Genomic DNA, 87,608 nt, shown 5'->3' with positions numbered 1-87,608 from the left:
AGGTACTTGAGTGCCGAAAGTGTCTGATATGCCCTTCATGCATAACCCCTAACATTCACGGCTAAAGCCGTTCCTACGCTTTGTAATCATGATGTTCAATCACAATTGCCACGTTGTTTAATCATGATGACAGTAGTGGAGAATGATGGTTCTCTTAAATCGCTCATTTCACCTACATTGAGATAATTAGGGCGTGGAGGCACTTTAGTGCCGAAGTACCTGATATGCCCTTCATACATAACCCCTAATATTCACAGCGCTGTCTCTGGAGAATTACCTGATATATCACACTGTTCTATTTCTTTTACATCTGCGCGGCCATCGCTTAGGTAGCATTGTTCTAGTAAAGAGCAATAGCAGATCTCGGTTTTGATGCTATTCCGTTGCTTGTTTACTTTGTCCCATTGAGTTTCATTAAATCCCGTTCGCTTGAAACCAAAAAGTTTAAGTTTGCTGCCAGATGCCAGCAACCGGTTATCACTGGCACTCGTCATAATCCAGCCAAATGCTTCGAAAATATTTATGTTGGGAGAATCATCTTGCAGAGTTTGTAGCTGTGTTTCATATGCTTGTGTATCAAAACAGCATGCAGAAATTACTTTATAGATATCTAAATATGATTGGTCGTTATAGTGATACTTCACATACTTTACTATCGCAGGTCCTGATCCTGAATTAGTGAGTACAAAGGTGATTTCAGGTAGATTTTTTTCTTCATCATAATTCCCCGTCATAACTTCAAGCCAAGGCCATGTGGCGGCTTTTACTTGTCGTTCTGCAGCATTTGCTTGCAGGTATGTGGCATAAAAAGACGCTGCTGAAATAATAATGGCACACAGTGCGAGAAAGAGGTTTAGACGCTCATTGGTAAACCAAGCTTTAGGCTGTTTAGAGTCGTCGGGGTTAGTGCTTGCCGTGGTTGATTTTGGTTGGTGTTCATCGCTTGCCTCTTGCTGATGTGTCTCAAGAGTTGATTCGGTGACGTCCTTTTGTTGATTATCCATGACTTTGTCGTTGTTATTTTTATAGACTACTAAAGATACAACTTTAATTGGATATATAAAAGAGACAGGGAGTAAAACTCCCTGATTTGGTATTAACTATTTGAGATAAATACGGTGAGCTTTTCGCCTACTCTTAGACTATCCCTAGAAAGGTTATTCCATTGCTTTAGTTTTGTTATGCTGACTTTGTATTGCTTTGCTATTTTCCATAAGCTGTCGCCTGCTCTTACTTTGTACTCAATTTGTTGATCAGCTAATTGCGGTAATATGAGTTTTTGACCTACGCGAATAGTGTTCGTTTTTAAGCTATTAAAGGTTTTAAGCTGGCTGACTGTCACTTTATAACGTTTTGCTATTACGCTTAAGCTATCGCCGCGTTTTACGGTGTAGTGTTGCCACTGGCTGTAATCATTACTTTTCTGATTTGCTAACAGTGTTTTAAAAGTTGACTGTTGATCTTTTGGTACCACAATATGTGGCGCATCTATTACTGCAGGGTAGCGAATTACGCCATGGTTTAACTCTTCGAGTTCTTGCCATTTTGCTTTGTCAGCTAAGATCACAGCCCCTGACACAGGCAAGATGCTAATTGCTTCTTCATTTTTAATCGACGGAAAGACCATTTTTTGATGTTTAAGCAACTGTGCCGCAGCGAGCAACTTGGGCACATATTGACGAGTTTGTGATGGCAGTTTTAAGCTGAAAAAATCGGTTGGTTTCCCTTGCTTCTGATTACGAGCAATGGCTTGTAACACTCGCCCCTCACCGATATTGTAGGCAGCAATAGCATGATACCAATCGCCATCAAAGCGTTTATAAAGATACTCCATAAAATCGAGAGCTGCACGTGTGCTGTCAATCACATCTTGTCGACCATCATACCAAGGAGTAATTTTTACTTTAAAGTATTTGGCGATTGAAGGAGTGAGTTGCCATAAACCCGATGCATGCTTGTGCGAATAGGCACTGGCATCAAAATCGCTCTCTATAAGCGGCATTAGGGCAAGTTCTATGGGTAAGTCACGGTTTTCTACTGCTGTGACGATATGATACAAATACGGCGCTGCACGGCGGCTTATTTCTTCCATATAATTCGGATGAGTAAGGTACCAAGCAATGCGCTTTTGTACATCAGGATGACTTGAATCGCTAAACTGCAGTTGAACGCGAATACGCTGCCACACATCTTCAAGTTCACTTGGTTTTAGCGGTGGCACCGCATCTACTTGTTCTGTTTTAGATTCTGTAACCACAGTATCTGGATTTGCCTTAATTATGGGCTTCTTTTCAGTAAGAGACTCAGGGGCAGTCTGACAGCCTGTTACAATAAGACAAACAACAAGGCCTAAAAATCGATTTAAAAACACGTATTAAAATACTCCGTTAACTTAGGTGCGGGTAAACTAAAGCGCCTAAGCTTAACATAGGGTGAGCTAAAAATGACCATTAGATTAACAACGTGCTAACTCTCTCACCCAATTGAAATTAAAACGAAATACTAACTTGTAACCCAGCATAACCATGGTTTTGTGCCTCCCAATAGCGGCTGTCTATTTCTCGGGCTCTGGCATAGATCTCTATTCTGAATGGCTTAGAGTCCACGCCTATACCAACACCCACATAGCCATCGATACTATTGTTATCGTCATCGAAGCGGTCGTTATAGTCATGGTCTTTTCGGTCGTCGTAGAAAGCGAGCTCAATTAAATCTAAGCCCACTTCGCCATAGACAAAAAAGTCACTGAAATAGCCAAATTTTATGCCAGTGTCGAGGGTTAAAAATGTCTCCCGATCACCTTTTTTAGTAAACACTTCAGCTGACCCAAGCGCTGTTGTCAATGCTGCGCCAAAATTGCTGTTGTTATTTTTAGCCATAAATTCGACACCTGCCGAGGTGATTGAGTCAGTGCTATTACGTTCTGACTTCACAAACAGGTTTATATTAGGGTTGTCATAAATCCCTGCAAAGCTTGTAGAAGGAATTAAGGCAAGTGGTGCAAAAAGTGCTAAGCCGAGATATTTCATATTGAATTTAATCCATTAACTGTAATGGGTACAATAATATCAATCTTGGTGAGTTCTAATTGTAAGAAAATGTTCTAAATTGGCAGGTTAGCCGACAATGTGTGCTCAATTTAATATCGCTATATTGTAATTTTTAAAGGTCTTTAATCTTCACTGCGGGGTTACCTGCTACTAGGGTATTTGCCGCGACATCTTTAGTAACTATTGCCCCTGCGCCAACTACGGCATTATCAGCAACTTTAATACCTGCAAGTATAATCGCGCCAGCACCAATCCATACATTATTACCAATGCTAATCGGCGCTGCAAAATTAGCTTTAGCTAAACGCTCGGAGGGGTTTGCTGCATGCGATACTGCAAGAATTTGCACATTTGGGCCAATTAAGCAGTCATTGCCTATGGTAATTTGTGCATCTGATAGCGGCGCATCAAGTATTGTACAGTTAATATTTATGAAGGTTCGATCACCTATTTTAATACCACTGCCATAATCACAATGAAAACCCGCTTCAATAACGACCTGTTCACCACACTGAGCAAACATGCATTTTAGTCGTTTTAAATTGCCTTTACTGGGACTTTTGGCAAATAAACGGCAAATCTCATGTGCGTTTTTACGCTGTTCAATCAGGGATTTATCTAGGCTATTAAACTCTTTCATGGTGATCAGTCTAAGTAAATTCTAAAGATAGCTTATCGCGTAAAAGTCAGAGATCAAAATAAACTTAGTGGGGTTATAAAACATTCACTTGCCATTTATATTGTTTCGTTTAAAATCCCGTAACTTTCGAAACGAAACTTATGTGATCAGGTTAATGACAAAACGAAACACTCAACAACGTCGTCATACAATATTAAGTCAGGTTAATGAACTTGGCGAAGTAGCCGTTGAAGCGCTGGCTGAGCAGTTTCAAACCTCCGAAGTGACCATTCGTAAAGATTTAACAGCGCTTGAAAAAAGTGGCTTATTACTGCGCCGCTATGGTGGGGCTATTGCATTACCGCAAGAGATTGTGAGTGATGAAGAAGACTCAGTACGTAAAATCGCAATCGCTAAAGCGGCTGCGGGCCTTATTAAAGATCATAACAGAGTGATCATAGACAGTGGTCGCACAACGGCTGCCATGATCCCTGAGCTTGCAAGTAAACGTGGCCTAGTAGTAATGACAAATGCCATTAAAGTCGCTAACCGTTTATTAGCACTGGAAAACGAACCGACATTATTGATGACCGGCGGCACCTGGGATCCGCATTCAGAATCGTTTCAAGGCCAAGTTGCAGAGAACGTTTTGCGCTCTTATGACTTTGACCAACTGTTTATTGGTGCCGATGGCATTGATGTAGATAGAGGCACAACGACCTTTAATGAATTAGTGGGCCTTAGCCAAGTAATGGCTGAATCGGCTCGTGAAGTCGTTGTTCTTGTTGAGTCAGATAAAATAGGCCGAAAAATACCGAATTTAGAACTGCCTTGGCAGCAAATTACCACACTTATCACAGACAACAACCTTAGCGAAGAGAAACGCGAGGCGATAAGAAAATGTGGTGTGCAGCTGATTTGTGCAGACATTGAATAACCCGTAATAAGACCGACAACACCTTATTACATAAATTTTATGACAACACATACTGCCCAAAGTAAAACACTTTGGCATGTGCAAAAGGAGAGATTATGTGTGGAATCGTTGGGGCTGTTGCAGAACGCCCAGTAAATAAAATTCTTGTTGAAGGCTTAAAGCGCCTTGAATACCGTGGCTATGACTCAGCAGGTGTGGCTTTACTTAAAGGTAATGAACTAAACACAGTTAAAGCAGTGGGTAAGGTTGCAAACTTAGAAGCTGCACTTAATAATGCCGCTGTTAATGGCACTACCGGTATTGCACATACGCGTTGGGCAACGCATGGTGGTGTAACAGAGGCCAATGCGCACCCGCATATTTCAAAAAGCGAAATTGCCCTTGTTCATAATGGTATTATTGAAAACCATGCCAGCCTACGTGAAGCGTTAAAAGGCGATGGGTATGAGTTTTTATCAGAAACTGATACCGAAGTAATGGTGCACCTTATTCACCAGTTACGTCAGCAACATGACACGCTATTAGCAGCAGTACAAGCTGCAGTTAAGCAGTTTGAAGGTGCATTTGGTACTGTTGTTTTCGATAAAGCGAACGACAACGAAATCATTGTAGCGCGCTCAGGTAGCCCACTGGTGATTGGTTTAGGTCTTGGTGAGAACTTTATTGCATCTGACCAACTTGCCTTACTACCTGTTACACGCAGCTTTATTTACCTTGAAGAAGGTGATGTAGCGCGTATTACCCGTGATAGCGTGGAAATTTTTGATGCGAATGGCGAAGCTGTAGAGCGTGAAGTGATTGAATCAAACATCACCCAAGATGCATCAGGTAAAGGCGAATATCGTCATTACATGCTGAAAGAAATTTACGAACAGCCACTTGCGGTTCGTAATACACTTGAAGGTCGCCTTGTTAATGACACTGTAGCGATTGATGCCTTTGGCGACAGTGCCCAGCAAATCTTTAAAGATGTAAAACACGTGCAAATTATTGCTTGTGGGACGTCTTATCACTCAGGAATGGTGGCTCGTTACTGGCTTGAACAGTTTGCGGGTGTGAGTTGTAACGTTGAGATTGCGTCTGAGTTCCGTTACCGCGAATCATTTGTGCATGAAAATAGCTTATTAGTCACTATTTCTCAGTCAGGTGAAACAGCCGATACCCTAGCTGCATTGCGATTAGCTAAACAGCAAGGTTACATGGCATCGATGACCATTTGTAACGTACCGGGTTCATCTTTAGTACGTGAATCTGATTTAGCCTTTATGACGAAAGCGGGTGCCGAAATTGGCGTTGCATCAACGAAAGCCTTCACAACACAACTTGTTGGCTTATTAATGCTAACAGCGTCTATTGCGCAAGAAAAAGGCCTCGACCAACGTGCAATTGTCAATGCAATTAAAACACTCCCTAACAAGCTTGAAGAAGCATTGTTATTAGCGGATGGCATTGAAGAGTTAGCAGAAGAATTTGCCGACAAGCATCACTCACTATTCTTAGGCCGTGGCTCACAATACCCAATTGCGATGGAAGGTGCGCTTAAGCTGAAAGAAATTTCATACATTCACGCGGAAGCATACGCAGCAGGTGAGCTTAAACATGGCCCGCTAGCTTTAATTGATGCCGACATGCCAATTATTGTTGTAGCACCCAACAACGAGCTACTTGAAAAGCTTAAATCAAACGTAGAAGAAGTACGTGCTCGTGGCGGTATTATTTATGTATTCGCAGATAAAGATTCACACTTCGAATCTGACGAAACAATGCGTGTGATCAACGTAAACCATGTTGATGACGTGATTGCACCAGTTGTATATACAATTCCACTACAGTTACTTTCATACTACGTAGCGGTGATTAAAGGCACCGACGTAGACCAACCACGTAACCTAGCGAAATCGGTGACAGTTGAGTAAAATCAATTAGTTGAATTTTTAAAAAAGGCGTTCTAGGCGCCTTTTTTTATACCTGTAATTCTGTTAGCTTAAAAAATTACCAATATTTCTTAAGGATAAGTCGTGCGATTATTTAAGTTACTCTGTATTAGCGGTTTTTTACTCTGTACTAACCATGTAATGGCTCAACCAGCGGCAGATGAGCCGGTTATAAATTACAGCCAGCAAACGCATACTTTTGAATCAAGTATGCTTAATGAGCAGCGTACTGTCGTTGTGCAATTACCGAAAAGCTATCAAACATATCCAAACAAAAGATTTCCCGTTATTTATCGTTTAGATGGGGCAGGTAATTTACCATTAATTAATGCAGTGCTTGAGCGCTTACAACAAGATGACCAAGCGCCAGAGGTGATTGTAGTTGCGATTGAAAGTACCAATCGACTTAGAGATTTTTATCCCACCGTGAACAAAGAACCGCAAGGACCCGTTGGCGAGGGCGGTGGTGCAGCAAAGTTTTTAGCTTTCGTAGAGCAAGAGCTGATGCCTCTGGTTAATAAACAGTATCGCACTCATGATTATAGCGTTATTGCGGGAGCCTCAGCTGCAGGTGTATTTGCTCTTTACGCTATGCAGGCTAAGCCAGAGCTATTTCAAGCGCATATTGCTTATAGCCCCGCGGTATGGTGGAACTATGGCGCTCCGGCTAAGAGCTTAAAAACCTTTGTTACTAAAGCCAACAGTATCAACAGCTATGTATATATAAATATCGGTGAAGAAGCCGGCATTATGCGCGAAAGATACGATGATATGCAGCAAACTATGCAAAATAGTAAGGTGCAAAATCTGCGTTTTAAGAGCGACGCCTTTGCTGGCGTTTCGCATAACTTAACCTCAGCTGCCGGAGCATTTAATGCTTACCATGGCTTATTTTTATCTAAACAGATGCCTTTGAGTGCATTGAGCGATGATGTTTCATCAATTGATGCTTATTATCAACGCTTATCTCAGCAATGGGGCGAGCAAATAGCGCCACCAGACCGTGCTGTTAGGCTACTAGGTTACAGCTTAACGGATAACCAGCAATTTGAGCGGGCTATTGAGGTGTTTAAGTACAATATCAAAAACTATCCTAAATCAGCGTATGCACTGTCAGCTTTGTCATATGGCTATGAAATGCAAGGTAATACTCGACAAGCTCTGGTTCAAATCGAAGCTGCAATAGCGGTCGCAGATGACACTTACCCCTATCTAGATTACTTAAAAGAGACAAAAACGAGGTTAGAAGCACAGTTGAGTAAGAGTTAATAATATGGCCAACTTAGTTGTTGGCTTTTTAAGTGCCTCTTTTAATATTGAGCAATTATCATAAACCAGTGGCTATCATCTAAAAGGTATTTAAATCACTAATCCCTACTTACCGGGCAATAAATGCGTTAAAATTGCAGGCTATTTTAGTAATGAGCCCACACCTTTATGACCTCAGCCTCAAACCCTAGTAATTTCAATGCACTTGGCCTTATTCCAGAGCTAGTTGCTCGATTGTCTGATCTTGAATATACCCAGCCTACACCTATTCAGGCAAAAGCAATTCCAAGTATCTTGGCGGGACATGACTTAATTGCAGGAGCGAATACGGGCTCAGGTAAAACAGCGGCGTTTGCACTACCTATATTGCAAAAAATATCACAGGGTGCATTAAAGCGAGATGCTAAAGGTAACTATGTATCGGCGCTTATTTTGGTGCCGACGCGTGAGCTTGCAACGCAAGTGGCTGATAATGTTAAATCGTATTCTGCTTATTTTAATGGCGCGATTAAAACGATGGCTGTATTTGGTGGGGTGTCGGTTAATACACAAATGCAGGCACTACGCGGCGGTGCCGATATTATTGTGGCAACTCCTGGGCGTTTGCTCGACTTAATTTCAAGCAATGCCATTAAGCTAGATAAAGTAAACACCTTAGTGCTTGATGAAGCTGACCGACTATTGAGCCTTGGTTTTACAGAAGAGCTTGCTGAGTTGTTGGCGTTAATGCCTGCTAAAAAGCAAACGATGTTGTTTTCAGCTACGTTCCCTGAGCAAGTAATGCTATTAACGCAAGAGCTGTTAAAAAATCCGCTAGAGATTCAGTTACAAAACAAAGATGAAAGCACCTTGGTGCAGCGTGTATTCACGGTAAATAAAGGCGAGAAAACCACCGTTTTAGCGCATTTAATTAAACAGCAGCAATGGCGCCAAGCACTTATTTTTGTGAACGCCAAAAAAGACTGTGAGCACTTAGCCAATAAACTAGAAAAACGCGGTATTAACGCACAAGTATTCCATGGCGATAAAGGCCAAAGCGAGCGTACACGCGTAATCGAGAAATTCAAAGCGGGTGAAATTGACGTACTAATTGCCACTGATATTGCTGCCCGCGGTTTAGATATTGAAAAACTGCCAGTGGTGATTAACTTTAATTTACCGCGCAGCCCCGCTGATTACATGCATCGCATTGGTCGAAGTGGCCGTGCTGGTGAAGTGGGTTTAGCGTTATCACTGATTGATTATGAAGACTTTCATCACTTTAGAATAATCGAAAAGAAAAATAAGTTACGCTTGGAGCGAGAGCAAGTGGGAGGTTTTGAAGTGAATAAAGCAAACCTTGATGCTGCACAGGCGCTTAAAAATGATAAGCCAATGGCAAAACCGGAAGGCACGGGTAAGAAAAAGAAGAAAAATAAAGTGAACAAAGAAGACGATGTTTGGAGTAGCTGGCGTCGTAAGTAACAAAAATGAACAAGCCGACGAAAGTCGGCTTGTTCATTTACAGTAAGACAGAGTTTACTTATAAAAAACCTCAACAGTGCCTTTTACTTTCATAAGTAATGGCTGGCCGCGACGGTCTAGTGCTTTAGGTGCTGCAATTTTGATCCAGCCTTCGCTGATGCAGTATTCTTCTACGTCAAAACGCTCTTTACCGTTTAGTTTTACACCAATTTCATGTTCGAATACTTCTTCTACATAAAATTTGCTACGTGGGTTGATAGAAAGTTGATCAGGTAGTGCTGGTTTTGTTGTATCGGTCATAGTTGCGATCTGCATTGAATAAATTGTGCGCCATTGTAGGCAATACCGCGCATTCGCTCAAGTATCAGTGGTGCAAATTTGTTGTTTACTCACACGCTTGCGCTGAATGATCTATACACTGTGCAATGGCATCACTCTTTTTATCGAAATCATGGGTTAGGCAGTAGTTAAAACGCATGGTTAAATCAACCACCTGCTCATCGGTGCGCTCTGGCCAGCGCCAGTCTCTGACGATTTTCCTTGCGGCTTTTCTGACTTCTTTGCTGTATCGCTTAGGTGCAGATTTTTCAATATTTATCGCTTTTACTTGGCCTTGTGGTGTGACTTTAAAATTAACAATCGCGCAACCACTGCCTTGCTTATTTAAAAGCTCACGAGGGTATTGAACATTTGGAATTTGCTGCAGTCGCTGCCATGTTAGCCCACCGGCTGAGGTATCAAGTACCTGTGCTTGAATATCCACAAACGGTACTTTACGTGATAAGTCTGGGTTGGCGTATGCGCTTACAGATGTGCAAGCCAGTGATAGTGCGAATAGCGATTTGTACATAGTCATCCGTAACATGTTTGTTTTTTGTTCAGCGATAAATACTAAAGATAAGAAAGCCGGATGTAAATAAGTGGTGTGGGTATAAAACAGCAACAAAATGATTTGTTATACTATATCAATACGATTATTTGTGTTATTTTATAACAAATAATCGTTTAATCTTTTTGAAGTACCAACCTATGACGTTTTCAACCCTTCCCCTTAGTTTAGCTGTTGTAATAAGCACGGCTGTGAATGCGACTGATAACAGTGATATAGAAACTATTATTATTGAACACAAGCAAGCGTTTCGGGGGGATATACCCGCCAAAGAGCTACCGCAATCGATCACGACCTTAAGTAAAGATATGCTCACTAATAATGGCATAACTAAGTTTCGTGATGCGCTCGATTTTTCGGCGAGTATCAGCCGTAAAAATAATGGAGGGGGCTTGTGGGATAGCTACTCTATTCGCGGTTTGTCTGGTAATGAAAACATGCCTTCGGGGTATTTAATTAATGGCTTTAGTGGTGGAAGAGGCTTTGCAGGGCCAAGAGATGTGTCGAATATTGAATACATTGAGGTGTTAAAAGGGCCTGGCTCTGCGCTTTATGGTCGTTCTGAACCGGGCGGTACGATTAACATCATCACGAAAAAACCGCAGTTTTATCAGCAAGGTCAACTTAAAGCGGAGTTCGGCAGTGATGACCACACGCGTATTCAAGGTGATTACACCAATGGCTTAACCGATGATTTAGCATTTAGAATCAATGGTGCATGGCAAGATAGCGATAGTTTTCGTGATTATGTGCACCACGATAAATTAGTGATTACACCTTCGCTTTACTATCAAGTGACTGATAACTCATCGCTCACCTATGAGTTTGAATATGTTGACCAACAACAAATGTACGACCGAGGTGTTGTGATTCTTAATGGCAATATTGAGACTGTGCCGGAGTCACGCTTTTTAGGTAACCCAAATGATGCGCCAACAAAAGTTCACTCCAGAGGCCATCAACTCAACTATAACTATAATTTTAATAATGATTGGTCATTACTTGCTGGCGCTAATTATCGTGCAGCCACTTTAACTGGTGAGTCTTCAGATGCGGAATTATCGCCATCGCGCCAATCATTATTTGATGATGGAACAACCTTAACGCGCCAGCACCGCTATCGAGATTATGAATCTGAGGATGTTTCCGTGCGTTTTGAGCTGAGCGGTCAGTTTGATATTGCAAGTATTACCAATCATGTTTTATTCGGTGCTGATGCATATGAATACGAGTTACGTACAGGGTTATATCGTTACCGCGGTGGTTATGGCACTTATACAATTGATATCCATGAGCCAGATTACACGCCTATCGAAGGCCCTGAAATGGGTATGCAATATGAGAACAATGAGGAACAACGTGCTTACGGTCTTTATATACAAGATCAGTTAGATATAACTGACAACCTAAAAGTGATGGTTGGGTTACGTTTTGATGAAATAGAACAAGATATTTTCGAAACGAAGTCGGGCGTTGCATCACACAGTAAAAAAAATCGTATTAGCCCACGTTTTGGTATGGTGTACGTGCTAAACGATAACATTAATCTGTACTCAAGTTACTCAGAGGGTTTTTTACCTCTAAGTGGCACCGACGCTGAAGGTAAGCCATTTGGCTTTGAAGAGAGTGACTCGTTCGAAGTCGGTGTGAAATTTAGCAGCGAAAAAATCACTGGTACAGTGGCAATATTTGATGCGACTAAGAGCAATATGCTGGTGGCAGATCCTGTTAATGTGGGGTATTCAGCCCCAATAGGCAAAGCCAAAAGTAAAGGTGTTGAGCTTGATTTAACAGGCTCACTGGGCGCGAACACTGAGTACAACCTATCTTATGCCTATGTTGACGCTGAGACAGCAACAGACAGTTTAAATGTTGAGTGGATAGTGCCTATTCCAAAGGGCAGCCCGCTTGTTAACGTGCCAAAGAATAACTTTTCTGCAAGTTTTAATCATGATCTGACACTATTTTCTCAAGAGCTTAAGGTCGGGGGGCATTATCAATATGTGTCAGATCGTTTAGGGGACCCAGCCGATTTAACTTTTCGCATCCCACGCTATCAATTAGTGGGTTTATTCGCAAAATGGCGTGCAACAGAGCAAACAACCGTGTCACTAAATGTCGATAATATCTTTAACGAAAAATATATTGCCAGTAGCTACAATGCACTGTGGGCTTATCCTGGAGCGCCAACGCAATTTAAACTGGGGGTGAGCTATGACTTCTGAGCAGCTTAAAAGTCGTATTCATAGTATCGACATTATGCGGGGGGTCGTTATTTTAATTATGCTCCTAGATCATGTCAGAGAACGCTTCTTTTTGCATATGCAAGTGTCTGATCCGATGGACGTTGATGTTACTTCACCCAGCTTATTTTGGAGTCGTTTTGCGGCCCACTTTTGTGCACCAACCTTTATCTTTTTAACGGGGCTGTCGGCGTGGTTGTACAGTCACCCAGCAACGGGTGTCGCACGCTCTGCTCGCGGCTTTTTAGTAAAACGAGGGCTGTTTTTAATTGCGCTTGAAGTAACGTTAATTTGCTTTTCGTGGATGGGGTATTACCACACGATTTGGCTTCAAGTGATGTGGGCTATTGGCTTGTGTATGTTGGTGCTTGCTTTACTTATAAAGCTACCTCAGAGGGTATTACTCGTCCTTGGTTTAGTGATTGTATTCGGCCATAACTTACTTACTCCAATCAGTTTCACGCCCGATGAGTTTGGTTATTCGCTGTGGACGATTTTGCATGATCGAGGTTATTTATCACAAGGTGGCTTAATTGACGTAAAAATTAGCTACCCTGTATTGCCGTGGATTGGTGTGATTTTACTGGGTTATTGCGCAGGGCCACTATATGCACATACGCAAAAAGCGCAGTCGCGTAAACGAGCATTGCTGCTGTTAGCACTATTATGTGTAGGATTATTCGCGGTACTGCGTGGTTTTAATATTTATGGTGAAACGCTGCCTTGGCAAACATTTAGCACCACCACAGAAACGATCATGTCGGTATTCAATGTAACGAAGTATCCGCCATCATTAAACTTTTTATTGATAACCTTGGCGGGGATGTTTCTCGGTTTATGGGCGTTTGAGCGACCCCTTAACCGCGTGACCAATGCGCTGCGCGTTTATGGTTCTGTGCCTATGTTTTTTTATATATTACACCTGTATGTGCTGCTCGCCATGTATCAAGTCGGTATGTTGATATGGGGGGCAAACCAAGGGCACTATTTTGGGGTAAGTGATATATCAAGTGTTTGGTTAATTACTTTACTCTTAATAATTGGACTCTATTGGCCAACCAAAAAGTTTAGTGAATACAAACGTAAAACTAAAAAACCGTGGCTTAAGTATTTGTAAAATGAAAAATGCCGATATGCAAGCATATCGGCATTACTTCTTAACTATCCTAATTAACTCATCCTTAGTTAATTTGAGATTTCTTACGACGAAGCGTCAGAAGTGGTGCAAACGCTAGTAATAACCAGCCAAATGAGCCACTTGATGATTTTTTGCTTTCTTCCACTTCAGGGTCTGGGATAACGGCCTCAGGGAAAGTACAACTACCATTGTCAGTATTTGCATTTTCATCATAATTTGTTGCTGCGCTGTCAGTACAACCCAACTCAATACCATCTGACATAACCATTAATGAGAATGAGCTCATTGCAGCATCTGCAGAGTTTACTCTGTCGCTTACTTTTACCATGACATCAATTTCACCATTAAAGTGCTCTGTAGGTGTGATTGTTACTGTGCTACCTGATGTGTGACCTGAAACTTCAGAAGTAAAGTTTTCACCCATCACTTCAATCACGTTACTTACGTTGTTTTCATCCGCGTAAAGTACATCGAAGCTAATAGAGTTGTTTTCTTCAACTTGCATATCAGGGAAGTCAGATAATGAAATATTACCCAGTACGTTAAGCTCTAAGGTTAACACTTCGTCATCAGCGCCTTCTAAGCCGTTATTAACCGTCAGCGTATGCATTTGTGCTGCAGCTGCTTCGCCAATATACGCTTGGAACTGAACGTCAAACTTAGACACTTCAGGGCCTACATAATCCATACATACGACAAGCTCATCATGAACAACTTCATCAAGATTGTCGTATGCAAAACCATCACCAATATTAAGATCTACAGGCATATCACCATTAACAATAATACGACCGTCAGCAGCTTTGAAACCAATAGAACCTTGGTTATCAGCGAGGTTAACGTTGTCATAAGCAAACATCATTTCATATTCGCCTGGCTCATAAGCAATATTCATACGCATGAACAATTCAACGTCAACTGATTGCCCTTCTACTTGAGAGCGTTGGATATTATCCCACTCAAGGACAAGCCAATCACGTGCTTGAGTATAAGTTGGTGTAATACCCGCGTTAGCGTCATAGTTACCATAAGTGCCATCTACACGCTCAGGGATTGTGTTATCACCAACCCAGAAAGGCGCAATAAGATACGGAGGTGGTGGTGGGAAACCGCCGCCTGATGGAAGTTCTACATGGAATGGCGTTGTGCGGCCGTTAGAGCCAAACGTCACTAAACCAGCTGGGTTAAGTTTGATTGAATCAAAATGGTATTTATTAAAGAATGGGAAAGAAACATCGAGATCTGTTGCCATTAACTCTTTAAATGAATACTCAAACTCGTTCCAGTATTGGCCTTGAACTCCTTCAAGTGTACGCCAGCCAAGTGTACGCAAGTCTAAATAGTTAGGGTACGGAGATTTAGCTGCTCCAAGAGAACACATTTCATCTGTTAGATTCGTGGTAATTTTATAGTTACGAGCCACATCTTTGGTCGTCTCTTGCGTACCTTGAAGTGATAATACGTTGTCTACCAGTTCAGGTGTTGCTGGAGTTGATGCTGTCGCAACAATGCTGTCTTCAATAATTTCGATGCCTTCTGGGAAAGCAGTATCAATTGTGAAATTACGAGCCGCTTGTTCATTATTTGCGATTACTTCAATTTTGAAATCAACTAATTCACCCACAGTCGCTTGTTCTTTATTTGCTGTAAAGCGCATGTCTTTATCAATTTGATTGATAATGACAGGAACAAAACCAAGGTTACCAGCGTCTTCAGGGTTGCTACCTAAGTCAAAACCACCAAAATATATATCGCCTACTTCCATGTCAGGTAAGTTGTACGACAGTGTTAGTTCGTAGTCTTTGTAACCTGCAATTTTCTCTGGAGCACTGACTGTTAGGTTGCTTTGACCTTCTTGAACCACTGCTGTTGCAAAAGTGATATCTCGGCCTTGGTCTTCTTCACCCGAAGGAACATTTGCTAAGCTCATGTAAACGGTGAAATATTCACCTGCTTCTGGGTCAACAATGTTACAGAAGTTGGTAACAGTAAAGCTGGTAGACATACAGATAGTTTCATCCATGCTTGCTAAACCATCGTTATTACTGTCTTTACCCATAAACATAAGCACGCGAGAGGCTTCGCCTACTGGGCTTGCGCTCAGCATTTTTGCGTCTTGTGGTACGGTAGTCCACTCAATATGGTTAGGGTTAACCATTTCACCATCGACGTCGACTAAATCAAATGGGTCGCCGCTGGTGGTGTCTGTGAATAATTTTACGGTGTTTTGTTGGCCTTCCACTAACCCAAAAGAGCGCGATGTGAAATCACTCACTTCATCGGTGTTGAAAGGACCTACATTAATTGTTGAAGAACGACGATGCGCATCTACTTTAATAAAGCTCGGTAATCCTGTATCACCGTTAAATGTCCATACTGGCATTTCTAGAACGGGTGAATTAGGGTTGCTCGAAACCAATTTTATTTGACCTTGGTTTCCTGATACCTCGATATTATCAATTGCTTGAGCAACTTGGTTCATTTTCACTTCAACAACAATGTTTTGTGTTTCACCGGCTTTTAGTGAAAACTCACTCGGCGTTACAGTAATTGTGCTGTTACCAATCCACTCTTCAGCTGATACGCTCCACGTTGCATCTTCTGTTGCTGTCACTGTACGCATAAAGCTACATTCTAGGCCACAGTTATTATCAACCATGTAAGCCGTGTTAAGTGCTTTTAAGCGGCCGCCTAAATTAGGATTTGCCGCTTTCATATTTTCGATGCTTTCATGCATCACTAAACCGGCTTTATCAGCAAGGTCAACATGCATACGACCCGCACCCATATCTTGTAAAGATGAATCAAAGCCTTCATCTTTATAGTTATCAAGGTATTGTGCATTTTTAAGGTTGTTGCTTGCTGTTAACATTAGCGCTGATTGAATCTCCATTAAAGACCATTCAGGATGAGACTGTTTAAGCAATGCGGCAGCACCAGCAACGTGCGGACTTGCCATTGATGTTCCCGACATTGTTTGCCAGTCTGTTGATGATGGGTTTTTAGAAAACGGTTGGTCGTCTGAACTCGCTGCGAACACATCAACACCCGGTGCAGCAACATCAACTAACAAGGTATCAAAACCAAAGTATGATGGACCGCGACTTGAGAAGTACGCAATGCGCTCTTCATCTACTTCTTCTGTGCTAGCTGAGTTTGCTGTAATGGTTCCTTTATGACCTGAGCCTGTGCTTAACCAATTAAGTAGTTTAACACCTTCTGCATTGGTTACATGTGCTGTAGGCGCAGGGTAAGGCAGTTGAGGTGCTGGGCTACGGTCTTGGTATGACGATAGGTTGTAAATAATGACACCCTCAGCGCCACCGGCTAATACGTTATTTGCTTTTGCGTAAAGCGGTTTATTGCTTCGCTTACACACAACAATAACGTCTTCTTGGCTTTCGTCGATATCCGGCGTGTTAGGGTCATCGGTAAAGTCAAAGGTGCCCGCTGGATAAGGCTGATCACAGTCTGTTTGGTAGCGTGACACTGGCTCATTTGGGTTAGGGTAATCAGACGCAGAAACAATTAAACCCGTTAGCTCGTCAAAGGTAATGCCAGCAGCAATCATGTCTGTTGGTGCGTCAGTGTCGCCACCTGATAAGTTCTCAAGAGTTTTATCGCTAAACACAACTTGCGAAGATGGAGTATGCGCAGCAACCGTTGTTACCCAAGGAGATGAGTGATCAGCTGATTGTAAGTAAGGGCCACTGTTACCGGCTGCAACAGCAACGAACACACCTGAGTTTGCCGCATTGAAAAATGCTTGCTCAATAGGTTCAACCCAAGGATCTTCCTCAAAACCACCGAGTGAGGCATTAATGACATCAACGTTATCAATTGCTGATTGCTCGATAGCGGCAATAATTGCACTACCTGGACAGCCCGCATATGGGTCGCCAGCAGCACCAGGCCAACAAACTTGGTAAGAAATGATATTTGCATGCGGTGCCATACCTGACACTTGCGGGAAGATAAGGTTCGTTTCAGTCCCAGAGTTTTGGCTACCGTAACCAGGTTCTTTATAAGTAATATCATAAAGCACGTTACCCGCTGCGGTGCCTGCAACGTGAGAACCGTGAGAGTTATAATCTTCACCATACGCTGGACGCGATTCTTCAAATACAGGATCAGAATACGCTACCGTGATTTCTGGGTATGAATACACACCAATGAGCTTATCGTTACAGCGATCTGCGAATTCAGCTTTAGCACAATCACCTAAGTAAGTATCACCCAGTGGATTGGTGTGTGTATAGCCATCATCGCCTACGGCAGCAAATGATGGGTGATCAGTATTAATGCCTGTATCGATTATACCGACAACAACGCCTTCACCTTTGTTACTTGCTAGGCCACTTTGACTGTTGCTCCACAGTGCTTTTGCACCTGTTTGCTCAATCGTGTTAAACGTAGTTAATGGGTATATCTTAGAGCGTGCGATGTGCTTAATGCCAGGCACTTTTGCTAAACGCGCAGCTTCTTCTTGGGTCATTCGGGTGGTGAAGCCGTTTAAAGTGACGCTAAATTCACGATCTACTTTTAATTGCAGGCCTTGAAGTGTCAGTGCAGAGTTCACAACATTTTGACGCTTGCTTGCGAGGTGATTTGAGTAGCTTGCAATTTCAGGTTTATTTAAATCAAGTGGCTTTGCGGTTGTTTGTCTAGCTGTTGCCACTGTTTCACGTGTACTTGCTAGGCCTTTTAGGCCGCCATCATAAGCTGAAATAGGTGCATCAATTAATTGAACAATATAAGTTTGAACACCTGTGATGTCTTTTTCTGGCGTGAAAATACGGCTTTGTTTCTTTACCGTTTGGTTGATTTTACCATCCCAATTAGTTTCAGCAGAAACCATTGGTTTTGGCGCATAATCAGCGGGTTGTTCAGCCCATTCTTGTGCTTGATTCAGTGCAGCATGTGAAGTGCCAGCACTGATATACAGTGCAGAAGCGACCATCACTGATACTTTTTTCATATTGAACATGTGCTTTAGTTCCCTAGAAGGATTTTTTAATTATGAGCTCGCTATTTGTTGCGAACGATTTTAATCACTAGGGATAGTGTTCAGTTGTGTATCTAACATCAATATAATGTAAATAAATGGCACACACTGATACATCTTGGTACATTTTCGGGGAGGGGGTATTAACGCAAAAAATGAATACTTGCCTTGGCGCCAGTGAGCTGGCTGCTATTGTCTAAACTAAACTGTGCGTTATTCCAAATACAGAGTTGCTTCACGATTGACAAGCCTAAGCCGACTCCCTTATAGCCACGTTGATGCACAGAGGCCGTTTTAGAAAAAGGCTGCATTAAGGTTGCGCGCATCGCTTCTGGTATACCTGGCCCGTCATCTTCGATGATGAGTAACGTGCCTTTTTTAGTGTGTTTTAAGGTGATCTCAATATGTTGTTTAGCAAACCGCACAGCGTTACCAAGTAAGTTTTGCAGTAAGCGCTGAAAGCTTTGCTTATCAACACTTATTTTTTCTAGTTGGCAATCAATACGAATATCAAGCTGACAATAACTCATAAACTTAGCAATACAGGGCTGGAGTAATTCATCAGGGCTGTAGTCTTTAATTAATATGCGTGGCTCACACTGTTCAAGCTCTGCATAAGTTAAAAACTCTTCAACTAATAGCTCTAACTCAATAATGTCTTGCAAAATACTGTGGCGATAATGGTTGTTATCGTCAACGGCTTCGAGGGCAAACTTAGCGCGTGAAATCGGGGTTAAAAAGTCATGTGAAACGGCGTTGATAAGTTCGCGCTGACTTTGGTTTCGGTTATAAAGTGCCTGTGCCATATTATCAAAGGTATCGCCTATGCTTTTTAATAAACTAAAGCGGCTAAATTGAACTTGCGGGCTAAAATCAGCATTTGAAATTTTGCTACTTGCTCTACGTAGTTTACTTAAATCAATCAGTAATGGGCCGGTAAAAATAACCACCGCTAATGCAACACTACTATAAAAAACCAGACTCACGAGGGATTGTGATGCTGTTTCTTCTGTTTGTACGTAAGGGCCAGCGCTTAAAATGGTGTCACCATCGACAGCAAGTCGATGAAAATACACATTCCCTTCAGGGTCATTAACACTGATCACTTCGCCTCGTAACAGGGGTTGTTTTAAAGCATCGCCTAAGTAGAAACTGGCAAGGGGCGATTTTTTTATTAACGCATTATCGACTTGGCTTTCTACACTTAGCAGGTGGTGTGCGAGTTGCTGTTCTAACGAGTGAGCGGGAGGAGAAGGAAAATAAGTCTCTAGTACCCACGCTGCGCTACTTAGGCAAACAGCGAGGGTTAAATAGAGGTAAAAATACAGCCTAAACAAGGCAAGTTAGCTCCAAGCTTGAGGTGAAAAAATATACCCTTTGCCCCACACGGTGACTATTTTTTGGGGTGGCACAGACTCGTCTCCGAGCTTTTTTCGGAGCCGACTTATACGGCCATCAATTGTGCGGCTTTGACCATCATATTTACGACCAATTGCACTATCAAAAAGCTGATCGCGACTGATAAGTTGCCCTGGAGCCTTGGCTAACTGTATTAGTAATTCAAACTCTGCACTGGTTAATTCAAGAGGTTGGCTATGCAAATAAGCTTCGCGCTGAATGGTATTTATACTCAGTGAGCCAAACCGTATGTTATGGGCGTTGTGTACAGTACTTTGAGGCTTAACCTGTTGAGTGCGGCGAATCGTGTTGTTAATTTTTGCTAATAAAATAGACGGTGATACAGGCTTGGTAAGGTAGTCATCGGCTCCTAATTCTAGCCCTGTTATATGATCAACCTGACTTTGTCTGGCAGTCATAAAAATAATCGGACTGTCTTGATAGCGCTTTAGCTCTTTGAATACGTCAAAACCATCTTCGTTACCAAGGCCGATATCGAGTAAAATCAAGTCGAACTTCTTCATACTTGCTTGGTAGCACGCATGGCAGCCATTATCAAAATGATCAACCTCATACCCATTACTCATCAGGTAATTTACGACTAATTGAGCCAGTTTTAGGTCATCTTCAATATATAAAATTTTATTATGCTTGGTCATTAAAAAATACTCCATGCGATATCACGGCGACGTTTTTTAATATTTTGATAAAAAACGTTTATTTCAGTGCTTTCTAACGGGATAAGTTGCTCGGTTAATAGCTCTAGAACAATATTTCGATTGTTTCGTACAGCGATAAGGAAGTTGTGCCCTTGTTTTGGCTTTTGACAAAATAGCCTGACTTGCTGATCAGTAACACGAATGCACACCGTGCTGGTGGCCTCTGTGAACCAATCTACCTTAATATTCATCACACAATCTTGCTCATTAGTTACACAGTTACTGGGTGTTACTTCAATATGACTCGACTCAGCAAAGGCAAGTTTACTAAGGGTGAAGCTGAGGATAAGCATCATGAGTAAAAATGAGTTAGTTCGCAGCATTGTTTAGTAATTCCATGCAATGCCAGCATAAAAAGAAAGCAAGTTGCTATCGTTTATGAGTGGACTGTCGGCGATGCCCGAAGATAAGCGCTGGTACTTTACATCACTAATAAATTGCCATTGCTGACTAAAGTGGTATTGGTAGCTGGCCTTAAGGCCATACTTTTGACTTGAGCGACCTTCAAAGCGGCTAAACCCCACCTGCACGTCTTGTTGGCTAGTGCCATAATAGTAATCGACTAACCCTCTGTTTAAATGCTGTACTTCGATACCCAATAAAAGTAGATGCTGATCAATTTTATATAAGCGCTGTGCAGAAAGTGCGCCTTGTAAACCCTTATGATAGTTGGTTAGCTCCATTGCCCAACTCACGCTAAAGCGCCAGTTTTGCCAATCGTATAGCGCTTCTGCGCCAGTCATAAAAGAGAGTTTACGGTTACTAATACTGCCTATATCGCCGCGTCTTTTTTGGGTCGTGGGCGGCATGTCACCCATTGCCGGTGGAATTGACCCCATTGGAGGGCGGCCACTTATAGTCCTTATTGCTGCGAGTGCAGCGGAATGCTTAGCAAAGTAAAGCCCGTCTTCGTTGAGTTGAGTGAACACTGAGAGTTGATAGTTTTCACGTGTTATCGGTGTCCAGGTTAGTTGCGTATTTGCGAACGAGAAATCACCGACAAACAGTTCCACGCGCGGCAGCACATAAAGTGGAATATCCCCTTTATTATAAACCGGATTATCGAGCTGCCCATACCCTAAGCTAATGCCAAGGCTCAACCCTTCATCTGCTAAATAGGCAGGCGCGGTACTGTGAGCCTGAGGAGACAAGTAAAGCGTGCTTAAGAGTAAAATAATGCGAAGCCCAATAGAGCAACCACTGTTAACTATCACAAATAAAAAACCTCAGCGAAAAAACGTGTTAACACTAAGGTGTTCTTGTTAACTTGAACAATGAAATAATGTACCAAATTGTAGCATTGGTTGGTTTTTGTAAACTAAATAATGTAAGCGCATGAATTAATAATTAATGTGTTTGTGATGCTGAGGTCGCTAAAAAAAAGCGTGAGCAACATAAACAGAGTATTACAAAGTATTAAACGGTGCATATTCACGCTCATTTAACACTTTAAAACCGCGTTAGGGGCACGTCATTACTGACATGACACTTTATTAAGTTGCTATTTGACTGAGTTTTTGCGATATTAATTATATTATAATATTAACAGGAAGCTAATAAGATGACTCTGCCTAGTTCTCAATCTGCAAATGCTATTCGCATACTTGCTGTCGATGCTGTTCAACAAGCTAACTCAGGTCACCCAGGTGCGCCCATGGGGATGGCTGATATTGCCGCAGTATTGTGGCAAAACTTTCATCGTCATAACCCATTAAACCCAGACTGGTCTAACCGTGACCGTTTTGTGTTATCAAATGGGCATGGCTCAATGTTGCAATATGCATTGTTACATCTAAGCGGCTACGACGTTAGCATCGAAGATATTAAGCAATTCCGTCAGCTTCATTCTAAAACACCGGGTCACCCTGAATACGGTTACACACCGGGTGTTGAAACAACAACAGGCCCATTAGGTTCGGGGATTGCTAACGCAGTCGGTATGGCTATCGCTGAAAAAATCTTAGCGGCACAATTCAATAAACCGAACTTTGATATTGTTGATCACTTTACATACTGCTTTATGGGTGACGGCTGTCTAATGGAAGGTATCTCGCACGAAGCATGTTCGTTGGCAGGTACGTTAGGCCTTGGAAAACTCATTGCATTTTGGGATGACAACGGTATCTCGATCGATGGTGAAGTAGAAGGTTGGTTCACTGATGATACACCTGCGCGTTTTGAGTCGTATGGCTGGCAGGTTATTCGTGATGTTGATGGTCATGATATGAATGCAATTGCGGGCGCAATCGAAGCGGCGCAAAGCAATACCACGCAACCTACACTGATTTGCTGTAAAACTGTGATTGGTTTTGGTTCGCCAAACAAATCGGGTAGCCACGACTGTCATGGTGCGCCACTTGGTCACGATGAAATCGCTGCGGTACGTGAGCAATTAAACTGGCCACACCCTGCATTCGAAGTACCGCAAGACGTGTACAACGAGTGGAATACTCAAGCGAAAGGTCAAGAGTTAGAAAGTGCATGGCAACAAACGTTTGCTGCCTATAGCAAAGCACACCCTGAACTAGCTAAAGAATATACTCGTCGCGTACTTGAAAAAACACTCCCTGCTAACTTCGCAGAATTAGCTGATGAGTACATTGCTAAATGCCAAGCTGGCATGCAAAACATTGCAACGCGTAAAGCTTCACAAAACGCAATTACTTTCTTTGCAAAGCAGCTTCCTGAACTAATGGGTGGCTCTGCTGACCTTGCCGGTTCAAACTTAACATTGTGGCCAGACGCTAAAGGCTTACAAGATGCCGCTGATGGTAACTATGTTTTTTACGGTGTACGTGAATTTGGTATGAGCGCTATCATGAATGGTATTGCACTACACGGTGGCTTTATCCCATTCGGTGCGACTTTCTTAATGTTTATGGAATACGCGCGAAATGCTGTGCGTATGGCTGCATTAATGAAAGCACAAAGCATCTTTGTGTATACTCATGATTCAATTGGTCAAGGTGAAGATGGTCCAACTCACCAACCAATCGAGCAAATTGCAAACCTACGTATGACCCCGAATATGACTGCGTGGCGTCCGTGTGATGAAACAGAAACAGCGGTTGCTTGGCGTCAAGCGTTATTAAAAGAAACAGGCCCAAGTTCACTCATTTTCAGCCGCCAAGGCACGAAAGCGATGGCGCGCGATGAGCAGCAAGTAGCCGATATCGCTAAAGGTGGTTACGTACTTGTTGATAGCGAACAAACAGCTGAACTTATCCTAATTGCAACAGGTTCAGAGGTTGAACTGGCGGTTAATGCTGCCGCTGAACTGACAGCACAAGGCAAGCAAGTTCGCGTGGTATCTATGCCGTCGACTAATCAGTTTGATAGCCAAGACAAAGCATACCGTCAAAGCGTACTACCAGCGGGTACTCCAAAAATTGCAGTTGAAGCTGCGCACCGTGACTTCTGGTTCAAGTATGTTGGCCAAGATGGTGACGTACTCGGTATGGATACATTTGGTGAATCAGCGCCTGGTGCTGTATTGCTAGAGCACTTTGGTTTCACGGTTGCTAACCTCGTCGCTAAAGCAAACGCATTACTTGCTGAATAATGTTGTTAGCTAAAAATTTATCGTAATCGCAACACGATAAGCCTGCCTTTACGATTATAAGGCAGGCACAAAAAAAGCCCGCAAACCTTAGTTTGCGGGCTTTTTTCTGCTTAAACAATCAGGTTTAAACTAATTCGCTTAAGATTGACTCTAGTTTCTCTTGGTCAATGGCGAACTGGCGAATACCTTGGCTTAGCTTTTCAGTGGCCATTGCATCTTCATTCATTTCCCAGCGGAATGCGTGCTCTGTCATCGCTGCTGGCGCGTCTGCTTTTTCAGTCGCAGGTTGTAGCTTTTGTGTCAAAGGTGCTTGCGTTGCTGCCAGTTCTGCAAGAAGTTTAGGGCTGATAGTTAAGCGGTCACAGCCTGCTAGTTCTTGAATTTCACCAATGTTACGGAAGCTTGCACCCATAACGATTGTTTCAAAACCATGTTTTTTGAAATAGTTGTAGATGTGAGTCACTGACTTAACGCCCGGATCGTTTGCACCGTCGAAATCTGCGCTTGCATCTTGTGCTTTATACCAATCAAGAATACGCCCTACGAAAGGAGAGATTAGGTATGCACCTACTTCGGCACAAGCACGCGCTTGAGCAAATGCAAACACCAGTGTTAGGTTACAACGAATGCCTTGTGCTTCAAGTACTTTAGCGGCTTGAATACCTTCCCATGTAGAAGCAATTTTGATTAACACGCGCGATGTGTCGATACCTTGCTCTTTATAAAGAGCAACAAGCTCAAGAGCTTTATCAACGGTTGCTTGGGTATCAAATGATAAGCGCGCATCAACTTCAGTTGACACTAAACCCGGTACTTGCTCCATTAATTTAGAGCCAATTAATACTGCTAGTTTATCAGCTGCTTTGCTTATTACTTCATTTGTATCGTTACTTTGTGCTTTAGCCCATGAAACGGCTTCTGCAGCAAGTGGACGGTACTTCTCAATTTGAATCGCATTTAAGATGAGTGATGGGTTCGTTGTTGCATCTTGCGGTTTGTATTCGTTGATTGCTTCAAAATCACCCGTGTCAGCAACAACGGTTGTCATTGCTTTAAGTTGTTCTAGTTGGTTAGACATAATTATCCCATTCTTATCATACAAAAGTTAATTTAGTGGCTTTAACCTGTTATTTGTGCTGAAAAAACAATCTAATCTTCCAGAAAAACTGCGCAATAAATCGCCCGCCAGCAGCAAATAATCCTGTTAATAATATTTTTATAATACCTTTACAATCTGGTATTGTTGATATTATCATACAAATAAAGATAATGACTAACAATGTTAGTAAGCAATTAGTGAAAGGTAATTATGTCTCGTTATACGTTGGGATTAGACTACGGGTCAGACTCGGTAAGAGCATTACTCGTTGATGTTGCAACTGGTGAAGAACTAGCCAGCCATTTAGTGAACTACCCGCGCTGGGCACAAGGTTTATATTGTGACCCAAGTAAAGATCAGTTTCGTCAGCATCCACAAGACTACATTGATAGCCTTGTTGAAGTAGTGAATGGTCTTTGGTCGCATGTTCCAGCAGGTACCGCAGACAAAGTAGTGGGTATGAGCTTTGATACGACAGGCTCAACGCCTGTGGCTATTAATAGCCAAGGTACACCACTGGCATTAACTGAAGAGTTTGCAGAAAACCCAAATGCAATGTTCATTTTGTGGAAAGACCATACGTCTATTAAAGAAGCAAATGAAATCACTCAAGCTGCAACTAACAACGATGTGAACTACCTTTCACACATGGGCGGTATTTACTCTTCTGAGTGGTACTGGGCTAAAGCATTACATATTTTCCGCGTTGATAGCAGTGTTAAAGCAGCCACTTATTCATGGGTTGAACACTGTGATTGGATGACCGCGCTCATGTGCGGCACAACTCACCCTGAAGCATTAAAGCTAGGGCGTTGTGCAACGGGCCACAAACAAATGTGGAACGAGCAGTGGGGCGGTTTCCCACCAAACAGTTTCTTTACAAGTATCGATCCACTATTAGATGGTGTTGTTGATACTTTAAATGCAACCACAGAGCCAAGCGACCAAGTTGCTGGCAACTTAACCGCTGAGTGGGCCGAGAAGCTAGGTTTACCACAAGGCATCGTGATTGGTTACGGTGCATTTGACTGTCACATGGGAGCAGTAGCTGCCAATGTTCGCCCAGGCGTTCTAACTAAGGTAATGGGTACCTCAACCTGTGACATCACGGTAACGTCTAAAGAGCAACTAGGTGATACCTGCGTTAAAGGTATTTGTGGTCAAGTTGATGGCTCAGTGATCCCAGGATTAATTGGCTTAGAAGCCGGTCAGTCTGCTTTTGGTGACTTATACGCATGGTTCAAGAATCTAGTACTTTGGCCAACTCGCCAACTTACAAATCTATCTGACGCTGAGCAGGCGTTAGTTAACAAGCTAGAAGACTCAATCTTAGTTGATTTATCAAACGCGGCGGCAGCACTCCCTGTAACAAGCAGCGACGTAACAGCGCTTGATTGGGTAAATGGTCGTCGTACGCCAGATGCTGATCAAAGCGTTGCAATGGCATTAACTGGCTTAAAAATGGGCACAGATGCACCTAAATTCTTTAAAGCACTTGTTGAAGCAACGGCGTTTGGCGCACGTGCTATCACTGAGCGTTTTCAAAGTGAAGGCGTGCCAATTGAGTCAGTGGTTGTTATCGGCGGTATTTCTAAAAAATCAGACTACGTAATGCAAACCTGTGCTGATGTTTGGAACTGTCCAATCGACGTTTTAGAGAGTGAGCAAAGTTGTGCATTGGGTGCGGCAATTATGGCTGCGGTTGCTGCGGGTGAGCACGCAACAGTGGCTGATGCGCAAAAAGTGATGGCGTCATCAGTCTGTCATCAGTACTTACCAAACCCTGAGCGTGTAGCGGTGTATGACGCGCTTTATGCCAACTACCAAGCACTTGCAAGCTATGTAAACGGAGACAAAGCATGAGTTTTACTGAACTAAAACGTGAAGTTTATGAAGCGAATATGGAGCTTCAACGTCGTGGCTTAGTAATTTATACCTTTGGTAACGTATCGCAAATCGACCGCGACAAAGGCGTGATTGCGATTAAACCAAGTGGTGTATCGTACGACCAAATGAAAGCCGACGACATGGTGATCGTCGACCTTGAAAACACCATTGTTGAAGGTGCTATGCGTCCGTCTTCTGACACCAAAACACATGTTCATTTATATCGCCACTTCGATGAGATTGGCGGTGTAACACACACGCATTCGACCTATGCAACTGCATGGGCACAAGCAAAACAAAGCATTCCTTGCCTTGGCACAACTCACGCTGACTATGTACACGGTGACATCACCTGTACGCGTGAACTAACTGATGAGCAAGTGAATGGCGATTATGAGTTAGAAACCGGTATTCAAATTACTGATGCGTATAAAGACCGCGATCCGAAAGCTGCACCTATGGTGATTGTTGCGGGTCATGCGCCTTTCACGTGGGGTAAAGATGCCGCTCAGTCTGTATACCATGCCGCGCTACTCGAAGAGATTGCTCGCATGGCGTATTTAACACGCACTTTAGATCCACACGCAGCTGAACTTAAAAAAGCCGTGATGGATAAACATTATCTACGTAAGCACGGTAAAAACGCGTATTACGGTCAGAGCAAATAGCAAGAATTTAGAGGATTATTAACATGACGACGATGACGAAAGAAGTCTGGTTTGTTACCGGCTCACAACATCTTTATGGTCCTAAGGTGTTAGAAACGGTTGCCAAAGACAGCGAAGCAATTGTAGCGGGCTTAAACAGCGAAGCGAACCTACCAGTAAACTTGGTATGTAAGCCTACCGTTAAGTCACCTGAAGAAATTCACGCTGTTTGCCAAGCGGCAAATACCGATCCTAACTGTGTTGGTTTAGTATTATGGATGCACACTTTCTCACCTGCGAAAATGTGGATTGCTGGCCTAAGCGAATTACGTAAGCCTTGGTTACACCTTCATACTCAGTTCAATGCAGCCCTTCCTTGGTCTGACATCAACATGAACTACATGAATACGCACCAAAGTGCACACGGTGACCGTGAGTTTGGTTTCATCGGTACGGTAATGCGTAAAGAGCGCAAAGTGGTTGCGGGTCACTGGCAACGTGCTGACGTACAAAAGCAGTTAGATGACTGGTGTCGTGCGGCAAAAGGTTGGGCAGAAAGCCAAACACTTAAAGTAGCGCGTTTTGGCGACAACATGCGTCAAGTTGCGGTAACCGAAGGTAACAAAGTTTCAGCACAAATCACCTTTGGTTATGAAGTACACGCGTTTGGTGTCGCTGAGCTTGTAAAAGTGGTTGATACAATCACAGAAGACGAAATCGATGCACAGTTAGCGCTTTATAAGCAAGACTATGTGATTGCTGACGAAACTCTACAAGACGATTACGCCGTAAAAATGCTGCGCAACGAAGCACGTTTAGAGCTTGGTATGGAGCGTTTCTTAGAGAAAGGCGGCTTTAAAGCATTCACAAACTGTTTTGAAGACTTATCAGGCCTGTCTGGTCTTCCGGGTCTTGCTACACAGCGCCTAATGTCGAAAGGCTATGGCTACGGTGGTGAGGGTGACTGGAAAACAGCTGCGATGGTTCGCATCATGAAAGTAATGGGTGAAGGCCGTGAAGGCGGTTGTTCATTCATGGAAGATTACACTTACAACATGGGTGAGACTGACCAAGTACTTGGCGCGCACATGTTAGAAGTATGTCCTTCAATTGCGGCACAAAAACCACGCTTAGAAGTTCACCAACACACGATCGGTGTGAAGTGTGATGTAGGTCGTTTATTGTTTACTGCAAAACCAGGCGCTGCAATTAACGTATCACCAATTGATATGGGTAACCGTTTCCGCATTCTAATCAACGAAGTAGATACAGTGGCTCCGCCAGCTGATTTACCTCACTTACCAGTGGCTTCAGCACTGTGGGAACCAAAACCAAATCTATCTGTTGCATCTGCTGCATGGATCCACGCTGGTGGTGCACACCACACTGCATACAGCCAAGCAGTCACAACTGATATGATCGTTGATTTTGCTGAAATGGCAGGCGTTGAAACAATGATCATCGATAACGATACGACAATTCGTGGTTTCAAAACAGAGCTTCGTCATAACGCAGCTTATTACATGCTAAAACGTGGCCTGTAAAAACGAGTACATAAAGTACTAGGGCATGCTTTTAGCATGTTCAGTCAAATTTTGTTGTCGATTAAGCCAGTGATGAGCCTCGCTCCTCGCTGGCTTATGCTATTGTGAAGTAACACTTTTTAGGAGTAGATATGATCGACTTAAGCGCCTACCAAGGCATTATTTTTGATATGGACGGCACCTTAATTGACTCAATGGGCAGTCATTTGCAAGCATGGCAGAAAGCCTGTGAAGCGTATGGTTATCCGTTCGATTACGACTACATGTATAGCTTGGGTGGCATACCGACCGTTAAAACCATTGAAATGCTCAATGAAAAATTTGGTTTAGATCACGACCCTCTCGTTGTTGCTAAAGACAAGCACCAATTTTGGGTTGATTTACAGCACCATCCATTGGTAATTGACGAAACCGTCGCTGTACTTGAAAAATACCATGGCGTACTGCCAATGGGAGTGGGTACAGGGGCTGACCGCGAGCATGCAATTGATCACCTAACAGATACTAATTTAATTAATAAAATAGGCGCCTTAGTTACCGCAAGTGATGTGAGTAAAGGTAAGCCAGACCCAGAAACGTTTTTAAAAGTGGCTGAGCAATTAGGTGTTGAGCCCAGTAAATGCGTGGTGTTTGAAGATACACAAATTGGCTATCAAGCAGCAAAAAGTGCGGGCATGGACTGCATTATGGTAAAAGACGGCAAAATCCAATTTTAGCGATTAAATTTGCAATGAACCCCTTATTTGTATTATAAAACTATAAATACAATTAAAAAAAGGTTATTCATATGTCATTGCAATGTGTTTTCCAAGGTTTAAAAACAACTCATCAAACAGCCGGTTCGAACACGAAAAAGTCGCGCGGGCTTTATGCATTGTTGGTGACATGTGGGATTGCCCTTACACCAGCGTGTGCTCATCAAGGAGACAATATGACAACTTCCCCTTCAGCATCTATGACGGCTTACGGCGTGCTTGCTGATCAAACGCCAGTTAATCAAGTAACGTTGACTAACAGCAATGGTATTAGCGTTGATGTGATTAACTACGGCGGCATTATCACGCGTATTGAAACGCCAGATGCAAAAGGCGAAATGGGTAATATTGTACTGGGTTTAGATAACCTAGACGCTTACACAAAAGCAACGACTTACTTTGGCGCTATTATTGGTCGTTTTGGTAACCGTATTGCGAACGGTAAATTCACGTTAAATGGCACCGAATATCAGCTTGCCACTAACGACGGCGACAATCATTTACACGGGGGTGTGCAAGGTTTCGACAAAAAAGTATGGAACATGACACCGTTCACTACGCAAAACAGTGCAGGCGTGACCCTAAGCCTTGTTAGCCCCGATGGTGACCAAGGATACCCAGGTGAAGTAACCACTGAAGTGACTTACACGTTAACCAATAACAACACGCTAGACATGCAGTTTATTGCTACAACGAACAAGCCTACCATTATCAATATGACGCAGCACAGCTACTTTAACTTAGCGGGTAAAGGCGACATTCTTGATCACCAAATGCAAATTAACGCCAAAGCGATTACGCCTGTAGATGGTGGCTTAATCCCAACGGGAGAGTTAATGGATGTAGCAGGCACACCGTTTGACTTCCGTACTGCTAAAGCAATTGGTCAAGATATAAAAGTAAGCAATGAACAGCTTCAGCTTGGTAAAGGCTACGACCATAACTTTGTACTAAAAGACACACCAAGCAAAGAGCTTGTAGAAGCGGCAACGGTTTACGAAGCAAACTCAGGTCGTACATTAACCGTTTACACCGAAGAGCCTGCCGTACAGTTTTATTCAGGTAACTTCTTAGACGGTAGTAGCAAGCAAGCGTCTGGCTTAGTGCATAACTTCAGAAGTGGTTTTTGTTTAGAGCCACAACACTTCCCTGATGCACCCAATCAGCCAACGTTCCCAAGCACAACATTATTACCGGGTGACGTGTACTCAACACGCATCGTGTACGAATTTGGTACAAAATAAAGGAACACAAACGTGAAAACAACAAAGCTTAAAAGCGCAATGCAAAAGGCCGGTTTAGCCAGCCTATTTGCCTTGTCGTTTGGCGCGCTGACTGGCTGTCAGACAACGGCTGAAGACAACACCGCTAAAAAAACTGATGTAGCAGCCACAGAAAAAGCGCCCATTCAAGATAATGGCATATTTACCAATCCGCTGTTTCCTAATGGCGCCGATCCATGGCTTGAGTATTGGGATGGTAACTATTACTTAACCACAACAACATGGACTTCTGAATTAGTGATGCGAAAATCGCCCACGCTTGCTGGTCTTGCAGATGCAACACCTGTCAATGTGTGGTCTGATTCAAACCCTGAACGTTGTTGTAACTTCTGGGCGTTTGAATTCCATCGCTTAAAAGGGCCAAATGGCTATCGTTGGTACATGATGTACACAGCCGGTACCGATGGCACGCTAGATAACCAACACTTAAATGTTTTAGAAAGTGCCGGTGATGACCCTATGGGTCCATACGAATACAAAGGGGCATTAATGCCAAACGTATGGAATATCGACGGTAACTACCTTACATACAACGATAAACTGTATGTGATTTACTCACAGTGGCAGGGCGATCAACAGTTAAACATTATTGCTGAAATGGAAAACCCATGGACACTGAAAAAGAACTCTCCACATACGGTGATCACGCGTCCTGAGCTAGACTGGGAAATTAGTGGTCGTAAAGTAACGGAAGGCGCTGAAATTATACAGCACAATGGGCGTACGTTTATGACGTACTCAGCAAGCTTCTGTAATACCCCTGACTACAAGCTGGGTATGCTTGAGCTTGTAGGTGATGATCCACTTAAAGCCAGTAGTTGGAAAAAATACGACAAGCCGGTATTTGAGCGCACAGAAGACGTATTTGGCCCAGGTCATAATGGTTTCTTCACGTCGCCAGATGGCACTGAAGATTGGCTGGTTTACCATGGTAATGATTCAGTAGAGCACGGTTGTAGCGCAACGCGTTCTTTACGTGCGCAAAAATTCACTTGGAACAACGATGGAACACCAAACTTTGGTAAACCATTAACGCCGGGTGTTGAAGTCGCCCCACCATCAGGTGAATATGGCCCGCTGGTAACACGTGTACAAGGTCAACGCTACCAATTAGTGAATGCCACAAGTGGCCTATGTTTAGACATCGCTGCAGACCCGCAAGATGCGCGCGCAGTGCAGCGCCAGTGTGCAAGCACCAATGGTCAGTGGGTTATTGATGCAACAACAGACGGTTTTGTTCGTTTAGCCAACCGCGAAGACAGCAAGTTCCTTGAACTTGAAAGCTGTAACGATGCTGACAACGCTAAAGTACAATCTGCGGCATGGCGCAATAACTTCTGCCAGCAATGGAAAGTAGCTCCAAGCACAGACGGTAATGTGTCTATTACTAACCGTTACACAGACAAACCTTTAGCGGTTGCAGGGTGTTCGGCAGCGCAAAATCAAGCGGTGTTACAGCAAAGCGACACAACAGCGTGTGGCGACTGGCAATTACGCCCTATGGGCAGTGTTGTGGTATTAAGCCAACAAAGTGGTAAAGCGTTGAGCGTAGCTGGTAAAGTTAAAGCAGGTACTAATGTTGAGCAACACGCTTATACGCATAAAGACGCACAGCAATGGTTCTTCACACCAACAGATACGGGTTATGTAAGCCTTAAACAAAGCGCTGACAGCGAGTTCTGTGCTGCAGTAGCCGATAATGCACTCGTGCCGGGTGCCAATGTAGAAATGGCTTCGTGTGCCGCGAAAACAGCACAGTGGCGCATTGCCCCAGTTGAAGGCGGTGGCATCATGCTTATCAACCGTTATACAAAACAAGCATTAGGCTTAAGTAACTGTGGCTTGGCTGAAAACACTAACTTTGCACAACAACCCGACTTAGGTAACAAGTGCCAAGTGTTCCACCTGCGTGAACCACATTAAGTCATAAGTAAAAAATCGACTCAAACCAAAGCCACTTCATTTATGAGTGGCTTTTTTTGTTCCTGTTAATATAACGTGAAGGTATAATTATACAGTTTAAGGGAATGCGCTGGTTGCTTTCTCAGGGAGTAGGAGTTGTAAATGTCTTATTTAATTAATTCAAGTAAACCAATTTCAAGTGTGCATCAGCTGCAAAGTGAAGGTGGTCAGTACATTGAGTTAGCTGAAGCAGGTTATCAAATACCAATAGTCTGGTTAATGTTTTTCAATGAAGATGATTTCATCGAGTCTAAAATTGAATACATGGATGGAGAGGGTAATTTACACTACGATACGATCTCTTTACCGTGTACGACGGTCAAAAAAGCGAAAGAAAATATAGAAAACTCACATCGGTTTTTTACTGAATTATTTCAAGAGCCTGAAATAGCGATAGGGTATTTAGATAAGACAATCGCGCTTTTTGATGAGCTAGAGTACGAGTATCTCATTCTGGATGCGAGTGAATATTTTTATATGAATATTGATGATGCTGAATGGCATTTGTTTCGGAATGCATTCCTTAGAAATGAAAAAGCGAAACGTTTTATTTTTGAATATTCAGGGTATGACGAGGCTTATTTACCGTATCCAGTCGAAGAGTTTTATTCTAATCCCCACTTAGATGACTATGATCGAATGAATAACTCAACGGCACTGAACCCTGCCTTTAGTGATCCGTCTTATCGTATAAGGTATCCCCATGAAACAGCAAGCTCAGCGTTGAGTAAAGCAGATACCGCGAGTAACAAAAAGTGGTGGCAGTTTTGGAAAAGTGAGTAAAACTGCTCACTAGTTACTTTGGCTGTTGTTGGAAGTACATGGTACTCGGCTTTTCATCATCAAAAGCTGGCCAGTTTGGTAGTGCGTCATGATTGGGATTCCCGTTTTTAGCGAAGTTAGTCCAATACGTTGCCATAACCTCTGACATTTTTAAGTCGTTTGGTGTGATATTGGGATCTGACTTATTCAAGTTTTTAAACACGTACGCAATTTCATGACCGTGAGCAGAGCCGTGACCTTCATCTTTTGCACCACTCTTTCGGGCAGGGTGATGATCGAAGTAGTACAGGTATACAGGCGCATTACCATATTGTGTTTGTAACTTTGCCCAGCTTCATGTGTGCATAAAAAAGCCAGACAGAGTCTGGCTTTTTACGACAACGAATAAGGAAGGTGAGACAGCTCACCTTACTTATTACTCTTCTTGTGCAGAAGCTGCGTCAAAGAGTGCTTTTATTTCTTCAGCACTAATCGCACCGTTGAAAATTTTCAGTTCATCAATAGCCCCGTTATAAGGGGTATCCCAGTAGTTAACACCCAAGGCAAATTCATTGGTTTCACCAGGTACAGTGAACACGCGAGGGAAACCGCCTGCTTCTAGCTGAAGTTCACCATTGACGTACATTTTTATCGTATCGCCGTTGGTGCCATCAACCGTGAAGGCAATATGTGTCCACTCTTTGAGAGGAATACGGCTATCTAGCTCTGCATTATCAAAGAATGCGCCATTATTTGCCCACAAACGAGTTAGACTTGAGCCAGCCATCGAAGGCACATAACTCAACCAAGTGTCTGCATTTGCACCTGCAAAGAATGCGGTTGTGTAATCTGAAAAGCTTTCTGGTTTTAACCACATAGACACAGAGTAATCATTGGTTGTAATAAGGTTATCTGGTAAGCGGACACCTGACCCGTCAAGGAATACGGCTTGACCAATGATACCGTCAACGTATGTAACATTACCGCCAGTATTATTGATTAACCCACCTGTTGGTTTAGCTGTTGCGTACGCACCATTAAGCGCACTTAAGTCACCTTCGAAGCTGTATTCAGCTGGTGCAAGTGATTTTAAGGTCACATCGAATGACTTAGTATCAGTAAAGTCTTTGTACTTAATAGTTGCAGTTAATGTTACAACTTGGTCGCCAGCAGAGGCACTTGGTTGAGTCACAACAACCGTGCCGTTAACTGGTTTTAAATACTCTTCGTTGTTTGACGTCCAGCTAATACCTGACACAAATGGACCGACACGTGGTAACTCGAAGCTTTCACGTACTGCAGATACATCACCTAAATCAAGCGCATCAGTGATGAAACTTTCGAACTTAGTCGGATCTGTTAGGTTGTTGATTGCTGCACCATTGATGTCTAAGCTGTTTAAGGCGTAGTCATACACGATAAATTCGTCAATTTGACCTTGGAAAGGTAAATCCCACCCGTAGTTCACACCGAGAGCAAAATTGCCTGTTTGCGTGCTGAAGAAATCCGGACGTGGCATTGACCCTGCTCGGATACCATCTCGATAAAGCGTAGTAGTCCCGTTAGCATACGTAATTGCAATGTGATTCCAGTCCATTACCGCAGGAGAACCAGAAATGATTTGGTTCCACATTTCTGTGCCATCTTCAGCAAGGTAACGGCTCCACAGCATTGGTGTTGTTGTAAAGTGCGTGCTACCCGGAATCAAGCTCATCCAACGCGCATCTGATGATGCAGCAAAAAATGTTGGCGTGAAGTCGGTCAACACAGTCGGTTTAAACCAATATGAGATTGTGTACTCATCGCCTGTCACTAAGTCATCAGGTAAACGAACACCCGTTGCACCATCAAAGTTAAACGCTTTACCTGTTTGACCTTCAGCGAAAGCGGCTGTGCCTGCACCCACATTTAATAGATTGTTGTCTGTCACCCCTGCATCACCTAGATTGCCTAAACCATCGCTTAGTGATTCTTCGAATTTGTAGTGTGCAATCGCATTTTTAAATTCTGGACGCGCTTCAAGGTTTACATTAAATGTCTTGGTGGTGCTCTCGCCATTTAAAGAGATATTAGCCGTTAAAGTAACGGATTTATCACCACGGTCTGGCGTAGGGATAAACACAGAGCCTTCGCTGGTGATGTAGTATTCATCACTACTTTGCCAGTTAATCGCTGCACCATCTTTACCTTTAGTTGGTAATGAATAGCCTTCGTCTGCAATTGATAATTCAGTTTTTATATCAAGTGCTTCTTGAACAGTGCCCAGCACGTTTGCAGTATCCGTAATTTCATCACGTTTACTTGCCCAAATGGTAGCGCCTTCGCTTGATGTTGCCGATACAGTGACGGCCATCGCTTTGGTGGCGTCATCCCATTGCCATTTAGCCACGCCGAAGTAAGTACCAGAATCAAGCTCTAGTTTAATATTAGAGTCATCAATCATGTACCAGATACCGGGATCGTCACCTGTTACTGAGTGATCTTGGTTTAATGCAATATGCATTGAACGAATAGCATCAGTGTTTACATCAGTGCCGTGATTGATAAATTTGTAGTAACCGTAAAGCTCATCAGCAATTACCATGTTGTCGCCCTCAAGCGGCACATAACGTTGTGGTGAAGCCATCGGCCAACCTAATGAGTTAATAAACATTTCATGCACACGAACTTGGTGTGCTTCAGTATTGTTAGGGAACTCAGTTGATGTTTGTGGAAAACGGGTGTGTGTTACTAATAAATGACGACCTGTTGCTTCATCGTAGTAAGCCGAGTTATGCCCCGGTGATTGATAGCCCCAAGCAGGTGCTGTTTCGCCAAGTTCTTGGGTGTACTCAAAGCCGCCCATTAGTTTTTCACCAATTTCTAGGCCCCCTATTGCTGCAATGTCATTACCCGCGTTATCTAGGTATGGACCATCAGGTGTTTTTGAGCGAGCAACACGAATGTTATAGCCTCCGTTTAAGTCAAATCCAGCAACTGAGAAGAACAGGTAATAGTACTCGCTCTCTGGGCTATACATTGCAAAGGCGCCTTCTATCGCACGGAAGTCACCACCGACTAGTTTTTTACCGTATCCTTGACCGGCTTCTGGCATACCGGTCTCTTCGTCCATTGCTAAAACGAAAATACCGCCGGAGTAAGAGCCGTAAACCATCCAAAGCTTGCCGTTTGCATCATAGAATGCTGCAGGGTCAATGGCGTTTGGATCAACGGCGCCATTCCATGTTGTTTGGCCGTTATCGAGTGGGTAGGCTGTAAATTCCGCCTCATTGCGGTAGCCACTGCGTAAGAAAATGCCTTTATTTTTATAGGGGCCTTCAATGTTATCAGCTTCAGCTAAACCAAGGTAAGAGCGGTTCCAACACACTTCATCAACAACATCCGGTGTATCTGGGTTATCTTGTGCACAGTGGTTATAGTAAAACCAAAACTTGCCATTTGGGGCTTTAATAACATCAGCAGCCCAGTTGCCAGTAAAGCCATCTGTCCATTCAATACCCTCGGCAATTTCACCTGTGTAGTTGTAATCAAATAGGGGGCTTTCATTAACGGCTGCGTTAGCTGAAAGGCTAGAAATCATTTCCCAGTTCAAGAGATCAGTTGATTTAGCGGCAGCAAGGTGTGAACCAAAAATATAATAAGTGTCGTCAACTTTAACGACAGAAGGGTCATGTACACTGACATTAGTAACCATTACGCTTCCTGATTCAGTGTATTCAACACTGCTGCTTACAGTCGGTTTTGCGCTTTGGGGTTCGGTAACTGCAAGAGACGAGTTAAGCTTAGTACCCTCTTCTTTGCCACAACCTGTCACAGCCAAAGAGCAGGCTATGACCATGGCTAATTTATTTAATTTCATTTTATGTGTCCTCTTGAAACTGGGATTCATTTTTTATTCGATTGTTGTCAATAAAATTGCCGCGTGCCTATATCAAACTAATAAGAACGTAGTATTGTAATTTTATAGTACGATTTAAAATGTGCAAATACTTTTGCAAAGGTAATTGATATGTAAACATGAAGTGTCAGTATTTACAATATGTACAGCGTGATTTTAATTTTTTCAAGTTGCCAATTTTGGCGTTTTTTTCGCTGTTTTTACTCTTTTAGGGAAGTTTTTACTTATCGGAAAGTGAGGATTTTCCAGTAAATATGTTTATTTGTATTACATTTGAGCACTAAAAAGGGCTCTTTAAGAGCCCTTTTTGAGATTACTTGTCTTGTTTACTGAGACCTTCAGTGGTCATGATAATACGTTTAAGCGTGCCGTCTTCATTGTAGTAAAGTGGTTCGATAGCCACGGAACGACGAAAACGCCCACCACTTGGTTTGCCATCAATTGGTGGTACTGCACCTGTATGGTAAATAAAATAATCTTTACCTTTGTATTCGATAATTGATTGGTGGTTTGTTTCACTGTTGCCCGCGATTTCATTCAAGATACCTTTATATTCCCACGGTCCATGAATACTTTTACTCATTGCATAACAGATTTTTTCAGGGAACTCACAGGCGTACGATACATAGTAGTTATCATTTTTTTTATGCACCCATAATGCTTCTGTAAAGTTTGGCAAATCGATTGTTTTTATTTCCCCATCAAGCGAAAGTAAGTCATCGCTCAGCTTTACATATTTTGGCACTAAGTTACCAAAGAACATGTATGTATCGCCGTTTTCTTCGGTATAAATAGCAGGATCAATATCATCCCAATCATTCGGTGTGTGCTTGGTCATATCGTCTGTAACAAGCGCATGGCCTATGGCGTCTTTAAATGGGCCTGTCGGTGACTTAGACGTTGCAACACCAATAGCAAAGCCCGGTTTTGTATCGTTGTGACGAACCGTGGTAAAGAAGTAAAAGGTGCCATCACGCTCAATCATGTGTGAAGCCCACGCTTCGCCTTTTGCCCACTTAAAGTCAGTGGCTTTCATAATTGGGCCATGCTTTTTCCAATTCACCATGTCGGTAGACGAAAAGGCGAGCCAGTCATGCATTTCGAAAAATACATCGTTATTAGGTGCTTCATCATGGCCTGTATAAAGGTATACGGTGTCGTTGTGAACAAGTGCTGCGGGATCTGCTGTAAAAACATCGGTAAATAATGGGTTTTGTGCAACGGCTAAGCTACTCGAAAAAAGCAATGGCAGTGCTAACGCTTTCAATTTCTTCATGAGTGTCCTCTGTGACTAATGATTGTTGTACGAACTGCTGCTTTTGTGCTTAAAACTCATTCTAAATGACCAGATAATACACAGTGTACGCCTGATTATACTGAGTAACTGATTGTTTACATCGAAACAAATCAGCAAAAGTGCAGCAAAAATTAATTCTATATTGTATTATTGTATTTTAATCATAGTAGCATCAAAATTCGCTGGGTAAATAACTTGTTAGCCCTTTTTTGTCGCTCTAGGTGAACTAAAGACAAATTAAACAAGCAAATGATTACATGCTAAGTTTATGATAATAATCGGTATTAATGAATAACCAAAACATAAACGCAGCACGCTTTAAGTTTGTAACATGTTATAATTGCGACATTTTTTGTAAACATAATGGCAGTTATTTTAATTTGGCTTTTTGAGTTGACTGTCAAATAATCATACAATATGATTAAAGTTCAGACAGCAATGTATTAACATAATAAAATATAGACTCACTTGCGCACCGTTTTGACAACACACGATGCACAATAAAGTGGTCACTCTTCGGTAACTGAATGGGGAAAGTTCAGCGGGCCGATATAACTATAATTTGGAGAACACCGCTTATGTTTAAAAGAACACACATAGCCAGTGCTGTAGTTATGGCATTTACCTGTCAATTTGCTTTCGCTCAAGAGCAAGCACCAAATACTCCTGAAAAGAACGTCGATGAAATGGAAGTTATTCAGGTATCAGGTATTCGCGGCAGTTTAAACAAAGCACTTGATGAAAAACGTGCAAGCGTTCAAATCGTGGATGCTATTGTTGCAGAAGATATTGGTAAATTCCCTGATAACAACGTAGTTGAAGCGCTTCAACGTGTGACGGGTGTACAAACAACGGGCCGTGGTGCAGGTGAAGTAAGTGCGGTTTCAATCCGTGGCCTTACTGACGTCAATACGACTATTAATGGTCGTGCTATATTTACTGGTGCGGGCCGTGATGTGGCACTGCAAGACATTCCAGCAAGCTTACTATCAGGTGTTACAGTTTATAAAACTCGTTCGGCAGATCAAATTGAGCGTGGTATCGCAGGGGCGATCGACATTAAAACGCATCGCCCATTCAACTTTGACGGTGAAAAAGTCGTTTTAGCGGCACGTGCTATTTATGCTGATCAGCCAGATAAAGTTGATCCAAATATCAGTGCGTTACTCTCTAACCGTTGGGACATCGATGGTGCAGGTGAGTTTGGTGCTTTAGTTAATATTTCATACGCTGAAACACATTATCGCGATGATACAATTACAGCAGGTGCAGCATTTCCATTTTTTACTGACAAGCCGCATCATAATTATTCACCGTATTCTCGAATCCCTGACCGTGACTCTCAAGGTAATCTAATTTGGCAAGGTGGTTTAGAAAATGGTCTACCATCATCAGAGGGTTCTACGTTGAACGTAGAAGGTGAACCAACTGAGTATTTATTAGCGCGAGATGCTATTTTCGGTACTTCATTTACAGGTTTGCGTAAGCGCCCTGCAGCATCAATATCTTTGCAGTGGGCACCAAATGAAACACTTGAAATTACGGCGGAAGGTTTCTACACGGGTTACGAGAATCAATCTCAAAATGCGTTATGGTTTTCAAATACCTTTGAAACTGGTAACGGCTTTATTGAAACCCCCACAGTATTTGATGGCACTAACGTCGTTAAAGAAAAACAAGCAATCGGTGCTGGTGGCTTCCAAAGTGGTGACTATAACTCTGAAACAACAGATAGCTACTTATATGCATTAGGTGCCGAGTGGCAAGCAAGCGATTATCTAACTATTAAATCTGAAGTGGTTTATCAAGACAGTGAATATAAGTCGGACTTTTTTGCAATGCGTTTTGATCGCACTTCGTATGGTTTAGATGTTGACTTTAATGACAATGATGGTGTGCCAAGTATCTCATTTTGGGATGATCCAAACACCGCAGTAAACGAAGCTGATATGGCTACGATAGAAAATTGGAATGCTAGTACTATTTATGACAGTGCTGCTGGTAATAGCGGTGATGCCATCACTTTCACAATTGACGGTGAGTATCTTTTTGGCGGTACTTACATAGATAAAGTTCGATTTGGTGGGCGTTTCGAAAACCGTTCAGCACAAGAATTTACTAGAGATGATAATAAAGTTATTGGCAATACTTCAGTTGCAAGCCTAATGGAACAGCTAGTCGCTGCAGGCGCATCAGGAGATGGAAGTGGCTTAATTTTTAAAGTAGATGATTATTTTGATGGTCGTGCAGATGTATTTGATAGTTTCATTACTGCAGATGGTAGTTATTTACTGAAAAATGCCGATGCGGTTCGCCAAGTATATGATGCTCAAGTTGAAGGTATAGCTAAATCTTTTGATATTGATGAAACTTCTTATGCATTTTATGCAACCACTAATTTCTTCTTAACGGAAGATATTAGTGGTGAATTTGGTTTACGTTATGTGAACTATGAACAAGACATGAAGTTTTATGATACAGATAACAATGGTGAGCTAACAACAGGTAAAAATAAAACAGATAAAATTTTACCAAGTCTAGTACTTAACTGGAACATCACTGATGACGTGGTAGGACGTGTAGCATATACAGAAACACTGCGTATGCCTAATTTTGCTGACCTGAACACGGTTGTAAGATTACAAGACCCACTAACTGATATACCTTATGGTACGGGAACGGGTGGTAATTCTAATTTACAACCGACAGAGTCAAAAAACTATGACTTATCACTTGAGTGGTACTTTGCTGATACAAGCTCAATTTACGCTGCTTACTTTAACCGCGAAATTGAAGGCTTAGTGTTACCTGGACGTAAGACTGAGATTCTTGAAGGTAATGATGGTGTAACTAGACCTTATGTGATTAGTACATCAGTGAATGCGTCAAACGGGGAGCTTTCGGGTTTTGAACTGGGGGCTGTCTATTTTCCTGAAAACTTGCCAGAAATGTTAAATGGTTTTGGTGTACAAGCAAGTTTCACACTACTTGATTCATCACAAGAAACTCCTGACTTTAATCGTGCTGGAGAGATTACAGAATATGTTAAGTCGCAAATGGCTGGCGTATCTGATGAGTCTTACAGCATCGTCGGTATTTACGAGCGTGATTCATTTGACATGCGTTTATCTTACGTGTGGCGTTCAGAGTTTTACACCGGTAACGAAGCGGCTAGCTTTGCTAATCCGATTCAGTTCTGGAGCCGCCCAGAGCAAAGTTTAGACTTCCAGTTTAGTTACAATGTAAATGATGACTTTGTTGTGACATTTGATGCAACTAATATCCTAGATGATGTGTATCAGAACTACTACGGTAAAGGTAACGATAACTTATTTAATTTCGGTAACGGTATCTACTCACGTACATTCGCGCTTGGTGCACGTTATTCTTTCTAAAATTCTTGAATAGACCCAAAACCCCGGCTTTGCTGTAATGCCAGTCAGTTAAGCAGTTTTTTGAATAAATATGTGAATATTATTCAGTTAAAGCTGCTTAAAGCAGGTGGGGATAAAATTAGCTAAAGACCATATAGCAAAAGGGCTACAGTAAGATTTTTATAAATCATCGCTGTAACCCTTTATTTTATTGGTTTTTCCTTAACTGATCTGCATTACGGCTTTGCTGGGGTTTTTTATTTTTCAGATTTGCTAGAAAGTGGGCGTGTTTGTTATTAAACGAAAAGAGTTGCGATTTAATTAGTATGATAATACTATCATTCGGGTTAGCATTAAATTTACAAAAATAACGAATGCAGTGGCCAAGCTGTGTAGTATCACATAGTTGATACACAGTATTGAAAGGTGTTCATTGCTTAAAATATTGAGTATTGGCTTAATATTTTCCAATTAGGGTGTGGTATGGAATCTCAAAAGTTATCCGTTGTAGAAAAAGTTGGCTTTGGTGCCGGCGACATGGCAGTGAATGTCATGGTTGCAGCGTTATTTTATTTTATGTCTTTTTTCTACACCGATATCTACGGACTGGATCCGGTTGATATGGGTGTGTTGTTTTTAGTGGCGCGTTTTGTTGATGCCTTTACCGATCCATTAATGGGGGTCATCACCGATAAAGTGAAAACCCGCTGGGGTCAGTTCCGCCACTGGTTCTTATTCTTGTCTGTACCGTATGGTTTGTCGGTTATATTACTATTTACTACGCCAGATCTTGATTACAACATGAAGCTGGCGTGGGCCTATGCAACTTACCTGTTTGCTACGTTGATGTTTACCGGTGTAGCAATCCCTTATATCTCTTATATTGGTGTACTCACTGCGGATCCTAAAGAGCGTTTATCTGCTAATGGTTACCGTATGTTTTTCGCAAAAATTGCCAATGTAGTGATTGTATTCTCAGTACCGCTACTTGCGTCTTACTGGGGAAATGGCAGCTTGTCGTACGGTTATAAACTCGCAATGGCATTGGTCTCTGCGTGTGCTGTTGCGTTGTTTTTATTCTGTTTCTTTACTACCCGCGAACGTATTACTCATGAGCCACAAACCGAGGGCGTACTTACGCAATTAAAAGTGCTGCTTAAAAACGACCAGTGGTTGTTACTGTGTGCAGCGTGTGTACTTGGTACCTTAGGGTATGCAATTCGCGGTAGTGTGGCAATGTACTATGCAACCTATTATTTAGGCGTGCCCGATTTAGCGGGGGCATTCACCAGTGCGGGTATTGCGGCGTCAATCGTATCGATGGTGGCAAGTACGTGGATCACGCAGCGTTACTGTAAAATGAAACTGTTCCGTCAATCACAAATTGCGGTGTTATTTATTTCATTGCTTATGTATTTTGTGGTCCAACCGGGTGATGTAATGATGGCATTCGTGCTTTATATCATCTTGTCATTTGTGGTTGATTTACATGCGCCTGTGTTCTGGTCTGCGATTGCAGAAGCTGTGGATTACGGTGAAATTAAAGACGGTGTGCGTGCATCGGGCTTATCATTTGGTGGTATTTCATTCTGCCAAAAAGCTGGAGGCGGTTTAGCTGGTTTAGCAGGGGGATTATTACTGGCATTTTTCGAGTACAAACCCAACGTTGAGCAAACGGAGTTTACCTTAATGGGCTTAGCACTCATGCTTACTATTATCCCCGGTGTATTCCACGCGTTACTTGGTCTTATTCTTAAAAAATACAAGATTACCGATCAATACTATACGGACATGGTCATTCAAAAACGCCTACCAAAGTAACCTCCTCTTAAAACGCGCACGCTAACACAGTGTGCGCTTTGCTCTTTAAAATAACGGTTCGCTGGGAGACAACAAGCATGAACACATTTAAAGTGAGTTATTTAGCAAGTCTGTGTGCTGCAATATTAACGGTGACTGCATGCAGTGAGTTGCCAATTGACAGCAAACAAGTCGCCTCTGTTGCGCATGCTGAACATGCCAGCGAACAACATTTATTTGCGCTAAACCAAGTAAGCTTAAGCGCCAGCCCGTTTTTACATGCGCAGCAAACTAATGTGCGTTATTTATTAGCACTTCATCCTGATCAGCTGCTTGCTCCTTACCTGCGTGAGGCGGGCCTGACACCAAAAGCGCCCAATTATGGTAACTGGGAAAATACCGGTCTTGATGGTCATATTGGGGGTCATTATTTATCAGCATTGAGCCTTGCTTGGGCAGCAACAGGGGATGAAGAATTAAAGCAGCGTTTAGATTACATGTTAAGCGAGCTTAATCGTGCTCAACAAGCCACAGGTGGTTACTTAGGCGGTATTCCCAATGGCGATGAAATGTGGCAGCAGATTGAAAACGGTGAAATTAAGGCTGATTTATTCAGTTTAAACGACCGTTGGGTACCACTTTACAATATAGATAAAATCTTCCATGGCCTTCGTGATGCCTACAACGTTGCAGGAAGTAGCCAAGCAAAGCACATGTTATTTAAGCTAGGCGAATGGTTCTTAGCAACCACAGCGAAGTTAACTGATGAACAAGTTCAGCAGATGCTGTACTCAGAGCATGGTGGCTTAAATGATGTGTTTGCGGATATGTATGTTATTAGTGACGATGAGCGTTACTTAAAACTAGCGCGCCAGTTCTCTCATAACATCATTATTGAACCACTATTACACACAGAAGATAAGTTAACAGGCCTGCATGCCAATACGCAAATTCCCAAAATTATTGGTATGTTGAAAGTGGCGAATGCCAGCGATGATAAAGCATGGCAGCAAGGCGCTGACTTTTTCTGGAAAACAGTGAGCCAAGAGCGTTCAGTGTCCATTGGTGGTAATTCAGTACGTGAACATTTTCATGATAAAAGTGACTTTACGCCAATGGTTGAAGATGTTGAAGGCCCAGAAACCTGCAATACCTACAATATGATGAAACTCAGCAAGTTACTGTTTTTGAAAACCGCTGATACGCGTTATTTAGACTATTATGAGCGCGCCACATATAACCATATTTTATCGTCACAACACCCAGAACATGGTGGCCTTGTTTACTTTACCTCAATGCGCCCAGGACATTACCGTATGTACTCGTCAGTGCAAGACTCTATGTGGTGTTGTGTGGGCTCGGGTATTGAGAATCACAGCAAGTATGGTGAGTTAATTTATAGCAATACGGGTAAAGATCTATGGGTGAACTTATTTATTCCCAGTACGTTAAATTGGCAACAACAAGGCTTACAGATCACCCAAGACAGCCAATTCCCTGATGATACCAAGGTTTCACTCACGGTGAACCGGTTGTCTGAGGGACAAAGCTCAGAGTCTGTCATTCATATTCGTAAACCGTCTTGGCAACAAGGTGAACTGCGCTTTACGTTAAATGGAAAAGCCGTGACCGCGAGCGAAAAAGACGGTTACTACAGTATCAGCCATGCATGGCAAAGTGGCGATAAGCTTGCCTTTGAATTAGCGCCTAAGCTTTATACCGAGCAGTTACCGGATGGCCAAGATTATTATTCTGTCATGTATGGCCCCGTGGTTATGGCCACCAAAGTACAGGCTTTTGCGAATGAGCAGTTAAGCTTTGTTGCTGATAACAGCCGTATGGGTCACATTGCTGCTGGACCGACGTGCCCACCAGAAGCATTACCCATTATGCTCAGTGAACCTGCGCAATTTGTTGCTGATTTAACTCGTAAACCGGGCCAAGCGTTGGCATTTATCGCAGACAAAAATGTGGCGATTGCAAAGCAAGGCATTGGACAGACGGAACGCACGGAACTTATCCCATTTTTCCGCTTACACGACAGCCGCTATCAAGTGTATTGGCCACAGCAAAGCAAAGCTGAATTCACACAATTTGTAGCTGACGCCAAAGCGGCTGAGCAAGCGAAAGAGCAGCTTCGGTTATTAACCGTTGATCACATTACGCCGGGTGAGCAGCAACCAGAAGTAGAGCATAGCTTTAAAGGTGAAGGAACCCGCGCTGGTGTCAATAATGGCCACCATTGGCGCGATGCAACAGGTTGGTTTGAATATCAGCTTCGTAACCCCAATAAAAACGCTGCAGCATTACGTATTCGTTATTTTATCGGTGATGTGAATCGTCATTTCTCAATCATCCTTAATGGGGAGAAACTGGCCGCGGTAAGTTTGCCTGTTGGCAACCCAAGCGATGAGTTTTACACCATTGATTACCCATTAACAGAGGCGATGAAACAGTCAGAAATGCTGACCTTGCGTTTCACAGCCAACCCAGATTCTGTTGCGGGTGGTATCTATGGCATTCGATTGATCAACGAGCAATAAAGAGTGAGCTATGTTAAGCAATAATGTGTTTGATAAAGCGGTGAAGCCGGTATTTTCGTCATGCTTAAAAGAGCAGCAAAGCGTTTACCAAACTCCTACGGGCCTTGGTTATCGTGTTATTGAGCAGGGAGCAGGTGATAAGCCCCACTGGGATGCAACAGTCACTGTGCATCAACGTGTAGTACTTAATAACGGTCGGGTGTTATTTGACACCCGTGCAGAGGGTGTACCTGTTGAGTATGAAATTGCCGAGGCGATTGTGGGCTTGCAAGAAGCATTGCAACTGATGAGTAAAGGCAGTCGTTTTGAAGTATTAATACCCCCTCATCTTGCGCGAGATGTGTACAGTACATTTATTGCTACAAAGCATGAACAGGATTGCCAAAGCCCGATGCGAGTTGATATCACCCTGCTTGATTTTAATTAATAATACCAACTTTAAATCTCAAAATAGATCACTTGAGTAAATAAAAAACCTGCAAAATTGCAGGTTTTTTGTGTTTGAATAATTACTTTATAAGTGTGGTTTTAAGCTTGTTTAGGTCGGCTGGGTTTACAACCGGCCAATCGTTTTTCCAGCTCATCGGTAAAATTCGTAGCTTTTGTACGCCGTTATCGGCTGTTTCATAGGCGTGCAACACGAGGTAGTCTTTACCATCAAACGTGTAAGCGGCATTGTGACCAAGGGCTGCCCACTCTTTGTTACCTTCAATCACTAAGCTACCACCGCCATCAACCAGAGAGCGACCTTGCTGATCTAAATAAGGACCTTCAACGTTTTTACTGCGACCAACGCGAACATTGTAAGTACTCTCAATACCTTGACAGCATTTATCAAATGACACAAACAGATAGTAATAGCCATTCTTTTTAAAGATATAAGGCGCTTCAATTGGGCCATGCTCCGTGTTTGGACGGCTGGCAATGTGATGCCACTTTTCAGGCTGTGCTAAGCGCACCATGTCATCATCTAGTTGCACTAATTTTAAACCACCCCAAAACGAACCAAAGCTCATCCAAGGTGTGCCATTGTCATCTTCGATAATAGCTGGGTCGATAGCGTTCCAATCATCACGCTCAGGCACTGACTCAACCACAATACCGTAATCAATCCACTTGTAGTCAGGTGATGATGGGTCAAGAGTGTCGTTTACCGTTACACCAATTGCTGAGGTGTTTTTACCAAATGCAGAAACAGAGTAATATAGGTAAAACTTGCCATTTTTCTCGTACACATCCGGTGCCCACAGATGGCCACCGAAATTAGGTGACACGCGTTTTGCCCAGCTAGGCTCGTCTTTAAAGACGCGGCCAGTGAGTTTCCAGTTAGTTAAATCTTTTGATTCATAATAGGTAATGCCAGGGCCTGTACTAAATACATAATACGTGTCGCCTTCTTTGGCCATAACTGGATCGTGTACTTCTACCTGTTTTGCAGACACTGCAGCTGCTGAGATAAGTAGTCCAGTTGAAAGCCACTTCATTGCTCGTGTCACTTGGTGTGCGGGTCTCATGATCGAATACCTTTTTGTTGTTTTAACTTTTGTGTTCATTCGTCTACTATATAATATGTAATACAATATTAACAATAAAATAAAAGCGAAATACAGGACACATTATGCTCAAAAAATTATCGCGGCTTACGTTACTTACCGTGTTAAGCGCTTCGTCAGTGCCAGCCTTTGCTGATGCTAATAGTAGCAAGACCGTCGCGCCAATTGATAACCCTATTGTACTTAAGCGTGCCGATCCTTGGTTAGTGCGTGATGAAAAAACCGGATGTTATACCTTTATTGGTAGTTCACCGATGTTTGATGAAATTGAACTACGCCAAGCATGTCGCTTAAATGACTTAAAACTAGCCGAGCCAAAAGTTATTTGGCAAAAGCATGATAAAGGCCCTATGAGTATTAACATTTGGGCGCCTGAGCTGCACCACATTGATGGCAGTTGGTACATTTACTTTGCGGCCGGTGACATTGAAAAGCCTTTTAGTATTCGTATGTATGCACTTAAAAATGACCACGTTGATCCTATGCAAGGCGACTGGCAAGAAATGGGGCAGGTTATGAGTCACCTAGATAGCTTCTCTCTTGATGCGACCAGTTTTACTCATAAAGGCAAACGCTACATGATTTGGGCACAGCAAAACCAGCCTGCCACATACAACTCGGCCTTGTGGTTAGCAGAAATGGACTCGCCAACGTCAATTAAAGAGCCTGTTATCGCGATTACTGAGCCGACCCTTGAGTGGGAAGTACAAGGCTATAAAGTGAATGAAGGGGCTGCTGTAATAACGCGTGGAGATAAAATTTTTGTGACCTACTCGGCCAGTGCCACTGATCATCGTTATGCGATGGGCTTGCTATGGGCAAATGTAAATGATGATTTACTTGACCCTAAAAGTTGGCATAAAAAGCCAGAGCCTGTTTTTACTACCCACGCTGAAGTTGGTCGCTTTGGTCCGGGTCATAACAGCTTTGTAAAAGCGGAAGATGGCGTGACCGATTTGCTAATTTACCATAGCCGCGATTATAAAGAGCTAAAAGGCACGCCATTGACGGATCCAAATCGCCATGCGCGAGCACGCATTATTACATGGGATAAAGATGGGTTTCCTGTGTTTTCACCACAGCTAGCTGATTAAAAAATTTTTAAAAAAAGGGCGCCAATTGGCGCCCTACAACTTTGGGAACGAAATGTTTACCAAAAGCGGTAATATATAAAGGCAGTTATGCCTAAAATGCCCGCTGTATGGATGTAATCCCACTTATCTAAACCCTCGGCGACCTCTTTGAGTGTTGCTTTGTCTAGGCTTGAGAAAGTAAGGCCTTTTAATTGCTCTTCATCTGCTTGTTTAGTGAAGATACTCACCACAATCATAATAACGACAACCACAACAAACAGCAGGATACAGTAGTACAACCAGTTCATTGTCGTTATCCATGCAAACCATGAACCCGTTAAATCATCTTTAAAGGGTAATAATACTAAGCGGATCATACCCAGTACGAAACCAGACACAAGACCAACAAACCCCGCTGTTGGCGTTATGCGCTTACTACATAAACCGAGTAAGAATACAGCCGCGATGCCTGGTGCAATTAATGATTGAACACTCTGTAGATATTCATAAAGTACATCGGCAATTAAGCTCATTACGGGTATCCACAACAGCCCGAGTACAACGATAACGATAGTGGCCATTCTGCCTACTTTTAGAAGGTGTTTTTCGCTTGATTCTGGCTTAAACTTTTTATAAAAGTCGATCGTAAATAAAGTGGCTGATGAATTGAATAGCGAAGCGAGCGAGCTCATCAGTGCTGCGACTAAGCCACCAATCACAATTCCTTTCACACCCGCAGGTAACAGCTCAGCGACTAACGTAGGAAATGCTTGGTCAGCGCTTTCGTAACTAATAATTCCTTTTGCATTCAGAGCGTAAGCAATCATGCCCGGCACTAAGAAAATAAACACAGGGAGGAGTTTTAAATAACCCGCAAACATCGTCCCGCGACGTGCTTCTTTAATCCCTTTCGCAGAGAGTACGCGTTGCACAATATACTGATCGGTACACCAATACCAAAAACCGATAATAAACGAGCCAAAGATAATCCCAGGCCAAGGGAATTCAGTGTCTGATGCGCTGCGAATAAGGTGCATATTAACGTCATTTAAGCGTTCAACTTCTGCCCAGCCGCCGACTTTATCAAGACCAACAACTAAAATGACCAGTGAACCAATGATCAACACTGGCGTTTGCAGCACCGAGGTCCACATAATGGCTTTCATGCCCCCTAGAACAGTATAAATCCCGGTGATCACCACTAAACCAATGGCAGAAATCCAAAAGAAATCGATACCCCAAATACTCTCAATTCCTAAAATGGTTTTAAAGGCGATACCACCGGCATACACGGTCACGGCGACTTTTGTTAATACGTAGCTGATTAATGAGATAACAGATAAGAAAGTTCGCGACTTAGAATTAAAGCGACGTTCTAGAAACTCAGGCATGGTGTAGACCTTGCTACTCCAATAGAAAGGCACAAAAATCCAACCGAGTAATAGAATAATCCACGACTGCATTTCCCAATGGGCGAGTGCCATACCTGATTGAGCGCCAGAACCAGATAATCCGACTAAATGTTCTGAGCCGATGTTTGATGCGAAAATAGAGGCACCAATTACTAACCAGCTTGCATTACGACCCGCCAAAAAGTAGTCAGCGGTGTCTTCTTCTTTTTGTCGCATAGACATGACGACAACGCCTAATAACAGGACAAAAAATCCTGCCAGCACTGCCCAGTCTAAGGTACTTAGTTCGACCATTGTGTGTTCCACCTAATTATGAAAGAGAATGTTGTTTTTAATTGTCGGTTAAAAATATTATATTATAAATTAGGTGAGTGAAAGTGATTTGTTAAAATAAGGTGACACTGGATATATAAAAAAGTGACGACTACGCGCGGTTATAATAAGAGGTTCTGTCTTTTTAATGTTTTGTTATTGATTTTAATCAACTATTTGCAGGATGACGGAATAGCTTTATAGATGTATTATATTACCTAGATCTTTAGAGGAACACACATGGCGCGTTTAGAGAATTTGAACTTATCACAACAAGTTACCAATGAACTTGGTAAAGCAATTATTGTTGGTGATTATAATACTGAGACGGGGTTACCAACCGAAGCACAGTTGTGCGAAGTGTATGGTATAAGCCGCACAGCTGTTCGTGAAGCAGTTAAAATGTTGGCTGCAAAGGGATTAATTTCTTCTCGTCCACGACAAGGGATCCGTGTTGAACCGGCGGATAACTGGAACTTATACGACACCAGCGTATTAAAATGGTTACTTGAGAGCAGTCCGTCACTTTACGTACTGAAAGAGTTCTTGCAAGTACGCTTAGCTATTGAGCCACAAGCAGCGGCGTTGGCAGCACGAAAAGGTGACCAAGCTGCGATTGCTGAAATTAAAATGGCGCTCGATAAAATGCAAGCGGCTGCCGATGAACCTGAAGGCGTAATGCACGAGCCAGACCTTGCGTTCCACACGGCAATTTTGCACGCCAGTGGTAACCGTTTTTTCTATCAATTACGTGACTTTATTCGTACTGCATTGCATGTCAGTATTCAGCACACAACACCCGCTAAAGGTAATAAACAAGCCATCGCTGAAGAGCACTTTAAAGTGTATAACGCGATTGTCAGTGGTGACCCTGAGCGTGCGAAAAATATGATGACGTACATGATTGATGAAGCGATGGCGTTTATCGAAAAAGAAATTGCAGACAAAGAAGCTGCAGCTCAATAAGTTTCGCTACTCAACGTTGTAAATACTGTAAAAAACAAAAGGTTATCATGCCAAATTCAAATGAGCTTAAAACAGTTTACGCCAGCCTTGCCGGAAAAAGTGTATTTATTACAGGCGGAGCGACGGGAATTGGTGAAGTAATGGTAACGCGCTTCTGTGAGCAAGGCGCAAAAGTCACCTTTGTTGATATTGCAAAGCAGCAAAGCGAGGCTTTGTGCGCAAAGCTTGCGGGTAAATATGAGTTTGATCCGCAGTTTATCTATTGTGATATTCGTGATGTTGAGGCATTGCAAGCCGCTATAGAGCAAACCCGTCAGCAACAGGGCGATATTGGGGTATTAATTAATAATGCAGCCGATGACACACGCCATGCAGCAGAAAACATGGATGTAAAATATTGGGAAGACAAGTTTGCTGTTAACTTACGCCCTTGTTTCTTTTCTTCACAGGCTGTTGTGGCGCATATGCAGCGTTTAGGTGGGGGAAGTATTATCAATATGGGGTCGGTAAGTTGGCGCATTAAGCAAACAGGAATGCCTGCTTACACCACTGCTAAAGCGGGTATTGAAGGCCTGACGCGTTCTTTAGCAGCCTCGTATGGCAAAGACAATATTCGGGTTAATACCTTGGTTCCTGGATGGGTAATGACAGAGCGTCAAATTACTCATTGGTTAACCCCAGAGATGGTTGAAGACGTTCGTTTAAGCCAGTGTATAAACGAAACAATACAACCCGACCACATTGTTAATGCAGCATTATTTCTGGCTGCTGATGATAGTCGGATGATGACAGCACAATCATTAATCGTAGACGCAGGTTGGACTTAATTGCATTTATACATTGCAAAATGACTGACTTGCGATAAAATTTTTTCAATAAAACAAATGATACTATAATAATAAAATATGGGTTGGTATTGTTACCATCTCCCCTATTTTTCTAAGGTGGTAAGAAAGTTTGACCGACTTTGTACTCGTGTATGTAATTCTGATCATTGGTGCTTGCTTGCAAAGTGTTATTGGCTTTGGTCTTGGTATGCTGTGTGTGCCAGTTCTATATTGGTTAATGCCTGAACTGGTGCCTGGCCCTATGATTTTGAATGCACTCTTTTTAACTTCGGTGTTAATGATAAAGCACCGAGGGTCAATCGATATGAAACAGACGGGGATCTCAATAGTCGGTGGTGCAATGGGCGTTATATTCGCAGCAGCAGTGATGTGGTATGTGAATGCTAAGCAGTACCAGTTACTGCTCGGAGTGAGTATATTAGTCGTCGTCGCATTATCTATCATTGGTATGAAACCTAAAATATCGACCATAACGAGTTTATTAGCTTCTATGTCGTCGGGGTTTTTAGGAACCACCACCTCCGCTGGGGGCGCACCGATGGGGCTGCTCTATCAAGCTGAGGATAAAGATAAAATAAAGGCCAACCTTAGTGCATTCTTTGTTTTCATAAACCTATTTGGCATTATTGTGCTGATGCTTACTGGCTCTGCTGATATGGGGGATGTAAAACTGTTTTTCTTTTGTCTGCCAGCAATTTTAATTGGCTGGGGACTGTCTTTTGTAATTAATAACAACTTAAACGAAAGAGCAATTCGCAGCATCATACTGCTGGTCGCAGGCTTATCTGGCCTAGCACTTATTTTTATACACAGATAGAATGGTAAAAGTTCAGCTGTTTATTTAATGAAATTTATGCTCGATGCCACCTTAAAAATAATTATTTCTAGCCAATGCCAATTAGGCGAAGGTGCTTACTTTGCAAAAGCCCACAACTGTGTATTTTGGGTTGATATTTTGGGTCAGCGTTTATTTCGTTTGCACTGCCAAAGTATGCGGGTAAGTCAGTTTGCCATGCCAGAACCCATTTGTTGGGTAATGGAAACGGAGCAAGGTGAACTTGTTGCTGGGTTTGCGAAGGGCATCTATAAACTTAATAGCGAAGACTTTAGCCGCGAACTGCTTTACTCAATCGACAATGAGCCACAGCAAAACCGGTTAAATGATGGTAAAACATCACGGCAAGGTTTTGGTTTTTTTGGCTCGATGGACTCTCAAGAACAAGCACCGAGTGGAAAGTTATACCGCGTTGGTCATGGAAAGGCTCCTGAAGTCGTTGACCAACACTACACCATTAGTAATGGACCGGCCGTAAGTAAATGCGGGCAGTTTTTATACTCAACAGACTCTGAAAAACAAACTATCTATCGCTTCTCATTAAGTGCACAGGGCGAACTTAGTAATAAGCATGCGTTTATCCGTTTTACCGATAGCATGGGTTACCCAGATGGCATGACGGTTGATAATGACGACCACTTATGGGTCGCAGCATGGAATGGTTATGGTGTTTATCGTTTTTCGCCACGCGGCGAGCAAGTGCAATTTTTACGTATTCCCGCACCACGTGTTACCAGTGTTGCATTTGTCGGAGAGGCACTTGAGCATGTGGCAATTACTACCGCAGCAGTCGGGTTGGATGAGTCGGTACTTGCTGATTACCCGCACAGCGGGGGCGTGTTTATTTTAAAGCCGGGTGTTAAAGGCATCGCTGAAACACCGCTTAAACTATAGATTTTCCATTACTTGGTAGCGTAATTCGCCAAGAAATGCCCGTGCTGCGGGACCCAGTTTGTCACCGTCTTTGAAGAGCAAATGTAACTTAGCACTACGGCTACTGTTATGCGTTAAATTGAGCGCTTTCATTTGCCCTGCTGCGAGTTGTTTTTCAATTGCTATTTTTGGTAACCACGCAAAGCCTAGACCATTACTGATCATATCAATAGAGGTGCGTAAATGCGTTACCGTCCAACGTTGATCGGCACCTAGCCAGCCGCCATCTTGTTTGTGTTTATTCGCAGAGTCACGCACTACAATTTGTCGGTGTGATTTTAAATCTTCTAATGTTATTTCGCGGTCAATCGCATGCAAAGGGTGATCTGGATGCGCCACGGCAATAAATTCAATATTGCATAACTCTTCATGAAAGCCAGCCGCTATCGGAAAACCTGTAATGGCAATATCGACCTGATCATTTACAAGTAATTCATTGCCACCCATCAGCACGGATTCATGCAATTCGATACGCAGTTGTGGGTATTGCGAAGACGTGTCGTTAAGCACTTTATAAAGTAATTGCTGTGGAAAAATGGCATCAACTGCAATGCGCAGCTTACTTTCGATACCTTCGCCGAGGGTTTGGCCAATCGCTTCGACTTTGGCAGCTTCATCGAGTAAATAATTGGCACGGCGTAGCATCATTTCACCGGCTTCTGTGAGCACCGTTTTACGCCCTTGAATAGTAAATAATTTTACATTGAGTGCCGATTCAATTTTGCCCACGGCATTATGAATACTCGACTGGCTTTTATGAATGCTTTGTGCGGCTTGATTAAAGCCACCAAACTCAACAACAGCACGAAACATGCGCCATTGCTCTAGGGTGATTCTTAGCATGGTATTCCTTTGCTAACGTGGTTACTTACTAATTAGTGCCTGTAAATGGATAGTACCTATAAATTGCAAAAAAGTTTACTTTTTAGCAAAGGGCAACTCAATATATTCAAGCTCATCACCGGGGATTTTAGCAAAGCGCTGTGCTTGCCAATCTTGTTTTGCTTGCTCGATACGCTCTTTGCTGTATGCAACAAAGTTCCAGTGTAAATAAGGAACTTTATTGAATTTACTTCCACCGAGTAAAATAAAGCGGCTATGCACATGGGTCGTAATTTCGTGTTCGCTGTCATCGAGTAGAACAAAATTGTCTTGAGTATAGCGAGTATCACCAATACTAACTTCACCATAAATTACATACACAGCGGTTTCATGATGAGGATGCGGTTTAGTAATATAACTGCCTTGCTCTGCTACTGTATCTAAATAAAACATAGGTGAGTAGCTTTTCACCGGGGAGCTCAAGCCATAGGCATCACCCACGATTAGTCGCATCAGCACTCCTTTTTCTATTTTTTCAGGCAGTTGCTGTTTTTTGATATGTTCAAATCGCGGTGCTATTTCGGTCATGCTCTCAGGCAAAGCAACCCAGCATTGCAGACCATTAATGTCGTGCTCGCTTGCACGCACTTCAAGGCTTTCTCTTTCTGAGTGCACTATACCGCGACCTGCGGTCATCCAGTTAACATCGCCAGGTTCTATTTGCAGGCTATTGCCTAGTGAATCGCGATGGTAAATACTGCCAGTAAACAAATAAGTGAGCGTTGAAAGGCCAATATGAGGATGAGGCCCCACATTTATGCCTTCACCGCGAGGAAAGTGATTCGGCCCCATGTGGTCAAAAAAGATAAATGGCCCAACCATTTTTTTGTCAAAATGCGGCAAGATGCGTTTTACATCGAGCCCACCAATATCGTGGCTGGTTGCTGTTAATAACTTTGCCATATTTGCGCTCCTTAAAAACAAACCCAGCCAACAACCTAGGTTATTGGCTGGGAGAAATGTTATGCCTGACTACGTTTTAACATTAGTTGATCTAGGCTGATTTTGCCTGCACCAACACTGGCTAATGCTAAAAAGCCACCTGCCATTGCAATGTTTTTGTAGAACATTAAAAATTGCATTTGATCATCAAGTTGAAAGTGGAATAACAAAGCACTGGCCAGGCTGAAACCAGCAAAAGCGACAGCGGTTAGTTGTGTTAAAAAGCCGAGTAAAATAAATAACCCGCCAACCATTTCAAAAGCAATGACAAATGGCAGTAAGAACTCTGGTAAACCAACGGATGCCATGTACTGTGCTGTTGCATCGAAAAACTCGATTTTACTAAAGCTGGTGAGTAAAAAGATGGCCGATAAACCAATACGTGCCAATAAAGTGCTAATATTTTGTAATTGTGGTTGAGCTGAGATTAAAGTAAAAAGTTTCATAGTAGGTATCCTGTTTAGTTAAGCTGTGTGTCTGCGATGAAGTAACTATAAATTCACTTTAAAAGAATTAAAAATTGTAAAATTAGCGCTTATTATTCTATAAAAAAGAATCTTAAAGAAGATTCAATGTGAAGTTATTGTTATCAATAGGATTTTGTTTTTCTATGGCTGCAAGCAGCGTGGTGTTTGCTAATCAAAACTTACCCAATAGTCGTCATTATGAGTTATTAGTTTCAGATATAGCGGTGCAGCAAAGCTGGCAAGTTAAAGACATAATTAAAGGTTATGAGATGTGGGAATATCAAATAAACCTTAATAAAGGCAATACATTAAAGGTTGATTTTGCTCCTTCAAACTCTAGTAACTACTTTAATATTTTACCGAAAGGTAACCCAACCGCTTTGTATGTTGGCCCGGCAAAAGGTGATCATGCTGAGCTTAAAATTCCTGATGATGGCAATTATGTGATTTGGGTATTTTTGATGCGCAATGCCGCAGGCCGTGATGAGCATAGTAAATTTACAGAAGATATTAGCGTTATCAAAAGCCCATTAAATGGGATGCACCCAAGCTGGGATGTCGATGGAGATGGGCCAATGATTGCGAGAAAGACGGCAGCTGTGATCACACCGTTGACTACAGTCTTCCTCGAAAGTCGAATAAGGCCTCTTATAAGGCCTCATTAAGTGACTTATTCAGGCGCAACTTCAAGAGTGGTAAATAATGAGTAACGCACGTTATCGATATCTGCTTCTGTTGGTTTTTGATCAACAGATGCTTCAATCAGATATATATCAGCGTGTTCGAATGTCACGGTGAAGAAACCTTCACTATCGGTAGTAAGTTTTACTTCATCACGCGCATTACGGTAACGAGCACTGCCGCGTACAATTGCTAGCTCAACGTTAGCGGCAGGTTTTCCATCCATTAATAATTGGAATTTAGCCTCTTCACCTGCAAATAAATCGTTTGGATGCGTTGGGCCCGAAATCTCTAAGCCTTGGCCAAGTAATGTGGGTTTAGAAGTGCCGTTACGGCTTACAAAGGTGTCAACGGTTGCGATTGACTTAATCGTGCGTACTTCGGTTGCACCAGCAGGAAGATCAGCGTCTTTTTTACCTGTAAATACACGACCACGGTTGCCGTCTTTATCTTTGTAGAATGTCATTAGCAGGGGCTTTTGCTGCATCGCAATATGGTACGTCCCATCTTGCGATAAGCTAACGGCCGCTGAGTTTTTACGTTTTAGGTAGTACGCGCGAATCTTCTCTTCTACAGGCTTACCGTTTGGCGCAAGGGCGATTAATAAGTTGTCATCATATTCTGCGCCTTGTTCATTTGGGCGGTAGGCTTTGTCTGGGCTAAACAACTCGTTTGAAATACTGGCATCAATCATCACATAATGTGTTTTTTCACCCGATAAAGAGGTGTGCGATGGCATTAACCAACGAGCGTGTGCCTGTGCGTAACTTGATGCAAGTGCGGTGAACGTAACGGCACCGATTAGGGCCGTTTTTAATAATTTTAATTTCATTGTTTATCCTTAATTGCTAGTAATAGTAACGAAGCTAGTCGCGAATTCTTTTTCGCCAGCGAGAGTGACTTTGCCATCTTTTGTTAAGTCGATTTCAACACGGCTGTAATCACGGCCACCTTCTTCACGTACAACTTCCACATTGAGTAAATATTTACCGGGTTTAACGGGGTTACCTTTTAAATCCTTACCGTGCCACTCAATGGTGTAAGTACCAGGACGTTTTGTGGCACCTGTTACGCCGTCGAAGTTATCGTTACTGCGACCTGCTTTACGCCACCACTGACGTAAGTCTTTAAACCACTCTGCTTTTTCAACCCAAAGTGCCACTGTGGTTACATGTTTACGTTCTGGGGTTTCAAGCCAAAGCGCAACATATGGACGGTGATAAGGGGATACATCAAGCTCAGGCAAAGTGAACTCAACGGTGAGGTTGGCGTCTTTGGCAAAGCTAAGTGGGCTGAATAAACAGCTGAACAGTAGAGCAAGTAGTAAGTGGGCTTGTTTCATTAAGATACTCCTTTAAGTTGAGGCACCCAAACTAGATAAATAACCAGAGGTGTGACGACACCAAACAGTGTTAGCCAAAGCCCTGAGGTACGCTTTTTACGGTTTTGAAATAAAATAAATAAGCCAGTTATAGCGAAGATGATCATTAATACTGCTGAGATATCAATTACCCAGCTCCATGCCTCGCCTGTATGACGGCCTTTGTGCAAATCACCAATAAGGCTCATAACCCCACCTGTTTGGTAGTCAAGATTGAGCTCTCCCGTTTGAAAGTCGATTTCGGCATAAGCAAACCCTGCAGGCAACGGGTAGTCGAGCATGACTAGTGCGTCTTGTTTTTCCCATTCAATGCTTTTTACATTCTGCAGAGAAAACTGATCTGCCATATAGCGTTCAATTTCAGGGTAAAGAGTGGGTAATGCATTAAGGTTCTGCTGTGCTTTTTCGAAGAGCTGTGCAGAAATGAGCACGTGGGTTTGACCATTATGTTTGTCATTTTCAAGCCAACTTATGTGATTGAGGATGATGCCGCTGATACAAAATAAGATCAGTAGAAAAAATAGCGCGGTTGATAAATAAATATGTAAGGCACGGCTAACGCTATAAAACATGCGTTTATTGAAAGAGAACATAATGTAAGGTACTTGTTATTGATACTCATATGATAATTGTTCGTATTATTAATAACAAGTGCGTTTACGTTCTTTACATTCGAGCAGTTAATACTGAATAGCGAGGTACGCAATAATGGCGAGTTGTGAGGTAAACAGGCTAGCAAGTAGCATTAATTGCAGCCGAGTGGATATGTTAAGTTGGATCAGCGTCGGATGATTAGGCTTTGAGGGACGATTGATTAAATAGCCCAACACGCACACCTCGATAACAGCTACAAGATACATAACCCAAATCGGTGCTGCGCTTTGCAGTAAGAAGAAATAGCCCACGGCCATGCCAAGGCCAGCTAAAAACTTTGCTCTTAGCGGAACCACTTTATAGAGCTGCCAATATCGAAGTGATTCACCATACCGAGGATGATTTAATAGCCAAGCAGACAAAGCGGGAGAAGAGCGTGTAAAACAGCCCAAAGCAAGAATAAAGAAAATAGTTGTGGGCATCACAGGGAGTGCAATACCTATGATACCTAAGCCAACCATCAATAATCCAAGTAATTGATAGCAGCCATTTTTATAGGCGGTAAATACCGTTCTTACATTCATCAATATAATTAAGCCTGATAAAACTGAAAATGCGGTGATGCATACTGTGCAAAATCATACATTTATTCTGCGTTACTTTTAACTGTAGCTCAGCTAACGTTTTTTACCTAATGTTGCACGAAGAACGTTTAAGGGGGTTAAAAAATTACTGTGTTATTTAGAGGTAAACGAGGGATGGGGGCATAGAAAGTTTAAAAAAGCCCAGCAATAGCTGGGCTAATCGTTTTAAAAGTAGTAACCGATATTGATATTGAAGCGCGTTTCGGTCTCGTCGCTGTCGCCAGCTATTGAGCCACCAACAAACGGTTGGTTTTTCGCTTTTACAAGATCAAAGTAGGTAAATAAGCCACCTGCGGCGACCGACACACCCGTTACATTCATCCACGTGTCTGCACTGTTATCTGACTTATCGTAAATAATGCCGTAGTCATTATAAAATTGCAGGTTGGTTACTGGCCCCCACTCAACAGGTAAACTGTAAGCAATGTTGGCATTAGTCATCGTGGCTTCGGCGGCGATACTGTCATAAAAAGAGTAGGCGCCGACAGCCATACGATTTACGTTATCAATGTCGTAATCGTATTCACCGTGTTGCAGTTGGAAGTTCCACGGGCCAATGGTGCTGTTAAGGTGCACAGCCCAAGCCATGTAGTCGCCTGCTTTGTCTTCACCGTCGTGTAGGCCGCCTGATAACGCAGAAACACCTAACTCAGTGGTGCCACCATCATGCTCGAAGTGGTAACCATAACGTCCAGAGAATGTATTGTATTCACCTATCGCATTGGTGGGTTCTGCGTAAACGCCTTCGTCGGCATCACGAAAACCAACGACATCATACGAATAACGATCGCTGCGATTATCAACGTAACCGTCAACACCACCTAATTCATCATTTTTAAAAAAGCCAAGGTCAATTTGCCAGTTATCGGCTATTTTACGCTTAAATAACACACCTAAATCGTGGTCATCTTCTAAGCCAACGTAATAAGTGGTGCCAAAAAAGTAGTTGTGAGAGTTATAAGGCCAGTTACCAAAGGGGACTTTGGTGATCCCCGCTTGCACTTGCCAATCTTCGGCAAAGTCATAGGCTGCATAGGCATATTTAACTGCAGTCATGTAATCGAAAAAACGAATTTCTGCATTTAATTGCACGTCACCAACATCGCCTGCAAAATTCAATCTGAAAATATCAAAATCGAAGTCGCCACCGCGGTTCTTATTGCCGTCATCATAGGATGTGTGACTAAAGTTAGTACGTACAGCACCGCCAACTCGAATCCCAGACTCTTTCTTTTCGAGCTCTGAATCAACAGCAGCCGTTTGCTGCTCAAGCTGCTTTTGCTGTTTAGCAACTTGGGCATCAATTTGTTCTTGCTGCGCCGCTTGTTGTTTTGCTTGTTGCTCTGCTTTATCGAGCTGAGTTTGAAGTTGCTGCATCTGTTGCTTTAGTAATTGCAGCTGCTTTTGAAGGTCATCGATTTCTGATGCCTGACTAAGACTTGAAGTAGTGCCCAACGCTATCGCTAGGGCTAACTTTGAAAGTTTAAGCATGAATTATCGCTAATGTAAGAATGGGTACTATTTAGCATAGATGATATTCACACTGAACCCAAGGGTAGCCACATAAATTTAATATTAATCAACGGGTTTATTATTGAGACTCAATGGTTCGCGTAAGCGCACCTACTTCAAGTAAGGGGGAGGCATCAAGTTGGTCTGCATCCATCATGGCTGCAATACGTTGCATAGATGACAACAATAGACTTTGTTCCCACTCTTCAAGGGCTGAAAACTTTTCAATAAAGTGCTCTTGTAAAGGCTGTGGCGCTTTATTCAAAATTTCTTTGCCGCGCTCGGTAAGGTATAGACTGACACGGCGCTTATCTAGTTGACTGCGAACACGTGTAACTAGCTCACGGTTTTCAATGCGGTCTAAAATATTGGTGACAGTTGCGGGACTTAAATTAACGTTTTGTGCGATGCGGCTGGCCGTAATGCCATCGGTGTGCGCGACTTCGTTCATTATAAGTAATTGTGGGCCTGTTAATCCCGATGTTTTGTTGAGTTGTTTTGAATGAAGGTCGATAGCCCTGATAACTTTACGTAACGATACCAATAGCTCGTCATACTTTTGCATAGTTGTGTCTCTTTAAAAAGGCGGTATCTGGCGACCGCAATCGCGAAATATTACACATCTAATAAATTGAGTTCAAATAAATTACACCTATATCAGCCATAGATTAAAGCTAATAATGGCATGGTTTTGATTTGTATTTAGTTAGAGCAGAAATTAAATGCTCTATTTTGTCGTTTAGATAGGGTAATTGTTGTTAACACTGAAAATGCTAATATGGGGTGACTTAGCATTTGGTTGTAAAACATTTTCATCAAATAACTAAATATTATTTACTAATTGCCACCGCTTTGGGTAAGGTGGATTTTTCTTTCATTAAATGGGACGAATTATGAAGTTATCGCCATCAGTTACGATTGAACAAAGTGACACCGGACTTGAGTTTATTAAGGTTGCGAGTGAGTTGTGTGAAGCAACTATTTTTCTGCAAGGTGCGCAAATTACTGAGTTCACGCCTGCAGGCAAAAAGCCGTTGTTGTGGGTGTCTAAGTTAGAAGACTATCAAGAAGGAAAAGGTGTACGTGGCGGTATCCCTATTTGTTGGCCATGGTTTGGTGTAAGTCAGCATGAAGGTTGGCCTGCGCATGGTGTGGCTCGTACAGGTCTTTGGCGCGCTGAAGAAGTGAAAGAACAAGAAGATTCAATCTATATCAGCCTTTCGTTACCGATGACTCAGGTTGATGATAAATATTGGCCTCATAAAACTAAGCTACTTGCTGAATTTATTTTAACGTCGAGTCTTGAGTTACGCTTAACGACCACGAACATGGATAATGAAACCATTCACTTTACTCAAGCGCTACACACGTATTTCCCAACACCTGCGATTGAAGAAACCAAAGTTGATGGTTTGCAAGGGGCAAAATACATTGAGTTTGGCGAAGGCCCTTATGAGCAGCACGACTTGGTTTCTTTTGCGCGCGAAACCGACATGGTGTACACCGAAGCAGAGGCTACACAGCGTATAATTACCCCAGACGGCATTATTGAAGTAGGTCGTGAAAACTCAACATCATGTGTGCTGTGGAATCCGTGGGTTGAGAAGTCAAAACGCTTGTCGAACTTTGCCGACGATGAGTATCATGTGATGCTCTGCTTAGAAGCAGCAAATGTACTTGATGACAGTGTAGAGCTTGCGCCAGGTGCCAGCCATACGCTTGCAACGACACTTCGCTGGGTTTAATTTACCACGCTCAACGTTAGCACGTAAGGCCAGTGACACTGGCCTTTACAAGGAATAATCGTGTTTAGTAATCAACAAATCGACACTCTGCCTCGCCACCATACTATTAAATTTCAGCCACTTGCAGATAACGCTATTTGGCATGTACAAATTAATTGGCTGCTTTTTTATATTCCACTCATGACGGTCATTGTGGCTGTTCGGTATTTTAATCAACCGTTTGCTGATGCGGTATCTGCACCTTGGTTGCTACTGCTGCCCGTGCTCGTTGTGCTTTCAATGCTGTATAACCTTTACAGTGTTCGTGTAAAAGGGATTGCATTACGTGAGCATGATATTGCTTATAAGCGTGGTTTAATTTGGCAACAAGTGACTCTGTTACCTATTTCTCGAGTTCAACATACTGAGATACATCGAGGACCCATTGAGCGGAAACTTGGCTTAGCAACACTCAGACTCTACAGTGCTGGTGGCATGAGTGCGGATCTTCATATCAGTGGTTTAACAGATAAACAATGCAATGACATTAGGCAGTTTGTACAAAGCTATGGTTATGACAATCATGCAGCAGTTGATGAGCTAGTCGATGAATAACAATGATTGGCAACGCGTGTCGCCGTGGGCACTTTTATATTTTATTGTGCATTTTGCTATTCGATTTGTTAAAGATGGCTTACTAAATTTACTGCCTATTTTAGTTATTTTTGTGACTCAGGTTGAGCAAAAATGGTTTTGGGGGCAAGTCGCAGCAAGCATCGCTATTGTCATGTTAGTTGTTTATGCATTTGCATATTATAGAAATTTTTCTTATCGCATCAGTAGCGAAAATGAAATCCTGTTAAACAAAGGGGTATTTAAGAAAGAGCGCTTAACACTGAAGTTTGCCAGAGTGCAAAATGTGAATATCGCTGAGCCCTTTTATTTCCAGCCCGTAAATTTGGTTAACTGTATTTTTGATGCTGCAGGCAGTAGCGCTCAAGAAGCCGTGATCCCAGGTGTAAAGCTCAGTTATGCCGAGCATGTACGCGAACAAGTGATGGCATTTAAAGCGCAGTTGCAGCAAAGTGACACGCCTGAAAAAGCGGAACATGCAGCACAACCATCAGCACAACACACACTCACGCTTAGTAACGCCGAAATAGCGAAGTTTGGTTTGATGTCGAATATGGCTATTTTAGCGTTAGCGGCGCTTGCCCCTTTTATGAATGCCATTTTTGATTACCTTGAAACTTCATTGATTGCGCGTCTAGAAGCCATGTTTAACGAGCAGGCTGCCTTTGTTGGCAGTGCGGCAGCATTGGCTGTGGTGACCGTCATTGTTGTTATCGTTCTGTGCGCTGTGTTGTTGTCGGTTACTATGGCTTTAATTAGGTTTTTTAATTTTCATTTATATTTTCAAGATAATAAGTTTAAACGTGTAGCGGGGCTCTTTGAGCGCCAGCAGTTATCAATAAGCTCAGAGAAAATACAAAGTGTACAAATTAAGCAAAATATCATTGCACGATTATTAAAGCGTTATACATTGATATGCCCACAAGTGAGCAGTGGTAATACAGCCCCAGGTGTTGCGGCGCATAAAAACAAACAAACACTGGTGATGCCCGTGTTAACCGCAGCGCATGTTCAGCAAGTGTGCCGTTGGTTGTTTCCGTGGTTTATTAATTTAAATGAGCTTAATTTTATTAAACCCGAACGGGCACTGCTGTATAAAAACACTGTGTTGTATGTATTTTTGCCGAGTGTGATTAGCGTTGTCGTTATTGATCAACTATTTGAAACGTTATCAATGCTTTGGGGTTTATTACCTGCGAGTATATTGATGGCTGCCGTATTTTTACGTTATCAAAAAACAGGCATGGCGCTGTATCAACATGAAGGCCGCTCATTTGCCGTGTTTAGAACGGGAATGATAGGGACTCAGTATCGTTTGTTTGAAATTTATAAAGCACAAAGTGCCACGACTATTAGTACATATTTAATGCGAAAATCAGGTTTAAAAAGCCTGTATATACAACTTGCATCGGGTTCTGTATCAATGCCGTATTTAAAATCAGTTGATGCAGAACAGTTAATTGATTTTGTGCTTTATGAAATAGAATCAGAGCCACGCAATTGGTTTTAAATGAAAATGATTATCAATACCGTTGGTTCGGTTTCGTTTTTGGGTATACTGTCCAAAAGTGAGGGATGCAGGTATTCAGATGATTTATTTACTTCCAATTATCGCTATTTCAGGCTTAGTTGCTTTACTGTGGTACGCGCGCTTTAAAAATGAGTGTAAAGGCTTTTGTATTAGTTGCGCAATTACTTGTATCGCGTTATTGGTAACCAGTGCAATGATGCTCGCAGGCCTTGGTGCGCTCAGAAGCAGTATGATGTTTGCAGTAACTATTTTTATTATTTATCAACTTTTGGGGTTAGTAAAACCTATCAAAATCGATTAATTTCTTACATTTTTTAACTACACCCGCGCAAAAAAGCAACGCATACTAGTGTGAATATTTAAAATCAATATACCCAAGCTGGGGATCAAGGATTATGATGAAAAAAGCACTATTGAGCGTTGCGCTGCTTGTTGCAGGCGAGGCGTCTGGCCAAGAAATATGGCAAACAATTCACACTGAGCATTTTAATGTACACTTTAGCGTTGAAAACCAACAGTGGGCGCAATCGGCTGCCACAGAGCTTGAAATTGTGCGTGATAAAGTGCTTAAGCAACAGCATCGTGCTTTGGATGAAGTCGTTGATGTAGTCGTGTTTGACCCTCTGAATGCCGCAAATGGCTTTGCTCTACCTGTCTCTAATAAACCCTTGATGGCACTTTTTACCACGCCACCGCAATCCGATACGGTGATTTCTAATACCGATGGTTGGCAACAATTATTAATCTTGCACGAATATATTCACTTGGTGCATTTAGCTCAGCCGACTCGCAGTGATTTTCGTCAAGCAATTAAAAATAGCTGGGATCTGTATGACTTAGCAGAAAAAGACATGCCACGCTGGGCCGCAGAGGGTTACGCAACATTATTAGAATCAAAAATGACAGGCCGTGGTCGAGTGTTTGACAATTTGTCTGAAGCGATTTTAATTGAGTTTGCTCAGCAAGGTGCATTGCCAGGTTATAAGCAACTAAGCAATACAAAAGGCGGCTTTTTGGCGGGGTCGATGGCGTATTTGGTCGGTTCGCGTTTTTTGGCTTGGCTTGAAGAAAACTATTCAGAACAAACGCTTGATGCTGTTTGGACACGAATGCAGGCAGTAAAAGACCGTGATTTCGATGAGGCATTTACAGGTGTATTTGCTGATTCTCCAGCCAAGTTGTATCGCCGCTTTGTTGCTGAGTATACATACAAAGCAATGGCTAAAGAGGTAAGTGAACAACCACTTACAAGTAAGCTTTGGTTGGAGCTTGATCTCTACGCATCAAATCCAGCACTTAGTCCAGACAACTCTAAACTGGCTATTGTTGAGCGTAATAAAGAGGGTGATACACGTTTAGTTATTTACAGTACAGAGCAAAATACACAGGCTGCAGAAGAATTTGCAACACAGCAAAATGCGCTTTTAAACGATGATCCTCTGGATATTGTCGATAAAGCTCCCGCAGTATTTAAGCGTGAGCAGAAGCATGTATTGCAGCAAATAAATAGACAAGGGATTAAAAATCCACAATGGCTGGATGAAAATACGCTGTTTTTTACAGCAACAACCACCGTGGGCAAAGGGTCTGTTCTTGGGATTTCTGATTTATACCGTTACGATATTACAACGGGTGAGGTCACAGCATTGACGCATCACGCGGGCTTGCGTCGTTTTAGCATTAGCGAAAATGGCGAAACTGTTTATGCAGAACAAAATCAGCATGGTTTCTCAGCGTTAGTGAAAGTAGACCTTACTCATGGTGACGTGACTCCCTTGTTTACAAAAAGCCTTGAAACTGTTTATGACTACCCCGTATTAAGCCCTGATAAGTCGCGGCTGGCCTATTTGAAAACCACATTGAATCAGAATTGGCGGTTGTATATACAAGATTTAAACACGACAAAATCATATCGTGTGCCTATGCCTGCAGGGTATCAATATGTATCGCAACCTAATTGGCAAGCTGATGGGAAAGGCCTTTATTTTGTGGCGGGTAAAAATGCAGCAGTTGATTTGTACCACTATGACTTTGATAAAAATGAACTTTATCAACTAAGCCAAGGCCAAGAAGTTATCGCTCATCCCATGGCGATGAATAATGGGGAGTTATTGTATTTATCAGTCACACCGGATGGCCCAAATATTAAGCACTTTACAGACTTAACTCAGCGCGAAAAAGTGACTGAACTTGCTGTAAACCCCACACCACCGCGTGGTGTGACCGCAAGCGAAGTACTCCCTAAAGCGGCTATTTATCAACAAGCGACAGGTCGACAAACTGACTATGATGTATTACAGCAAAAGCCGACTTTATCGTTGGGTTCTCAGTATTACTCCGCATCATCGTCAATATTAACCTTGGGTGTTAAAAGCAGTGACTTTTTAAAACAGCTTGATTTGCAAGCAGGCTACAGTATTGATTTACAAGATAGCGCATTAGAGGGGGCGTTTGCCGCTGCCAAATATTCAGCCTTTGATTTACACTTTAAAGCTTTGTTATTCGATTATCAGTTAGATACAGATAAACAGTACCACGGACACCATGCTGAAAAAATTGAAAACACGGGTATACACTTGGCAACAAGTTATCCAATGCAGTTTCAACAATTAAGTATCATTCCTTCTGTGAGTTATAACTACAGCGACTTTGTTCACGGCGATGATCAATGGTTAAAGCTGGGGCTAAAACAAAAGTGGCAATATGATAGACAAACAGTGGGGTTTTCTCAGTCAGCAAAGATAGCTTTACTGAAAGGTGATAGCAAAACGCATAATTGGCAAGGTTACGACTTTGCTACTGAGTTTGGTGCGCATGCGTTTAATATTCCTGTTTATGTTAACTTTGCTCAGCATTATCGTGACAATAATACGCTTGCGTTAGGTGGTTTTGCTTCTAACTTAATTAACAACGAGACTCAAAGTGGTTTAGTAGTGGCACCCGAATTACCGTTTATTAGCCAGCTTGGTAACCGCTATAAAGGTTATGGTGGCGGGGTTAGTTATAAAGATTCGCTCCCATGGCTTTACTATCAACAGCATCAAGTAGATAACCGAGTATATGCACAAAGCTATGGATTAAAATGGCAAGGCGAGTTTAGCTTTGGCCTAGGGCCTGCCGGGCTGAATGATGTGAATATTGATTTGGGCGTCGCCCGTGTTGAAGGCGACGACTTTGAAAACGATTTACGTGCTTGGCTTAGTTTTTACTATTCTTTATAACCGTTACTGCTTGGTATTTAAGGCGAATAGTTTGGCGTGATAGAGCGCCCGCTTTTCGTCTTCCCTTTCAAGCTCAATGGCTTTTTCGAGCCACTCTTTGCTCGATTGCTCATTGCCTTGTTGGTAGTTAATAATAGCCAACTCTAGATAGGGTTCAGACAAATAAGGTGCTAAGGCTATGGCGTCTTCGAGCTGCTTTCGGGCTTTAAAATACTGACCATTGTTGCGTGCATTTATTGCCGTTGCTAATAATTCGAACGGATCTTGCTTTGCTAGAGCAAGCTGTGAGTTGAGTTTAGTTAGAAGTACTTGGTCGTCGAGCTGTTCGGCCAGCACAGCGTAGTTATGAAGTAAATTGGTGTTTTCAATGTTGTGCTGTAATGCGGTTTGATAAATATGTTTTGCTCCCACTAAGTCACCAGCTTGACGGTGTAATACCGCTGCAAGATTATACAGTGCAGGATCGTAAGGGGTGTAATCGCCAGCTTTAAGAATATAGCTGTAACTTAAATTAAATTGTTTAGCGACTAAAGCCTCGGCTGCTAAGTTACTGTAGTAGCGACTTATTAAATCGTTTAAATGAGCTTTGCCGGTATAAAAACTGCCGCGGCTCGGAAAATAATCAATAATACTTCCCGGTGTGATTAAGTAAGTCACCTCATCATCAAGTGGGGCATAGACTTTGGTCCTAAAATGACCCGATACATACACAATATTACTTTCTTTGCTGTATACCGGTTCACTCGACACTGATTGAAACCCTGTTTTTAGCCCAGCTAACTGAGCATACGCCTGAGTTAAAATAGCAAGGCTAATACAATTACCTTTCTGTTTTTGAATTGTCTCAGAGGCAGTGAGTGTTTCACTGTAATAGTTAAAATTAGTGAGTTTATTTTCTAAATAGTGATAGAGAATTTGATCATCTCTGAGATAGCCACCTTGTCTTTGTGTAAAGTAATCAAGGAATTGTTGTTGCTCGTCGATGGGCAGAGCAAATAGCTCAGTGTCTTTTAAAGTAACAGGCTGAAAAAGTGTGCTATTAAGGAGGTCTGCAACACGAGGTGGCATAACAGGTTGGTTACTTTTACTGGCACATCCGAGCAGTAACATACTGATAAGTAAGATGCAGAAGAGTTGCTTCATCATCTACCTCTAAGCTTGTTTTTTATTCAATGTACCTATGTTATTCGTTGTATTCAAGTTATGAATGCTGTCTCTAAGCTGTAAACACACTGTACGGAAATCTTGCCAAGTCCTCGCTGGCTATTTTTTCATCTTCATTGCATTTTATGAGCATCTCATTAGAATGCCGCGCTCTTTTAAATGTCTTAAAAAACAATGGTTTACTTGTTGTGTATGGGCTGTTTATAAACTGCTAACGTATTAACTAAATTGTAACGAGAGAGGTCTGTTTTGGCGCACTATTTGCCGATTATTTCATGCTTTATTTTGGCGTTTAGCTTTTATCCGCTATTAAATAAAATTCGTAAAAATCGCAGTGTGTCGGGCGTGTCGTTGCTAATGATGAGCTTTGGGGTGGCACAAAGTCTTTATTTCATTACCTACAATGTGTACTTTCAGCGCATTTACATGGTCTTACCGTTTATCGTGACGGGTGTGTTAAGTGGTTTAATTCTTTATTACTTCGTGCGTTACAATGCAGCGCGCCAGCAACGGTTGCAATTAGCTGGGCTATTAATTGTGTCGGTGACGCCTTTTTTGTTATTGCTTAGCCCGTCACTGGACACTGCCACAGTCCTTAATTGGCTAACATATGTTGGCTTAGTGATGAGTTCTATCCGTGTTATGCCGCAAACCTACAAAACAATTAAAAGCGGTGATATTAGTAACTTAAGTGCACGTTATTTTAGTTTACAGTTTGTAGCGGGAGCCTGTGGTTTAGGCGCAGAACTGGCGATGGCTTCACCGAGTGTGTCACATGTTCTAACTTTTGTGATGATATTGCTAACTAATGCCGCCCAACTTGGTTGTATTCAATATTACAAGTCACGTCCAGCGATGGCATGATTATAACGTTGAAATAATAAAAGGCTGCCCGTTGGCAGCCTTTTGTGCTTATTAATTAAGCTTCGAGCGCTTTGCTAATTAAGCGATCGATATATTGCTTATGTGCTTTTGCAGCAGTGTCGGCACCCCATGGCGTACTGATATCAGCAATTTTGTTTAGCTGATAAAGCGCAGCAGCTTTGGCTAGGTTGTCGTGCTTGCTCGCTTTACCTAAGCCTGCAATCGCAATCAGCTGGTTCACATACTCAATTTGTAAGTTATGACTTAATGAGTTCGCTTTTTTACTATCGACAAAAATGCTGGCTGTTAGGTCATCCATAAATTGGCTTAGTGAATACTCATTACCGTACATTGCGCTGTCTGAAATACGCAGCATGACTGCAGGATGCAACAATTGCGCAAGCACAAGCTTTTGCATGCCTAAAATCATGTTATGTGGTTTTGGATCTTCGTTCTTACCGTAATGATTAAAACCACGACGTTGCTGTTGTAAGTAGTTATATAGCGGTTGCATGCTGACTAACACATCAGGTGCAAACACATTTTTGGCCAGAATTTGCATAGCCTGTTGCTGGCGCTCTAATGGCACTGGCGTAAATGGTGCGCCATTTTTATCATCACCCACGACGTTGCGCTCAACATACACCCCACCAATTTGACGAGATACTACGCCAGCCTGTGTTCTGTAACTACCGAATAGGATGTTGGCAGAAGTAACTAGTTGCTGATATGACTCACCTTCAACCGTGGCTTTGTCTTTTAGTTCAGTAAATAGTTTATTGATTAAGGCCATACGGTCTGCGGCGTAGGCCGCTGGGTTTGATGACATATCACCAATCATGATACGTGGATCAATGTGACGTCCTGGCGCTCGCATATCATCAGCGTCGTTACCAAATGCAAGCGCATGCTCAGATGAGCGAGCAAGAATTTTTTCTAAACGTTGTTGCTCGGCATCGGCGTCTGCCAAAGCTTGACTGTAACCATATTCAATAGCCCAGTCGTCATAAGGACCTGGTTTCGTTTGGAAAATGTCGCCTTGTTGCATGCCAATTGGAGCGATATTTGCCGGCGCATAGTCCATAACAGAGCCTGTAACAATCCCTTGCGTTTTACGCTTGTCGTGTACGTCTTTTTCGTTCCACAAAATAGAAGATTTCATATTGTGGTTTAAGCCTAAGGTATGACCGACCTCATGCAAGACAAGTTGCGTTAAACCTTGGCGTAAAATTTCTTTGTCTTCGATGTTTGCACCAGTACCTAGGCCTTTTGCAAGTAACATGTTTTCTTGAATACTGTGGCCCAAAGAGCAGTGTAGTTCTGAGTCATTCATATGTTCAGTGAGTGTCGCCGCACCTTGTGTATATAGGGTGTCGTACATCCAACGGTTTTTCATGAAGACATACTCAAGCATGATGTCTGAACCTAAGATCTCACCCGTTAATGGATTAGCAAGTGCAGGACCATAGCCACCAAATGGTGGACGTGGAGATGCGGTCCAACGTAATACGTTGTAATTTATGTCGCCTGCATCCCAGTCTGCATCGTCTGGTTGTATTTTTACTTCAATCGCATTTTTGAAACCTGCTTTTTCAAACGAGGTGTTCCATGCCAGTACCGCATCGCGGATGGTATCGCGCCACTCAACCGGTGTGGTATTTTCAATCCACCACGTAATTGGTTTTACAGGTTCAGATAAGGCTGCGGATGGATCTTTCTTTTGTAAATCCCAGCGTTTGATCACGTCTTCATAAGGGGCCCAGTCGGCAGAGGTCATATTATCGAACTGGTTAGTAAAATAACCAATTCGCGCATCATCTTGACGAGGTTGGTAGTCATTTTCAGGTAAAGCAACAAATGAGTGCTGTACTTTTATTGATACGTTACGAGGGTCGCTTATAGCGGCAGAGCCACGCACACTTGGGTTGGCGTTGCTGAATACATAATCAACAATAACATCTAGGTTATTTGCGTAAGGGCGCTGGTTAACAATACGCGATTTTTTGTCATCTAGTTTACCTAGCTTGAAGCGTTTTTTAGCGTTTTTATCGTCAGGGTTAACCCATGGAGACACTTTATGCAGTGCTTCGCTTAAAAATAGCTTATCAACGTCAAAGGCTATTTTGCCGTCTTCTTCTTTGTCTATTTTGATACTTGCGAGAACGGCTTCACTGATATTGGCATCTGCAGAGCGGGCAAGCGCTGAATTCTCGTCAAACTTATAGCGTGGTGTTTTGCTTACAATATCAAGACGATCAAAATGCTTTCTAAACTCTATGAGTTTGGTCTCTCGGTATGAGCCTCGAAAGTGGCCTGCATCTGTCACGCCATCAACGGTATGTGCAAAATACACAAACGGGGTATTAAGCTGTGACTCATTGATGACCATTAAGTTTTTACCCGTTTTGGCATCTTGGTAAAGTGTAAAAATACCGATAAATTCGGTTTTATCTTTGATCATCTCAGCCAGTGTTTCTGGCTTTTTTTCTTCTTTTTTTGCTGCAATGGCATGACCATTGACTGTCAATGCTAGGCTTAACGCTAGCGCAATATTTGTTATTTTCACTGTTAGAATGTCCTTAAACTATGTCATAGAGCAGTTTAATGAAATAACGTCTTGATAAAAGGTGATATGTTAACAAATGTGAAATTGTGTTTTTAACCAGCTGAAATTAAAATGATTTTCTTTGTAACAAATTGTTTTATACGTCACTTTAATCTGAACGGCATCATTCTATGTCTGTTTGTAACAGTTACTTACAAATGTCACATTAATGTTTCTGTCAGCTTTGGTATGATAGGACCAGTTAAAATATTAAAGGTGTAAGTTATGCGCACGAATTTATTAAAATGGACGTTACCTCTTATCGCTTTATTCATTGGTATTGCAGGTTTTATGGGGATCAATGCGATTGCCCAAGAGCCACAAGATAAGGATGAAGTTGATGTGCGTCCTCTCGTGAAAGTTGAAGCTGTTTCTAGTGATGATCACCAAGTGATTATTAACAGTTACGGTGAAGTGAAACCACTTGAAAGTACCCTGATTGCATCGCAAGTTGCAGGTGAAGTGACCAGTTGGCATCCAAATTTTGTTGCGGGCGGAATCGTCGCGCGTGGTGAAGTGTTATTTACTATTGAAAAAGATAACTACGAAGCTGCTGTATTACAAGCAGAGGCTTCGCTTGCAAGTGCGCAAGCGGCATTGATTGAAGAGCAAGCACAAGCAAAGGTTGCACAGGATGAAGCAAAACGTTACCCAGAGCGTGAACGCACAGACTTATTCCTTCGTAAACCGCAAGTATTAAGTGCCCAAGCGGCTGTAAAATCAGCACAAGCTGCATTGAAACGCGCTGAGCGTGACCTTGCTCGCTGTGAAGTGAGAGCACCTTACGATGCATTGGTCATTAACCGTGAGATTGGTGTAGGTCAATACATTAACGTGGGAAGCCAAGTTGCTGAACTTAATAACATTGAAAGTGCCGAAATCATTGTTCCTATTGCTGGTTTTGATAGTGTGTTTTTACCGAAACGCCTTAAAGGTGTTAAGGCGACGATTATTAATAAAGGTTTAAACAGCTTTACACGTGAAGCGGTGATAGACCGCGATCTAGGGGTTGTTGATAATGCGACGCGTATGAGTAATTTGGTGATACGAGTGAACGATCCATATGGTCTCAAGCATGACGTACAGCCGATTAAGTTTGGTGCTTATGTGCAAGTTAGTTTCGCGGGTGAAACACTGCAAAATATTTACCGTTTACCGCAATCACTTGTTAATAATCAAACGGTTTGGGTTGTAAATGACGAGCAAAAACTTGAGCCTCGTAAAGTCACTGTAGTGCGTGAAGAAGGTGAGTTTTTCTATATCAGTGACGGCTTACAAGTTAATGATCAATTGGTGCTTACATTACCGGAATACCCGCAAGCGGGTATGGAAGTGAAAATTGCAGGCATGAAAGAAATGACGAGCGATGCAGAGAATACTGCAGCGGTTGAAAAGCTTTAAGGTGGCGCTATGACAGACGAAAACACAGAAAAACAGTCTGGCATTATTGCCTACTTTGCCAATAACTCGGTTGCTGCGAACCTCATGATGGTCTTTATCGTTATCATGGGGATTATTAGTTATTTTACGATTCAGCGTCAGATGTTCCCGAATGTCGAAATTAACTACATTGAGATACAAGCCAATTATCCGGGTGCATCACCGCAAGAAATTGAAGAAAGTATTCTGATCAAGATAGAAGAATCGTTAAAAGACATCACCGAAATCAAACGAGGTGTGTATCGTGCGTTTCGCAACAATGGACGAGCAAGTTTAGAGATTAATACCGATGCAGAACTCACGGATGTACTTGATAAAGTAAAGCTGCGTGTTGACGGTATTGCAACATTTCCTGCAGGTATGGAACCCGTTACCATTAGTCAGGTCGAGTTTCGTCAAGACGTCATTGGTATGACCTTGGTCGGTGATATTCCGCTGACTGAGTTAAAACCGGTTGCTAATCAAATTGAAGATGAACTACTGCAATTATCGAATGTGTCCTTGGTACAAAACGATGTGCCACTTGATGAGATTGCGATTGAAATAGACCCTGATTCGTTGCGTCAATACAACCTGACATTAAGCGATGTTGCTAATGCGGTGCGTCGTTACTCGGCTAACATTTCGGCGGGTCAATTACGCACAGATGCAGGTATTATTTCTGTACGTGTTGAAAATCAATATTACAGCGGTGACGAATTCCGCCAAATTCCCGTTAAAATTGGTGAAAATGGTGCGAAAGTCCTGTTGCAAGATATTGCCGTAATTAAAGATCAATTTATCGAAGGTGAACGCTACTTTAAATTTAATGGCGAGAATGCGGTTTATTTATCGGTAAAAGCAACGAAAGAGCAGAACATGATCCCCGTTGCAGACTCTGTTAAAGCCTTTATAGAAAAGAAAAATAAAGAGCTGCCAGTTGGTTTGCGCCTAGAACCGCTCATGGATATGACCTACTATCTTAATGCGCGTTTAGACATGATGAAAACCAACCTGATCCAAGGGGCGATTTTGGTTGCTATTATGTTGTCGATTTTCTTACGCTTTAAGTTAGCACTGTGGGTAATGATTGGTTTACCCGTGTGTTTCTTAGGGGCGATGATGATGATGCCGCTCTTTGGGATCAGTATTAATATTGTGTCGTTATTTGCCTTCATTATGGTACTGGGGATCGTGGTCGACGATGCCATCGTCATAGGGGAAAGCGCCTACACTGAAATTGAGAAAAAAGGGGGAGGCGTTGTTAATGTGGTGAATGGTGCTAAGCGAGTTGCAACACCAGCAACCTTTGGCGTATTAACGACCATCGCGGTGTTTGCACCGTTTACATTATCAAGTGGCCCCGAAAGTGCGTTTTTCTTTGGTATCGCAGTGGTGGTTATACTGTGTTTAATATTCAGCTTAATTGAATCTAAACTGATTCTACCGGCTCACATTGCGCACACGAAGTTTCCACCTATTAACCCAAATAGCTGGCGTGCCCGTTTTAATAAGCGTTTTTTCAAATTTGTAAACGGCCCATATAAAGCATTTATCGTACGTTGTGTAGAGTGGCGCTGGTTTGTGTTGTTTTCATTCATTGGCCTATTAATTTTAACCTTTGGCCTGATTTCTTCTAATCAAGTGCGCGTGGTGCCAACACCAAAGGTACCTCATGATTTCCCACAAATTCGTTTAGAGATGAACGAAAATGCGTCGGACATTCAAACAATTGATGCGGTTCGTGAAATTGAAGCCATGGTGTTAAGAGTTGATCAGGAAACTGAGCGTGAGTTTGGCCAAAAACTGATCCGCGATATTTTGGTATTTAATCAAGGCCGAACGGAAGCACAAATTTTAGCGCCGTTGGTTGATGAAGACCTTCGTCCATATAATGCCTTTGAGCTATCACGCCGCTGGCGTGAACAAATGCCAAGCATTGCGGGGGTTAAGTCTTTGCAAATTTACGATGACGTGAATGGCGGTGGCAGTGATGGCGAGTTTGGTTATCTACTTTATGGCCCAGACATTGATACCTTAAATGATGCAGGCCGTCGCTTTATTCAGTTATTACAACAGCAAAAAGGGCTGTTTGATATTAGCTCGACTATCGACCCAGCCAGTAAAGAAGTACAGCTCAGCTTAAAACCTGTGGCGTATGACTTAGGGTTAGACTTAGCAAATATTGCTAATCAAGTCGGCGCAAGCTTCTATGGTGGTGAAGCACAACGTGTTATTCGTCGTGGTGAAGAGGTGCGTGTAATGGTGCGTTACCCTAAGCTCACACGTGAAGCGTTTGCCTCTTTAAAGCATGCTGTAATCACAACCCCTGCGGGTAAAGAAGTTATGCTAGGTGACGTGGTTGAACTAACCGAAAAACCGGGCATCAGCTATATTCGCCGCGAAGGCGGTTATCGTACGGTTTATATTTACGGCAGTATTGATGAAGAAGCCATTGAGCCGGGTGCCGTTGTTAAACAAGTTGAAGACACTTTATTACCACAATTAAAAGAAGAGTACCCATCAGTGAAAACTGAGTTAGGAGGCTCAATTGAAGAGCAACAAGCGCAAGCAAACGAGCAATTAATGTTCTTCATTGGCGGTATGATACTTGTGTATATTTTGCTTGCAGTCCCACTTAAGAGCTATTCACAGCCGTTGATTGTGATGTCAGTTATTCCATTTAGTTTAACAGGCGCTATATGGGGTCATTTTTGGTTTGGCCTAGATATTAGTTTAATGTCGGGCTTTGGTTTAATTGCAGCTGCTGGGGTGGTTATTAATGACTCCTTAGTAATGACAGACTTTGTAAACCAAGCGAGACGAGAAGGCATTTCAACTCGTCAAGCCGTTATCGAGGCGGGGTGTGCACGTTTTAGGGCTATAACCCTAACCTCTATTACAACGTTTGCCGGTGTGTTGCCGATCATGTTCGAAACAAGCCTACAAGCGAAGTTTGTTATTCCGATGGCGGTCGCACTGGGTTTTGCTGTGATGTTTGCAACGTTGATTACCTTAGTGCTTGTCCCTTGCTTATACATTGTGATGAGTGACGTTGGGCACGTATTCTTACGTTTCTTTCGCTCGGTGCGTGAGTTATTTCCAAGCGCTAAGCCAGTAAGAGATTAAGTTAAGATAATGTTTAAAAGCCAACCTCCGGGTTGGCTTTTTTGTATCTGCATTTACTAGTACTTAATAGTTATATGTATGTTTTGGTTACATTCTTTTGTTTGATTTGTTTTCCGGTCGCGATTATACTCAACTCAGTTTTTGGCAAACTAACTGAAAAGTTAGGACGCAAAGTTTCCGGTCTAAGGTTTTGTTAACAAAACTATGATAGCGGGGCCGCCGATAAGCGCATATTCTTCGGGCTTTGGATCTTTTGCCTCAAACTAAAAAATGTATTTATTTTGTTCGGTTATTGTTGGATAGTACCTATTAGTTGTTCTTAGGGTGTTACTTTGTTTATGCATTCGTCATTGGCCTCTGGAAAGTGGTTACCGATTGGTTGCTTGAACCATCATACTCAGCTTTTTGTTGGGGACACGGTGGTCGTAACCTTTTATGACATGCAAGGAGAGCTAGTCGATTTATCATTCAATTACCGGATCACCAGTACGGATGAAGGTGAGCCTCATAATTGGCCACGTTTAGTTGCCGAGCATATAAACGTGCACATTCCACTGGTTGAGGCCGGAAAAATGACCGAACAAGGTTTGGTGGTTGCATACCGCTCAAACCAAATTTATGCCCTTGAAGGTTCGGGCATAACACATGCAAAAGTGGCGTTTAACTGCATCGCGAAATGTAAAGAACGCGCGGTCGATAATCCACAAGATTATGATTATGTTTACCCACAGGCATGCAGTGATTACAGTGCTGGTGTAAAAGTGCTACAGCCTAAAACAGGCCACATTTATAGGTGTAAGCCTTGGCCATTTAGTGAATTTTGTCGTGTTAAAGATTCACATAACCCGTTGTTCGAACCGGGAGTTGGCAAAAGTTGGGCCATGGCATGGCAGCAGATATCGCATTAACCGTTTTCCCCCTAAATGCTATATTAGCATTGCTTAGCCCACTCAATTTGAGTGGGCTTTTTTATACCCATTTGTTAAGCGAATTGGCCAAGCTTCTATGGTAAACTCGGTTTAATTCGTTTTTTAATTGTGGTTTCTTTGTGTCATCAAGTTCGTATTCATTGTCATTATTAGCGCATCCGCCGGTTGCTAAAAAACAGCCTCATTCCTTAAGCACTCATCAGTTTACTCGCATCGATAATTACTATTGGATGCGCGATGATGAACGACAAAATACCGAAGTATTAACTCATTTGCATGCCGAGAATGATTATTGTGAAAAGCAGCTTGCAGGTATAAAGCCACTTCGTGAGCAGCTATTTGATGAGCTAAAAGGGCGTATTGTAAAAGACGATAATACCGTACCCGTAAAAGATGGAATGTATTGGTATCATTCAGAAGTGCGTGGCGATGATGAATATGCCCGCCACTACCGCAGTAGCTCAATTGACGCCCATGATAAGCAGTTACTATTAGACGTAAACCAATTAGCCGGTGAGTTTGAGTTTTACGAGCTGGGCGAAGTGGCCATTAGTCCAAATGAGCAGTTGCTTGCTTACTCAGAGGATACTGAAGGCCGACGTGTTTATACGGTACGATTTAAACACCTTGCCACAGGTGACATGTTTACTGATGTACTCGAAAACACCGAAGGGCAAGTCGTGTGGGCAAACGACAGTAACACCGTATTTTACGTGAAAAAAGATCTGCAAACCTTGCTTGGTTTTCAGGTTTTTCGCCATGTGTTAGGCACGCCTCAGGCCGACGATGTATTGGTGTATGAAGAGCAAGATAAAAGCTTTTTTATGGGACTTGGCAAAAGTCGTGATGAAAGCCTTATTATCATTGATCTTGCGACCACAGAAACCAGTGATACATGGGTGCTTGATGCCAACAATCCATGTGGTGAATTTAGTGCGTTAACACCACGTGAAGAAGGCCATGAGTTTGATGTAGATAAGCTAGGTGATACGTTTTATATCGTGACTAACTGGCAGGCAAAAAACTTTCGTTTAATGACGGCTACGTTAAGTACAATCGCAGATAAATCACTTTGGCAAGAACACACTCCACACCGCGACAATGTGTTACTAGAAGGTGTAGAGATATTTGATGATTATTTAATTTTAACTGAACGAGAGCTAGGACAAACACGATTTGTTGTGGTGAATAAGCACGGTGAGCGACTCACTTTAGAGTTTGATGATCCCTGTTATTACGCTGCAATTGCAATGAATCCAGAACCCAACGTACGCTCTGCGCGTATTTATTATTCGAGTCTGACGACACCGGGATCACTGTATGATGTTGATTTAAATACAGGGCAAAAAACCTTATTAAAACAACAACAAGTGTTGGGTGAGTTTAAACCAGAAAAGTACCGTTCAGAACGTATCATGGTGACGGCAAGAGATGGCGAACAGGTACCTGTATCACTGGTTTACCGCATCGATAAGTTTAAAAGAGACGGTACAAATCCATTGCTGCAATATGGGTATGGTGCGTATGGCATTACTATCGATCCGAGCTTTTCTAGTAGTTCATTGAGCTTACTCGACCGTGGCTTCGTGTATGCGATTGCTCATATTCGCGGTGGTGAAATGCTGGGGCGTAGTTGGTACGAACAAGGCAAAAAACAGCACAAGCAAAATAGCTTTAATGACTTTATCGATATTACGCGAGCGTTAACAAAGCAAGGGTACGCACACCCTGCAAAAGTCTGTGCGTCAGGTGGCAGTGCTGGAGGTCTATTAATGGGTGCCGTCGTTAACCAAGCACCCGAGCTTTATTTAGGCATTGGCTGTCATGTGCCATTTTTAGATGTTTTGACGACCATGTTAGATGAAAGCATTCCGCTTACGACTAACGAGTATGATGAGTGGGGAAACCCGAACGACCCCGCGTATTATGATGTGATTCAGGCCTATTCTCCGTATGACAATATTAAGGCGCAAGCGTACCCTAATATTTTAGTGACGACGGGCTTTCATGATTCACAAGTACAGTATTGGGAGCCCATGAAATGGGTGGCTAAACTTCGCGAGATGAAAACAGATGACAACATTCTTGTCTTTAAAACAGATATGGATGCAGGTCATGGTGGTGCGTCGGGTCGTTTTAAAAGCCTTGAAGAAAAGGCACTCGAAATCGCATTTTTTATTGCTTTATTATCGAATTAAAGCTTAGATAACACCTATAAGTGCAAAACTTAAGTTGTATTTTAAGGGGTGAGCATGTTTAAAGCCCACGGTGATTGGTGTTACTTTATTGAACCGCCAGTGATTTATGTGGAAATAAGTGGCAGTTTTAATAAAGAAGCTGTTGCTTCGTTTAGTGTTGAAGTTGCTCAAGAAATAATGAAATACCCTGAGCACTCAATTCAGTATGCTGTTGTTAATTTAGCGCAATTTGAATTAGCAACGGCAGATAGTATTGAAACCGCGAAGGCGTATTTTCAAGCTATAAAAGCACGTGGTTACAAACGCGTTGACTATATCAAAGCAAATATAATTGCGCGCAATTTACTCGAGACAATATGGTCGGGTGTCGATATGGATATTAACTTTCATCACAATGCTGATAGCTTTTTTGAAGACAGGCCAGAATACAGTCATCTGAGAAAGTGGTTAAAATAAAAAAGCCCTCATAGAGGGCTTTTCAAGTGATGTAAAGTAACGGCCTAGCCTAAGTAAGCTTTTAACATCCAAACAAGTTTTTCTTGTTCTTTAATGTAATCACTCATTAGTGATGCAGTCCCTTCGTCATCAGCATCGCCAGCTTCTGTTAAAATTTCGCGCTGCATCTGAATAAGTGTGCTGTAACCTGCTAATAGGTTTTCAACGGCTGCGGTGCCTTCAGTAATGTTCTTCGCTTCATTAATCTTACTTGCTTCGAGGTATTCTGAAAACGCATGAACAGGTGCGCCACCAAGTGTCAAAATACGCTCTGCAATTTCATCTACTTTTTCAAGAAGTAGGTTATAAATTTCTTCAAATTTAAGGTGTAATTCAAAAAAGTTACGACCTTTAATATTCCAATGAAAGCCACGTGCATTCATATATTGAATTTGGTAGCAGCTTAATAAAGTATTGAGAGATTTTACGATATCTTCACTTTTTGCGCTGTTTAAACCAATTGCATTTACCTGTGACATAGATTAGCTCCTTAAAAAAATAATCGTGAATAGGTTACTTGCTAGTGCGTGATATCAAGTATTGGCCATTTTTATTAATCTGTAAAATGGTTTAATTCGAACGGGGTGATAGGTTTTAGCTATCAATACGCATTTTGAATCAGTCGTCCACTATCAGCATAACCTCGAAGTACTCTTCTATAAACTTGGGGCAAATGACGTAAAAAACTACCATAAAAAGTGATTATTTTTTAATGAAGGTGAAAATATGATCTAAAACAAGTTTTGCTTTAGCTAATATACACGCCGATTTAGAACTTGATTTAGGTCAAAAAATCAACGCAGCAGAAGCGCATAATACCTTTACCGCATTTAGCTAGGAGAACAAAAATGGACGGTAAAACAGTAAAAGAAAACAAAGCAGAAATAGTGGTTGTTGTTATTGCATTACTTGCGTTTGTAATCGGTTTAGTTGGTCATCTTGCAGGGGCAAGCTTTGCTAATTTTGACACCTTTGGTTATATCGCTGCGCCGGTGCCGTTGATTCTGGGGATTATTGTATTAATTTCTTACAAAGTTGCCGCAAGTGCTGAGAAATAAAATACAGCTAACGTTGATTGATAAGCTTAATAATGTAATCCATGACTTGGCGTGAGTAGATCATACTGGTGTGACTTAAATGAAACACCTTGTGCTCTGCCATGCCATTGAGTTTGGTTTCATCTATAAGCACTGTGCCATCGGAGGCACTGCCTTTAGCAATGAGCGGCATTAATCCAATGGGTAAGTCGCCTGCAATACTATAAAGCTTGGCATTAAACGGCCAGTCGCCATTTTCAGACAACAAAAACTCGACACTATTTTTAAGTAACATATCGAAGCCTTTTTGCTGCATTTGCTTAGCAATATGGCTGCCTTTATGAGGCGTGCCTAAGGTAATGACTTTTTCAACATGTTTGCTTTGTAGAGAGTTTGCTTCAAGGTAGGCTCGGGCGACTAAACCGCCCATTGAATGACACACCATTGCTGTGGGTTTGCCATTAATAAAGCGGTCAATCTTGTCAAAAATAGCCGTTCTATTTGGCGACAGCGTATTGTAGGTCAAATTGAGTATATTAAGCCCTGATTTTTCAAGACGTGCGCACAGAGGGCGCATCACAAAGCCCGACATATAAAGTCCGTGTAATACTACAACCTGCCTAATTGCCATCGCATTCCTTACATGAGTTGCTGAGGTTTAATTTCGATATTTGCTGTGTCTGAGCTCACCCATACCTCACCGTCTTGAATCGTAATCGTAAGCTTAATATTACGGTCTGCCAGTGCGGCTAATGCTTGAGTCGCAGCATAATCGAGGCTAAAAATACTTAAGTTTTTAAAATCATACAACTTAGGTTGATGCTTTTGCCACCAAATAGTTTGGTTATTTTCGCCGTAAGTATACAAAATAACCTGTTTAGCTTTGTTACAGGCTTTTTTCAAACGCTTTTCATCAGGTAGACCAAGCTCAATCCATAACTCAATTTCTTCGCTGTAGTTTATGTGCCAAAGCTCAGGTTCATCATCAGCACACAAGCCTTTGGTAAACTCCAACCCTTCACGGGCATTAAGTGCAAATGCCAGCAAGCGGATCATCAGTCGCTGCTCGGTCTCTGATGGGTGCTGAGCAAGGGTTAGATTGAAATCTTGATACAGGTGTCGGTCCATATCGCTCAGCGATATGTGTGCTTTTATAATGGTTGATTTAAGAGCCATAACTGCTTACTTGAAAAAATTTGCGTCATTATAGCGCAATTAACTGCTGAGCCAGTTAAAATACCGTGAAATTATCTTGTAGGAGTAAAACATGGCAATCCAGTGGTTCCCGGGTCACATGAACAAAGCCCGTAACGAAATTAAAGAAATCATGCCACAAATGGATGTGATCATTGAGGTGCTTGATGCCCGTATTCCTTATAGTAGTGAAAACCCGATGGTTACAGCGCTTCGCGGTGATAAACCCGTTATTAAAATCATGAATAAAGCTGACCTTGCTGATCCTAAACTCACGCAAGCGTGGAAAGACTACTTTGAACAACAAAGCGGTGTTAAAGCAATTGATTTTGGGAATGATAAAGCGGGTGAAGTGCATCGTATTAATGAGCTTTGTAAAAAGTTAGTGCCGCATAAAGTGGGTGCAGATAAGCAAATAAAAGCCATGATAATGGGTATTCCAAACGTAGGTAAATCAACGTTAATCAATACCTTAGCTGGCCGAATTGTTGCAAAAACGGGTAATGAACCTGCTGTAACCAAAGCCCAGCAACGCATTAAACTTGATGATGGCATTATGTTGTACGACACGCCAGGCATGTTGTGGCCAAAAGTAGAAAACGAAAACTCAGGTTATCGTTTAGGTGCAACAGGTGCGATTCGTGATACTGCGATTGATTATGAGGAAGTGGCAAGCTACACGGCGGAGTATTTATTGCACGCATACCCTGAGCTTTTAAAAAGCCGTTATAAGATTGACGAATTACCTGAGTCTGACTGGGAATTTGTTGAAATGGCCGGAAAAAAGCGTGGCTGTATCCGTGGTGGTAATCAAATTGATACCTATAAAATGTCAGAAATTCTGATAAATGAATTACGTGATGGCATTATTGGTCGAATTACCATGGAAACCCCCGCAATGCGTGAAGAAGAAGAGCGCATGGTGGCAGAGCTTCGCGCTGCGGCAGAAGCTAAAAAAGCAGCAAAAGAAGAAGAGAAAAAACAGCGCCGAGCGCGTGCTCGTAAAAACCGCCGTTAATCACACTTTATTTGCAGACATAAAAAAAGCCCGTAAGGGCTTTTTTAGTTTCATATCTACCGTCACCGATATGAGCAATGTAGCAAGTAAAATAAGTAGGGCGATCGCCTGTTGCCAACATCAAGGGGCGCTGCGGTTAGCAACAAGCGATCTTAGCTTTATCGTGGGCCACACGTGTTTCAGGGTCGAGAAACAAATCAGTTTATTCCGATAACAATTCGCCAAAATACGTAATTAAGCGAACAGCTATTACAATCCGTAATGCTTTTTCCGTCTTGTTGATATTGATTATCAATTAGATTTAGATATCTGTCAACACTCTATTGCAAATAATTCTCATTTAATTTTTATTTTCTTCAAAGTATAGCTATTACACGCATTAGCACTAAAGTTAGGCTGTAAATTAGCGCCAATAAAAACTATGCTGGTGTCATAATAATTAAAAAAATCACATGCGATGTTTTCAATTTGGTCAATAAGCCTACTTGCGATTGTTTATTTAGCAATTTTATTTGCTGTTGCAGGCTGGGCTGATAAAAGAAAGGTGTTGCCTTTTAAAGGCTTAACTTATGGTTTGTCGTTGGGCGTGTATTGTACGTCGTGGGCTTTTTTTGGCACTACGGCGCAAGCAGCTTATAACGGCTGGTGGTTAGCTCCAACGTACGCTGGCACGATTCTGCTGTTTATTTTTGGCTGGCAGATTTACTGCCGAATTGCCCATATTTGTAGACAGCAAAAAATCACTTCCATGGCTGACTTTATCGCGACTCGTTATGGTCAATCATCAAGCTTGTCGGGCTTAATATCGCTAATTTCTGTGATTGCTATTGTACCGTATATTTCGTTGCAACTCAGTGCGACCGCACAAAGTATTAATTTACTAACCGACCGAGCAGTGACACAAAGCAGTGAGGTATGGGCCGACAGTACTTTTTATATCACGCTCTTGTTGGCGTTATTTGCAATTTTATTTGGTGCAAGACGCTTAAAACCCAGTGAACATAACCCCGGTTTAATCGCCAGTATTGCCTTTGAGTCGGTGGTGAAACTTCTGGCATTTTTAGCGGTTGGTTTATACGTATGCTTCGTTTTATTCGACAGTCCCATCGCTCTTTTTGAAACGGCACAACAATTAAATATTGACCAACAAGTTGCGGCTTCACAGAGTCCGACCTATGTGTATGTTGCACATACTCTCTTGGGTATTTTGGCTACCTTGTGCTTACCACGTCAGTTTCATATGAGCTTTATTGAAAAAAATAACGATAAAGAACTGGCTTCAGCACGTTGGCTGTTTCCTATTTACTTATTACTTATCAACTTGTTTATTTTGCCGATTGCGTATGCCGGGCTTATTTATTTTCAAGGACAAGACGTAGGCTACGATACCTTTGTATTGGCATTACCCATGGCCGCAGACGATGCCTTTGTTGCATTGTTGGCCTTTTTAGGCGGCTTTTCAGCGGCGACGAGTATGGTGATTGTGTCGGCAATTGTACTCTCGGTGATGATCACCAATGACTTTATTAACCAATTCATTTTACGCCGCTCACAACTCACGTCGAGTAGCCGAGGCTTGGATAAAAATAACCTTTTGCATGCGCGTAAAATCGTTATCGTACTGATTTTATTATTAAGTTACTTCACGCATCGGGTTTTAGGCGAAAGCACTACCTTAGCTAATGTTGGTTTGATGTCGTTTACGTTGGTCGCCCAATTTTCACCGGCCATGATCATTGGTTTGTGGTGGCGACAAGCGTCTTGCCGGGGTGCACAACTGGGTATTTTGAGTGGCTTTATTATTTGGGGTTACACGTTATTATTGCCCAATTTAGCGGGCGGATTAGGTAACGATAGCCAATGGTTGGTTGATGGCCCTTGGCACATTAGCTGGCTTGCACCGACTGATTTATTTTCGCTGGGTCTTGAAAGTATCAGTCAGGCTTTATTGTTATCGTTGGGTGCGAATTGTTTGGTGTACTTTTTGGTGCCTCTGTTTAGTCGTGCAACACTGGCTGAGCGTTTACAAAGTAATAAGTTTGTTGCTCAAGGAAATGAATCTCGTGTAAGTAACCATTTGCAGCCTTTAAGTTATCACGATTTAGGGGCTTTATTGCAGCGCTTTGCTGAAAAAGAAGCGGGGCAATCGCTGGTAAATCACTATTTTCCTGAAGATAAAAGTAAATGGAAGCGGCCCGCAAATGTTGAACTTGAGTTACTCGTAGAGCGTGAAATGTCGGCGGTCATCGGGGGCGCTTCAGCACGCCTTATCTTGGATGTTGCCAAAAATGAGCAGCGCCAACCTCTTGAGCAAGTTGCTGAATTTGTTGATGA

Annotated in this window: 67 protein-coding genes, 2 pseudogenes and 1 riboswitch (1 of these 70 only partly in view); of the genes and pseudogenes, 38 read left to right on the top strand and 31 right to left on the bottom strand. The window is 42.3% G+C overall.

The genetic code is table 11. From position 1 onward, the window contains the following. Nucleotides 1-251 precede the first annotated feature (251 nt). From BM378_RS15315 to BM378_RS15300, 4 genes are all read right to left on the bottom strand, one after another. Nucleotides 252-1,004: a hypothetical protein gene (locus tag BM378_RS15315; protein ID WP_065979515.1), complete on the bottom strand. Its 753-nt coding sequence runs from the start codon at nt 1,002-1,004 to the stop codon at nt 252-254. Nucleotides 1,005-1,096: 92 nt separating this feature from the next. After that, a complete protein-coding gene (locus BM378_RS15310; protein WP_065979514.1) occupies nt 1,097-2,371 on the bottom strand; it encodes a LysM peptidoglycan-binding domain-containing protein in 1,275 nt (424 codons plus the stop codon). A 118-nt stretch (nt 2,372-2,489) separates the two neighbouring features. Further along, nucleotides 2,490-3,029: a hypothetical protein gene (locus BM378_RS15305; RefSeq protein ID WP_083202792.1), complete on the bottom strand. Its 540-nt coding sequence runs from the start codon at nt 3,027-3,029 to the stop codon at nt 2,490-2,492. Between the two features lie 133 nt (nt 3,030-3,162). After that, a complete protein-coding gene (locus BM378_RS15300; RefSeq protein WP_074989535.1) occupies nt 3,163-3,690 on the bottom strand; it encodes a sugar O-acetyltransferase in 528 nt (175 codons plus the stop codon). A gap of 154 nt (nt 3,691-3,844) precedes the next feature. Between BM378_RS15300 and BM378_RS15295 the strand changes: the two genes are divergently transcribed. The 4 genes from BM378_RS15295 to BM378_RS15280 all read left to right on the top strand — a co-directional run bounded on the left by BM378_RS15295 (nt 3,845) and on the right by BM378_RS15280 (nt 9,273). Next, nucleotides 3,845-4,606 carry a DeoR/GlpR family DNA-binding transcription regulator gene (locus BM378_RS15295; protein WP_036973640.1) on the top strand — a complete coding sequence of 254 codons (762 nt, stop codon included), beginning with the start codon at nt 3,845-3,847 and terminating at the stop codon, nt 4,604-4,606. Between the two features lie 95 nt (nt 4,607-4,701). Next, the gene (gene glmS, locus BM378_RS15290; protein ID WP_036973639.1) at nt 4,702-6,522 is read left to right on the top strand and encodes a glutamine--fructose-6-phosphate transaminase (isomerizing); all 1,821 of its coding nucleotides are present in this window, start codon (nt 4,702-4,704) and stop codon (nt 6,520-6,522) included. Between the two features lie 102 nt (nt 6,523-6,624). Further along, a complete protein-coding gene (locus tag BM378_RS15285) occupies nt 6,625-7,809 on the top strand; it encodes an alpha/beta hydrolase (protein ID WP_036973638.1) in 1,185 nt (394 codons plus the stop codon). 168 nt (nt 7,810-7,977) lie between these two features. After that, the gene (locus tag BM378_RS15280) at nt 7,978-9,273 is read left to right on the top strand and encodes a DEAD/DEAH box helicase (RefSeq protein WP_074989534.1); all 1,296 of its coding nucleotides are present in this window, start codon (nt 7,978-7,980) and stop codon (nt 9,271-9,273) included. A gap of 54 nt (nt 9,274-9,327) precedes the next feature. Here the strand turns inward: BM378_RS15280 and BM378_RS15275 are convergent, their stop codons facing one another. Beyond that, the gene (locus BM378_RS15275; protein WP_174403901.1) at nt 9,328-9,573 is read right to left on the bottom strand and encodes a DUF3297 family protein; all 246 of its coding nucleotides are present in this window, start codon (nt 9,571-9,573) and stop codon (nt 9,328-9,330) included. An 85-nt stretch (nt 9,574-9,658) separates the two neighbouring features. Continuing rightward, on the bottom strand, nt 9,659-10,123 hold the full coding sequence (locus BM378_RS15270) for an energy transducer TonB (RefSeq protein ID WP_074989533.1): 465 nt from the start codon (nt 10,121-10,123) through the stop codon (nt 9,659-9,661). Between the two features lie 179 nt (nt 10,124-10,302). On the opposite strand from BM378_RS15270, the gene BM378_RS15265 reads away from it, so the two are divergent. Together BM378_RS15265 and BM378_RS15260 are read left to right on the top strand one after the other, a co-directional pair. Then, complete coding sequence (locus tag BM378_RS15265; RefSeq protein ID WP_051501947.1) at nt 10,303-12,387, top strand: TonB-dependent siderophore receptor; 2,085 nt, start codon at nt 10,303-10,305, stop codon at nt 12,385-12,387. Further along, nucleotides 12,377-13,522, top strand: coding sequence for an acetyltransferase domain-containing protein (locus BM378_RS15260; protein WP_036973634.1), 1,146 nt, complete (start codon nt 12,377-12,379; stop codon nt 13,520-13,522). The genes BM378_RS15265 and BM378_RS15260 overlap by 11 nt, the downstream gene beginning before the upstream one ends. 64 nt (nt 13,523-13,586) lie before the next feature. Here BM378_RS15260 and BM378_RS15255 read toward each other — a convergent pair whose 3' ends face one another. The 5 genes from BM378_RS15255 to BM378_RS15235 form a co-directional block, all read right to left on the bottom strand. Then, nucleotides 13,587-18,530, bottom strand: coding sequence for a S8 family serine peptidase (locus BM378_RS15255; protein ID WP_036973633.1), 4,944 nt, complete (start codon nt 18,528-18,530; stop codon nt 13,587-13,589). Nucleotides 18,531-18,691: 161 nt separating this feature from the next. Continuing rightward, nucleotides 18,692-19,885, bottom strand: coding sequence for an ATP-binding protein (locus BM378_RS15250; RefSeq protein WP_036973632.1), 1,194 nt, complete (start codon nt 19,883-19,885; stop codon nt 18,692-18,694). Between the two features lie 6 nt (nt 19,886-19,891). Then, entirely contained in the window at nt 19,892-20,605 is a 714-nt protein-coding gene (locus BM378_RS15245; protein WP_036973631.1) for a response regulator transcription factor, read from the bottom strand. Next, the gene (locus BM378_RS15240; RefSeq protein ID WP_036973630.1) at nt 20,605-20,988 is read right to left on the bottom strand and encodes a DUF3019 domain-containing protein; all 384 of its coding nucleotides are present in this window, start codon (nt 20,986-20,988) and stop codon (nt 20,605-20,607) included. Before BM378_RS15240 ends, BM378_RS15245 begins: the two co-directional genes overlap by 1 nt. A gap of 3 nt (nt 20,989-20,991) precedes the next feature. Then, nucleotides 20,992-21,879: a MipA/OmpV family protein gene (locus BM378_RS15235; protein WP_036973629.1), complete on the bottom strand. Its 888-nt coding sequence runs from the start codon at nt 21,877-21,879 to the stop codon at nt 20,992-20,994. A 347-nt stretch (nt 21,880-22,226) separates the two neighbouring features. Between BM378_RS15235 and tkt the strand changes: the two genes are divergently transcribed. Further along, entirely contained in the window at nt 22,227-24,227 is a 2,001-nt protein-coding gene (gene tkt, locus BM378_RS15230; protein ID WP_074989531.1) for a transketolase, read from the top strand. 124 nt (nt 24,228-24,351) lie between these two features. Here the strand turns inward: tkt and tal are convergent, their stop codons facing one another. After that, entirely contained in the window at nt 24,352-25,305 is a 954-nt protein-coding gene (gene tal / locus BM378_RS15225) for a transaldolase (RefSeq protein WP_074989530.1), read from the bottom strand. A 231-nt stretch (nt 25,306-25,536) separates the two neighbouring features. Here tal and BM378_RS15220 point away from each other — a divergent pair, with 231 nt between their 5' ends. The 7 genes from BM378_RS15220 to BM378_RS15190 all read left to right on the top strand — a co-directional run bounded on the left by BM378_RS15220 (nt 25,537) and on the right by BM378_RS15190 (nt 34,187). Next, entirely contained in the window at nt 25,537-27,189 is a 1,653-nt protein-coding gene (locus BM378_RS15220) for a ribulokinase (RefSeq protein WP_036973626.1), read from the top strand. After that, nucleotides 27,186-27,881 carry an L-ribulose-5-phosphate 4-epimerase gene (locus tag BM378_RS15215; RefSeq protein ID WP_036973625.1) on the top strand — a complete coding sequence of 232 codons (696 nt, stop codon included), beginning with the start codon at nt 27,186-27,188 and terminating at the stop codon, nt 27,879-27,881. Before BM378_RS15220 ends, BM378_RS15215 begins: the two co-directional genes overlap by 4 nt. Before the next feature lie 23 nt (nt 27,882-27,904). Further along, nucleotides 27,905-29,404, top strand: a complete 1,500-nt coding sequence (araA, locus tag BM378_RS15210; protein WP_074989529.1) for an L-arabinose isomerase — start codon at nt 27,905-27,907, stop codon at nt 29,402-29,404. A gap of 131 nt (nt 29,405-29,535) precedes the next feature. Then, nucleotides 29,536-30,120, top strand: coding sequence for an HAD family hydrolase (locus BM378_RS15205; protein ID WP_036973623.1), 585 nt, complete (start codon nt 29,536-29,538; stop codon nt 30,118-30,120). Between the two features lie 215 nt (nt 30,121-30,335). After that, nucleotides 30,336-31,403, top strand: a complete 1,068-nt coding sequence (locus tag BM378_RS15200) for an aldose epimerase family protein (protein WP_227006791.1) — start codon at nt 30,336-30,338, stop codon at nt 31,401-31,403. Between the two features lie 12 nt (nt 31,404-31,415). Next, complete coding sequence (locus BM378_RS15195; protein ID WP_227006792.1) at nt 31,416-33,365, top strand: family 43 glycosylhydrolase; 1,950 nt, start codon at nt 31,416-31,418, stop codon at nt 33,363-33,365. A gap of 141 nt (nt 33,366-33,506) precedes the next feature. Continuing rightward, nucleotides 33,507-34,187, top strand: coding sequence for a hypothetical protein (locus BM378_RS15190; RefSeq protein WP_074989528.1), 681 nt, complete (start codon nt 33,507-33,509; stop codon nt 34,185-34,187). Nucleotides 34,188-34,200: 13 nt separating this feature from the next. Here the strand turns inward: BM378_RS15190 and BM378_RS15185 are convergent. From BM378_RS15185 to BM378_RS15175, 3 genes and pseudogenes are all read right to left on the bottom strand, one after another. After that, nucleotides 34,201-34,488: pseudogene (locus tag BM378_RS15185) on the bottom strand (carboxylesterase family protein); the annotation flags it as partial. Between the two features lie 114 nt (nt 34,489-34,602). Continuing rightward, the gene (locus BM378_RS15180; protein WP_074989526.1) at nt 34,603-38,025 is read right to left on the bottom strand and encodes a LamG-like jellyroll fold domain-containing protein; all 3,423 of its coding nucleotides are present in this window, start codon (nt 38,023-38,025) and stop codon (nt 34,603-34,605) included. 352 nt (nt 38,026-38,377) lie between these two features. Continuing rightward, complete coding sequence (locus tag BM378_RS15175) at nt 38,378-39,340, bottom strand: glycoside hydrolase family 43 protein (protein ID WP_036973618.1); 963 nt, start codon at nt 39,338-39,340, stop codon at nt 38,378-38,380. Between the two features lie 599 nt (nt 39,341-39,939). Between BM378_RS15175 and BM378_RS15170 the strand changes: the two genes are divergently transcribed. The 4 genes from BM378_RS15170 to BM378_RS15155 all read left to right on the top strand — a co-directional run bounded on the left by BM378_RS15170 (nt 39,940) and on the right by BM378_RS15155 (nt 47,505). Then, nucleotides 39,940-42,756, top strand: a complete 2,817-nt coding sequence (locus BM378_RS15170; RefSeq protein ID WP_074989525.1) for a TonB-dependent receptor — start codon at nt 39,940-39,942, stop codon at nt 42,754-42,756. A 462-nt stretch (nt 42,757-43,218) separates the two neighbouring features. Then, entirely contained in the window at nt 43,219-44,556 is a 1,338-nt protein-coding gene (locus BM378_RS15165) for an MFS transporter (RefSeq protein ID WP_065979494.1), read from the top strand. A gap of 77 nt (nt 44,557-44,633) precedes the next feature. Beyond that, nucleotides 44,634-47,078, top strand: a complete 2,445-nt coding sequence (locus tag BM378_RS15160) for a glycoside hydrolase family 127 protein (RefSeq protein WP_074989524.1) — start codon at nt 44,634-44,636, stop codon at nt 47,076-47,078. Between the two features lie 10 nt (nt 47,079-47,088). Further along, a complete protein-coding gene (locus BM378_RS15155) occupies nt 47,089-47,505 on the top strand; it encodes an FKBP-type peptidyl-prolyl cis-trans isomerase (RefSeq protein WP_051501946.1) in 417 nt (138 codons plus the stop codon). 82 nt (nt 47,506-47,587) lie between these two features. Here BM378_RS15155 and BM378_RS15150 read toward each other — a convergent pair whose 3' ends face one another. Further along, a complete protein-coding gene (locus BM378_RS15150; RefSeq protein WP_036973614.1) occupies nt 47,588-48,592 on the bottom strand; it encodes an arabinan endo-1,5-alpha-L-arabinosidase in 1,005 nt (334 codons plus the stop codon). 104 nt (nt 48,593-48,696) lie between these two features. Between BM378_RS15150 and BM378_RS15145 the strand changes: the two genes are divergently transcribed. Then, nucleotides 48,697-49,725 (top strand): glycoside hydrolase family 43 protein, encoded by a 1,029-nt coding sequence (locus BM378_RS15145; protein WP_074989523.1) that lies wholly within the window; start codon nt 48,697-48,699, stop codon nt 49,723-49,725. A 56-nt stretch (nt 49,726-49,781) separates the two neighbouring features. Here BM378_RS15145 and BM378_RS15140 read toward each other — a convergent pair whose 3' ends face one another. Then, complete coding sequence (locus BM378_RS15140; protein WP_074989522.1) at nt 49,782-51,410, bottom strand: sodium:solute symporter; 1,629 nt, start codon at nt 51,408-51,410, stop codon at nt 49,782-49,784. Between the two features lie 258 nt (nt 51,411-51,668). Between BM378_RS15140 and BM378_RS15135 the strand changes: the two genes are divergently transcribed. The 4 genes from BM378_RS15135 to BM378_RS15120 all read left to right on the top strand — a co-directional run bounded on the left by BM378_RS15135 (nt 51,669) and on the right by BM378_RS15120 (nt 54,971). Further along, nucleotides 51,669-52,394 (top strand): FadR/GntR family transcriptional regulator, encoded by a 726-nt coding sequence (locus BM378_RS15135; RefSeq protein WP_074989521.1) that lies wholly within the window; start codon nt 51,669-51,671, stop codon nt 52,392-52,394. Between the two features lie 47 nt (nt 52,395-52,441). Beyond that, nucleotides 52,442-53,221 (top strand): SDR family NAD(P)-dependent oxidoreductase, encoded by a 780-nt coding sequence (locus BM378_RS15130; protein WP_036973609.1) that lies wholly within the window; start codon nt 52,442-52,444, stop codon nt 53,219-53,221. A 130-nt stretch (nt 53,222-53,351) separates the two neighbouring features. After that, nucleotides 53,352-54,059, top strand: coding sequence for a sulfite exporter TauE/SafE family protein (locus BM378_RS15125; protein WP_074989520.1), 708 nt, complete (start codon nt 53,352-53,354; stop codon nt 54,057-54,059). Nucleotides 54,060-54,086: 27 nt separating this feature from the next. After that, the gene (locus BM378_RS15120) at nt 54,087-54,971 is read left to right on the top strand and encodes an SMP-30/gluconolactonase/LRE family protein (protein ID WP_227006793.1); all 885 of its coding nucleotides are present in this window, start codon (nt 54,087-54,089) and stop codon (nt 54,969-54,971) included. On the opposite strand, the gene BM378_RS15115 is transcribed toward BM378_RS15120, so the two are convergent. The 3 genes from BM378_RS15115 to BM378_RS15105 form a co-directional block, all read right to left on the bottom strand. Next, nucleotides 54,966-55,853, bottom strand: coding sequence for a LysR family transcriptional regulator (locus tag BM378_RS15115; RefSeq protein WP_036973605.1), 888 nt, complete (start codon nt 55,851-55,853; stop codon nt 54,966-54,968). The two genes, BM378_RS15120 and BM378_RS15115, sit on opposite strands and share 6 nt — an antisense overlap. 75 nt (nt 55,854-55,928) lie before the next feature. Beyond that, complete coding sequence (locus BM378_RS15110) at nt 55,929-56,795, bottom strand: pirin family protein (protein ID WP_036973604.1); 867 nt, start codon at nt 56,793-56,795, stop codon at nt 55,929-55,931. Between the two features lie 59 nt (nt 56,796-56,854). Beyond that, complete coding sequence (locus BM378_RS15105; RefSeq protein WP_036973603.1) at nt 56,855-57,280, bottom strand: DoxX family protein; 426 nt, start codon at nt 57,278-57,280, stop codon at nt 56,855-56,857. 164 nt (nt 57,281-57,444) lie between these two features. Between BM378_RS15105 and BM378_RS15100 the strand changes: the two genes are divergently transcribed. Continuing rightward, nucleotides 57,445-57,966 (top strand): hypothetical protein, encoded by a 522-nt coding sequence (locus tag BM378_RS15100; RefSeq protein ID WP_051501945.1) that lies wholly within the window; start codon nt 57,445-57,447, stop codon nt 57,964-57,966. 5 nt (nt 57,967-57,971) lie between these two features. Here the strand turns inward: BM378_RS15100 and BM378_RS15095 are convergent, their stop codons facing one another. The 6 genes and pseudogenes from BM378_RS15095 to BM378_RS15070 form a co-directional block, all read right to left on the bottom strand. Continuing rightward, nucleotides 57,972-58,814 (bottom strand): DUF4198 domain-containing protein, encoded by an 843-nt coding sequence (locus tag BM378_RS15095; protein ID WP_074989519.1) that lies wholly within the window; start codon nt 58,812-58,814, stop codon nt 57,972-57,974. Between the two features lie 9 nt (nt 58,815-58,823). Then, complete coding sequence (locus BM378_RS15090; RefSeq protein WP_036973601.1) at nt 58,824-59,324, bottom strand: DUF2271 domain-containing protein; 501 nt, start codon at nt 59,322-59,324, stop codon at nt 58,824-58,826. Further along, entirely contained in the window at nt 59,324-59,956 is a 633-nt protein-coding gene (locus BM378_RS15085; RefSeq protein ID WP_074989518.1) for a PepSY-associated TM helix domain-containing protein, read from the bottom strand. Before BM378_RS15085 ends, BM378_RS15090 begins: the two co-directional genes overlap by 1 nt. 201 nt (nt 59,957-60,157) lie before the next feature. Then, nucleotides 60,158-60,541 (bottom strand): annotated as a pseudogene (locus BM378_RS15080) (YbaN family protein); the annotation flags it as partial. A 225-nt stretch (nt 60,542-60,766) separates the two neighbouring features. Beyond that, nucleotides 60,767-62,092 (bottom strand): porin, encoded by a 1,326-nt coding sequence (locus tag BM378_RS15075; RefSeq protein WP_065979480.1) that lies wholly within the window; start codon nt 62,090-62,092, stop codon nt 60,767-60,769. Nucleotides 62,093-62,192: 100 nt separating this feature from the next. Continuing rightward, nucleotides 62,193-62,678, bottom strand: coding sequence for a MarR family winged helix-turn-helix transcriptional regulator (locus BM378_RS15070; RefSeq protein ID WP_036973598.1), 486 nt, complete (start codon nt 62,676-62,678; stop codon nt 62,193-62,195). Nucleotides 62,679-63,006: 328 nt separating this feature from the next. On the opposite strand from BM378_RS15070, the gene BM378_RS15065 reads away from it, so the two are divergent. The 5 genes from BM378_RS15065 to BM378_RS15045 all read left to right on the top strand — a co-directional run bounded on the left by BM378_RS15065 (nt 63,007) and on the right by BM378_RS15045 (nt 69,222). Beyond that, on the top strand, nt 63,007-63,858 hold the full coding sequence (locus BM378_RS15065; protein ID WP_074989516.1) for a D-hexose-6-phosphate mutarotase: 852 nt from the start codon (nt 63,007-63,009) through the stop codon (nt 63,856-63,858). Between the two features lie 60 nt (nt 63,859-63,918). Continuing rightward, nucleotides 63,919-64,452, top strand: a complete 534-nt coding sequence (locus tag BM378_RS15060; RefSeq protein WP_074989515.1) for a PH domain-containing protein — start codon at nt 63,919-63,921, stop codon at nt 64,450-64,452. After that, complete coding sequence (locus BM378_RS15055) at nt 64,445-65,980, top strand: PH domain-containing protein (RefSeq protein WP_074989514.1); 1,536 nt, start codon at nt 64,445-64,447, stop codon at nt 65,978-65,980. The genes BM378_RS15060 and BM378_RS15055 overlap by 8 nt, the downstream gene beginning before the upstream one ends. Before the next feature lie 79 nt (nt 65,981-66,059). Beyond that, complete coding sequence (locus tag BM378_RS15050; protein ID WP_036973594.1) at nt 66,060-66,302, top strand: hypothetical protein; 243 nt, start codon at nt 66,060-66,062, stop codon at nt 66,300-66,302. 97 nt (nt 66,303-66,399) lie between these two features. Further along, nucleotides 66,400-69,222: a TolB family protein gene (locus tag BM378_RS15045; protein WP_074989513.1), complete on the top strand. Its 2,823-nt coding sequence runs from the start codon at nt 66,400-66,402 to the stop codon at nt 69,220-69,222. A gap of 3 nt (nt 69,223-69,225) precedes the next feature. Here BM378_RS15045 and BM378_RS15040 read toward each other — a convergent pair whose 3' ends face one another. Next, on the bottom strand, nt 69,226-70,368 hold the full coding sequence (locus BM378_RS15040) for a tetratricopeptide repeat protein (protein ID WP_227006795.1): 1,143 nt from the start codon (nt 70,366-70,368) through the stop codon (nt 69,226-69,228). A gap of 267 nt (nt 70,369-70,635) precedes the next feature. On the opposite strand from BM378_RS15040, the gene BM378_RS15035 reads away from it, so the two are divergent. After that, nucleotides 70,636-71,250, top strand: coding sequence for a hypothetical protein (locus BM378_RS15035; protein ID WP_074989511.1), 615 nt, complete (start codon nt 70,636-70,638; stop codon nt 71,248-71,250). A gap of 55 nt (nt 71,251-71,305) precedes the next feature. Here BM378_RS15035 and BM378_RS15030 read toward each other — a convergent pair whose 3' ends face one another. Continuing rightward, nucleotides 71,306-73,816 (bottom strand): zinc-dependent metalloprotease, encoded by a 2,511-nt coding sequence (locus BM378_RS15030; protein ID WP_074989510.1) that lies wholly within the window; start codon nt 73,814-73,816, stop codon nt 71,306-71,308. Between the two features lie 264 nt (nt 73,817-74,080). Here BM378_RS15030 and BM378_RS15025 point away from each other — a divergent pair, with 264 nt between their 5' ends. The 5 genes from BM378_RS15025 (at nt 74,081) to BM378_RS15005 (ending at nt 81,986) form a co-directional block, all read left to right on the top strand. After that, nucleotides 74,081-75,256, top strand: coding sequence for an efflux RND transporter periplasmic adaptor subunit (locus BM378_RS15025; RefSeq protein ID WP_074989509.1), 1,176 nt, complete (start codon nt 74,081-74,083; stop codon nt 75,254-75,256). Between the two features lie 9 nt (nt 75,257-75,265). Continuing rightward, nucleotides 75,266-78,403, top strand: coding sequence for an efflux RND transporter permease subunit (locus BM378_RS15020; protein ID WP_036973587.1), 3,138 nt, complete (start codon nt 75,266-75,268; stop codon nt 78,401-78,403). Between the two features lie 133 nt (nt 78,404-78,536). After that, a riboswitch (cyclic di-GMP riboswitch) is annotated at nt 78,537-78,627 on the top strand. A gap of 114 nt (nt 78,628-78,741) precedes the next feature. Further along, nucleotides 78,742-79,311, top strand: coding sequence for a chitin-binding protein (locus BM378_RS15015; RefSeq protein ID WP_065979472.1), 570 nt, complete (start codon nt 78,742-78,744; stop codon nt 79,309-79,311). Nucleotides 79,312-79,451: 140 nt separating this feature from the next. After that, entirely contained in the window at nt 79,452-81,530 is a 2,079-nt protein-coding gene (locus tag BM378_RS15010; RefSeq protein WP_074989508.1) for a S9 family peptidase, read from the top strand. A gap of 54 nt (nt 81,531-81,584) precedes the next feature. Continuing rightward, nucleotides 81,585-81,986, top strand: a complete 402-nt coding sequence (locus tag BM378_RS15005) for a hypothetical protein (RefSeq protein ID WP_036973584.1) — start codon at nt 81,585-81,587, stop codon at nt 81,984-81,986. Nucleotides 81,987-82,030: 44 nt separating this feature from the next. On the opposite strand, the gene BM378_RS15000 is transcribed toward BM378_RS15005, so the two are convergent. Further along, a complete protein-coding gene (locus BM378_RS15000) occupies nt 82,031-82,504 on the bottom strand; it encodes a Dps family protein (RefSeq protein ID WP_065979471.1) in 474 nt (157 codons plus the stop codon). 369 nt (nt 82,505-82,873) lie between these two features. On the opposite strand from BM378_RS15000, the gene BM378_RS14995 reads away from it, so the two are divergent. Continuing rightward, on the top strand, nt 82,874-83,083 hold the full coding sequence (locus tag BM378_RS14995) for a hypothetical protein (protein WP_036973582.1): 210 nt from the start codon (nt 82,874-82,876) through the stop codon (nt 83,081-83,083). Nucleotides 83,084-83,090: 7 nt separating this feature from the next. Here BM378_RS14995 and BM378_RS14990 read toward each other — a convergent pair whose 3' ends face one another. Both BM378_RS14990 and BM378_RS14985 read right to left on the bottom strand, forming a co-directional pair. Further along, nucleotides 83,091-83,693 carry a PGAP1-like alpha/beta domain-containing protein gene (locus BM378_RS14990; RefSeq protein WP_065979470.1) on the bottom strand — a complete coding sequence of 201 codons (603 nt, stop codon included), beginning with the start codon at nt 83,691-83,693 and terminating at the stop codon, nt 83,091-83,093. An 8-nt stretch (nt 83,694-83,701) separates the two neighbouring features. Next, the gene (locus BM378_RS14985; protein ID WP_036973580.1) at nt 83,702-84,238 is read right to left on the bottom strand and encodes a YaeQ family protein; all 537 of its coding nucleotides are present in this window, start codon (nt 84,236-84,238) and stop codon (nt 83,702-83,704) included. A 91-nt stretch (nt 84,239-84,329) separates the two neighbouring features. Between BM378_RS14985 and ylqF the strand changes: the two genes are divergently transcribed. Continuing rightward, nucleotides 84,330-85,274 (top strand): ribosome biogenesis GTPase YlqF, encoded by a 945-nt coding sequence (gene ylqF, locus BM378_RS14980; protein ID WP_065979469.1) that lies wholly within the window; start codon nt 84,330-84,332, stop codon nt 85,272-85,274. Between the two features lie 457 nt (nt 85,275-85,731). Next, nucleotides 85,732-87,608, top strand: partial view of a PAS domain-containing hybrid sensor histidine kinase/response regulator gene (locus BM378_RS14975; protein WP_074989507.1) — the 5' portion only. 1,573 nt of this gene lie beyond the right edge of the window; 1,877 of the gene's 3,450 nt are visible here — the first part of the coding sequence; the start codon lies at nt 85,732-85,734; the stop codon falls past the right edge of the window.

It is taken from the genome of Pseudoalteromonas lipolytica (assembly GCF_900116435.1).
Classification (GTDB): domain Bacteria; phylum Pseudomonadota; class Gammaproteobacteria; order Enterobacterales; family Alteromonadaceae; genus Pseudoalteromonas; species Pseudoalteromonas lipolytica.
This window is presented reverse-complemented; position numbering and strand designations above follow the sequence as displayed.

What these genes read in the sequence shown, in the direction of transcription:
- BM378_RS15070 (WP_036973598.1), bottom strand. Translation starts at nt 62,678, where the DNA reads ATGCAAAAGTATGACGAGCTATTGGTATCGTTACGTAAAGTTATCAGG.
- BM378_RS15190 (WP_074989528.1), top strand. Translation starts at nt 33,507, where the DNA reads ATGTCTTATTTAATTAATTCAAGTAAACCAATTTCAAGTGTGCATCAG.
- BM378_RS15170 (WP_074989525.1), top strand. Translation starts at nt 39,940, where the DNA reads ATGTTTAAAAGAACACACATAGCCAGTGCTGTAGTTATGGCATTTACC.
- BM378_RS15260 (WP_036973634.1), top strand. Translation starts at nt 12,377, where the DNA reads ATGACTTCTGAGCAGCTTAAAAGTCGTATTCATAGTATCGACATTATG.
- BM378_RS14990 (WP_065979470.1), bottom strand. Translation starts at nt 83,693, where the DNA reads ATGGCAATTAGGCAGGTTGTAGTATTACACGGACTTTATATGTCGGGC.
- BM378_RS15275 (WP_174403901.1), bottom strand. Translation starts at nt 9,573, where the DNA reads ATGACCGATACAACAAAACCAGCACTACCTGATCAACTTTCTATCAAC.
- BM378_RS15265 (WP_051501947.1), top strand. Translation starts at nt 10,303, where the DNA reads ATGACGTTTTCAACCCTTCCCCTTAGTTTAGCTGTTGTAATAAGCACG.
- BM378_RS14985 (WP_036973580.1), bottom strand. Translation starts at nt 84,238, where the DNA reads ATGGCTCTTAAATCAACCATTATAAAAGCACACATATCGCTGAGCGAT.
- BM378_RS15040 (WP_227006795.1), bottom strand. Translation starts at nt 70,368, where the DNA reads ATGATGAAGCAACTCTTCTGCATCTTACTTATCAGTATGTTACTGCTC.
- tal (WP_074989530.1), bottom strand. Translation starts at nt 25,305, where the DNA reads ATGTCTAACCAACTAGAACAACTTAAAGCAATGACAACCGTTGTTGCT.
- BM378_RS15055 (WP_074989514.1), top strand. Translation starts at nt 64,445, where the DNA reads ATGAATAACAATGATTGGCAACGCGTGTCGCCGTGGGCACTTTTATAT.
- BM378_RS15200 (WP_227006791.1), top strand. Translation starts at nt 30,336, where the DNA reads ATGACAACTTCCCCTTCAGCATCTATGACGGCTTACGGCGTGCTTGCT.
- araA (WP_074989529.1), top strand. Translation starts at nt 27,905, where the DNA reads ATGACGACGATGACGAAAGAAGTCTGGTTTGTTACCGGCTCACAACAT.
- BM378_RS15305 (WP_083202792.1), bottom strand. Translation starts at nt 3,029, where the DNA reads ATGAAATATCTCGGCTTAGCACTTTTTGCACCACTTGCCTTAATTCCT.
- BM378_RS15120 (WP_227006793.1), top strand. Translation starts at nt 54,087, where the DNA reads ATGAAATTTATGCTCGATGCCACCTTAAAAATAATTATTTCTAGCCAA.
- BM378_RS15050 (WP_036973594.1), top strand. Translation starts at nt 66,060, where the DNA reads ATGATTTATTTACTTCCAATTATCGCTATTTCAGGCTTAGTTGCTTTA.
- BM378_RS15140 (WP_074989522.1), bottom strand. Translation starts at nt 51,410, where the DNA reads ATGGTCGAACTAAGTACCTTAGACTGGGCAGTGCTGGCAGGATTTTTT.
- BM378_RS15300 (WP_074989535.1), bottom strand. Translation starts at nt 3,690, where the DNA reads ATGAAAGAGTTTAATAGCCTAGATAAATCCCTGATTGAACAGCGTAAA.
- BM378_RS15270 (WP_074989533.1), bottom strand. Translation starts at nt 10,123, where the DNA reads ATGTACAAATCGCTATTCGCACTATCACTGGCTTGCACATCTGTAAGC.
- BM378_RS15145 (WP_074989523.1), top strand. Translation starts at nt 48,697, where the DNA reads ATGCTCAAAAAATTATCGCGGCTTACGTTACTTACCGTGTTAAGCGCT.
- BM378_RS15280 (WP_074989534.1), top strand. Translation starts at nt 7,978, where the DNA reads ATGACCTCAGCCTCAAACCCTAGTAATTTCAATGCACTTGGCCTTATT.
- BM378_RS15205 (WP_036973623.1), top strand. Translation starts at nt 29,536, where the DNA reads ATGATCGACTTAAGCGCCTACCAAGGCATTATTTTTGATATGGACGGC.
- BM378_RS15095 (WP_074989519.1), bottom strand. Translation starts at nt 58,814, where the DNA reads ATGAAATTAAAATTATTAAAAACGGCCCTAATCGGTGCCGTTACGTTC.
- BM378_RS15065 (WP_074989516.1), top strand. Translation starts at nt 63,007, where the DNA reads ATGAAGTTATCGCCATCAGTTACGATTGAACAAAGTGACACCGGACTT.
- BM378_RS15075 (WP_065979480.1), bottom strand. Translation starts at nt 62,092, where the DNA reads ATGCTTAAACTTTCAAAGTTAGCCCTAGCGATAGCGTTGGGCACTACT.
- BM378_RS15020 (WP_036973587.1), top strand. Translation starts at nt 75,266, where the DNA reads ATGACAGACGAAAACACAGAAAAACAGTCTGGCATTATTGCCTACTTT.
- BM378_RS15015 (WP_065979472.1), top strand. Translation starts at nt 78,742, where the DNA reads ATGCATTCGTCATTGGCCTCTGGAAAGTGGTTACCGATTGGTTGCTTG.
- BM378_RS15215 (WP_036973625.1), top strand. Translation starts at nt 27,186, where the DNA reads ATGAGTTTTACTGAACTAAAACGTGAAGTTTATGAAGCGAATATGGAG.
- tkt (WP_074989531.1), top strand. Translation starts at nt 22,227, where the DNA reads ATGACTCTGCCTAGTTCTCAATCTGCAAATGCTATTCGCATACTTGCT.
- BM378_RS15295 (WP_036973640.1), top strand. Translation starts at nt 3,845, where the DNA reads ATGACAAAACGAAACACTCAACAACGTCGTCATACAATATTAAGTCAG.
- BM378_RS15165 (WP_065979494.1), top strand. Translation starts at nt 43,219, where the DNA reads ATGGAATCTCAAAAGTTATCCGTTGTAGAAAAAGTTGGCTTTGGTGCC.
- BM378_RS15155 (WP_051501946.1), top strand. Translation starts at nt 47,089, where the DNA reads ATGTTAAGCAATAATGTGTTTGATAAAGCGGTGAAGCCGGTATTTTCG.
- glmS (WP_036973639.1), top strand. Translation starts at nt 4,702, where the DNA reads ATGTGTGGAATCGTTGGGGCTGTTGCAGAACGCCCAGTAAATAAAATT.
- BM378_RS15005 (WP_036973584.1), top strand. Translation starts at nt 81,585, where the DNA reads ATGTTTAAAGCCCACGGTGATTGGTGTTACTTTATTGAACCGCCAGTG.
- BM378_RS15045 (WP_074989513.1), top strand. Translation starts at nt 66,400, where the DNA reads ATGAAAAAAGCACTATTGAGCGTTGCGCTGCTTGTTGCAGGCGAGGCG.
- BM378_RS14995 (WP_036973582.1), top strand. Translation starts at nt 82,874, where the DNA reads ATGGACGGTAAAACAGTAAAAGAAAACAAAGCAGAAATAGTGGTTGTT.
- BM378_RS15255 (WP_036973633.1), bottom strand. Translation starts at nt 18,530, where the DNA reads ATGTTCAATATGAAAAAAGTATCAGTGATGGTCGCTTCTGCACTGTAT.
- BM378_RS15000 (WP_065979471.1), bottom strand. Translation starts at nt 82,504, where the DNA reads ATGTCACAGGTAAATGCAATTGGTTTAAACAGCGCAAAAAGTGAAGAT.
- BM378_RS15220 (WP_036973626.1), top strand. Translation starts at nt 25,537, where the DNA reads ATGTCTCGTTATACGTTGGGATTAGACTACGGGTCAGACTCGGTAAGA.
- BM378_RS15150 (WP_036973614.1), bottom strand. Translation starts at nt 48,592, where the DNA reads ATGAGACCCGCACACCAAGTGACACGAGCAATGAAGTGGCTTTCAACT.
- BM378_RS15240 (WP_036973630.1), bottom strand. Translation starts at nt 20,988, where the DNA reads ATGCTGCGAACTAACTCATTTTTACTCATGATGCTTATCCTCAGCTTC.
- BM378_RS15025 (WP_074989509.1), top strand. Translation starts at nt 74,081, where the DNA reads ATGCGCACGAATTTATTAAAATGGACGTTACCTCTTATCGCTTTATTC.
- BM378_RS15315 (WP_065979515.1), bottom strand. Translation starts at nt 1,004, where the DNA reads ATGGATAATCAACAAAAGGACGTCACCGAATCAACTCTTGAGACACAT.
- BM378_RS15130 (WP_036973609.1), top strand. Translation starts at nt 52,442, where the DNA reads ATGCCAAATTCAAATGAGCTTAAAACAGTTTACGCCAGCCTTGCCGGA.
- BM378_RS15160 (WP_074989524.1), top strand. Translation starts at nt 44,634, where the DNA reads ATGAACACATTTAAAGTGAGTTATTTAGCAAGTCTGTGTGCTGCAATA.
- BM378_RS15135 (WP_074989521.1), top strand. Translation starts at nt 51,669, where the DNA reads ATGGCGCGTTTAGAGAATTTGAACTTATCACAACAAGTTACCAATGAA.
- BM378_RS15180 (WP_074989526.1), bottom strand. Translation starts at nt 38,025, where the DNA reads ATGAAATTAAATAAATTAGCCATGGTCATAGCCTGCTCTTTGGCTGTG.
- BM378_RS15245 (WP_036973631.1), bottom strand. Translation starts at nt 20,605, where the DNA reads ATGACCAAGCATAATAAAATTTTATATATTGAAGATGACCTAAAACTG.
- BM378_RS15090 (WP_036973601.1), bottom strand. Translation starts at nt 59,324, where the DNA reads ATGAAACAAGCCCACTTACTACTTGCTCTACTGTTCAGCTGTTTATTC.
- BM378_RS15110 (WP_036973604.1), bottom strand. Translation starts at nt 56,795, where the DNA reads ATGGCAAAGTTATTAACAGCAACCAGCCACGATATTGGTGGGCTCGAT.
- BM378_RS15115 (WP_036973605.1), bottom strand. Translation starts at nt 55,853, where the DNA reads ATGCTAAGAATCACCCTAGAGCAATGGCGCATGTTTCGTGCTGTTGTT.
- ylqF (WP_065979469.1), top strand. Translation starts at nt 84,330, where the DNA reads ATGGCAATCCAGTGGTTCCCGGGTCACATGAACAAAGCCCGTAACGAA.
- BM378_RS15100 (WP_051501945.1), top strand. Translation starts at nt 57,445, where the DNA reads ATGGCTGCAAGCAGCGTGGTGTTTGCTAATCAAAACTTACCCAATAGT.
- BM378_RS15175 (WP_036973618.1), bottom strand. Translation starts at nt 39,340, where the DNA reads ATGAAGAAATTGAAAGCGTTAGCACTGCCATTGCTTTTTTCGAGTAGC.
- BM378_RS15085 (WP_074989518.1), bottom strand. Translation starts at nt 59,956, where the DNA reads ATGTTCTCTTTCAATAAACGCATGTTTTATAGCGTTAGCCGTGCCTTA.
- BM378_RS15105 (WP_036973603.1), bottom strand. Translation starts at nt 57,280, where the DNA reads ATGAAACTTTTTACTTTAATCTCAGCTCAACCACAATTACAAAATATT.